The 109926-nt window shown below is 67.2% G+C and carries 117 protein-coding genes and 3 tRNA genes; 70 read left to right on the top strand and 50 right to left on the bottom strand.

The window, feature by feature from the left end; all coding sequences use genetic code 11:
• Positions 1-169: 169 nt before the first annotated feature.
• Positions 170-2536, top strand: coding sequence for a glucosylglycerol hydrolase (gene gghA / locus EV656_RS12805; RefSeq protein WP_132604732.1), 2367 nt, complete (start codon positions 170-172; stop codon positions 2534-2536).
• Between the two features lie 9 nt (positions 2537-2545).
• Here the strand turns inward: gghA and EV656_RS12810 are convergent, their stop codons facing one another.
• Positions 2546-3769 carry a glycosyltransferase family protein gene (locus EV656_RS12810; protein WP_132604734.1) on the bottom strand — a complete coding sequence of 408 codons (1224 nt, stop codon included), beginning with the start codon at positions 3767-3769 and terminating at the stop codon, positions 2546-2548.
• 18 nt (positions 3770-3787) lie between these two features.
• The gene (locus tag EV656_RS12815) at positions 3788-4567 is read right to left on the bottom strand and encodes an HAD-IIB family hydrolase (RefSeq protein WP_132604736.1); all 780 of its coding nucleotides are present in this window, start codon (positions 4565-4567) and stop codon (positions 3788-3790) included.
• A gap of 121 nt (positions 4568-4688) precedes the next feature.
• Here EV656_RS12815 and EV656_RS12820 point away from each other — a divergent pair, with 121 nt between their 5' ends.
• The 4 genes from EV656_RS12820 to EV656_RS12835 all read left to right on the top strand — a co-directional run bounded on the left by EV656_RS12820 (position 4689) and on the right by EV656_RS12835 (position 9890).
• Entirely contained in the window at positions 4689-5396 is a 708-nt protein-coding gene (locus EV656_RS12820) for an ABC transporter ATP-binding protein (protein WP_132604738.1), read from the top strand.
• Positions 5397-5401: 5 nt separating this feature from the next.
• Positions 5402-7765: an ABC transporter permease gene (locus EV656_RS12825; RefSeq protein WP_132604950.1), complete on the top strand. Its 2364-nt coding sequence runs from the start codon at positions 5402-5404 to the stop codon at positions 7763-7765.
• A gap of 3 nt (positions 7766-7768) precedes the next feature.
• A complete protein-coding gene (locus tag EV656_RS12830; protein ID WP_132604740.1) occupies positions 7769-8989 on the top strand; it encodes an efflux RND transporter periplasmic adaptor subunit in 1221 nt (406 codons plus the stop codon).
• 130 nt (positions 8990-9119) lie between these two features.
• Positions 9120-9890, top strand: coding sequence for a phosphoadenylyl-sulfate reductase (locus tag EV656_RS12835; protein ID WP_132604742.1), 771 nt, complete (start codon positions 9120-9122; stop codon positions 9888-9890).
• Between the two features lie 12 nt (positions 9891-9902).
• Here the strand turns inward: EV656_RS12835 and EV656_RS12840 are convergent, their stop codons facing one another.
• The 15 genes from EV656_RS12840 to EV656_RS12905 form a co-directional block, all read right to left on the bottom strand.
• A complete protein-coding gene (locus EV656_RS12840) occupies positions 9903-10592 on the bottom strand; it encodes an ABC transporter ATP-binding protein (protein ID WP_132604744.1) in 690 nt (229 codons plus the stop codon).
• The gene (locus EV656_RS12845; RefSeq protein ID WP_132604746.1) at positions 10589-11344 is read right to left on the bottom strand and encodes an ABC transporter ATP-binding protein; all 756 of its coding nucleotides are present in this window, start codon (positions 11342-11344) and stop codon (positions 10589-10591) included. Before EV656_RS12845 ends, EV656_RS12840 begins: the two co-directional genes overlap by 4 nt.
• The gene (locus EV656_RS12850) at positions 11337-12320 is read right to left on the bottom strand and encodes a branched-chain amino acid ABC transporter permease (protein WP_132604748.1); all 984 of its coding nucleotides are present in this window, start codon (positions 12318-12320) and stop codon (positions 11337-11339) included. The genes EV656_RS12845 and EV656_RS12850 overlap by 8 nt, the downstream gene beginning before the upstream one ends.
• Before the next feature lie 2 nt (positions 12321-12322).
• Positions 12323-13231, bottom strand: a complete 909-nt coding sequence (locus EV656_RS12855; protein ID WP_425057183.1) for a branched-chain amino acid ABC transporter permease — start codon at positions 13229-13231, stop codon at positions 12323-12325.
• Between the two features lie 60 nt (positions 13232-13291).
• Positions 13292-14431 carry an ABC transporter substrate-binding protein gene (locus EV656_RS12860; RefSeq protein ID WP_132604752.1) on the bottom strand — a complete coding sequence of 380 codons (1140 nt, stop codon included), beginning with the start codon at positions 14429-14431 and terminating at the stop codon, positions 13292-13294.
• A gap of 422 nt (positions 14432-14853) precedes the next feature.
• The gene (locus EV656_RS12865) at positions 14854-15300 is read right to left on the bottom strand and encodes a molybdenum cofactor biosynthesis protein MoaE (protein WP_132604754.1); all 447 of its coding nucleotides are present in this window, start codon (positions 15298-15300) and stop codon (positions 14854-14856) included.
• Between the two features lie 4 nt (positions 15301-15304).
• A complete protein-coding gene (gene moaD, locus EV656_RS12870) occupies positions 15305-15553 on the bottom strand; it encodes a molybdopterin converting factor subunit 1 (RefSeq protein WP_132604756.1) in 249 nt (82 codons plus the stop codon).
• A complete protein-coding gene (gene pgsA, locus EV656_RS12875; RefSeq protein ID WP_132604758.1) occupies positions 15550-16116 on the bottom strand; it encodes a CDP-diacylglycerol--glycerol-3-phosphate 3-phosphatidyltransferase in 567 nt (188 codons plus the stop codon). Before pgsA ends, moaD begins: the two co-directional genes overlap by 4 nt.
• Before the next feature lie 42 nt (positions 16117-16158).
• On the bottom strand, positions 16159-16926 hold the full coding sequence (locus EV656_RS12880) for a DUF429 domain-containing protein (protein WP_132604760.1): 768 nt from the start codon (positions 16924-16926) through the stop codon (positions 16159-16161).
• 3 nt (positions 16927-16929) lie between these two features.
• Positions 16930-18804: an excinuclease ABC subunit UvrC gene (gene uvrC, locus EV656_RS12885; RefSeq protein WP_132604762.1), complete on the bottom strand. Its 1875-nt coding sequence runs from the start codon at positions 18802-18804 to the stop codon at positions 16930-16932.
• A gap of 290 nt (positions 18805-19094) precedes the next feature.
• Complete coding sequence (locus EV656_RS12890) at positions 19095-19877, bottom strand: SDR family oxidoreductase (RefSeq protein ID WP_132604764.1); 783 nt, start codon at positions 19875-19877, stop codon at positions 19095-19097.
• Positions 19874-20848, bottom strand: a complete 975-nt coding sequence (locus EV656_RS12895) for a calcium/sodium antiporter (protein ID WP_132604766.1) — start codon at positions 20846-20848, stop codon at positions 19874-19876. The genes EV656_RS12890 and EV656_RS12895 overlap by 4 nt, the downstream gene beginning before the upstream one ends.
• Before the next feature lie 6 nt (positions 20849-20854).
• Positions 20855-21031 carry a hypothetical protein gene (locus EV656_RS16595; RefSeq protein ID WP_165919008.1) on the bottom strand — a complete coding sequence of 59 codons (177 nt, stop codon included), beginning with the start codon at positions 21029-21031 and terminating at the stop codon, positions 20855-20857.
• A 3-nt stretch (positions 21032-21034) separates the two neighbouring features.
• Positions 21035-21838 (bottom strand): S49 family peptidase, encoded by an 804-nt coding sequence (locus tag EV656_RS12900; protein ID WP_132604768.1) that lies wholly within the window; start codon positions 21836-21838, stop codon positions 21035-21037.
• Positions 21839-21913: 75 nt separating this feature from the next.
• Positions 21914-25258: a transglutaminase family protein gene (locus EV656_RS12905; RefSeq protein WP_132604770.1), complete on the bottom strand. Its 3345-nt coding sequence runs from the start codon at positions 25256-25258 to the stop codon at positions 21914-21916.
• 146 nt (positions 25259-25404) lie between these two features.
• Between EV656_RS12905 and EV656_RS12910 the strand changes: the two genes are divergently transcribed.
• From EV656_RS12910 to EV656_RS12920, 3 genes are all read left to right on the top strand, one after another.
• Entirely contained in the window at positions 25405-26817 is a 1413-nt protein-coding gene (locus EV656_RS12910; protein WP_132604772.1) for a circularly permuted type 2 ATP-grasp protein, read from the top strand.
• Positions 26817-27797 (top strand): alpha-E domain-containing protein, encoded by a 981-nt coding sequence (locus EV656_RS12915; protein WP_132604774.1) that lies wholly within the window; start codon positions 26817-26819, stop codon positions 27795-27797. The genes EV656_RS12910 and EV656_RS12915 overlap by 1 nt, the downstream gene beginning before the upstream one ends.
• A 93-nt stretch (positions 27798-27890) precedes the next feature.
• The gene (locus tag EV656_RS12920) at positions 27891-28622 is read left to right on the top strand and encodes a proteasome-type protease (protein ID WP_132604776.1); all 732 of its coding nucleotides are present in this window, start codon (positions 27891-27893) and stop codon (positions 28620-28622) included.
• Positions 28623-28672: 50 nt separating this feature from the next.
• Here the strand turns inward: EV656_RS12920 and EV656_RS12925 are convergent, their stop codons facing one another.
• The 3 genes from EV656_RS12925 to ubiA form a co-directional block, all read right to left on the bottom strand.
• Entirely contained in the window at positions 28673-28999 is a 327-nt protein-coding gene (locus EV656_RS12925) for a hypothetical protein (protein ID WP_132604778.1), read from the bottom strand.
• Positions 28986-31037: an OmpA family protein gene (locus EV656_RS12930; protein WP_132604780.1), complete on the bottom strand. Its 2052-nt coding sequence runs from the start codon at positions 31035-31037 to the stop codon at positions 28986-28988. Before EV656_RS12930 ends, EV656_RS12925 begins: the two co-directional genes overlap by 14 nt.
• A gap of 61 nt (positions 31038-31098) precedes the next feature.
• Positions 31099-32064 carry a 4-hydroxybenzoate octaprenyltransferase gene (ubiA, locus tag EV656_RS12935; RefSeq protein WP_242469099.1) on the bottom strand — a complete coding sequence of 322 codons (966 nt, stop codon included), beginning with the start codon at positions 32062-32064 and terminating at the stop codon, positions 31099-31101.
• 12 nt (positions 32065-32076) lie between these two features.
• On the opposite strand from ubiA, the gene EV656_RS12940 reads away from it, so the two are divergent.
• The 3 genes from EV656_RS12940 to EV656_RS12950 all read left to right on the top strand — a co-directional run bounded on the left by EV656_RS12940 (position 32077) and on the right by EV656_RS12950 (position 34763).
• Entirely contained in the window at positions 32077-32811 is a 735-nt protein-coding gene (locus EV656_RS12940; protein WP_200276724.1) for a 16S rRNA (uracil(1498)-N(3))-methyltransferase, read from the top strand.
• Entirely contained in the window at positions 32808-33329 is a 522-nt protein-coding gene (locus EV656_RS12945) for a hypothetical protein (protein WP_132604784.1), read from the top strand. The genes EV656_RS12940 and EV656_RS12945 overlap by 4 nt, the downstream gene beginning before the upstream one ends.
• 63 nt (positions 33330-33392) lie before the next feature.
• Positions 33393-34763, top strand: a complete 1371-nt coding sequence (locus EV656_RS12950; protein ID WP_132604786.1) for a glutamate--cysteine ligase — start codon at positions 33393-33395, stop codon at positions 34761-34763.
• A gap of 14 nt (positions 34764-34777) precedes the next feature.
• Here the strand turns inward: EV656_RS12950 and EV656_RS12955 are convergent, their stop codons facing one another.
• The 8 genes from EV656_RS12955 to EV656_RS12990 form a co-directional block, all read right to left on the bottom strand.
• Positions 34778-35881 carry a TFIIB-type zinc finger domain-containing protein gene (locus EV656_RS12955; RefSeq protein ID WP_132604788.1) on the bottom strand — a complete coding sequence of 368 codons (1104 nt, stop codon included), beginning with the start codon at positions 35879-35881 and terminating at the stop codon, positions 34778-34780.
• Between the two features lie 92 nt (positions 35882-35973).
• Positions 35974-36747, bottom strand: a complete 774-nt coding sequence (locus EV656_RS12960) for a sulfotransferase domain-containing protein (RefSeq protein ID WP_132604790.1) — start codon at positions 36745-36747, stop codon at positions 35974-35976.
• A complete protein-coding gene (locus EV656_RS12965) occupies positions 36716-37411 on the bottom strand; it encodes a hypothetical protein (RefSeq protein WP_207899547.1) in 696 nt (231 codons plus the stop codon). The genes EV656_RS12960 and EV656_RS12965 overlap by 32 nt, the downstream gene beginning before the upstream one ends.
• A 120-nt stretch (positions 37412-37531) precedes the next feature.
• Positions 37532-38647 carry an SPFH domain-containing protein gene (locus tag EV656_RS12970; RefSeq protein ID WP_132604794.1) on the bottom strand — a complete coding sequence of 372 codons (1116 nt, stop codon included), beginning with the start codon at positions 38645-38647 and terminating at the stop codon, positions 37532-37534.
• Between the two features lie 44 nt (positions 38648-38691).
• Entirely contained in the window at positions 38692-39636 is a 945-nt protein-coding gene (locus tag EV656_RS12975) for a DUF2927 domain-containing protein (RefSeq protein WP_132604796.1), read from the bottom strand.
• Between the two features lies 1 nt (position 39637).
• Positions 39638-40816, bottom strand: coding sequence for a toxic anion resistance protein (locus EV656_RS12980; RefSeq protein WP_132604798.1), 1179 nt, complete (start codon positions 40814-40816; stop codon positions 39638-39640).
• A gap of 3 nt (positions 40817-40819) precedes the next feature.
• On the bottom strand, positions 40820-41734 hold the full coding sequence (locus tag EV656_RS12985; RefSeq protein ID WP_132604800.1) for a 5-bromo-4-chloroindolyl phosphate hydrolysis family protein: 915 nt from the start codon (positions 41732-41734) through the stop codon (positions 40820-40822).
• A 155-nt stretch (positions 41735-41889) separates the two neighbouring features.
• Positions 41890-42672, bottom strand: coding sequence for a pseudouridine synthase (locus EV656_RS12990; RefSeq protein ID WP_132604802.1), 783 nt, complete (start codon positions 42670-42672; stop codon positions 41890-41892).
• Between the two features lie 75 nt (positions 42673-42747).
• Between EV656_RS12990 and EV656_RS12995 the strand changes: the two genes are divergently transcribed.
• A complete protein-coding gene (locus EV656_RS12995; protein ID WP_132604804.1) occupies positions 42748-43203 on the top strand; it encodes a nucleoside deaminase in 456 nt (151 codons plus the stop codon).
• A 4-nt stretch (positions 43204-43207) separates the two neighbouring features.
• Here the strand turns inward: EV656_RS12995 and EV656_RS13000 are convergent, their stop codons facing one another.
• Positions 43208-45952, bottom strand: a complete 2745-nt coding sequence (locus EV656_RS13000; RefSeq protein WP_132604806.1) for a hypothetical protein — start codon at positions 45950-45952, stop codon at positions 43208-43210.
• 154 nt (positions 45953-46106) lie between these two features.
• On the opposite strand from EV656_RS13000, the gene EV656_RS13005 reads away from it, so the two are divergent.
• Positions 46107-46790, top strand: coding sequence for an SIMPL domain-containing protein (locus tag EV656_RS13005; protein WP_132604808.1), 684 nt, complete (start codon positions 46107-46109; stop codon positions 46788-46790).
• Between the two features lie 2 nt (positions 46791-46792).
• On the opposite strand, the gene EV656_RS13010 is transcribed toward EV656_RS13005, so the two are convergent.
• The 3 genes from EV656_RS13010 to EV656_RS13020 all read right to left on the bottom strand — a co-directional run bounded on the left by EV656_RS13010 (position 46793) and on the right by EV656_RS13020 (position 50167).
• Positions 46793-48079: an O-acetylhomoserine aminocarboxypropyltransferase/cysteine synthase family protein gene (locus EV656_RS13010; RefSeq protein ID WP_132604810.1), complete on the bottom strand. Its 1287-nt coding sequence runs from the start codon at positions 48077-48079 to the stop codon at positions 46793-46795.
• A gap of 189 nt (positions 48080-48268) precedes the next feature.
• Positions 48269-49153 (bottom strand): dihydrodipicolinate synthase family protein, encoded by an 885-nt coding sequence (locus EV656_RS13015; RefSeq protein WP_132604812.1) that lies wholly within the window; start codon positions 49151-49153, stop codon positions 48269-48271.
• Between the two features lie 9 nt (positions 49154-49162).
• Positions 49163-50167 carry an alpha/beta hydrolase family protein gene (locus tag EV656_RS13020; RefSeq protein WP_132604814.1) on the bottom strand — a complete coding sequence of 335 codons (1005 nt, stop codon included), beginning with the start codon at positions 50165-50167 and terminating at the stop codon, positions 49163-49165.
• A gap of 216 nt (positions 50168-50383) precedes the next feature.
• On the opposite strand from EV656_RS13020, the gene EV656_RS13025 reads away from it, so the two are divergent.
• A complete protein-coding gene (locus EV656_RS13025) occupies positions 50384-50665 on the top strand; it encodes a hypothetical protein (RefSeq protein WP_132604816.1) in 282 nt (93 codons plus the stop codon).
• Positions 50666-50812: 147 nt separating this feature from the next.
• Positions 50813-51430, top strand: coding sequence for an SH3 domain-containing protein (locus EV656_RS13030; protein ID WP_132604818.1), 618 nt, complete (start codon positions 50813-50815; stop codon positions 51428-51430).
• A 111-nt stretch (positions 51431-51541) separates the two neighbouring features.
• Here the strand turns inward: EV656_RS13030 and EV656_RS16600 are convergent.
• Positions 51542-51625 (bottom strand) — tRNA-Tyr (locus EV656_RS16600).
• Between the two features lie 111 nt (positions 51626-51736).
• Between EV656_RS16600 and rlmB the strand changes: the two genes are divergently transcribed.
• Positions 51737-52525 carry a 23S rRNA (guanosine(2251)-2'-O)-methyltransferase RlmB gene (rlmB, locus tag EV656_RS13035; RefSeq protein WP_132604820.1) on the top strand — a complete coding sequence of 263 codons (789 nt, stop codon included), beginning with the start codon at positions 51737-51739 and terminating at the stop codon, positions 52523-52525.
• Between the two features lie 213 nt (positions 52526-52738).
• Positions 52739-53215 (top strand): CoA-binding protein, encoded by a 477-nt coding sequence (locus tag EV656_RS13040; RefSeq protein WP_132604822.1) that lies wholly within the window; start codon positions 52739-52741, stop codon positions 53213-53215.
• A gap of 13 nt (positions 53216-53228) precedes the next feature.
• Here the strand turns inward: EV656_RS13040 and EV656_RS13045 are convergent, their stop codons facing one another.
• Together EV656_RS13045 and EV656_RS13050 are read right to left on the bottom strand one after the other, a co-directional pair.
• Positions 53229-53564 carry a DnaJ family domain-containing protein gene (locus tag EV656_RS13045; RefSeq protein WP_132604824.1) on the bottom strand — a complete coding sequence of 112 codons (336 nt, stop codon included), beginning with the start codon at positions 53562-53564 and terminating at the stop codon, positions 53229-53231.
• A 21-nt stretch (positions 53565-53585) separates the two neighbouring features.
• Entirely contained in the window at positions 53586-53981 is a 396-nt protein-coding gene (locus EV656_RS13050) for a DUF2147 domain-containing protein (protein ID WP_132604826.1), read from the bottom strand.
• A gap of 132 nt (positions 53982-54113) precedes the next feature.
• Between EV656_RS13050 and hisA the strand changes: the two genes are divergently transcribed.
• The 4 genes from hisA (at position 54114) to EV656_RS13070 (ending at position 56232) form a co-directional block, all read left to right on the top strand.
• Positions 54114-54833, top strand: a complete 720-nt coding sequence (gene hisA / locus EV656_RS13055) for a 1-(5-phosphoribosyl)-5-[(5-phosphoribosylamino)methylideneamino]imidazole-4-carboxamide isomerase (protein WP_132604828.1) — start codon at positions 54114-54116, stop codon at positions 54831-54833.
• Positions 54834-54837: 4 nt separating this feature from the next.
• Positions 54838-55101 (top strand): hypothetical protein, encoded by a 264-nt coding sequence (locus EV656_RS13060; RefSeq protein WP_132604830.1) that lies wholly within the window; start codon positions 54838-54840, stop codon positions 55099-55101.
• Positions 55102-55165: 64 nt separating this feature from the next.
• The gene (hisF, locus tag EV656_RS13065; RefSeq protein ID WP_132604832.1) at positions 55166-55927 is read left to right on the top strand and encodes an imidazole glycerol phosphate synthase subunit HisF; all 762 of its coding nucleotides are present in this window, start codon (positions 55166-55168) and stop codon (positions 55925-55927) included.
• Positions 55924-56232, top strand: a complete 309-nt coding sequence (locus EV656_RS13070) for a phosphoribosyl-ATP diphosphatase (protein WP_132604834.1) — start codon at positions 55924-55926, stop codon at positions 56230-56232. The genes hisF and EV656_RS13070 overlap by 4 nt, the downstream gene beginning before the upstream one ends.
• A 35-nt stretch (positions 56233-56267) precedes the next feature.
• Here EV656_RS13070 and EV656_RS13075 read toward each other — a convergent pair whose 3' ends face one another.
• The gene (locus tag EV656_RS13075) at positions 56268-56975 is read right to left on the bottom strand and encodes an NUDIX hydrolase (RefSeq protein ID WP_132604836.1); all 708 of its coding nucleotides are present in this window, start codon (positions 56973-56975) and stop codon (positions 56268-56270) included.
• The gene (locus EV656_RS13080) at positions 56936-57334 is read right to left on the bottom strand and encodes a DUF983 domain-containing protein (protein WP_132604838.1); all 399 of its coding nucleotides are present in this window, start codon (positions 57332-57334) and stop codon (positions 56936-56938) included. Before EV656_RS13080 ends, EV656_RS13075 begins: the two co-directional genes overlap by 40 nt.
• A gap of 196 nt (positions 57335-57530) precedes the next feature.
• Between EV656_RS13080 and EV656_RS13085 the strand changes: the two genes are divergently transcribed.
• The 4 genes from EV656_RS13085 (at position 57531) to EV656_RS13100 (ending at position 59770) form a co-directional block, all read left to right on the top strand.
• A complete protein-coding gene (locus EV656_RS13085; protein ID WP_132604840.1) occupies positions 57531-58196 on the top strand; it encodes an EF-hand domain-containing protein in 666 nt (221 codons plus the stop codon).
• A gap of 74 nt (positions 58197-58270) precedes the next feature.
• Positions 58271-58855, top strand: a complete 585-nt coding sequence (locus EV656_RS13090) for an RNA polymerase sigma factor (protein ID WP_132604842.1) — start codon at positions 58271-58273, stop codon at positions 58853-58855.
• A 25-nt stretch (positions 58856-58880) separates the two neighbouring features.
• Positions 58881-59252, top strand: coding sequence for a dihydroorotate dehydrogenase (locus tag EV656_RS13095; RefSeq protein ID WP_132604844.1), 372 nt, complete (start codon positions 58881-58883; stop codon positions 59250-59252).
• A 2-nt stretch (positions 59253-59254) separates the two neighbouring features.
• A complete protein-coding gene (locus tag EV656_RS13100; RefSeq protein WP_165919010.1) occupies positions 59255-59770 on the top strand; it encodes a periplasmic heavy metal sensor in 516 nt (171 codons plus the stop codon).
• A 151-nt stretch (positions 59771-59921) separates the two neighbouring features.
• Here EV656_RS13100 and EV656_RS13105 read toward each other — a convergent pair whose 3' ends face one another.
• Positions 59922-61316 carry a diguanylate cyclase gene (locus EV656_RS13105; protein ID WP_132604848.1) on the bottom strand — a complete coding sequence of 465 codons (1395 nt, stop codon included), beginning with the start codon at positions 61314-61316 and terminating at the stop codon, positions 59922-59924.
• 117 nt (positions 61317-61433) lie between these two features.
• On the opposite strand from EV656_RS13105, the gene EV656_RS13110 reads away from it, so the two are divergent.
• The 10 genes from EV656_RS13110 (at position 61434) to EV656_RS13155 (ending at position 72152) form a co-directional block, all read left to right on the top strand.
• On the top strand, positions 61434-61709 hold the full coding sequence (locus tag EV656_RS13110; RefSeq protein ID WP_132604850.1) for a DUF3572 domain-containing protein: 276 nt from the start codon (positions 61434-61436) through the stop codon (positions 61707-61709).
• A 58-nt stretch (positions 61710-61767) separates the two neighbouring features.
• Positions 61768-62469 carry an HAD family hydrolase gene (locus tag EV656_RS13115; RefSeq protein WP_132604852.1) on the top strand — a complete coding sequence of 234 codons (702 nt, stop codon included), beginning with the start codon at positions 61768-61770 and terminating at the stop codon, positions 62467-62469.
• Positions 62470-62554: 85 nt separating this feature from the next.
• Positions 62555-63526, top strand: coding sequence for a class II fructose-bisphosphatase (gene glpX, locus EV656_RS13120; protein ID WP_132604854.1), 972 nt, complete (start codon positions 62555-62557; stop codon positions 63524-63526).
• A 3-nt stretch (positions 63527-63529) separates the two neighbouring features.
• Positions 63530-65278 (top strand): single-stranded-DNA-specific exonuclease RecJ, encoded by a 1749-nt coding sequence (gene recJ / locus EV656_RS13125; protein ID WP_132604856.1) that lies wholly within the window; start codon positions 63530-63532, stop codon positions 65276-65278.
• 76 nt (positions 65279-65354) lie between these two features.
• Positions 65355-65429 (top strand) — tRNA-Glu (locus EV656_RS13130).
• 393 nt (positions 65430-65822) lie between these two features.
• Complete coding sequence (locus EV656_RS13135; RefSeq protein WP_132604858.1) at positions 65823-67823, top strand: FAD-dependent oxidoreductase; 2001 nt, start codon at positions 65823-65825, stop codon at positions 67821-67823.
• Positions 67823-69682: a [FeFe] hydrogenase, group A gene (locus tag EV656_RS13140; protein ID WP_132604860.1), complete on the top strand. Its 1860-nt coding sequence runs from the start codon at positions 67823-67825 to the stop codon at positions 69680-69682. The genes EV656_RS13135 and EV656_RS13140 overlap by 1 nt, the downstream gene beginning before the upstream one ends.
• A 36-nt stretch (positions 69683-69718) precedes the next feature.
• On the top strand, positions 69719-70726 hold the full coding sequence (locus EV656_RS13145; protein ID WP_132604862.1) for an ABC transporter substrate-binding protein: 1008 nt from the start codon (positions 69719-69721) through the stop codon (positions 70724-70726).
• Between the two features lie 11 nt (positions 70727-70737).
• Entirely contained in the window at positions 70738-71511 is a 774-nt protein-coding gene (locus EV656_RS13150) for an ABC transporter permease (RefSeq protein WP_243695707.1), read from the top strand.
• A complete protein-coding gene (locus EV656_RS13155) occupies positions 71508-72152 on the top strand; it encodes an ABC transporter ATP-binding protein (protein WP_132604866.1) in 645 nt (214 codons plus the stop codon). The genes EV656_RS13150 and EV656_RS13155 overlap by 4 nt, the downstream gene beginning before the upstream one ends.
• A gap of 25 nt (positions 72153-72177) precedes the next feature.
• Here the strand turns inward: EV656_RS13155 and EV656_RS13160 are convergent, their stop codons facing one another.
• From EV656_RS13160 to EV656_RS13170, 3 genes are all read right to left on the bottom strand, one after another.
• The gene (locus tag EV656_RS13160) at positions 72178-73452 is read right to left on the bottom strand and encodes a bifunctional folylpolyglutamate synthase/dihydrofolate synthase (RefSeq protein WP_132604868.1); all 1275 of its coding nucleotides are present in this window, start codon (positions 73450-73452) and stop codon (positions 72178-72180) included.
• On the bottom strand, positions 73449-74447 hold the full coding sequence (gene accD / locus EV656_RS13165; protein WP_132604870.1) for an acetyl-CoA carboxylase, carboxyltransferase subunit beta: 999 nt from the start codon (positions 74445-74447) through the stop codon (positions 73449-73451). Before accD ends, EV656_RS13160 begins: the two co-directional genes overlap by 4 nt.
• Positions 74448-74523: 76 nt before the next feature.
• Positions 74524-75399, bottom strand: coding sequence for a CPBP family intramembrane glutamic endopeptidase (locus tag EV656_RS13170; RefSeq protein ID WP_132604872.1), 876 nt, complete (start codon positions 75397-75399; stop codon positions 74524-74526).
• Positions 75400-75538: 139 nt separating this feature from the next.
• On the opposite strand from EV656_RS13170, the gene EV656_RS13175 reads away from it, so the two are divergent.
• On the top strand, positions 75539-75775 hold the full coding sequence (locus EV656_RS13175; protein ID WP_132604874.1) for a GlsB/YeaQ/YmgE family stress response membrane protein: 237 nt from the start codon (positions 75539-75541) through the stop codon (positions 75773-75775).
• On the opposite strand, the gene EV656_RS13180 is transcribed toward EV656_RS13175, so the two are convergent.
• The gene (locus tag EV656_RS13180; protein ID WP_132604876.1) at positions 75772-76821 is read right to left on the bottom strand and encodes an NAD(P)/FAD-dependent oxidoreductase; all 1050 of its coding nucleotides are present in this window, start codon (positions 76819-76821) and stop codon (positions 75772-75774) included. The genes EV656_RS13175 and EV656_RS13180 overlap by 4 nt on opposite strands.
• A gap of 56 nt (positions 76822-76877) precedes the next feature.
• Between EV656_RS13180 and mnmC2 the strand changes: the two genes are divergently transcribed.
• Entirely contained in the window at positions 76878-77555 is a 678-nt protein-coding gene (gene mnmC2, locus EV656_RS13185; protein WP_132604878.1) for a tRNA (5-methylaminomethyl-2-thiouridine)(34)-methyltransferase MnmC2, read from the top strand.
• The gene (locus tag EV656_RS13190; RefSeq protein WP_132604880.1) at positions 77552-78415 is read left to right on the top strand and encodes a DMT family transporter; all 864 of its coding nucleotides are present in this window, start codon (positions 77552-77554) and stop codon (positions 78413-78415) included. The genes mnmC2 and EV656_RS13190 overlap by 4 nt, the downstream gene beginning before the upstream one ends.
• 40 nt (positions 78416-78455) lie before the next feature.
• Here the strand turns inward: EV656_RS13190 and EV656_RS13195 are convergent, their stop codons facing one another.
• The gene (locus EV656_RS13195; RefSeq protein WP_242469061.1) at positions 78456-80432 is read right to left on the bottom strand and encodes a lytic transglycosylase domain-containing protein; all 1977 of its coding nucleotides are present in this window, start codon (positions 80430-80432) and stop codon (positions 78456-78458) included.
• Positions 80433-80567: 135 nt separating this feature from the next.
• On the opposite strand from EV656_RS13195, the gene dapA reads away from it, so the two are divergent.
• Positions 80568-81443 (top strand): 4-hydroxy-tetrahydrodipicolinate synthase, encoded by an 876-nt coding sequence (dapA, locus tag EV656_RS13200; RefSeq protein WP_132604882.1) that lies wholly within the window; start codon positions 80568-80570, stop codon positions 81441-81443.
• A 3-nt stretch (positions 81444-81446) separates the two neighbouring features.
• Positions 81447-81923: a TrmO family methyltransferase domain-containing protein gene (locus EV656_RS13205; RefSeq protein ID WP_132604884.1), complete on the top strand. Its 477-nt coding sequence runs from the start codon at positions 81447-81449 to the stop codon at positions 81921-81923.
• A 6-nt stretch (positions 81924-81929) separates the two neighbouring features.
• Here the strand turns inward: EV656_RS13205 and EV656_RS13210 are convergent, their stop codons facing one another.
• Positions 81930-82361, bottom strand: coding sequence for a DUF4399 domain-containing protein (locus EV656_RS13210; RefSeq protein ID WP_132604886.1), 432 nt, complete (start codon positions 82359-82361; stop codon positions 81930-81932).
• Between the two features lie 131 nt (positions 82362-82492).
• Between EV656_RS13210 and EV656_RS13215 the strand changes: the two genes are divergently transcribed.
• From EV656_RS13215 to EV656_RS13230, 4 genes are all read left to right on the top strand, one after another.
• A complete protein-coding gene (locus EV656_RS13215) occupies positions 82493-83161 on the top strand; it encodes a DUF4386 domain-containing protein (protein ID WP_132604888.1) in 669 nt (222 codons plus the stop codon).
• A gap of 44 nt (positions 83162-83205) precedes the next feature.
• Positions 83206-83682: an SsrA-binding protein SmpB gene (gene smpB / locus EV656_RS13220; RefSeq protein ID WP_132604890.1), complete on the top strand. Its 477-nt coding sequence runs from the start codon at positions 83206-83208 to the stop codon at positions 83680-83682.
• Positions 83683-83753: 71 nt separating this feature from the next.
• Entirely contained in the window at positions 83754-84611 is an 858-nt protein-coding gene (sseA, locus tag EV656_RS13225; protein WP_132604892.1) for a 3-mercaptopyruvate sulfurtransferase, read from the top strand.
• Complete coding sequence (locus EV656_RS13230; protein WP_132604894.1) at positions 84611-85795, top strand: amino acid aminotransferase; 1185 nt, start codon at positions 84611-84613, stop codon at positions 85793-85795. The genes sseA and EV656_RS13230 overlap by 1 nt, the downstream gene beginning before the upstream one ends.
• Positions 85796-85804: 9 nt before the next feature.
• On the opposite strand, the gene EV656_RS13235 is transcribed toward EV656_RS13230, so the two are convergent.
• Both EV656_RS13235 and EV656_RS13240 read right to left on the bottom strand, forming a co-directional pair.
• Positions 85805-86509 carry a winged helix-turn-helix domain-containing protein gene (locus EV656_RS13235; protein WP_132604896.1) on the bottom strand — a complete coding sequence of 235 codons (705 nt, stop codon included), beginning with the start codon at positions 86507-86509 and terminating at the stop codon, positions 85805-85807.
• Positions 86510-86520: 11 nt separating this feature from the next.
• Complete coding sequence (locus EV656_RS13240; protein WP_132604898.1) at positions 86521-86817, bottom strand: hypothetical protein; 297 nt, start codon at positions 86815-86817, stop codon at positions 86521-86523.
• Between the two features lie 191 nt (positions 86818-87008).
• Here EV656_RS13240 and EV656_RS13245 point away from each other — a divergent pair, with 191 nt between their 5' ends.
• The 15 genes from EV656_RS13245 to EV656_RS13315 all read left to right on the top strand — a co-directional run bounded on the left by EV656_RS13245 (position 87009) and on the right by EV656_RS13315 (position 97060).
• On the top strand, positions 87009-87479 hold the full coding sequence (locus EV656_RS13245; protein WP_132604900.1) for a hypothetical protein: 471 nt from the start codon (positions 87009-87011) through the stop codon (positions 87477-87479).
• A gap of 50 nt (positions 87480-87529) precedes the next feature.
• Positions 87530-88156, top strand: a complete 627-nt coding sequence (locus tag EV656_RS13250) for a ribonuclease HII (RefSeq protein WP_132604902.1) — start codon at positions 87530-87532, stop codon at positions 88154-88156.
• A 106-nt stretch (positions 88157-88262) separates the two neighbouring features.
• Positions 88263-89366, top strand: coding sequence for a site-specific DNA-methyltransferase (locus tag EV656_RS13255; protein ID WP_132604904.1), 1104 nt, complete (start codon positions 88263-88265; stop codon positions 89364-89366).
• Between the two features lie 317 nt (positions 89367-89683).
• Positions 89684-91186, top strand: coding sequence for a signal recognition particle protein (ffh, locus tag EV656_RS13260; RefSeq protein ID WP_132604906.1), 1503 nt, complete (start codon positions 89684-89686; stop codon positions 91184-91186).
• The gene (locus tag EV656_RS13265; RefSeq protein ID WP_132604908.1) at positions 91186-91704 is read left to right on the top strand and encodes a GNAT family N-acetyltransferase; all 519 of its coding nucleotides are present in this window, start codon (positions 91186-91188) and stop codon (positions 91702-91704) included. Before ffh ends, EV656_RS13265 begins: the two co-directional genes overlap by 1 nt.
• Positions 91704-92309 carry a GNAT family N-acetyltransferase gene (locus EV656_RS13270; protein ID WP_132604910.1) on the top strand — a complete coding sequence of 202 codons (606 nt, stop codon included), beginning with the start codon at positions 91704-91706 and terminating at the stop codon, positions 92307-92309. Before EV656_RS13265 ends, EV656_RS13270 begins: the two co-directional genes overlap by 1 nt.
• Positions 92302-92598: a chorismate mutase gene (locus EV656_RS13275; RefSeq protein WP_132604912.1), complete on the top strand. Its 297-nt coding sequence runs from the start codon at positions 92302-92304 to the stop codon at positions 92596-92598. Before EV656_RS13270 ends, EV656_RS13275 begins: the two co-directional genes overlap by 8 nt.
• 43 nt (positions 92599-92641) lie before the next feature.
• Entirely contained in the window at positions 92642-93004 is a 363-nt protein-coding gene (gene rpsP, locus EV656_RS13280) for a 30S ribosomal protein S16 (protein ID WP_132604914.1), read from the top strand.
• Between the two features lie 3 nt (positions 93005-93007).
• Positions 93008-93658, top strand: a complete 651-nt coding sequence (gene bluB, locus EV656_RS13285) for a 5,6-dimethylbenzimidazole synthase (RefSeq protein WP_132604916.1) — start codon at positions 93008-93010, stop codon at positions 93656-93658.
• Complete coding sequence (rimM, locus tag EV656_RS13290) at positions 93659-94165, top strand: ribosome maturation factor RimM (protein ID WP_132604918.1); 507 nt, start codon at positions 93659-93661, stop codon at positions 94163-94165.
• A gap of 26 nt (positions 94166-94191) precedes the next feature.
• Complete coding sequence (locus EV656_RS13295; RefSeq protein WP_132604920.1) at positions 94192-94545, top strand: hypothetical protein; 354 nt, start codon at positions 94192-94194, stop codon at positions 94543-94545.
• A gap of 10 nt (positions 94546-94555) precedes the next feature.
• On the top strand, positions 94556-95386 hold the full coding sequence (gene trmD, locus EV656_RS13300) for a tRNA (guanosine(37)-N1)-methyltransferase TrmD (RefSeq protein ID WP_132604922.1): 831 nt from the start codon (positions 94556-94558) through the stop codon (positions 95384-95386).
• Positions 95387-95438: 52 nt separating this feature from the next.
• The gene (rplS, locus tag EV656_RS13305; protein ID WP_132604924.1) at positions 95439-95816 is read left to right on the top strand and encodes a 50S ribosomal protein L19; all 378 of its coding nucleotides are present in this window, start codon (positions 95439-95441) and stop codon (positions 95814-95816) included.
• A gap of 11 nt (positions 95817-95827) precedes the next feature.
• The gene (gene rpmE / locus EV656_RS13310; protein ID WP_132604926.1) at positions 95828-96049 is read left to right on the top strand and encodes a 50S ribosomal protein L31; all 222 of its coding nucleotides are present in this window, start codon (positions 95828-95830) and stop codon (positions 96047-96049) included.
• Positions 96050-96250: 201 nt separating this feature from the next.
• Positions 96251-97060: a division plane positioning ATPase MipZ gene (locus EV656_RS13315; protein WP_132604928.1), complete on the top strand. Its 810-nt coding sequence runs from the start codon at positions 96251-96253 to the stop codon at positions 97058-97060.
• 3 nt (positions 97061-97063) lie between these two features.
• On the opposite strand, the gene EV656_RS13320 is transcribed toward EV656_RS13315, so the two are convergent.
• Together EV656_RS13320 and EV656_RS13325 are read right to left on the bottom strand one after the other, a co-directional pair.
• The gene (locus tag EV656_RS13320) at positions 97064-97306 is read right to left on the bottom strand and encodes an FmdB family zinc ribbon protein (protein WP_132604930.1); all 243 of its coding nucleotides are present in this window, start codon (positions 97304-97306) and stop codon (positions 97064-97066) included.
• 146 nt (positions 97307-97452) lie between these two features.
• Positions 97453-98379 carry a LysR family transcriptional regulator gene (locus tag EV656_RS13325; protein WP_132604932.1) on the bottom strand — a complete coding sequence of 309 codons (927 nt, stop codon included), beginning with the start codon at positions 98377-98379 and terminating at the stop codon, positions 97453-97455.
• Positions 98380-98504: 125 nt separating this feature from the next.
• On the opposite strand from EV656_RS13325, the gene EV656_RS13330 reads away from it, so the two are divergent.
• From EV656_RS13330 to EV656_RS13345, 4 genes are all read left to right on the top strand, one after another.
• Positions 98505-99926: a form I ribulose bisphosphate carboxylase large subunit gene (locus tag EV656_RS13330; RefSeq protein WP_132604934.1), complete on the top strand. Its 1422-nt coding sequence runs from the start codon at positions 98505-98507 to the stop codon at positions 99924-99926.
• A gap of 33 nt (positions 99927-99959) precedes the next feature.
• Positions 99960-100313: a ribulose bisphosphate carboxylase small subunit gene (locus EV656_RS13335; RefSeq protein WP_132604936.1), complete on the top strand. Its 354-nt coding sequence runs from the start codon at positions 99960-99962 to the stop codon at positions 100311-100313.
• Positions 100314-100374: 61 nt separating this feature from the next.
• Complete coding sequence (locus tag EV656_RS13340; RefSeq protein ID WP_132604938.1) at positions 100375-101178, top strand: CbbQ/NirQ/NorQ/GpvN family protein; 804 nt, start codon at positions 100375-100377, stop codon at positions 101176-101178.
• 16 nt (positions 101179-101194) lie between these two features.
• On the top strand, positions 101195-103489 hold the full coding sequence (locus EV656_RS13345; protein WP_132604940.1) for a nitric oxide reductase activation protein NorD: 2295 nt from the start codon (positions 101195-101197) through the stop codon (positions 103487-103489).
• Between the two features lie 86 nt (positions 103490-103575).
• On the opposite strand, the gene EV656_RS16815 is transcribed toward EV656_RS13345, so the two are convergent.
• Positions 103576-105153 (bottom strand): c-type cytochrome, encoded by a 1578-nt coding sequence (locus EV656_RS16815; RefSeq protein WP_243695708.1) that lies wholly within the window; start codon positions 105151-105153, stop codon positions 103576-103578.
• A gap of 319 nt (positions 105154-105472) precedes the next feature.
• Positions 105473-106276: a cobalamin B12-binding domain-containing protein gene (locus tag EV656_RS13360; RefSeq protein ID WP_165919011.1), complete on the bottom strand. Its 804-nt coding sequence runs from the start codon at positions 106274-106276 to the stop codon at positions 105473-105475.
• Between the two features lie 233 nt (positions 106277-106509).
• On the opposite strand from EV656_RS13360, the gene infA reads away from it, so the two are divergent.
• From infA to EV656_RS13390, 7 genes are all read left to right on the top strand, one after another.
• Complete coding sequence (gene infA, locus EV656_RS13365; RefSeq protein ID WP_037209844.1) at positions 106510-106728, top strand: translation initiation factor IF-1; 219 nt, start codon at positions 106510-106512, stop codon at positions 106726-106728.
• Positions 106729-106734: 6 nt separating this feature from the next.
• A complete protein-coding gene (locus tag EV656_RS13370) occupies positions 106735-107313 on the top strand; it encodes a Maf family protein (RefSeq protein WP_132604944.1) in 579 nt (192 codons plus the stop codon).
• Positions 107310-108353, top strand: a complete 1044-nt coding sequence (locus EV656_RS13375; protein ID WP_132604946.1) for a ribonuclease E/G — start codon at positions 107310-107312, stop codon at positions 108351-108353. Before EV656_RS13370 ends, EV656_RS13375 begins: the two co-directional genes overlap by 4 nt.
• On the top strand, positions 108350-108532 hold the full coding sequence (locus EV656_RS13380) for a DNA gyrase inhibitor YacG (RefSeq protein WP_132604948.1): 183 nt from the start codon (positions 108350-108352) through the stop codon (positions 108530-108532). The genes EV656_RS13375 and EV656_RS13380 overlap by 4 nt, the downstream gene beginning before the upstream one ends.
• A 79-nt stretch (positions 108533-108611) precedes the next feature.
• Positions 108612-108686, top strand: a tRNA-Phe gene (locus EV656_RS13385).
• Between the two features lie 94 nt (positions 108687-108780).
• Positions 108781-108864, top strand: coding sequence for a DUF6538 domain-containing protein (locus EV656_RS16930; RefSeq protein ID WP_425057184.1), 84 nt, complete (start codon positions 108781-108783; stop codon positions 108862-108864).
• Between the two features lie 114 nt (positions 108865-108978).
• Positions 108979-109872, top strand: coding sequence for a site-specific integrase (locus tag EV656_RS13390; RefSeq protein ID WP_242469062.1), 894 nt, complete (start codon positions 108979-108981; stop codon positions 109870-109872).
• Positions 109873-109926: the final 54 nt, after the last annotated feature.

Here is a 109926-nt window from a genome sequence, read left to right on the forward strand (position 1 = left end):
GGCGGCACCAACCGCGGCAACATGGGGGGTGTCAACGCAACACAATCCCCCCATCAAGGCCAACCCGCATCCGCCAAAATCAATCTGCCGCCGCTTTCAACCCTGTTCCTGGTCCCGCAGACCTGATCGCCGCCGCGCCTGCTGTACGCGCGCCCCGGAAGGAAAACCGATGACATTGCACGACAGTATCGCCTTTGTCGAAGATGCCGCCCGCGCCGAGGCCGATGCCGCCCATGACGCGCTGATGACCGCGGAAACCAGTTTCGATGGGGAACGCGCAATCGCGCGCCGTCTGGGCGCGCGCGTTCAGGGGGACATGGCGGTTTTCGGGTTCTGGACGCCGGAACTGCTGGATGCCCGTGTCCCCTCGGGTGACATCTTTCTGGAAATCCTGCGCCCGGTAGAGCCGCTGGATTTGACGCGGGCGCATCAGACCATGCAGTTCCAGCGGGCCTGGGTGCCGGTAATCCGGCAAGAGGCGCATTGCTTTACCGCCGTGACCGGCCTGCGGGCAGGCAACCGCGAGCGGATCGGCGATTTCTACGCCCTGGCCTGGCGCGATGCCGAGGATCGCTGGCACCGGGTGCTGGACCCGCTGGCGATGTCGCTGCCCTTTGGCGCGATGGCCCCGGCAGAGCTGTATGATGTCGCGGCCATGCAGGCCGCGCGCGGCGACAGGGCCTATTTCCAGGCGCTGAAGGGGGCGGCCCCCCACAAGTTCGGGCCGCCGGTGAACATCCTGCAAATCCATGTTTCCACGGCCACCGCCGGGGGCACGCTGGCCAGTCTGACCCGGCATTATCAGCGCCTGGCCGAACGGGTGGCGCGCGACCTGCCGCTGGAACCCGCGGACCAGTTGTTCCTGGGCTATGAGGCGGTGCAATTGCTGCCCGTGGAACCCACCACCGTTTACGAGGCCGGGCCAGAGTTCTGGGAGGAAACCGAGGGCGACAGTGACAGCCTGACGGTGTCCCTGTTGCGGCCCGATACCACGAACTGGGGCTATGACGTGGTGATTTCCGGCATGTCCACGGTGAACCCCGTGCTGCTGGAAACCGGCCGCCCGGACGAGTTGGTGGACCTGGCCGAGGTTCTGCACAATTTCCCCGGCAAGCCCAAGCAACTGATCCTGGACGTGGTGTTCGGCCATGCGGACAATCAGGGCCTGCGGGCGCTGAACGGGCATTTCTTTGCCGGGCCGAACATGTACGGTCAGAACCTCGACTATCAGAACCCGGCAGTGCGGGCGATCCTGCTGGAAATGCAGCGGCGCAAGGTGGATTTCGGCGCCGACGGCGTGCGCGTGGACGGGGCGCAGGATTTCAAGCTGTGGGATGCCGCGGCCCAGAAAATGCGCCACGACGACGCCTATCTGCAATCCATGGCCGATATCGTGCAGGACGTGGCGGGCACCGAATACCGGCCCTGGTTCATCTTCGAGGATGGCCGCCCCTGGCCCGAGGAGGATTGGGAACTGTCCTCGACCTATCGCTCTGTCATCGACAGCCAGCGGGACGGGGACGTGTTCCAGTGGGGGCCGCTGACCTTTGCCCATAATACGCCGTTTCTGTACACCTTCTGGCTGTCCAAATACTGGCGCATTCAGGAAATGGTCGCGACCGGCGCGAACTGGATTTCAGGCACCTCGAACCACGATACGCTGCGCCGCGGAACCCAGGTGAACCCCAAGCTGAACGTGAATACCCGGCTGGGCCGGACGCGGATGGAGATTCTGGACAAGGCCTATGACAACCCCGCCGTCCATGTGCTGACCTATGTCGCCATGCCCGGTGTGCCCATGGATTTCCTGAACGCCATGGCGCGGGCCAGTTGGGGGTTCATCCGCAACCAGGACGACCGCTATGGCGTCAAGGTCGTGGCCGAAGAGGCGATCAGCCTGAAATGGCAGGTAGATGAATACAGCTATTCGGTGCCGGGCAGCTTTCGCCGGCTCAAGGAGCTGGGCTTTGAAACGCGCGAGGAACTGGCCCGTTTCATGGAATTCCTGCCCGCCCTGGTAGAGGTGACGGAATACAATCTGGAAGAGATCGCGCGGCTTTTGAACGCCTCGGAACCGCCGCTGGCCGGGCCGGAATTCAGCGTTGCCACGCTGAAGGAAATCGCGCGGGCGTGGATGGACGACATGCACGAATACTGCAACATCGCCAATTCCCTGCCGTCGCTGGATGCCGATCAGGCCGCCTTTTGCCTGGAGTTGCGCAATTTCCGCCGGGCACGCCCATGGCTGCGCGACAATTACGGCCCGTCCGACCGTTTCGGGTATCTGCAACCGATCCGGGGGCGCACCGTGTTCACCTCTCTGCGTCACGGGCCGGGCGGTGAGCAGGTGTTTGCCGTGGCCCATATGGAGGGCAAACAGACCGAGGAGATCGACCCCCTGACCCTGCCCGTTCCGGGGGTGCAGGGGACCGGCTGGCGGCTGGCGCTGCGCACGCCCTCGATCGGGGCGGATTACATGGGCGGGCCGATCACGCTGAAGGATTCGATGGCGCTGGTCTATGTGCGCGGGGGCTGAGGCACAGCCCTACGCCCGGTAATCGGCCATGTCCGCCGCCACCGCCGACAGCATGTTGGCCATCAGCATCGGGTCGGCGGCGTGCACGCGGCTCCAGGTCGGGATGAAAGGCGTTTCCGCCGGGCTGTCGAGGAAGACCTGCCCGGCCTCCATGATGTTGTGGGCGAACAGCTCGATCGTCATTTCCTCGGCATGCCGGTCCAGGCTGAGGCCGTTGAACTTGGCGTCGTTGTAATAGCTTTCCAGCGCGTCAAGGGCGATCCGGTAATAGGTGGCCTTCAGGGTGCGGAACACCTCTTCGTTGAAGACGGTGCCATCGGCGGCCAGCTTGCGGAACATCGACTTGCAGATGTCGATGGACATCCGCGACAGGCCCTTGGCCGCGTCGTCGGCCGAGACAGGCTGATGCTTGTGGTCGTAGATATCGGCGATTTCCACCTGGCAGACCGATTTCGGCGCCAGGTTGCGCCAGGCCTCGGACAATACCCCGATTTCCAGCCCCCAGTCCGAGGGGATGCGCAGATCGGGCAGCGGCGTGGTGCGCATCGCGAATTCGCCCGACAGCGGGTAGCGGAAGGAGCGCAGGTAATCCAGGTAGTCGCGGTCGCCGATCACCTTTTTCAGGGCGATCAGAACCGGGCTGACCAGCAGGCGGCTGACGCGTCCGTTCAGCTTGCCCTCGCCGATGCGGGGGTAGAACCCCTTGGCCAGCTGATAGGGGAAGTCGGGATTGGTCACCGGGTAAACCAGGCGGGCCAGCATCTCGCGCTGGTAGGTCAGGATATCGCAATCGTGCAGCGCCACCACGGCACTGTCCTTGCAGGCCATGATATAGCCCATGCAGAACCACACGTTGCGCCCCTTGCCCTGTTCGCCCGGCGTCAGGCCCAGGGCGTCCAGCCGGCTGTGGATTTCGCGCATTCGCGGGCTGTCGTTCCAGATCACGACATGGTTCTGCGGCAGCCGGTCGAAGAATTCCAGCGCGTGCCGGTACTGGTCCGCATCCGCGCGGTCCAGTCCGATCACGATGCGGTGCAGGTAGGGGACATTGGCCAGTTCGTTCAGGATGTTGGGCAGCGCTTCGCCCTCCAGCTCTGAAAACAGCGAGGGCAGGATCAGGCTGATCTTGCGGCTCTGGGTGAAGGTCATCAACTCGCGCTCAAGCGCTTGCAGCGTGGTCGAGCGCAGGTTGTGCATCGTCGCCACGTTGCCGTTCTGGTGAAAATCCGCCACGTGACCGTCCCCGCTATGTCAAAAGCCGTATTCAGTGATAACCCGTTCAACCGCCGCGTTCCAACCCTTCGGGCCGGGTGCGTCGATCCGCTGGATATGGCCCTGCGCCTCGCCCGACAGGGGGGGCAGGGGCGGGTGCGCGGGGTTCGCGATGACGAAACCCAGATCGGCCTGTTCCAGCATCTCGGCGTCGTTGGGCGCATCCCCCAGGGCCACCACAAAGGGCGTGCGGTGGCGCGCGGCGATATCGGCCATGCGCCCGGCCTTGGTGCCCCCAAAGGACAGCGTCAGGAACCGCCCGCCCGCGCGCGCGGTGACGCCGTGTTCGCGCAGCGCCGCGACAAAGGCGGCCTGCCCGTCCGCATCGCCCGACCAGATGCCGGGCTCGGAATGGTGGCGCCTGGCGGCCAGCGCGGCCTGCGCCGGGGGCAGGCCGGTGCGGCGGGCGATCTCGGCCACATCCCAGTCGCCGAAGCCCTGGTATTGGGCGCGCAGATCCGTCGGCACGCGGTCCAACGTGGCGCGCAATTCGTCATAGCGGCCGCCGCTCTCTGGCGCCTCGGCCCCCGGTTCCAGGATGCCGGCGCCGTTTTCCACGATGGCCGGGTGCGCGGCAAAGCCCAGTTCGGCCCGCAGCGGCGCGATTTCGGCCGCGGTTTTCGAAGAGGCCAGGATCACCGGAACCCCGGTGCGCCGCAATTGATCCAGTGCGGGTTCAGCCGCGGCGTAGGAATAGGTGTCGTGATCCAGCAAGGTGCCGTCGAGGTCGGTAAAGATCAGCAGTGCAGGGCGGGGCATCGTCGTCTCTGGTCGTCCATCTTGCCGCCAGATTAGGCAGTTTTCGCCAAAGTGCCAGCCCGTAGCGTTCCCCTTGCCCCGCCGCCGCAGCAATGCCTTACTGGCTGTCGAGGGGGGCGCAATGGACCGGCCGATCTTTCGCACCGAATCCGTGACCAAGGTCTACGATACCGGGGGCGCCAAGGTGCATGCGCTGGCGGGCGTGGACCTGGAACTGTTCGGCGGCGAGTTGGCGGTGCTGCTGGGGCCGTCGGGGTCGGGCAAATCCACCCTGTTGAACATTCTGGGCGGGCTGGATCACGCGACAACGGGCCACGTCTGGTTCCGCGAGCTTGAGCTGACCGCGCTGCGGGACCGGGGTCTGACGCGCTATCGCCGCGATCACGTCGGGTTCGTGTTCCAGTTCTACAACCTTGTCGCCAGCCTGACCGCGCGCGAGAATGTGCAACTGGTCACCGATGTCGCCCGCGACCCGATGCCCCCCGCGCAGGCACTGGATCTGGTCGGCCTGTCCCACCGTCTGGATCATTTCCCGGCCGAGATGTCGGGCGGCGAACAGCAGCGCGTGGCGATTGCCCGCGCGATCGCCAAGCGGCCAGAGGTGTTGCTGTGCGACGAACCCACCGGCGCGCTGGACAGCAAGACCGGCGTGCAGGTCCTTGAGGCGCTGAAGGACATCAACGACCGCTTTGGCACAACGACCGTGGTCATCACCCACAACGCCGCGATCCGAAAGATGGCGCATCGGGTCGTGCGATTCCATGACGGGCGCATCACCGGGGTAGAGATCAACGAAACCCGCCTTGCCCCGCACGAAATAACGTGGTGAGCGCGATGCAGGCGCTGGACAAGAAGCTGTTGCGCGATTTTCGCAGGCTGTGGGCACAGGCGCTGGCCATCGCGCTGGTGCTGGCCTGCGGGGTGGCGATCTTTCTGACCTCGTTCGGGATGTATCGCGCGTTGCAGGATACGCGCGCGGCCTATTACGAACGCAACCGTTTCGCCGATGTCTTTGCCGAAACCCGCCGCGCGCCCGATACCCTGACGCGCGAGATTGCGGCGATCCCCGGCGTGGCCGGGGTCGAGGCGCGGGTCACCGGCTCGGTCATTCTGGACATACCGGGGCGGGTGGAAACGGCTGTGGGCCAAGTGATTTCCCTGCCCGACGCGGGGCTGCCGCCGCTGAACCGCCCCCTGCTGCGCGCAGGCCGCCTGCCCGATCCGGCCAGCACCACGCAGGTCGCGGTGAACGAACCCTTCGCCAAGGCACATGGCTTTGGCCCCGGCGACAGTTTCGCGGCCACGATCAACGGGCAAAAGCGGCAATTGACCATCACCGGCACGCTGCTGTCGCCCGAGTTCATCTATACCATCGGTCCGGGCCAGTTGATGCCCGACAACGAGGGGTACGGCATCCTGTGGATGCCCGAACGCGCGGTGGCCGCGGCCTTTGACATGACGGGGGCGTTCAATTCCGTCAGCCTGAAACTGACGCGCGGCACCAGCCGGGACGAGGTGATCGACCGGCTGGACGATCTGCTGGACCCCTATGGCGGGCTTGGCGCCTATGGGCGGGACATCCAGCTGTCCAACAGTTTCATAGACGCGGAAATCGCCTCGCTCAAAAGTACCGCTGCCGTGCTGCCGCCGGTCTTTTTCGGTATATCGGCCTTTCTGGTGAATATGGTTCTGGGGCGTATCATCGCGCTGGAACGCGCCCAGATCGGGCTGATGAAGGCCGTTGGCTATACCGACCGCGAGGTCGCCGCCCATTACCTGATGCTGGCGGGGCTGGTCGGTCTGGCGGGTATCGGTATCGGATGGGCGGTGGGCAGTTGGCTGTCCCACGCGCTGGCCGTCCTTTATGCCGATTTCTTCGACTTTCCCTACCTGATCTATCGGGTCTCTTACGATGTCTATGTCATCTCGGCCGTCATCGCGCTGTCTGCGGCGGGGCTGGGGGCGGTGCGCGCGGCGCTGGCGGCGACGCGTCTGTCGCCCGCCGTGGCCATGGCGCCCGCCGCCCCGCCACGGTTTTCCCGCGGGCTGTTCGACCGGATGCTGGCCGCGCTGCGCCTGCCGCAACCGGCGATGATGGTGCTGCGCGGTATCCTGCGCTGGCCGGTGCGGTCCGGGCTGACGGTGCTGGGGCTGGCGCTGGCGGTGGCGGTGATGATGGCCGCGACCTTCACCGACGATTCGATGGACGAGATCATCGACGGCTTCTTCTACCAGTCGAACCGGCAGGATGCGCTGCTGCTGTTTTCGCAAGATCAACCCGCCAGCGTTCTGGAAGAGGTGCGCCGCCTGCCCGGCGTGCTGGCGGTGGAGGGGCACCTGTACCTGGCCGCCGAACTGCGCAACGGCCACCTGTCGAAACAAACCCCGATCGAGGCCCGCCGTCCCGACAGCGACCTGTCGCGTGCCGTCGATGCCGCGGGGCGCGTGGTTGTGCCCCCCCCCGGCGGGTTGATCCTTTCCGAACGGCTGGCCGCAGAGCTGGGCCTGCGCCCCGGCGACATGGTGGAAGCCGAGTTCCTGGGAACCAAGCGCGAAACCCACATGCTGCCTGTGTCGGGGCTGGCGGTGCAATACCTGGGGCTTGGGGCCTACATGGATTACGACAGCGCCAACCGGATGTTCCGGCAGGCGCCACAGGTCAGCACCGCCTCTGTCCTGATCGACCCCGCGCAAGAGGACGCGTTGCATGCCCGGCTGAAGGATCTGCCGGGGCTGGCGGGCACGATCATGCTGACCGATTCACGCCGCGCGTTCGAGGAAACCCTGGCCGAGAACGTACTGATCATGATGACCGTCTATGCGGTGATCGCGGTGCTGATTACCGTGGGCGTGGCCTATAACGGGGCGCGGGTGCAGCTGTCGGAACGCGCGCGGGAACTGGCCAGCCTGCGCATTCTGGGGTTCAGCCGGGCCGAGGTTTCCGCCATCCTGATCGGCGAGACGATGCTGCTGGCCGTGCTGGCCCAGCCAGTGGGCTGGCTGGTGGGCTGGGGGCTGGCGCTGGCGATCACGGCGGGGTTTTCCTCGGATCTTTACGCGGTGCCGCTGGTGTTGCGCCCGGCCTGTTTCGCCCAGGCCAGTCTGGTGGTGCTGGGGGCCAGCCTGGGTGCGGTGCTGCTGGTGCGCCGGCGGCTGGACCGCCTGGACCTTGTCGCGGTGATGAAGACGCGGGAGTAAGCGATGAACCTGTCTGCGCGCAACCTGATCGTCGGGGGGCTGTTGGCGGCCCTGGTGGGCGGCCTTTTCTACACCACACTGCGCAACCCGCCGGTGCCGGTGGATCTGCATGTCGTGGAACGCGGGCCGATGCAGGTCACGGTGAACGCCGATGGCAAGACCCGCATCCGCGACATCTATGAGGTGGCCGCGCCGATCACCGGTACCGCGCGCCGCTCGCCCGTGCAGGTGGGCGACCCGGTGGTCGCGGGGCAAACCGTGGTCGCGGTGGTCGAACCCGCCGCGCCCGCCCTGTTGGACAGCCGCGCCCGCCGCGAGGCCGAGGCCGCCGTGCGCGAGGCCGAGGCCGCCCGCCACCTGGCCGAAAGCGAGCTGCGCAAGGCGCGCGAGGATCTGGCCTATGCCCAAAGCCAGTTCGACCGGGTACAGGCGCTGGTGCAGCGGGGGGTGTCGTCGGTCACCACGCTGGAGGATTCCACCCAGCAACTGGCCATCGCCAAGGCGGCGCGCGACGCGGCGGCATCGGGTCTGGACATGGCCGAAAGCTCGCTGGAGCGCACCCGCGCGGTGCTGATCCCGCCGGAAGAGGACGCGCCCGGATCGCTGAACGGGGAATGCTGCGTGCGGCTGCACGCGCCCATCGACGGCACCGTGCTGGAGGTGGACATGATTTCCGAACGCCCGGTTCTCAGCGGTGCGCGGCTGCTGTCCATCGGGCGGCGCGACAACCTGGAAATCGTGGCGGACCTATTGTCGGCCGATGCGGTGCGCCTGCCCGCGGGCGCGCGGGCAACGGTCGACCGCTGGGGCGGCGAGGGTGTCCTGCAGGCCCGGCTGCGCAAGGTCGAACCCGTGGCACGCACCAAGGTCTCTGCCCTGGGGATCGAGGAACAGCGCGTCGATGCCCTGTTCGACATCCTGACCCCGCCCGAGGCGCGCGCCGGGCTGGGCGAGGGGTTCTATGTCTTTCTGCGCATCGTCGAATGGGAGGACACGGACGCGCTGCGCGTGCCGTTGTCGGCGCTGTTCCGCCGCGACGGGGGCTGGGCCGTCTTTACCGTGCAGGACGGGACCGCGCGGCTGACCCCGCTCCGGATCGGGCGGCGCGGGGAAACCGTCGCGCAGGTGCTGGACGGGCTGGCCCCCGGCGTGCGGGTCATTACCCATCCCTCTGACGCGGTGGCGGACGGGGTGGCGGTGTTGGATCGCGCGTCGCTGGAATAGGCGGCCAAGTCACATCTGCATGACAGGCGTTTGACAGTTCCGCATCCAGGCACCGCGCCCCGTCGCCGCGCGGCTGCGCGTCTCAGGATGAAGTGTTTTCCTGACTAGTGGACTATGGTATTCCCCCGTCATGCGAGACGACACCCGATATCGCGACGCCAGCCGTTCCGACTGGCCCATCGGCGGCAGCGACGCGCTGCTGGAGGCATTGCAGGCCGATTACCTGCCTGACCTCGGCCATGTGGACATGGGCGGGCTGTTGACCGACCCTCGGCTGGGGCGCGTGGCGCTGGTTTCCTCTTTCGGGGCGGAAAGCGCGGTTCTGCTGCATTACGTCACCCGGGTCTTTCCCGATATCCCGGTGCTGTTCATCGATACCGGCTGCCATTTCCCCGAAACGCTGGCCTATCGCGACGATCTGGCCGCGCGGTTGAACCTGAACCTGGTCAATCTGCGCCCCGACGCAGCCCTGATCGCCGAGGAAGACCCGACAGGCGACCTGCCGCGCCGCGATCCGAACATGTGCTGCACCCTGCGCAAGACCTTTCCGCTGGCCGATGCGCTGGAGGGGTATGAAACCTGGATTTCCGGGCGCAAGCGGTATCAGGGGCAGACCCGCGCGGCCCTGCCCGCGCTGGAACGCGATGGCACCCATATCAAGGTCAATCCGCTGGTCTTTTGGTCGCCCCAAGAGATTTCCGAGTATTTCAAGCTGCATGACCTGCCGCGCCACCCGTTGGTGGACCGGGGCTATGTCTCGATCGGGTGCGCGCCCTGCACCCGCCCGGTGAAACAGGGCGAGGACATCCGCGCCGGTCGCTGGGCCGACAACCCCGACAAGACCGAATGCGGCATCCACCTAGGCCCGGACGGGCGGTTCGTGCGCGGGCGCGGTCGCTAGGCGGCGCTGCCCCTATACCCCCAGGTAACGGTCGGCCAGTTCCTGCGTCATGGCGACCATCGGGCAGGTCCAGGCGGTGCGGCCCTTTTCCAGGATCACCGCGCGGTCGGCGACGTGGGACAGTTCCTTCAGCGATTTGTCGACCACCAGGATCGCCAGCCCGGTTTCGGCCTTCAGCCGCCGGATCGCCGCCCAGATTTCCGCGCGGATCAGGGGGGCCAGACCCTCTGTCGCCTCGTCCAGGATCAGCAGGCGCGGGTTGGTCATCAGCGCGCGCCCGATCACCAGCATCTGTTGTTCGCCCCCCGACAACAAGCCTGCGCGCTGCGCCCGCCGTTCGCCCAGCCGGGGAAACAGCGCCGTGACGCGCGCCATGTCCCAATGGCCCGGCCGGGCTGCGGCGATCAGGTTTTCCTCGACCGTGAGGGGGGCAAAGGCGCGCCGCCCCTCGGGCACCAGCCCCAGCCCCAGCCGTGCGGCGCGGTGGGGCGGCAGCCCGGCAAGGGATTTGCCCGCGAACCGGATCGTGCCGTCGCGATGGGGCAGCAGGCGGGTCAGGCAGCGGATCGTCGTCGTCTTGCCCATACCGTTGCGCCCCATCAGGGCGACGACCTCGCCCTCGGCCACGTTCAGATCGACGCCGAACAGCGCCTGGCTGTGCCCGTAAAAGGCGGTGATGCCATCAATGGCAAGCAGGGTCATTCCAGACGCTCCTCGCCCAGATAGGCGGTCTGAACCTCGGGGTTGGCGCGGATCTGGGCCACGGTTCCGCTGGCAATGATCCGGCCGGAAACCAGAACGCTGATCCGGTCGGCCAGCCGGAACACCGCGTCCATGTCATGTTCGACCAGCAGGATCGGCGCCTCATGGCGCAATTCGTCCAGCAGGGTCGTCATCTCGCGCGCGCCGTCCGGCCCCATGCCCGCCATCGGTTCGTCCAGCACAAAGGCGCGGGGGGCCTGGGCCAGCGCCATCGCCAGTTCCAGCCGCCGCCGTTCGCCATGGGCCAGATCGCCCGCGGGCACGGTGCGCCGGGCGGTCAGCCCCACCCGGTCGATCTGGGTCATGGCGGCGCCTGTCAGCGCGCGATCCGACAGCGCGCGCCGGAACAAGCGAAAGCTGCCCCCCCGCGCGCCCTGCACGGCCAAGGCCACGTTCTGCAATACGCTCAGACCCGGGGCCACGGCAGAGACCTGAAAGCTGCGCGCCAGCCCCGCCTGCGCGCGGGCGGCCACATCCTGCGCGGTCACGTCCCGCCCGTTCAGCAGAACCTGCCCCGCATCCGGCGCCAGATTGCCCGCGATCAGCCCGATCAAGGTGGATTTGCCCGCCCCGTTCGGCCCGATCAGGGCGTGGATTTCGCCGGGGCACAGGGTCAGGGACACGTCGTCGGTGGCCTTCAGCGCGCCGAAGGAAAGATGCAGGTTTCGAACCTCCAGCACCGGATCAGTCATGGGGCACCTCACGCCCGGCCAGCGTGCCGATCAGCCCGCCACGCGCGAAAAGCACAATGCCCAGCAGGATAAGCCCAAGGAAAAGCTGCCAGTATTCGCTGATCCCCCCCAGGAAATGTTCGAGAAGTATAAACAGCGCGGCACCGGCCACGGGACCGAACAAGCGGCCCACGCCGCCCAGGATCACCAGAACCATGATTTCGCCCGAGGTGTGCCAGCTAAGCATTGAGGGGGAAACGAAGCGGTTGAGATCGGCATAAAGCGCGCCCGCCAGCGCCGTCACCGCGCCCGACAGGACGAAGGCGGCAAGTTTCAGCCGGTAGGGACGGATGCCAAGCGCTGCCACCCGCGCGGGCGCCTGTCGCGCCCCGGCCAGCGCCAGCCCGAAGGGCGATCCGCCCAGCCGATGCGCCAGCCACAGGGCCGCCAACAGCACCGCATAGGCGAGGGCAAAGAAGTGCAGCGGGTCCAGCGTGTTCAGCCCCGGAAAGCCATTGCGCACATAGATCGCGATGCCGTCCTCGCCGCCATAGGCGGGCCAGGAAATCGCGAAGTAGTAAAGCATCTGGCCGAAGGCCAGCGTGATCATGATGAAATAGACCCCGCTGGTCCGCAGGCTCAGCGCGCCGATGGCCAGTGCCCCGACCGCCCCCGCGACCACCGCGCCCAGCCAGATCAGCGGCATCGACTTGGTCCCGGCCAGTTCAATGGGCCAGGTCATCAGCGGCTCATACGCCTGCACGGGGGTGGCCAGGACGGCCATCATGTAGCCGCCGATCCCGAAAAACGCCGCGTGGCCCAGCGACACCATCCCGCCCAGGCCCAGGGCGATGTTCAGCCCCACGCCGGCCAGCGCCAGGATCGCGACCTTGGTGGCCAGGGTGATGGCAAAGGGTTCGTCCAGCGCCTGGGCGGCCAGCGGCACCGCCAGCAGCGCCAGCGCGATTACTAGGTTCAACAGGGTTTCGCGCCGCATGCTCAGGCCCGCCCAAACAGGCCACCGGGCCGGATCACCAGCACGCCCGCCATCAGGATATAGATCAGCATCGAGGCCAGCGCCGCGCCGATTGACGTGGCCTCGGACGGGGGCAGAAAGGTGCCGAAGGCGACAGGCAGCAGGAACCGGCCCAGCGTGTCGGTCAGGCCCACCAGGATCGCGCCGACCAACGCCCCCTTGATCGAGCCGATCCCGCCGATCACGATCACAACGAAGGCCAGGATCAGTACCGGTTCCCCCATGCCCACCTGCACCGATTGCAACGCGCCGACCAGCGCACCGGCCAGCCCCGCCAGCGCCGCGCCAAGGGCAAAGACGATGGTGTAAAGACGCGAGATATCGACGCCTAGGGCCGCGATCATTTCCCGGTCCGCCTCGCCCGCGCGTATGCGCACGCCCAGCCGGGTCGCCCCGATCAGCCAGAACAGCCCCGCCGCCACCGCCAGCCCGATGCCGATCAGCACCAGCCGGTACAGCGGATACTCGATCCCGCCGGGCAGGGTGATCGGCCCGGCCAGCGCGGCGGGGATGTCCAGATACAGGGGGAACGACCCGAACAGCCAGCGCGTGCCCTCGGAAAACACCAGGATCAGCGCAAAGGTTGCCAACACCTGATCCAGATGATCGCGCGCGTAAAGGCGCCGGATCACCGTCAGTTCCACAATGGCGCCCGCCGCTGCCGCCGCGGCCAGGCTGGCCGCCAGCCCCAGCCAGAAATTGCCCGTGACCGCCGCCACACCCGCGCAGGCAAAGGCGCCGACCATGTAAAGCGACCCGTGCGCCAGGTTGATCAGCCCCATCACGCCAAAGACCAGCGTCAGCCCCGCGGCCATCAGGAACAGCATCACGCCGTATTGCAGGCCGTTCAGGGCCTGCTCGATCAAGAGCATGGCGGACAAGGGGAACTCCTAAGGTTGCGCGGGCGGGTCAGGGCCGCCCGCGCATTGGGCTTACATCTTGCACTCGCCCTCATAGGCGTTGCCGCGATCCTCCATCGCGGTGCCCACGATGCGGTTGGTCAGGATGTCACCGTCGCGCACCACCTCGCGCACATAAAGATCCTGCACCGGGTGGTTGCTGGGGCCAAAGGCGAAATCGCCACGGACCGAGTCGAAATCGGCGGCCTTCAGCGCCGCGCGGAAGGCGTCGGGATCGCTGATATCGGCCGTGCCCATCGCCGACAGCAGCAGGTTCGCCGTGTCATAGCCGTAAGAGGCATAGACCGAGGGCAGGCGGCCATATTCGGCGCTGAACGCCTGAACAAAGGCGGCGTTGGCGGCGTTGTCCAGATCGGGCGACCAGTTGGCCCCGTTCAGCACGCCCACGGCTGAGTCGCCCATAGCCTGGATGATCGACTGGTCAAAGGAAAATGCCGGGCCGATCAGCGGCAGGCCGACGCCGGAATCGGCATATTGCTTGACGAAGGAAATCCCCATGCCGCCGGGCAGGAAGATGAACACGCCATCCGCGCCCGAGGCCCGGATTTGTGCGATCTCGCCCGCGTAATCGGTCTGACCCAGCTTGGTATAGACCTCGCCCACGACCTCGCCCTCATAGAAGCGTTTAAACCCGGTCAGCGAATCCTTCCCGGCCGGATAGTTGGGGGCCATGATGAACGCCTTGGTGATGCCGGCGGTGGCGGCATAGGCGCCTGCGGCCTCGTGCAAATTGTCGTTCTGGTAACTGACCGAGAAATAGTTGGGGTTGCACCCCTTGCCCGCCAGCGCCGAGGGCGCGGCGTTGGTGGACAGGTAGAACTTGCCCTGGGCGGTGGCGGCGGGCACCACGGCCATGGCCAGGTTGGACCACACGATGCCCGTCAGAACGTCGACCTTTTCGGATTGGATCAGCTTGTCGGCCAGTTGCACGGCAACGTCCGGTTTGCGCTGGTCGTCCTCGATCACCACCGTCAGGTCGGGGTTGGCGGCCTGCTGCACCGCCAGCATGAACCCGTCGCGGGTGTCGATCCCAAGGCTGGCGCCGCCGCCCGACAGCGTGGTGATCATGCCGACCTTGATCGGCTCTGCCAGTGCGGCCCCGGCCGTCACCAGCGCCGCCGCCGCGGCCAGAAGGGTTTTCGTCGCGTTCATCGTCTCACTCCCCAGCGTTGCTGTTCGTGCCGCCCACCCGGACGGGGTGCGCGGGTATGCTATGCCGCGCATGCGGCGGGTCGCAAGCGGGGAGTGGGGTGGGCCGCTAAGTGAGCCGGTTAAGGCGGGCTTTGTGCGTCATCGGGCAAAGGCGCAGAGGGCCGCGCCCGACCCCGGGTGGGCGCGTCGCACGAGTTGGGCCGCTTGATTTATCGTGCCAAGACCCTCCGGGCGTCCCGCGGCTTGCGGCGTTGCAATCGCGCCCTCCCGGGGGAGGGTCGGGCGCGGCCCGGGCTGGTCGCCCGAGCGGGACAGTCTGGCGGCGCTGCGCCAGGGTTGGATTCCACATCGCGCAGACGGACTGGCATTTTCGCCCGATCCCAAGGTCGGACGCGGCCCTTCTCAAGCCGATCGAATGGATGCTAGTCGCCGTCCCAGCGGCCCAACGCCGCCTCGTCCGCGTCCTTGGCGGCGACCCAGCCCGCGCCCCCCTCGCGGTATTCTTTCTTCCAGAAGGGGGCGCGGGATTTCAGATAGTCCATCAGAAATTCCGCCGCGGCAAAGGCGTCGGCGCGGTGGCGGGCGGCTGTGGCGACCATCATGATCGCCTCGCCCGGCACCATGGGGCCGTGCCGATGGATCACTAGGCAATCGGCAAGCGACCAGCGGTCCATCGCCTCGCGCGCGATCTGTTCCAGCGCGCGTTCGGTCATGCCGGGGTAATGCTCGATCTCCATCCGTGTCAGGCTGTCATCGCCCCGCACCACGCCGGTAAAGGTGACGATGGCCCCGGCCTGGGTGTGCCCCTGGGCAAAGGCCCCGGCCTCTGCGCCGAAATCAAAGGGGGCGGCTTGCACGCGGATGTCCAACGCGTCAGCCCCCGGTCATGGGCGGAAAGAATGCCACCTCGCGCGCGCCGTCCAGCGGGGCGTCGAAATCGGTCAGGTCCTGGTCCACGGCAACGCGCAGGGCCGAGAGATCGGAAAACGCCAGCGCATAACGGTCCTCGCGGGCCTTCAGTTCCTCGACCAGCTCGGCCACGGTGGCGGCCTCGGTCTCGATCCGCTCTTTCGGCAGGCCGATCCGTTCGCGCACCCAGGCGAAGTAGAGCACGTCGATCATGTGGCCTTCTCCTCGCGCAGGTAGGGCCAGGCCTTGATGAAGTAATCGGCCCCGGTGATCAGTGTCAGCACCGCCGCCACGGCCAGCAGCCCGCTGCCCAGCATCGCCACGGTGGCCGAGGCCACCAGCCCCTGCGCCAGCAGCACGGTCAGCGCCACCATCTGAACGGTGGTTTTCCACTTGGCCAGTTTCGTGACCTTCAGCTTGCCAGCCTCGGCCCCCAGGAATTCCCGCAGCCCCGAAACGAACACCTCACGGAACACGATCACCCCGGCGGACAGGGCCAGCACCGGGTTGAACCCGATCTGCGCGACCACCGCGACCAGCGCGATCAGCACCATGGCCTTGTCCGCGATGGGGTCTACCATCGCGCCGAACCGGCTGGTCTGGTTGAATTTGCGCGCGATATAGCCGTCCACCCAGTCGGTGGCCGAGGCGCCGACAAACACGGCCAGCGCGACCGCATGCGCCGTGGTCCCGTCCCAGATGACGTAGATCAGCGGGAACAGCAGCGCCAGGATCAGCCGCGCGACCGACAGGATATTGGGGATTGTCCATCTCATGGGCGACAACCTATCGGTTCAGCCTGCGCGGGAAAAGGGCGCTTATCTCGGTTCGGGTAGCCAAATCGCGGCCCTATCGTCACCGTATGGCCTTGCCCGATCATCCAAAATGGCGATACCCACCAACACGCAAATGATTGCGTCGAGCTTATCCTCGAACGCCTTCCACTCCTTGTTTTGCGCAGTCGTCTCGGGTAACGAAAGCTGTGTTTTGACACCTTTAATCTGGTCGGATAAGCCATCTAAAACTCTCATCCAGATTTCCCGCAACCGTGCTTTGCGTTCCGGTGGCGTAAGATTTGGCCAATATCTGTTTTTTCTCTCGAATTTATAAGGCAGGCGCTCCGCTTCTCCCAGAAGCTCAATGAGAGCCGGATGTGGATAGGTCTCGACGAGCCGCCCTTCGCTATGCACGGTTCGCAAATTGTAGTGGATATCAGCAAAACCACTTCGCATCACGTCCGAGATTTGCCCGGGCCTGACGGTGGAGGGCGTGTGGGTCGAAGCCTTGCGCGCACCGTAAACACGGCTGACGGCATTGTCCGCCGCGCGCCGTCCCGTAATGCGATCAAGCGATAGGGGCATGTCCACCATAACGAGATCAGGTTCCTCCCCCGAAATCTCCTTTGAGCGTTCGATCAAAGGTCTTGGAAGCGGATTTCCAAGTTCCTCTTGGGTGTCCAGAAAGGCGCTATAGGAAGGCTCTAGCGCGATTAACTGCCACTCTGAGTGCTCCCGCACCGCTAGCGCCACACCGCTTGGGTTGGTGTCCGTCCAAGCGGCATCAATTCCAAGTACTACCTCAACCATCGTTCACACCTCGGTATGAAAAAAGTCATGAATCTTCTGTGCTAGGCTGTCGGAAATGCCGTCCACGGCCTTCAGGTCCGCCAGCCCGGCGCGGGACACCGCCTTGGCGCTGCCGAAATGGGTCAGCAGGGCGCGCTTGCGGGTGGCGCCGACGCCGGGGATTTCGTCCAGCGGTGTGGCGCCCACGGCCTTGGCCCGTTTCGCGCGGTGGGTGCCGATGGCAAAGCGGTGCGCCTCGTCCCGCAGGCGCTGGATGAAATAGAGGACGGGGTCGTTGTGGCGCAGGGCAAAGGGACGCTGGCCGGGGCGGTGGAATTCCTCCTTCCCCGCGTCGCGGTCGATGCCCTTGGCAACGCCCACGATGGGGATGTCCCGCACGCCCAGATCGCCCATGATCTGCACCACGGCCGACACCTGCCCCGCGCCGCCGTCGATCAGCAGCAGGTCCGGCCATGTCTCGCCCTGGCGGTCCGGGTCTTCCTTCAGTAGGCGCTTGAACCGGCGGGTCAGCACCTCTTTCATCATGCCGAAATCGTCGCCCGGCGTCAGGTCGTCGCCCCGGATGTTGAACTTGCGGTACTGGCTTTTGACGAACCCCTCGGGGCCGGCCACCACCATCGCGCCCACCGCGTTGGTGCCCTGGATGTGGGAGTTGTCGTAGATTTCCACGCGCTGCGGCGGCGCCTCCAGCCCAAATGCCTCGGCCAGCCCTTTCAGCAATTTGCCCTGCGCGGCACTCTCGGCCATCTTGCGGCCCAGGCTTTCCTTGGCATTGCGCAGGGCGCCGGCGACCAGTTCCGTCTTTTCGCCCCGCTGGGGGAAGGCGATGTCCACCTTGCGGCCCGCGCGTTCTGACAGGGCCTGGGCCATCAACTCCCGATCCTCGATGTCGTGGGACAGCAGGATCAGGCGGGGCGGTTCCTTGTTCTCGTAGAACTGGCCCAGGAAACCCTGCAGCACCTCCTCTGGCCCCGCGCCCGCGCCGGTTTTCGGGTAATAGTCGCGGTTGCCCCAGTTCTGGTTGGCGCGGATGAAGAAGACCTGCACGCAGGCCTGCCCGCCCTCCATATGCAGGGCGACGATATCGGCCTCGGCCACGCCGCGCGGGTTGATGCCCTGCACCGATTGCACCTGGGTCAGCGCCCGGATGCGGTCGCGCAGGGCGGCGGCGCGTTCGAATTCCAGCGCCTCGCTGGCCGCCTCCATCTCGGTGGCCAGGGCCTCTTGCACGCCGGTGGACTTGCCCTGCAGGAAGCGTTCGGCATCGCGCACGGCGGCGGCATAGTCGGCCTGGGAAATCCGGCCCACGCAGGGGCCGCTGCACCGCTTGATCTGGTACAGCAGGCAGGGCCGGGTGCGGCTGTCGAACATGGAGTCCGAGCAGTTGCGCAGCAGGAACACCTTTTGCAACTGGTTCAGCGTCCGGTTCACCGCGCCCGCGCTGGCAAACGGGCCGAAATAGGCGCCCTTGCGGGTCTTGGCGCCGCGATGCTTGGTGATCTGGGGAAAGGCGTGATCCCGGGTAATCAGGATGTTCGGAAAGCTTTTGTCGTCGCGCAGCAGCACGTTGTAGCGCGGCTTGAGCTGCTTGATCAGGTTCTGTTCCAGCAGCAGCGCCTCGGTTTCCGTGCGCGTGGTCAGGAACATCATCGAGGCGGTTTCGGAAATCATCCGCGCGATGCGCGGCGAATGACCCGAGGGCTTGGCGTAGTTCGCCACCCGCTTTTTCAGGCTTTTGGCCTTGCCGACGTACAGAACCCGGCTTTCGGCATCCAGCATCCGGTAGACACCTGGCGAATTGTCCAGCGTCGCCAGGTAGGACTGGATGCAGGCGTGGCCCGTGGGACGGTCCGAAGTGGGGGCGGTCGGGTCGCTCATCGTTGGGGGTGGTCCATGATTCCGGCCTTGGCTGCAACACTGCCCGGGCAGGGCGCAAGTGAAAACCTGTCCACGAAATCTGTGGATAAAGCTGCGAATAACCTGCGGGCAGGTGGAATTTTCCTTTGAATCCCGATGCCTTCATCGGTTTGCTTAAAAAATAGGCGATAATGCAAGGTGCTGATTTTAAATGATAAATTTCGGGACTTTTGCAAGCGCATGAAAATCTTAAAGAATTTCTAACGGTTTTGCGACGAACTGGCCGGCGGTGGACAACTCGGGCCTGCGGCCTACTCCACCCCCAGAACGTCCGGGGTCTGCCAGCCAAGGTGCTGTCCACCATCCACGGCGATCATCTGGCCGGTGACGGCAGGTGCCGACAGCAGGTAGTCCAGCGCGGCGCAGATGTCCTGCGGGTGGGCGCCGCGGCCCAGAACGGTGGCCGCGCGCTGGCGGGCGAAATGGTCGGGCGACTGGCGCCCGCCGCGCAGGGTGGGGCCGGGGCCGATGGCGTTCACGCGGATGCCCGGCGCCAGCGCCTGCGCCGCGGTGCGGGTAAAGGCCCACAGCCCCATCTTGGCGATGGTGTAGGTCATGAACTCGGGCGTTGGCTTGAATACGCGCTGGTCGATCATGTTGACCACCAGGCCGGTCGCGATCGGTTCGCCGTTTTCATCGGTCACAGCACCGGGGGCCTGCGCGGCAAAGGCCTGCGTCAGCACGAAGGGCGCGCGCAGGTTCGATCCGATATGCCGGTCCCAGCTTTCCTGCGTGGCGGTCTGGATCGTGTCGTATTCAAAGATCGAGGCGTTGTTGACCAGTACGTTCAGTGGCCCGCCCAGGGCCTGCGTGGCGCGGGGGATCAGCGTTTCGGTCTGGTCCTCGTCCAGCAGGTCGGCGCCCAGGGCCACGGCATTGCGGCCCATCGCCTGCATCTCTGCGACGACCTCTTCGGCGTCGGCGGCGCCGCTGGCATAATGGACGGCCACGTCATACCCGCGGCTGCCCAGGTGCAACGCCATCGTCCGGCCCAGCCGCCGTGCACCCCCGGTGACCAGTGCGCGCCCCGTCATATCAGCAACACCCCCAAATAGCCCGCGTACCCAAGCAGAAAGGCCGTTCCCCAGGCCCGATTCAGCGGCCAGCGCAGGAACACGAAGGGCGCCAGCAGGGCCGAGGTGCCCAGCATCACCCACAGGTCCAGGCGCAGCATCTCGGGCGGCAGCGGGATCGTGCCCACAAGGCTGGCCACGCCCACGATGGCCAGCAGGTTGAACATGTTGGACCCGATCACGTTGCCCAGGGCCACGTCCGCCTGGCGGCGCATCGCGGCCATGACCGTGGTCGCCAGTTCCGGCAGCGACGTGCCGACAGCCACCAGCGTCAGCCCGATGACGGTTTCCGAAACGCCCAGGTCGCGCGCGATACTGGTGGAGCTGTCCACCAGCAGGTCGGCCCCCAGCGGCAGGCCGATCAGCCCCAGCAGCAGGAACATGGCGATCTTGAACCAGGACAGACTGGGATCGACGCCTTCCAGGTCTTCCAGCAGCTCTTCTTCCTCGGCTTCGGCCTCGGCTGCGACGGTTTCCCGGCGATGCTTGCGCGCGGCGCGGAACGCGTCGAACAGGATCAGTGACAGCGCGGCCAGCAGCACCGCCCCGTGCATCCAGGTGATCGGCCCGATCATGCACAGCGCGATGAACAGCAGGCTGGCCCCGATCATCATCAGGTAGGTGCGCCGCGTGTCGCATTCATCGGTGCGCAGGCCGGTCATCAGCGCCGGAACCCCCAGCACCAGCAGCACGTTGGCGATGTTCGAGCCGACGACATTGCCCATGGCGATGCCCGGCGCGTCGTCCAGCACCGCCTGTACCGCGATCAGCATTTCCGGCGCCGAGGTGCCGAAGGCCACGATCGTCAGGCTGACGATCAGTGCCGGCACGCCCAGGCGCAGGGACATGTTGACCGCCCCTTTCACCAGGCTGTCCCCGGCGAACAAAAGCAGCGCCAAGCCCAGAGCGGCAGTCAGCAGGTCGCTTGTCATCGACGGTCAGTCCTTTCCGCAGGGGCAGGGGCCCCGGCCGATGCGATGGCGCCCGCAATGGGGGCATTTCGCCGGGCGGCGGGTCAGGGCGGCGGGCCGCCGGGGTTTGGGCAGGCGCAACCGGCCGAACATGGCCAGCACGGCCATCGCGATCAGGAACAGGGTGACGATTTTGACGATCATCGCTCAGAACCCATATCGCGCCCACAGCGCGCGGTGTTCCACCTCATCGGCCATCGCGCCGATCACCTGCCCGCCCAGCCGGGAAAACAGGCCCCGGCGGGGGCCATGCAGGGAAAACCGCGTGTCATCGCCCAGGCGGGTCTTCATCGTGGGCACAAGGTGGCCGATCCCGTCGATCAGGCCCAGGTCCACCGCCTGTTGCCCGGTCCAGACATCGCCGGTGAACAGGTCGGTGTCGGGTTTCAGCCGGTCACCCCGGCGGGCGCGGACATGGGCCTTGAACGCCTCGTGGATGGGGGTCTGCAATTCCATCAGGCGATCCACGTCCTCGGCCTTTTCGGGCTGGAACGGGTCCATGAAGCTTTTGCTTTCGCCGGCGGTATGCACCCGGCGTTCCACCCCGTAGCGGCCCAAAAGCTCGTGAAAACCGAAACTGGCGTAGATCACCCCGATCGAGCCCACCAGCGAGGCCGTGTCGGCGTGGATGTCATCGGCCGCGCAGGCCAGCCAGTACCCGCCCGAGGCGGCCACATCCTCGACAAACGCGGTGACGGGGGTTTCGGTTTCCTCGGCCAGGCGGCGGATGCGGGCGGCGATCAGCGCGCTTTGCACCGGCGATCCGCCGGGCGAGTTGATCGACAGCGCCACCGCGTCCGGCTTGCCTTTGCGAAAGGCGCGTTCGATCACCGGGGCAAGGCCTGCGTCCGACAGGCCCGATCCGGCGCGGGCATTGGCGGCGATCGCGCCCGACAGGCGGATCACCGCAACATGGGGCGGCGATTTCACGAAGGGGAGCCAGCGTTTCATGGGATCGCATGTAGAGTGCCCGGACCGGGCGAACAAGGCGCGGGATGAAATGGCCGCGCCCTGTTGCGCCCGCGCCTATGCCCGGCGCAGGTCCAGCGTGTAGGGGAAGGCCGGGTTTACCCCGCGCCACTGGGGCGTGCCGGGGCCCGCGCTGTGCCCGCCGGGCTGGAACCGGGTCAGGCGGCGGCCCTCGGCCTCCAGCGCGTTGATCGGGCGGGTTTCATGCGCCCGGCCGCCGGGATGGGCGACATGATAGGTGCAGCCGCCCACGCTGCGGCCCGCGAAACGGTCATGCAGGTCAAAGACCAGCGGCCCATGGGCCGGGATCGTAGGGTGCAGCGCCGACCAGGGTTGCCAGGCGCGGTAGCGGATGCCCGCGATATGGCTACCATCGGCCTGGGCGTGCAGCGGCACCGCCAGCCCGTTGCAGGTCAGGCTGTGGCGGTCGGGGTCAAGGCCGGTCAGTTTCACCTGCACCCGTTCGACCGAACTGTCGACATAGCGCGCGGTGCCGCCCGCGCCGGCCTCTTCGCCCAGGGTCAGCCAGGGTTCGATGGCGTTGCGCAGTTCGATCCCTACCCCGCAAACCGTTGTCTTTCCCGCGATGGGGAAGCGGAACTCTCGCTGTGCGTCGAACCATTCGGGGGCAAAGGCGACCCCGTGTGCGCGCGACAGATCCTGCAAGACCTGCCCGAAATCGGACCAAAGCGGATCGGGCAACAGGAACCGGTCATGCATGTCCGTGCCCCAATCGCGCATCTCGCCCCGGTAAGGCGTATCCCAGAACCACGCGATCAGCCCGCGCAGCACCAGCGCCTGTGCCATGCTCATCTGCCAATGCGGCGGCATCTCGAACCCGCGGAATTCCACCAGCCCCAGCCGCCCGGTGGGGCCGTCGGGGGAAAACAGCTTGTCGATGCAGATTTCCGCGCGGTGGGTGTTGCCGGTCATGTCGGTCAGCAGGTGGCGGAACAGCCGGTCCACCAGCCAGGGCGCGGCATGGCCTTGCGATGCCAGCCGGTCCAGTTCCGACATGGCGATTTCCATTTCATAGATCGCCTCGGGCCGCCCCTCGTCGAAGCGCGGCGCCTGGCTGGTCGGGCCAATGAACGTGCCCGAGAACAGATAGGACAGCGACGGGTGCGCCTGCCAGTAGCGGATGATCGAGGCCAGCAGGTCGGGGCGCCGCAGGAACGGGCTGTCGGCGGGCGTGGCGCCGCCCACCACGATATGGTTGCCCCCGCCCGAGCCAACGATGCGCCCGTCCACCATGAAGCTGATGCTGTCCAGCCCGCATTGCCGGGCCTCTTCGTACAGCGCGGCGGTGATCTCGCGCAGATCGCCCCAGTTGTGGGCGGGGTGAATATTGACCTCGATCACGCCGGGGTCGGGGGTGACGCGGATCACGTTCACGCGGGGGTCGCGGGGCGGTTCATACCCCTCGTTGCGCACGGGCAGGTCCAGTTCGGCGGCCGTTTCCTCGACCGCGGCCAGCAGGTCCAGATATTCCTCGACCGATCCGGTGGGCGGGTAAAAGACGTGCAGGATGCCGTCGCGCGGTTCCACCGTCAGGGCGGTGCGGATCGCCATACCCGGGGCCCAGACCGTTGCGCCGCCCTCTAGCCAATCGTCGGAATCGCCCACCTCGCGCAGGGTGGTATCCGCGCCCATCTGATCCGCGGGGGCGGGGGCGGCGTTCTGCGCGGACTGGCGCACCAGATGCGGGCGCAAGGCGCCGGGATCTGCCATCGGGTCGCGCTGGAACGGGCGCGGCGCGGCATCGCCCAGCCAGTTGAGCGCCCCCAGCGGCAGGCGGAACCCAAGCGGGCTGTCGCCGGGGATGGAAAACAGGTAACCGCGCCGGGTTTCCCATTTTTCCGACGCCCAGCGGAACCGGCGGCCCGTCGCGCGGGCCTGTGCCAGTTGCAGCGGGATGACATAGCCCGAGGGCGTGCCGAACCCCCGCGAAAACACACGCGTCAGACGGGCGCGTTCCTGCGGGTCGTCCAGCTTGCTGTCCTCGGGGGTCACGTTGGCGGGCAGTTGTGCCTCGCGCCCCAGGAATTCCAGCGGGTCTTCGTAGACCGGCTGGGCGCAATCGGTATCCAGCCCCAATCTCTCGACCAGCCGTTTTGCGAAGGCCCCCGCGCTTTGCGCGTTTGCGGCGCCTTTGCCCTCGGGGGCGATGCGGTCGGGGTCCGACCACAGCGGCACCCCGTCGCCCCGCCAGATCAGCGAGAACGCCCATCGGGGCAGTTGTTCGCCCGGATACCACTTGCCCTGGCCGTGATGCAGCACCCCATGGGGGGCAAAACGCGCCTGCAGGCGGCGGATCAGCGCGTCGGCCTTGGCCCGTTTGGTCGGGCCCACGGCCTCGACCGTCCATTCGCCCGCGTCGCGGTCGGTGGCCGAAACGAAAGTGGGTTCGCCCCCCATGGTCAGGCGCACGTCGCGATCGGCCAGCAGCTTGTCCACGGCCTGGCCCGCGCGGTCGATTTCGGCCCACTGGACAGGGGTCAGGGGCCGGGTAACGCGCGGCGGTTCCTTCAGCCGCACGACCTGCATGTCAAAGCCGAATTCGACCTCGGCGGGTTCATGCGCGCCGGTGATGGGGGCCGCGCTGCCCGGTTCGGGGGTGCAGGCCAGCGGAATGTGCCCCTCGCCCGCGAACAGGCCCGATGTGGGGTCCAGACCCACCCAGCCCGCGCCGGGCAGGTAGACCTCTGTCCAGGCGTGCAGGTCGGTGAAATCCTCCTCTGGCCCCGAGGGGCCATCCACCGCCTTTTGGTCGGCGGCAAGCTGGATCAGGTAGCCCGACACGAAGCGCGACGCATAGCCGAATTCGCGCAGCATCGCGGCCAGCAGCCAGCCGGAATCGCGGCACGATCCCAGGGCGCGCTTGATGGTCTCGGTCGGGGTTTGAACGCCGGGTTCCATCCGCACCGTATAGGCGATGGCGCTTTGCACATACTGGTTCAGCGCTACCAGCCAGTCATTTGTCGGCCCCTTGGGCTGCGGCGCGGCGGCCACGAACGCACGAAAGGTGGCGCTGTCGTCGATGCGTTTCAGATAGGGGATCAGGTCATGCCCTAGGGCCGCGCCATAGTCGAAGGGCACCTCGGCGCAGCCTTCCTCGACGAAGAAGTCGAAAGGATTGATCGCGACCATGTCGGCGACCACGTCCACCACGACCTCCAGCTTTTGTACTTTTTCGGGAAAGACCAGCCGTGCCTGCCAGTTGGCAAAGGCATCCTGCTGCCAGTTGAGGAAATGCCCGGACGGGTTAATCTGCAAGCTGTAGCTGCGGATCGGCGTGCGCGCATGGGGGGCCGGGCGCAGGCGCACCACATGGGGGGCCAGCCCGATGGGCCGGTCATAGCTGTAGGTGGTGCGGTGGGTGAGGGCGACGGTGATGCTCATCTGTTTTCAGCCTGCCTGTTCTTTGGGCAACCGGCGCCGGATCGCGGCAGCCGCGTCCAATCTATGCGGATTGCGTGCGAAAAGGGCAGAGCGGATTGCGCAGGCAGTGCGAGGGCGGCAGTCTGATCCCGCCCAGAGGTGAAATAATGTTCGACGAAATGTACGATGGCGCGAAATCGCGCAAGGAATACAAGATCATCGAGGATTGGGTTGCGCGCGAGGGGATAGAGGCGCTGCTGACCAAGCGGGACGAGGCTGAATCCCTTTTCCGGCGGATCGGCATCACCTTCGCCGTTTACGGCGAAGGGGGCGACCCGGACCGGCTGATCCCCTTCGACATGATTCCCCGCGTCTTTGGCCCCGCCGAGTGGGACAAGATCGAACGCGGGTCCATCCAGCGGGCCGATGCGCTGAACGCGTTCCTGCGTGACATCTATTCCGACCGGGAAATCATCAGGGCGGGCAAGGTGCCCGAGGCGATGATCCTGAACAACGAGGCGTATGAACCGGTTGTGCAGGGCTATACCCCGCCGCTGGGTATCTATTCGCACGTCGTGGGTGTGGATCTGGTGCGGGTGTCCGAGGACGAGCTTTACGTTCTGGAGGACAATTGCCGCACGCCCTCGGGGGTGTCCTACGTGTTGCAGAACCGCGAGGTGATGTCGCGGATGTTCCCCGAACTGTTCCAAAGCAACATGATCCGCCCGGTCGATGGCTATGGCGACATGCTGGCAGAGGCGATGCAGGCCGCAGCGCCGCCCATGTGCGAGGGGGAACCGACGCTGGCGCTGCTGACGCCGGGGCATTTCAACTCAGCCTATTTCGAGCATTCCTTCCTGGCTGACCAGATGGGCATCGAACTGGTCGAGGGGGGTGATCTGTTCGTCAAGGACAACCGGGTCTACATGCGTACCACGCAGGGGCCGGAACGGGTCGATGTGCTGTATCGCCGGATCGACGACGCGTTCCTGGACCCCAAGGCGTTCCGCCCCGACAGCATGCTGGGCGTGCCCGGCATCATCGACGCGATGAAGGCCGGCGGCGTGACCATCGTGAACGCGCCCGGCGCGGGCGTGGCCGATGACAAGGCGATCTATACCTACGTGCCGGACATGATCCGGTTCTACCTGGGTGAGGAACCGATCCTGCCCAACGTGCCCACATGGCGCTGTGCCGAGGACGAGGATTACAAATACGTCATGGCCCATCTGCCCGAACTGGTGGTCAAAGAGGTCCACGGTTCTGGCGGGTACGGCATGCTGATCGGGCCTGCGGCGACGAAAGAAGAAATTCAGACCTACGCCAAGCGGATCGAGGCTGACCCGGACGGCTTTATTGCACAGCCCACGCTGGCGCTGTCCACCGCGCCGGTGCTGACCGAACACGGGCTGGCGCCCCGGCATGTGGACCTGCGCCCCTTTGTGATTTCGGGCAAGACGACGCGGCTGATCCCCTCGGGGCTGACGCGGGTGGCGATGCGCGAGGGGTCGCTGGTGGTGAATTCCAGCCAGGGTGGCGGGGTCAAGGACACCTGGGTTCTGAACGCGGAGGTGAACTGATGCTGAGTCGCACCGCCAACGGGCTGTTCTGGATGTCGCGCTATGTCGAGCGCATGGAAAACGTCGCGCGCCTGCTGGATGCGGGCCGCCGCATGGAAAACCTGCCGCAGCCGCCGGGGGCCAAGGCGACGGAATGGCGGTCTATCGTCATTGCCTCTGGGTGCAAGACCACCTTTCCCGCGCCGTTGGACCAGGCCAGCCGGGACAACGTGCCCCAGCATCTTGTCTTTGACGCGGACAACCCCTCCTCGCTCCGCCAATGCGCCCGCTCCGCGCGCGAGAATGCCCGCGCGATGCGCACGGCGCTGACCTCTGAGGTGTGGGACGCGGTGAACCAGACCTGGGCCGAGATGCGCCGCCGCGGCCCCGACGACACGCTGGGCGGGCGCGACCTGTCCGAGTTCATCGATTGGGTGAAATCCCGCGGCGCGCTGATCCGTGGCCATATCGACGCAACCCTGCTGCGCGACGAGGGGCATGCCTTTATCGAGATGGGCAAGTGGATCGAACGGGCCGATGCGACCGCCCGGATCCTGGATGTGAAATACCATGTGCTGTTGCCCAGCAGCAGCGATGTCGGCGGCGGGCTGGACTATCTGCAATGGTTGCAGGTGCTGCGCGCGGCGAACTCTGCCACGGCCTATCGCCACCTTTACCGCCGCACCATCGACCCCGAGGGCGTGGTGGACCTGTTGGTGCGCAATGCCCGCAGTCCACGGTCGCTGGCGGCCGGGGCGCGCGGGGTCTGCAACGCGCTGGAGTCGATCGGGGCCCACACCAACGCACAGCGGGCCGCCCATGCCCGGGCCAAGGCGCTGTGCACCAAATTGCGGGCAGACGCGGTCGAGCAGGTGATTGCCGATGGCCTGCACGAATGGCTGACGGATTTCATTTACGAAATCAATGATCTGGCGGATCAGATCGGTGTTGCCTACGGTTTCGACGGACAAGAGGTCCGCCTGTCCGAGGCCGCACAATAGGCAAAAGGTCACGCAGGCCATACGATTGTTTCACTTGAAGCGCGGCATGCTCTGGACATAGATGGAGCGCTTGCCGTGGAGACGGATGTGACGATGACCTACTGCCTTGCGCTGAAACTCGGGGAAGGGTTGGTGTGCCTGTCGGACACGCGCACCAATGCCGGTGTCGATAACGTCTCGAAATATCGAAAGATGTTCACCTGGGAACTGCCCGGCGACCGCTCTATCGTGATGATGACAGCCGGGAACCTGGCGATCACCCAGGCCGTGATGAGCCTGCTGCAGGAAAATATCGACACCCCCGAATCGGGGATTGAGACCCTGTTTACCGCGCCCTCCATGTTCCGCGTGGCCGAGATCGTGGGCGACGCGATGCGGGTGGTGCAGAACAGGTACGGCCCGGGCCTGTCTGCAATGGGCGAAAGCGCGGTCAGTTCCATCATCCTGGCCGGGCAGCGCGCCGGTGGGGTGCCGCGCCTGTTCCACATCTACTCGGCGGGTAATTTCATAGAGGCGACCGAGGACACGCCCTATTTCCAGATCGGCGAACACAAATACGGCAAGCCGATCCTGGACCGGGTCATTACGACCGAAACGCCGCTGGAAACCGGGATCACCGCGGCCCTGCTGTCGATGGATTCGACCCTGCGTTCGAACCTGTCGGTGGGGATGCCGCTGGATCTGGCGGTCATCAAGGCCGATGAAATCGGCGTGGTGCACCAGCGCCGGATCGAAGAGAACGACCCGAATTTCCTGCACCTGTCGGACAGCTGGTCGTCCGCCCTGCGCAACGCCTTTGCCGAGATGGTGGGCATCCGCGTCTGAGCCCGGGCGCACCCCCCGCATCCACGCCCTGACAGGCCTGTCGCCGGGCGTTATTGCGCGTGAATCCGTTCGATATAGGCGCGCAGTTCCTCGGCCTCGTGGCGGGCATCGCGCAAACCGTCCATCGCCGCGCGCAGTTCGGCCTCGGTCTGGCTGAGCTGGCTGGTCAGTTCATGCTCGCGCTCATGCACGTAGGCCAGCGCCTGGTCGCGGGTCTCTTCGGCCTCGTGCAGGGCGTGGGCCATCTGGTCCAGTTCGCCCATCTCGTTCTCTGTCACGCGGGCCACGCGGTGGAACAGCCACGAGGCCAGCCACCCCATCAGGAATGCCCCGAACAGGATCAGCGTGGTCACGATCACGAATTCAGTCCTGTCCATCGGTCGTCTCCGTTTCTGTGTCGGGCGCGGGGGCCTCGGGGCTTTCATCCGTGGGCGAGGCTTTGGGGGTTTCGCCTTGCGACGGCCCATCCTCGGGCGGGGTGTCGGCGGCGTTATCGTCCCCGGCGGCCGGTTCGCCCTGCGCCGTGGCGTCCGGGTCTGCCCTGGTGGTGTCTTCTGCGTCGTCCTCTTGCCCGGGCGCAGCGGCATCCGGCGGCGGCAGCAGGCGGAAAGCGATCCGGCGGTTGGCCTCGCGGCCCTCTTCGGTATCGTTGTCGGCGATGGGCTGGGTTTCGCCATAGCCCTTGGCCGTCAGGTTGGAGGTAAGCACACGCCGCGCGATCAGCGCCGTCAGCACCGCGTCGGCGCGCTGCTGGCTGAGCGTCAGGTTCATTTCCTCGCGGCCCTGGCTGTCGGTATGACCGCCGATCTCGATCCGGGCGTCGGGGCAGGCGCGCAGCACGTCGGCGATCCGGTCGATCACCCGCACGGCGGCCCCCTCGATCCGTGTGGAGCCGGGGGCAAAGATGATCTTTTGTTCGGCCACAATCGCCTCGATCTGGGCCACGCATTGTTCGGGCGTGGGCCCGGTTTCGGCGGGTTCGGGCGGGGCGCGGTAGGCAATGTCGATATCCAGCGCGGCATCCTCGCCCAGGCGGTCGGTCAGGATGCGGGTCACGCGGGCCTGGGTATCCTCAACCTCGCTCAGGCCGCGCAGGTTCAATCCGCGCGGCGTGACAACCAGCGCGCCGTTGCGCAACTGGGCCAACGCCTCCAGCCCGGCCAGCACGCGCAGCGGCCAGCCTGTGGGCAGGTCGGGGTCTAGGCGCAGGCCGTCCTTGACCTGTTCCCGGCCAAAGCGGTCGCGGGCATAGCTGGCCGCCGCGGTGCGCGACAGCGTGTCGGGAATGCGCCCGCGCAACTGAACCAGCCCCTCGGGGGACAGGGTGGCGATGAATTCGCGCGGGCCGGCGCCGTCCTCTTGGGATTGTGCGCTCTCGGACGGGGGCAGGACGGCCTTCAGCGCGAAAACTTCGGGCAGATTGGCCTCCAGCGCGCCCGCGACCGTGTCAAAAAGGCGGGCGTCGGTGTCCGGCAGGGCGACCAGGGACACGTCCGCATCGGAAAAGGTCAGCGTGCCGCCGCCCAGTTCGACCACGGCGGCGATCCCGGTCACGACCGCGTCGGCCCAGTCGGCGGCGGGGGCGCCCAGCCCCACCTCGCAGTCGGCGCGGGCGGTCATGCCCGCCGCGCGGGCCGCGGCCAGGATCCGATCCGCCGCCGTGCGGCTTTCCGCGGCGCAGGCATCGAACCGGGCCCCGGTCGCGTCCATGCGGAAGCGCAGCGTAAAGGGGACGATGACCGGCCGCGGCGCCGAGATGTCCAGCAAGACGGTCAGCCCCTCGGGTGCGACGCGGCGCAGTTCACGCTCGACCTTGGCTTTTTCCTGGGCGCTGTCGGATACGGCGGTGACCGCCACGCTTTCGGCTGTAATGGAAATCTTGGACCGTTCCAGCCGCTTCAGCGCCTCCATGCCGAATTCCACGGCCGCCTGCCAGTCGGGCGGCACCTCATGATCGGCGGTTTGCAGCATCTCGGTGACGTGCAGGTTCTTGGCGATCTTTTCCAGTTCGGCGACCACCGGCGCGCGGCCGATTTCGCGCGGGATCAGGCCGATCACGGAAATGCCGCTCTCGTTGCGCAAGAGTTCCACGGTGAACTGCGGTGCATCCAGCGGCAGCGAGGGCGTGACCTCGATCTCGTCCAGAACAAGGGTGCCGTCCATCACCCGCCCGGCGGCCGACAGCGCGCGAAAACGATCAGCCTCGTTGGGCGCGGTGCCGGACAGGTGGATCTGCGTGCCGTCGGGGGTGACCGTGGCCCAGGTGATGTCGTCGGCAACCAGGGCGGCGCGGACCTCGCCGGCGGTGCGTGCCTCGATCGCGCGCACGGCCAGAACGGCGGTGCCCAGCGACAGCAAGGCCGCGGCCAGTACCGTCCCGGCTGCGATAATTCTGACAAGCGGCTTATGTGTCATCGCGCGTGGCCTTGGCGTTCATCGGGTGCCCTTCTCTAGGGGGTGGCGCGCCGCGCTGCAATCAGCCCAGCACCGCCAGTCCGAAAAACAGCACCGGGATCAGCCCCGCATCGCGGTTGGACCGGAACAGCGACAGGCAGGTTGCGCCATCCTCGGTGTCGAGGCGCGACAATTGCCAGTAAAGGTGCCCGGCAAAGCCCGCCACGCCCAGCAGCGCCACGAACAGCCCGGCCCCCGAGCTGTTGCCAACCAGCGCCAGGAACACCGCCATCGTCATCAGCGCCACCGATAGCAGCAGGAAGCGGTGCAGAATGCGGCCGGTCTGGGCGCCAAACAGCAGGGCGGTGGATTTCACGCCGATCAGGGCGTCGTCCTCCTTGTCCTGGTGGGCATAGACCGTGTCGTAAAAGATCGTCCAGGCGATGCCCGACAGGTACAGCAGCACCGCAGGCCAGCCCAGTGTGCCCGTATGCGCCACCCACAACAGCAGCGCGCCCCAGTTGAACGCTAGCCCCAGGAAGACCTGCGGCCAATAGGTGAATCGCTTGGCAAACGGGTAGATCGCTACCAGCGCCAGCGAACCGATGCCCATGGCGATGGCGTTCCAGTTGAAGGTCAGCAGGATGGCAAACGCCACCAGGCATTGCACCACCAGCCACACCATCGCGCCGCGCACCGTGACCTGCCCCGAGGGGATCGGGCGCGAGCGGGTGCGCGCCACCTCGCCGTCGAAATCGCGGTCGGTGATGTCGTTCCAGGTGCAGCCCGCGCCGCGCATCAGCACCGCGCCGATGGCGGTGCCCACGAACAGCCACAGGTCCAGCCACAGAAACCCCGTGCTGGCCGCGGCCAGGGTGATCGACCACCAGCAGGGCAGCAGCAGCAGCCAGGTGCCGATGGGCCGGTCCGCGCGGGACAGGCGCAGATAGGGGCGGGTCCATTCCGGGGCGTCGCTGTCCACCCAGTTGCCTTTGTAGGCGTCGAAGACCTGGCCTTGCGGCTCTGGCGTTTCGCCGGTCTCAGGCATAGTTTGACCCCCATGAGCGATATTGGTTCGGCAAAAGTCCGGCTCTATGTAGAGCAGCCCTTGGGGCAGGGGCAATCGGTTCCTCTGACCCGCGATCAGGCGCATTATCTCTTTTCCGTGATGCGGATGGGGGTGGGCGATGTAGTGCTGGCATTCGACGGGGCCAGCGGCGAATGGCTGGCCCGCGTGGCAGAGTCCGGCAAGCGCGGCGGAACGCTGGTTTGCGAGTCGCAGACACGCCCCCTGCAGATGCCGCCCGACCTGTGGCTGCTGTTCGCCCCGATCAAGAAGGCGCGCACCGATTTTATCGTGGAAAAGGCCGCCGAGCTGGGCGCCGCGCGCATCTGTCCGGTGCAGACCGCCTTTACCAATGCCGAGCGTATCCGCCAGGACCGCTTGCAGGCCCATGCGGTAGAGGCCGCCGAGCAATGCGGCGGAACCTATGTGCCCGAGGTCTGCAATCTGCAAAAGCTGGACACCGTTCTGGCCGATTGGCCCGAAGGCCGGCGCCTGATGTTCTGCGACGAGGCGCTGGTCGGCGCGGGCCGCAGCCTGGGCGATGCGCCGCGCGGCCCCTGGGCCATCCTGATCGGCCCCGAGGGCGGCTTTTCCGGGGCCGAGCGTGACCGCCTGCGGGCCTTGCCCTTTGCCCATCCCGTCAGCCTGGGCCCCCGCGTGCTGCGCGCCGATACCGCCGCCGTCGCGGCCCTGACCGTCTGGCAACAAGCCCTTGGAGACTGGACATGAACATGATCCGCCCCGAAGCGATGAAAGCGATCAAACGGATGCGCGAGTTGATCGGCGCGCTGGCCATGGCCCTTGTCGGCCTGTGGCTGTTCGGCGTCGGTGGACTGTTCTTCAAGGCGTTGGGCATCGGCGTGGTGGCCGGGGCCGGGGCGGTCGCCTTTGTCGGGTTGCAGCGCATGCGGTTCCGCACGCTGGATGACGGGCCGGGGCTGGTGCGCGTGGACGAGGGGCAGATTGCCTATTACGGCCCCGATCAGGGCGGGTTCGTCGCGCTGAGCGAGGTGCAGGAAATCACCCTGATCTTCGATGCGGCGGGGCGGCGCTACTGGCGGCTGTCCCAGGCGCGGATGGCGTCGGTGACGATCCCGGTCAACGCCCATGGCGCGGATGATCTGTATGACGTGTTCGTGTCGCTGCCCGGTGCGCGGACCGGGGCCTTTCTGACCGCGCTGGACCGCAAGGCGCATGAGGGCGAGATCACGCTCTGGCGACGGGCGCCCCGGCTGGCCTTGACTTGACCCCGCCACCGGCGCACCTGTTGCACCAACGAGCAGACCCAAGCAGCGGAGGCCCGGCGCCCCATGTCCATCCCCCAATCCGGCGGCGGTCCGATCGAGGATCGCGCGCAACTGGCCGAATACCTGGAAGCGGGCTGCAAGCCCAAGGACGACTGGCGCATCGGCACCGAGCACGAGAAATTCGGCTATGACAAGGACACCCTTCAGCCGATTCCCTATGACGGGGAACGGTCCGTCCTGGCCGTGCTGGAGGGGCTGCGCGACCGGCACGGCTGGACCCCGATCCACGAGGGGGACCATATCATCGGGCTGGAAAAGGACGGCGCCAATATCAGCCTGGAACCGGGCGGGCAGCTGGAACTGTCCGGCGCGCCGCTGGAAACCATCCACCAGACCTGCGACGAGGTGAACGAACACCTGCGCGAGGTGAAGGGCGTCGCCGATGAAATCGGCGTCGGCTTTATCGGGCTGGGGGCCGCCCCGATCTGGAAGCATGAGGATATGCCGATGATGCCCAAAGGGCGCTATCGGCTGATGACCGATTACATGGATCGCGTCGGCACCATGGGCAAGACCATGATGTACCGCACCTGCACGGTGCAGGTGAACCTGGACTTCGCGTCCGAGGCCGACATGGTGAAAAAGCTGCGTGTGGCGCTGGCGTTGCAGCCGGTGGCGACTGCGCTGTTCGCCAATTCCCCGTTTTTCGAGGGCAAGCCGAACGGGCATAAATCCTGGCGCTCGCGCGTCTGGCGCGATCTGGACCCGGCGCGCACGGGCACGCTGCCCTTTGTGTTCGAGGACGGGTTCGGGTTTGAACGATGGGTGGACTACGCCTTGGATGTGCCGATGTATTTCGTCTACCGCGACGGGAAATACATCGACGCGCTTGGGCAATCCTTCCGCGATTTCATGGCCGGGAAACTGCCCGCGCTGCCGGGCGAAACGCCAACCCTGTCGGATTGGGCCGACCACCTGACCACGATCTTCCCCGAGGCGCGCATCAAGAAGTTCATCGAAATGCGCGGCGCCGATGGCGGGCCGTGGCGGCGGCTGTGCGCGCTGCCCGCGCTGTGGGTCGGGCTGACCTATGATCAGGGCGCGCTGGATGCGGCCTGGGATCTGGTCAAGGACTGGGATGCCGAAACGCGCGAGGAATGGCGCGTCGCGGCCTCGCGCGACGGGTTGCAGGCCAGCGTGGATGGCCGGTCCATGCTGTCGCTGGCCGCCGAGGTTCTGCTGATCGCCCGATCCGGCCTGCGCGCCCGCGCCCGGCCCGGGCTGGGCGGCATGGTGCAGGACGAACGCCATTTCCTGCACGCGCTGGAGGACAGCATCGAAACCGCCAAGGCCCCCGCGGACGAGTTGCTGGAACATTACAACGGCGACTGGGGCGGCGATCTGAGCCGGATCTACGCCGACTTCAGCTACTAAGTGGGCGCGCGCCCTCAGCCCTGTTGGGAGATGGCGATCAGGTAACCGACCCCACCGGCGACCAGCAGGCCCAGGATGACGGCAAACGCAATCTTCCAGGCCGACCAGGGCCGTTCGCCCTGCACTCGCCCGGTCTGGCCGTTGACCACGAACCGGTAGCTGCGGCCGCGATACTTGTAGGCGGCCAGCCAGACCGGCAGCAGCACATGCTTGAACGTGACGTCGGACACCTGCGTTTCCAACGTGGCGATGCGCTGCCGGTCGCCGCCGATGTCAAAGGCCACGTCGCGCCGGATCACGCGATCCATCTTTGCGCGGGCCTCGTCATAGCCCTCGGGCAGGGTGACGGTATAGCCCTCGGCGCGGAACCCGGCCAGGTATTCGGGGTGATAGGGGGTCAGCGCGGACAGATCCCACGGTTCCAGCGCGTCGGTATAGCGCTTGGGCAGGCTTTTCGACGCCAGCACCAGCACATCGTCAAAAAACCGCGCAACCCGGCCCGCCACGGGTGTCCAGCGCACCTTTTGCACCCGGCGGGTGACGGGTTTGCCGCCGCGCATCGTGCGTTCGGTGACGTAATAGACGGTGCCGCGCGCGCCGGTATAGCGGCTTTTGGTGTCCGCATCGAAGGTCCAGTAGGGCACGTAGATGCCCTGCATCTTGCGGCCCTTGCGCGCGTATTGTTTCAGACCGTTCGGGGCGAACCACAGCCGGCCCAGCCAATCGCTCATCGCCTTGTGCGCGGCGCGTTCCTCCAGCACGAAAGGGATCACCGCGCGCGGTTTGATCCGCCGCTGAGGGCCGGTATCGGTGACCACGGGCGTTGCACAGAACGGGCATTCAGCGGCGTGGGTGTCGGCGTCCAGTTCCACCTCTGCCCCGCAATTGGGGCATTTCAGCAGGCGGACCTCCTCCATCTCGGCCTGGGGCAGGGCGGCGTCCAGCGCGGCGCGGAAATCCAGTTCCGTGATGGGGGCGGACCAGGGGCCATCGCCCTCGATCTCGGCGGTGTGGCCGCAATGGTCGCAGACCAACCTGCCCTCGTCCGGGGAAAACCGGAAATCCGCGCCGCATTGGTCGCAGGGAAAGCGGTGTTCGGTCGTCGGGGGCGTTTCCATCGGGGCCGCCTTGGTGGGTGCTGTGCGTTGGATGTAGCATCCGGCACGGCCCGGTGCACGCCCTCAACCATGCTACGGGCGCGTTTCCGGCCCTAGTCGGCGTAGCCCAGGGCGCGGTTGGCCGCGGGGCCGCCCAGCCGCTGGAACAGCGCCTCTTCGGCCTCGCCCCAGTCCAGTTCGATATAGCCCTCTGACTTGGTCAGGGTCGGCCGGGCCTTGGCCCGGGCCATAACCGCGGCGGGATCGGTGACCTGCACGCCCAGGAAATCGGCCAACTGGCCGATGGCGGATGCGGGATCGCCCATCAGATCCTCGAATTTCAGCACGATGGCGTTGGGCTGGTCCTGCCAGGCCAGATAGGCCCTGGCCTGCCGGATCTCGCGCCGGCCCAATTTCTCGATAAAGGCGACGGGACCACGGGTGCGGATATCCTCTGCCAGGCCGTCGCTCTTGCGCCCGGAGGTGGCGACGAAACGGGCATACGACATCAGGCTGGTGCGCAGGTCGCGCACACAACCGACGATGTGAAAGTTCTGCGTCATCCGTCTGATCGTTCGAGAGGGCCGCAGGTGCGAAGCGGCGAATTCCCTGTGCCGGATCAGTTTTAGACTGTGGCGCAGCGGCACACGGACATCGAATTTGCGCGGTTCAGACAGGCCGAGTTCCATCAGATACGGGTCGTATGCCTGCATTTTTCGACGATTTATGTGATAGTAAGTTTGCTGGAATCCCAATTCCGCCAAGATTGCGGCCAGAAGGTAGGTTCCCGCTTTTCGCTGCGTGGCAAGCAACACCTTCGGAGGCAAGGTTTCGTCGAGAAAGCGGTCGTTTGCCTTATTCATGGTCTTCCAGTGCCCCCAGCACATCCTCCCCAAGGGTCACGTTCCGCCCTTCGGCAAGGGCCTGTCGATACAGGTTGCGAAAGGCCAGGCGCTCTGCCTCGGGGTTGTGTTTGCCGTTGCGGGTCGCCCAGGCGATCGCGTCGGCATCGTTCTCGACCAGATCGTTATACTTGTCCACGTATTTCGTCCGGAAGAAGGTGAAGCCGATGACGTGCAGTTGCGCTGGCCGAGCGTCGATCAGATAGCGCAGCGCGACGAAACCCAGCGTCGGTTTGGCCGGTGCGATGGGGGCTGCCGCGTGCCGTATGAAGCGGGGGCCAAGCACGTGCACCTCCAGGTCCAGCCCCATCCGCCACAGGCCCAGCACCTTGCGGAACAGGCGCAGGATCTCGCGCCAGCTATACAGCACGAAGACCACGACCTGGGTGCCGCATTCCTGGGCGCTGGCGCGGTCCAGCCGCCCGGCATGGGATTTCGCCGAATTGCGCTGCTGGTTGCGGAAATAGAGGTTGTGATAGGCAAAGGGTGCGCCGTTGCGCGTCAGGGGCGTGTTGATGGACTTGTTCATCCGGCCCACGAAATCGAACGCGTCCGGGTCGATCCGGTCCAGTTCGTCATTGGCGCTTTCGGCCGGGCCGATCAGCAGCACGCGCTTGCCCGCCAGGTCCGGACCGCCGAAGCGCGGCAATCGGAAGGGGATGCGTTTGCGCCTGGGCAAGGGTGGTCTCCGGCTGTCGGTCGCGCACGGGCCGGGCCCGCGCAGGCGTGCACCCTACCGGCGGCCCCGGCAACATTCAAGCGGGCGGTCTCAGGCGTCGGGCGGGGGTGGGGGCGGCGCGACGGTGAAGAGTTGCGCCAGCTCGCGCACCTCCTCGGCCCGCATCCAGCCGTCCTGGCCCTGGGTCCAGACATAGCTGGCGCGTTTCAGGCTGCCCTCGGCGGCCATCCGGCCCATGTCGGCGCGGCTGAAGGGGCCGCGCGTCTGCCCGTTTTCGGCGATGTGCCAGACATGTTCGGGCGGGGGCGGGGGCGGGGGTGCGGCCTGCGCGGGGGCGGACTGAGCCGGCGCAGCCCCCCATGGCCCCATCTGACCGGCCATTGCCATTCCCATGCCTGCGCCCAGGCCCGCCGCCATGCCGCCGCCCGCGGGGTTCGTGGCGGCCGCGGTCATCGCCTCGGCGGCGGAATACTGGGTGAACTGGCTAAGATCACCGGCCAGACCCATCGAGGTCCGCTTGTCCAGCGCCTTTTCCACAGCCGGGGGCAGGCTGATGTTTTCAATGTAGAATTCCGGCATGGTCAGCCCGTAGCCTGCCAGGGTCTTCGACACCTCGCTGGCGATCAGCTTGCCCATCTCGGCGGTGTTGGCGGCCATGTCCAGGACCGGGATGCCGCTGCCCGCGATCACGCGGGAAAATTCCTGCACGATGATGTTGCGGATCTGAAAGCTGATCTCGTCCATGGTGAATTCGCCGTCGGTGCCGACGATTTCCACCAGGAACCGCGCCGGGTCCGTCACCCGCACCGAATAGGTGCCAAAGGCGCGGATGCGGGTGGGGCCGAATTCCGGATCGCGCAGCATCACCGGGTTGCGCGTGCCCCATTTCAGGTCGTTGAAGCGGGTGGTGTTGACGAAACAGATTTCCGACTTGAACGGCGACTGGAACCCGTGATGCCAGTGCTGCAACGTGGTCATCACCGGCATGTTGTTGGTTTCCAGCATGTACAGGCCGGGGGTGAACACATCGGCCAACTGCCCCTCATGGACAAAGACGGCCGATTGCCCCTCGCGCACGGTCAGCTTGGCGCCGTACTTGATTTCATGGCCCTCGCGTTCGAACCGCCAGACCATCGTATCGCGGGTGTCGTCGGTCCAGTGGATGACATCGATGAATTCGCCGGACAGGAAATCGAAAATGCCCATGGGTCAGGTTCCCCGGATCGGTGGGTTGTCGTCGTGCGGGGCGCTCAACTCTCGCCCCCCAGCAATTCCGCCACGATGGTTTCCACGACAGGCCGCGCCTCGCGCGGGGTCATGCCGGGGCGCAGGCGGCGGTCGTACAGGATCTTCAGCAACAGCTCGTCATGGCGGGTCAGCAGCGCGAATTCCTCGTCATCGTTGAAGATCGAGGGCCGCGCGACCGGGCTGTCATTGGCCAGGCCCAGCCCCTGGGCCAGTTCCTCGTGGATGCACGAGGTGCGCATGCGGTCGGGGTGTTCGCCCCGGATCAGCGCCACGGCGTGGCTGTAGGTGCTGCTTTGCCCGGTAGAGAAGGCCAGGACCATGCAGAAGGTGGACCGTGGAATATCGGTGATCGTGCGGATCGCCGCGGGGGTAATGCCGGGCACCAGCCGTTGCAGTTCCGGGCCGAAGGTCAGGCGGTCATCCTCGTTCAGGACGAGGACGTGGAAATTGGCGTTGCCCGGCGTGCCCATCCGGATCGGGTGGCCGGTCAGCCGCGACAGCCGCCCCGCATAAGCCGAAATCTGCGCCCGGTCCTTGGCCTGCTGGGCCTCGGGGACCGTGCCGCCAAAGACCAACCCCATTCGGATCGGTTGATCCCAGCGGCGCAGGCGGCTTTGGGTTTGGCGGGCGATCAACCGGCCGCCATCGCTGACATATTCGTCAAACAGCGCGATGCGGATGAAGTTTTCGACCAGCGCATCCTGGCCAAAGGGCGCGTCGGTCTGGCCGCCATCGGTGCGCAACAACCCGCGCGAGATCAGGTCGGACTGAACCCGCGCGAAATGCCGCGCGATGGCCTGGCTGGCGGGGGTGCGCGGGACGGGGGCGGTTTCAGGGCGCGGCGCCGGTGCGACGGGGGCCTGGGGCGTCGCGACCTGGCAGGCCGACAGCGCGGCCAGTGCCAGGCCCACCAGCCCGGATCGTCCGAAACGGCGCCGCGCCTGCATATCAGGCCCCGGGGACCGCGCCGGCGGCGGTGGCCCGCGATTTGGCCGCGGCCAGGGTGTCGCGCAGGTCGGTCTCCATCTTCTTGAGGTCTTCCTCGGCCTTGGCGCGGCGGGCCTTGCCCTCGTCGGCGATTTGCAGGCTTTCCTCGATGGTGGCGATCAGGTCGGAATTGGCCTTTTTCACGGCCTCGATGTCGAACACGCCGCGTTCCATTTCCTCGCGGACGATCTTGTTGGCGGCGCGCAGGTTTTCCGCGTTGGCGGTCAGCAGCTCGTTGGTCAGGTCGGTGGCGCCGCGCACGGCCTCGGCGGCTTCGCGGCTTCGCTGGATCGTTACGGCCTGGGCCAGTTGAGTTTCCCACAGTGGCACCGTGTTGACGAGGGTCGAGTTGATCTTGGTTACCAGCGACTTGTCGTTTTCCTGAACCAGCCGGATCGAGGGCAGCGATTGCATCGTCACCTGCCGGGTCAGTTTCAGGTCATGCACCCGGCGTTCCAGATCGTCGCGCGCGGCGCGCAGGTCGCGCAATTCCTGCGCCTTGATAACCTTGTCGCCCTCGGGGGCGGCGTCGATTTCCTTTTCCTTGGCGGGGATGGTGTGGGCGTCCAGTTCCTTCAGCTTTTCCTCGCCAGCGGCGATGTAAAGGGCCAGTTCGTCGTAGAACGTCAGCGTCTTTTCATAGAGCTTGTCCAGCGACTTGATGTCTTTCAGCAGCGTGTGTTCGTGGGTCAGCAGGTTGTCGGTAATCATGTCGATCTGGCCCTGCACGGTTTCGAACCGGGCCAGGAAATTGGCAAAGGGCGCGGTACGGCCCAAAAGGCGTTCCCACCAGCTGCGCTTGCGCCGCACATCCAGTTCGGACACCGAAAACCCACGGATCGTGGTCACGATCTCGCGCAGGGAATCACCGGCGGGGCCGACATCCTTGTTGCGGACATCGGCCAGCATGGCCTGGCTGATCTCTTGCAATTCGGCCTGCGCACCCGAGCCGAAAGAGATGATGGAATTGGTATCGCCCATGTCGATTTCGTCCATCCGGGTGCGGATGCCCAGGGCGACGGTCTGGTCGGCGGCCGCCAGCGGGACGATCTCTCCGGCCGGTTCGGGCAGGATCACGGCGGTCAGCTGTTCCACATCGGCAAGGGCCGCTTCTGCCTTTTGACGAACGTTTTCCGACATTTTCTACTCTCCCGTAATGGGCGCGGCCGGGTCGGGGCGCACGCCTTCACGCTGCAACCTTTCGCGCAGCACTTCAATCTCGACATCCAGATCGGCGCGGTCATCAAGCAGAAGTGCGCGTGTTCTGGCCGAAAAATTGGCCTCCAGGTCATCCAGAAGCGTTTGGTAATCACGTCGGGCTGCACCATCGCGGGTGCGGCCGTAGAAATCGGCGAACTTGATCGTCGCGTCGCGCGCGCCCAGCAGGTAGACGACCAGGTACTTGCGCGCGGCGGTCAGGTCGCGGGGGTCTTCTTCGACCGTGCGGAACATCTCGCGCACGGTCCCCTGAAAGCGGTCTACGCGTGCCTCCAGCGCCCGGTCGCCGGCCCGGCGGATCGCCTGCTGCATTGCGGCCAGGTGTTTTTCGGCCTCGTCGATGACGCGGGCGACGCGGTCCTGCTGAAAGGTGTCCACGCCCTCCATTCCCTTGTCGGTCAGCGGGTCCAGGCCAAAGGACAGGCTGTGCAGGCCCGCCCCCAACACCGCATAGATCAGGGGCGGCAGCAGGCTGCCATCCGGGGAGAACCCGGCCAGGAACAGGCCCAGCCCGGTCAGGACAGAGCCAAAGATCTTGCGCGGGATCGCCGGGCGGCGGGCGATCTTGCGGGCGTGCCAGGCATCCTCGGCGCGCAATCCCTCGCGCGTCAGCCAGGCGGCCAGGATCAGCGCGCCAAACGCCGACAGCGCCAGCGCCAGCCCGGTCGGGTCCGAGGTAAAGGCCCGCGGCAACAGCACCAGCGGCACGAAGAAGGCGACATTGGCCCGCCCGCCCGCGCGGCTGGGCGCCTTGCCGTGGAAGGGATGGCGCGGGGGCGGCGTATCACCGGCCGGGGCCTGGGGCGTCGGGCTGTATTTTCCGCCGAACCGCCGGGCCATCACGCACCCCCCACGAAGGCGACGTAGACGATCAATGCCAGCAACAGGGTGAATGCCAGCTTTTGCAGACCCGATCCCGACATGGCACCCCTTTCACAGATTACTTATCCATGGGATGCGACAGCGGGATGAAATGCAAGCCCGTCGGTTCGTGCTCAGCGTCTGGGGCGCCGTTTCGGGCGGGGCTTTGCCGGTTGCTGGAAATCCTTGTCCAGCCCCAGTTGGTCGCGCACCACGCGGGGGCGCAATTCCTCGACCGCGCCGGGTTTCAGATCGCCCAGCCGGAAGGGGCCATAGCTGACGCGGATCAGGCGGTTCACGGTCAGGCCGACCGCCTCCATCGCGCGGCGAATCTCGCGGTTGCGGCCCTCGCGGATGCCGACCGTGACCCAGGCATTGGCACCCTGCTGGCGGTCCAGGGTCACCTCCATCGGCTGAAACCGCTCGCCCTCGACGGTGATGCCCGCGCGCAGGGGGGCGAAATCCTCGTCCTTGGGCGCGCCCTTGACCCGGGCGCGGTACTTGCGCAGCCAGCCGGTTGTGGGCAGTTCCAGGCGGCGCTTGATCTCGCCGTCATTGGTCAGCAGCAACAACCCCTCTGAATTCAGGTCCAGCCGCCCCACGGACATCACGCGCGGCATGTCCTCGGGCAGGTTGTCGAACACGGTCGGGCGGCCCTTTTCGTCGCGCGCGGTCGTCACCAGCCCGGTTGGCTTGTGATACAGCCAGATGCGCGGCGGGTCGGGGTCGGCCAGGGGCTGGCCGTCCACGGTGATCTTGTCGGTGGGGGTGACGTTCAGCGCGGGGCTGTCGATCCGGCGCCCGTTCACGGTCACGCGCCCGGCCTCGATCATGCGCTCGGCCTCGCGGCGCGAGGCGACCCCGGCGCGGGCCAGCACCTTGGCGATGCGGTCGCCCTTGTTCGTATCCTTGTCCATGCGCCCCCTTTACGCGGGAACGGGGCGGCGGGAAAGCGCCTTGCGCGGCCAGGGCGCGCGCGGCATGACGTGGGGATGAGCCCCTTTCGCAGCCATATGCAGGCCGCCCTGGATCAGGCCCGCGCCGCCGCCGCCCGCGGCGAGGTGCCGGTGGGCGCTGTGGTGGTCGCCCCCGATGGCCGAGTGGTCGGCGCCGCGGGCAACCGGACGCGCGAGTTGAACGACCCCACGGCGCATGCGGAAGTCCTGGCGCTGCGCGCGGCCTGTGCGGCGGCGGGGTCGGAACGTCTGCCGGGGCATGATCTGTACGTGACGCTGGAACCCTGCCCGATGTGCGCCTCGGCAATCGGTCAGGCCCGCATCGCGCGGCTGTATTACGGGGCGGCGGACCCGAAATCGGGCGGCGTGGCGCATGGGCCGCGCATCTATGACCACCCGCAAAGCCACCACGTCCCAGAGGTTTACGACGGCATCCGCGCCGCCGAGGCCGAAGTGCTGCTAAAGACCTTTTTCGCCGCGCGGCGGGGCTGAGCGTTCAGCCCCCCGGCAGTTCCAGCAACTGGCTGCGCCCGGCCTTGATATAGCGCAGGCTGTCGGCGCCGATCGCGGCGACCTGTCCGCCGTCGATATTGTCGCCGACCTGAACCTTGACGTATTGCCCGGTGGGCAGCCGGACCAGCGCGCGGCGGTCGCTTTCGGTGCCGTAGACGCCGATCAGGCTGACCTTGCGCAGGTTGATCGCACTGGGCACCGTCGCCTGCTTGGCGACCGAGGCCGAAGTGGGAATGCTGGGTGCCGTTGCCGCGGCGGCGGCGGGCACCGCCGGGGCCAGCGCGGCCAGTTCCTCTGACAGTTGCGCGGGCCGGATGCGCGGCAGGGGCGAACGGGCCAGCGCCAGTTCCGAAGACGGCGCGTCGGGCGTTTCCGCGGCGGCCTCGTCCTCGGGCGTTTCGGTGGCTTGCGTGTCCTCTGCGGGGGGCAGCAGCGCGTCGGGCCGGTCGGCGGGGCGAATGTCGGGCTCCGCCCCGGTGTCCGGTTCCGCTTGTGCGGGCAGTGCGGCGGCGGGTTGGGCGGTGTCCTCGGGGATCGCGGGCGCCAATTCGGCGGGCCGCAGGCGTGGCCGCACTGCGCCATCCGGCGGGGTGGGACCCAACACGGCGGCCGGGCGATCCGGCGGCACGACGGGGGGCGGGCCTGCGGTCACTGCGATCTGGGGCGCGTCTGCGGGGGGCTCGGTCGCGGCGGGCATGGCTACGACCGGGGCGCCGCCGCGCGCCGTCGTCTGCGGGCTGGGCGGCGTGTCGTTGCCGCGCTGCACCGCCGGGTCGGGCAGGGCCACCTTTTCGGGGGGCAGAATCGCCGAATCCGGCCGGGGCAGGTACAGCGCGTCGATCCGGCCCTCAGTAGGGGGCAGGGGCGGTTCGGGCGCACGTTGCCAAAGGCCGGTCGCGGCGTAGCTTTCGGCGGCCTGCTCGGGCGAAAGGGGCACGCGCGGCTGGACCGGCGTTTCGGCGATGTCCACCGGCGGCGGCGCGATCAGCGTTTCCTGTGGGCGGGGCACCGGGGGTTGTTCGGGCAGGGCCGCGATCTGGGGCGGGCTGTCGGTCGGTGCATCTTGGCCCAGGAAGAACAGCGCCCACAACCCGGCCACACCGGCAAAGGCCAGCACGGCCACGCCCCCCATCAGGGCAGGCCGAATCCGTTGGCGCGGTTGCAACGCCGCGCCGGTGCGCCGCGCGCCGAACACCGTCAGGGCCTCTGCCTCGTCGCGCGGGGCGGGGGGGACGACGGCGCCGGGCGCTTTCGGGTTGGCCTCGCGCTTTAGCGGATCGGCGGGTTTCGGGGCAGGCGCCGTGGGTGCCTTTTGCGTCGGTTTGGGCGCGGGGGCCGCTGCGCTTTGCGGGGGTGTTTTCCGGTCGCCCGGTCCCGGCTGTCCAAGGGCAGGTGCCGCCCCGTCGCGCCCGATCTGGCGTTGCAGGGCTGCGCTGGCGCGGGTCAGCGTATCGCCCAGCTTTGGCAGGCGGGGCTGTCCGGCGCGGGGTTTTGACGGGGTGGCGGGGCGCTGCGGTTTCAGGGGCAGACGGTCGGGCAGTCTGGTGGCAAGCGCCGCGATTTCCTGCCGTGCCTGCCCAATGGCGCCGGTAACCGAGGTGCGCGCGCGATGGGCCAGCCGCGTCGCAGAGCGGAGTGTTTCTGCGGGCGCGGGCATGCCCTTGCCCGCCGCGGCAAGGCGCTGCCCCCCCTTGCCGACCTTGGCCAGAAGGGTGTCTGCCGCGCGCTTTTCCGGTTTCGGCGCAAGGGCTGCGATCTTGGGTTGCTTGGGCCAGGGCTGTGTCGGCGCGTCTGTCTTTTCGACCTGCGGAAGGGCGGCGACAGCGCTGTCGCTTGTGCCGGGTTTGGGACGGATGCCGGTAAAGCCGGTCTTTTCCGGGGCCGTCGCCGCATCCTGGGCTATGGGCGCACGGGGGGCGGTGTCCGGGGTGGGGGCCGCCGTCGGTTCGGACGTGCCCAGGGTAAACCGGGCGGGCGGCTTTGCCCCTGCGGGTGGGGGTGGCACGGCCGCCGGGGCCGCGCCCGTATCCGCGCGGCGAGAGGCAAAGCTGATCTTCGGTTCGGGATCGACAGGGGCAGGCCGGTCCGCCGCCGGGGCCTTGGGCTGTTGCGGGGTGGCTTTGGCGGTGCCGCCGGATCGGCGCGGTGCTGCGGGCTTGGCACGGGCCGGCCGTGGCGGCGTGGTGCCGGGATGGGCGGGGGCCGTATCGGCCTGCGGTCGCTGCCCCTTGTCCAGCAAGGTCTGGGCCAGGTCGGTCGGGCCGAAGAACGGCTCGCCCTCGAACACGGATTTGTCCTGGGGCGCGGCGACGAAGCAGACGGGATCGAAATCGTGCGTCTTGGCGAAGCTTTCGGCCTCTTCCAGGGTTTCGCGCGCCACCACCGCCAGCCGCGCCGTATCCCCGTCATCGGTCCAGTCAAAGACGAGGTCGTCCACCGCGTAGGGGGTAAGCCCGTCCAGGGTGCGGCGCAGGCTGTTGCGCTGTTCCGTCTTGCTTTGCGCGGCAAGCGGCTGGGTCGTGTACAGGATCAGCGAGTCGGGAATGACCAGCTTGGTTCGCAGCGGCCCGTCGGACAGCGATTGCGCCGTCTCGCGCATCAGGCGCAGCGTGTCCGTCAGCCCGGGATCGTCGAGCGACGCCTCGCCAAGGCTGCGCCACCCGCCCTTGGCGCGGTGCAGCAGTCCGATCCTGTCCTCGGACAGCGTCAGGGCAAAATTCGGTCTCATCGCGGCATTTATACCAGCAAGGTGCCGGGGAAAAAGAAAAACAGCCCGGCCCCTGCGGGAAATCGCCGGTGTCCCGTAGCGGCAGAGGTTTCCCTTGCGCCTTCGCGCTGCAAGTCCGACGCTGGGCCGACATCTGACTTGCGCGGAGGGAAAGATGCGCGTTCTGGCGATGATTGCGATGGTCCTGTGCCTGCCCGCGGCGGCCCTGGCAGACGAATCACCCCGGCTGACCGTGACCGGCACCGGCGAGGTGGACGCCGCCCCCGACATGGCCACCCTGCGTTTCGGGGTGGAACATGAGGATCGCCGCGCCGAGGCGGCGATGGCCGCGGTTTCGGCGGACATGGCGCGGATCCTTGAACGCCTGTCCGCCGCCGGGGTGGCCCCGCGCGACATGCAGACCAGCGGGCTGAGTCTGTCGCCGGTCTGGACCGGCTACGATTCCGGCAAGCGGCGCGAAATCACGGGCTTTCACGCCAGCAACCAGCTGACCGTGCGCGTTCGCGGGCTGGAGGGGATCGGCGGCCTGCTGGACCGGGTCATCACCGAAGGTGCCAACAGCTTTCAGGGGATCAGTTTCGGCCTGCAAGGGCCAGAGCCGTTGCAGGACGAAGCCCGCCGCCGCGCCGTAGCCGAGGCGCTGCGCAAGGCAGAGCTTTACGCCGAGGCGGCAGGCGTTTCCCTGGGCAGCGTGATCTCGATCAGCGAATCGGGCTCTTCGGACCCGCGCCCCGTGATGATGGAGGCCGCGCGCATGGCCTCGGCCCCCGTCCCCGTGGCCGCGGGCGAGGTGTCGCTCTCCGCCCGCGTTACCATGGTGTTCGAGATCGAGAACTAGCCTCAGACCTTGGCCAGCGCCTGGTCGAGATCCGCGATCAGGTCGTCGGCATCCTCGATCCCGATAGAGACGCGCAGCACGTTCGGCGCGGCGCCCGCGGCGATCTGCTGCTCTTCGGTCAACTGCCGGTGCGTGGTCGAGGCAGAGTGGATGATCAGCGACCGCGTATCGCCCAGGTTGGCCACGTGGCTGAACAGGTTGACCGCATCCACCAGCTTTACACAGGCCTCGTAGCCGTCCTTCAGGGCAAAGGTGAACAGCCCCCCCGTGCCGCGGGGGCAGATCCGTTTCGCCCGTTCCGCATAGGGGGACGAGGGCAGCCCGGCATAGGTCACGGCCGCGACCTTGGGGTGGGTTTCCAGCCAGCTGGCCACCTTCAGCGCGTTCTCGCAATGGCGCTGCATCCGCAGCGACAGGGTTTCGATCCCCATCAGCGTGTAATGCGCGGCCTGCGGGTTCATCGTCATGCCCAGATCGCGCAGGCCGACGGCAATACCGTGAAAGGTAAAGGCCAGCGGCCCGAAGGTTTCGTGGAATTTCAACCCGTGATAGGCGGGTTCCGGCGCGCTCAGCGAGGGGAACTTGTCGCTGGCGGACCAGTCGAACTTGCCCGAATCCACGATGGCGCCGCCCGTGACCGTACCGTTGCCGGTCAGGTATTTCGTGGTCGAATGCACCACCAGCGTGGCGCCATGCTCGATCGGGCGCACCAGATAGGGCGTGCCCGAGGTGTTGTCGACGATCAGCGGCAGCCCGGCTTCGTCCGCGACCTTGGCAATCGCGTCCAGGTCGGTGACATAACCGCCGGGGTTGGCGACCGCCTCGCAAAAGATGGCGCGCGTATCCTCGTCGATGGCGGCCTTGACCGCGTCGATGTCGTCGAAATCCACGAACTTGGCCGACCAGCCGAATCGCGTGATGGTCTTGGAAAACTGCGTGACCGTGCCGCCGTAGGCCCGGGTCGAGGCCACGACGTTGCGCCCCGGTTCCATCAGCGGGAACAGCGCCATGATCTGCGCCGCATGCCCCGAGGAACAGCAAACCGCGCCCACGCCGCCCTCCAGCGTGGCGATCCGCTCGGCCAGCACGGCGACCGTGGGGTTGGTCAGCCGCGAGTAGATATAACCGACCTCCTGCAGGTTGAAGAGCGCGGCCGCATGATCGGCATCGCGAAACACATAGGCCGTGGTCTGATAGATCGGCGTTTGCCGCGCGCCGGTGGCCGGATCGGGCCGCGCGCCCGCATGCACCTGCAACGTGTCGAAACCAAGTTGACGTTCTTCGCTCATCGGTTTGTCCCTCCCGAATTCCCGTTGGCCCGCAGGATTAGGCCATCGCCCCGCGCCCGGCAACATCGCTGGCCCGCGAAAAGGACCGTCTTCCCGTGCCGCGGCCCGGTCCGGAACACGGGTTCACCGGATCAGGCCCGGCGCGATGTCCTGTCCTTCTTCTTGGGCAAAATACCCAAATCCCGCCGCCTACAGCGCGCCCAGACGGTTCAGGATCGTGCGCAACTCGCCCTCTTGCGCCTCTGTCAACGGCGCTTGCGGGGCGACCGGCGGGCCGCAATCGAAGCCCTGCAGCTTCAGCCCCGCCTTGATCGCCGCGGCCAGGTTAAAGCGGGCAAACGCCTCGTTCACCGCCCACAGCTTGCGTTGCAGGGCCATCGCGTCGTCCCACTTGCCCGCCTTGCACAGATCGTACAGCTGAACGCTTTGCCCCGGCACGATGCAGGATGGCCCCGCCATCCAGCCCAGCCCCCCGATCAGCATCACCGCCACCGTGATATGTGACGAGGCGGCGAATACACCGATCCGCCCCTCGGTGCGGTTCAGGATCGACAACAGCCGCCCGGTATTGGTCGAGGCATCCTTCAGATAGGCGATGCGGGGGTGATGGCTGAGCGTTTCGATCGTGCCGGGCGACAGGTCCGATCGCTGGAAATTGGGGTTCGTGTACATCGTCACCGGCAACGCGGTGGCGTCGGCCACGGCGCTGAAATAGTCCACCACGCCCGAATCGGGCACGGGGAAATACGCCTCCATCACGGCCAGGATGCCATCCGCGCCCAGGGCGGCCCAGTCCCGCGCCTGGGACACCGCATCCGCCGTCGCGGTCGAGGCGACGCCCGCGATCACCGGCACCCGGCCCGCCGCCGCCGACACGACCGTTTCCACGACCTGGGCCTTCTGGTCGCGGGTCAGATACGCGAACTCTCCGGTCGATCCCAGCGGGCACAGCCCATGCACGCCCTGTGCGATCAGATGTTCGCACAGGCGGGTCAGCATCGCGCGATCCACCTGGCCGTCCGGCGCCAGCGGGGTGGCGATATAGGGAATGACACCCTGCAAGGTCGTTGTCATCGGGCCTCCTTACCGCATCCACAGGCGGTGACGTTTCAACGTGTTGCGGATCGCCTTTTCGCGTTTCGGCAGGTCGGCGCGGTCGAACAGGGCACGCGCCCGCGCGCCGCGCCCCTGAAAGACGAAGCGTTTGAACGGTTCGTGCGCCTTGATGACCTTCTTGATCTTGTTCGGGGCGGTGACCGTTTCCAGCACCTCGACCGCGCGGTCGCTTTCGCGGGCATAAAGCAGCGGCAGCAGGCGCCAGTGGCAGGTGACATCGCCGTCCAGTCCCGCCAGTTCCGGCCCGGGCCGTCCGCCGCCAAGGGAATGGATCACCAGCGGCAGGGCCACCTGGTCCAGCCACGGGTCCAGCGACTGGCAGACCAGTTCCGCCGGCGGGTCGTCACGGATCGCTGTGGCGTAGTCCAGGAACCGTTGCCCAAAGGCGCGCGGGCAGCGGTAGAAGAACCAGCCCGCGTTGAAATAAAGATAGCGCTGCCAATATTCGTCGGGCCACCCGGTATCCAGAGAGCTGTCGAAATCCAGCTCGAACTTGTCGTAGAGCGATTTCCAGGTGGCCGTGTAGCCCGGCCCGTACAGCTCGATCTCGGGCCAGGTCCCCTCGCGCCGCATCGAGGCAGAGGGCCGGTCGAAATCGAAGGGGATGTCGCTTAACGCGCCGGTGACCAGCGTGTCACTGTCGAAAAACACGAAGGGTTCCCCCTCGGGCAGGGCCAGCAGCGCCTCGATCTTGTTGCCGTAGGGATAGTCCGATCCGAACCTCTGGCTGTCGAAGGGCAGGATCTCGGCACCCAGATCGGCCAGCAGGGCGCGCAGGTTCGAATCCTGCAAGCGCGGATCGGTGGCCCATAGCGGGCCGGGCTGCGGCTCTGCCACGAACAGGCGCCCCGCAAAGCCGGGATCGGAATGGCGCAGCGATGCGGCAAAGACCGCGGCTTCGTAGCCCCACCGACCGTCCTGCCCCACGATGACGATATTGAAGGGTTGGCCCGCCTTGCCTTTTGCCGCCATACTCTGTCCTGCCTCGGTGGTCTTTGCGGGCAGTATAGGGGCAAAGCGGCGCCCCAGAAAGGCCGCTGCCCCCGCGAAACGGGAGGATGCTGAAATGATGCGTTCGCTTGCCCTGGCGCTGTTGCTGGCCTGGCCGGGGATTGCCCCGGCTCAGATGTTCACCGATCCGGTGCAGGTCGCCAGATCCTGGACCTGACGCGCCCCAACTGGATCGCTGTGCGCGAATATGACGGACAGGATCTGGTCTATTACACCCACTTGGCCAGCTATCGCTGCGCCTTGGCAGAGGTTCGGATTGGCATCAACACCGACACCGCCGCCGTTCTGTTGCCGATGGAACCCTGTTACCGGGATGAAACCCCGCCGAACGCGGTGCGCGAGACGCCCTATATCGCCTTTCCTCTGGGCAGCGTGTCCCGCGTCGCGGTGGCGATCACCTACGCGGATGGCGAAACCGATGCCGCGCTGTTCGGCCGGGCGGGCCTGATCCGGCCCTGAGCAGCCGTGGGGCGGTTGGGCGCGATCCGGTGTCCGCACTGAAAAATGATCTGGCGCAAAGGCCTCAACCGCCCGGCATGCTATGGGGGATGGGCGGTTTTCCCTCTGTTGCACCCGTAGCTTGGGAGGCCGCGGGGGGGGGAGAACATGAAACTATCTGAAATTCTGAAAGGAACGCTTTTGGGCGGTGTTGTGCTGCCCCTGAGCGCGGCGGTGGCAGGGGCCGAACTTGCGACCGTCACCACGATGCTGAACGTGCGCACCGGGCCGGGAACGAATTACCGCGTTATGGGGGCCCTGCCGACCGGGACGACCGTCGATGTCATCCAGTGCGAGGGCAATTGGTGCCAGGTCCGCCTGAAAGGGCCCGATGGCTGGGCCAGTTCGCGCTATCTGGCCTTCCAAAGTGCGCCGGCGCCGTCGTCGCCGCTGTACCTGTGGTGGCTGGTGCCGGGGGTGATCCATCTATTGCATCAGGAGTTCAAGGACGACAAGCCGCGCCACCCGCATCACCCGCCGCCGCCGTATTACCGTCGTGACCGCGATGATATGCGGCCGCATGGGCATCGGCCGCCGCCGGGGTATCGGCCGCGTCCGCATCATCAACAGGATGCGCGACCGGGACCGGGTGCGCGCCCGCGTCCGGATCAGCAACAGCCGCCGCGCTATCGTCCGCGGGCCGATCAACGCCCGCCGCAAGGGTATCGCGCACGGCCGGGGCAACGGCCCGGAACCTATCCCTGGTGGTGGCACAACCGCCGCTAGTGCGAGTGATAAACGCGTGGGCAGGCCGGTAACCGCGCGGCCCACGTTTCCAGACGCGCAGCACCTGATGGTAGGCGCAGCCGGTCGAAAGCTGTTGTTATCGGGGGGAAGTGGTGGGCGACCCTGGAATCGAACCAGGCATGGGTCTCCCCGGCGGATTTACAGTCCGCTGCCGCACCTTGCAGCGCGTCGCCCTAAGTGGGCGGTTGCATAAGGTGCGGGCGGGGCACCGTCAACAGGAAAATCCTTGCCGCGGCGCGGGGGATTGCGCATGGTCGCGCCCTGATCCGGCAAAGGGGTGAGATCGTGGCCAAAAAGCCCACCTGGGTGATCGAGAAGGAACGCGCACGCCGCGCTGCGGCGGCGGAAACGCTGTGGCTGTTCGGCTTGCACGCGGTGCGCGATGCGCTGGCCAATCCGGCGCGGGACAAACTGCGGCTGGTGGTGACGAAAAACGCCGCCGACAAGCTGTCCGACGTGATCGCCACGGCGGGTGTGACGCCCGAGATTGCCGATCCGCGCAAGTTTCCCGTGCCGCTGGAGCCGGGCGCCGTGCATCAGGGCGCGGCGCTGGAAACCCGGCCGCTGGACTGGGGCAAACTGTCCGATCTGTGCGCCGCAGGGCACGGGCCTGCCCGCGTGGTGCTGCTGGACCGTGTCACCGATCCGCATAATGCGGGCGCGATCCTGCGCTCGGCCGAGGTGTTCGGCGCGCGCGCGGTGATCGCGCCGCATCGCCATTCGGCCCCGGAAACCGGCGCACTGGCGAAAACCGCGTCGGGCGCGCTGGAACGCCAGCCGTACCTGCGGGTGCCCAACCTGGCCCGCGCGATGGCCGAGTTGCAGGGCATGGGCTATACGCTGCTGGGGCTGGCCGGCGAGGCGGAAACCGACCTGGGCGCGGCGCTGTCGGGTCTGGGCGACAGGCCGGTGGGGCTGGTGCTGGGGGCCGAGGGGCCGGGCCTGCGGCAATTGACGCGCGATACCTGCGATGCCTTGGTGCGTATTCCGGCCGCCGGTGTGTTCGGGTCGCTCAATGTCTCCAACGCGGCGGCCGTCGCCCTATATGCAGCGGCAGAGGCTGCACGGGACTGAGCGCGCCGCGCGGAAAAATCTTCACGACAATCCTTCCTGGCTGCGTGTCGATCACGCTTGCATGAGTGGACTGGAATGTCGCCCTGCGCGCCCCATTTCTTGCAGATGAGGGGCAGGGCTTTGGAACGGCCTTGTCCCGCTTCACTGTCCCTCGTTCCGCGACTTGCGCCCGGTGCTCTGGCCCGGGCGCCTTTTTGTGGGTAGCGTTGCGCCATGACTGACATCGGCGACGACCAGATCCGAACCATTTTGCAGCGCGCCCGCGTCATCGCGGTTGTTGGCCTGTCCGCCGATCCGGTGCGGCCCAGCCACTATGTCGCGCGATACCTTCAACGCCGGGGCAAGCGGGTGATCCCGGTCAACCCGCGTCTGGCCGGGCAACGCGTGCTGGGCGAACCGGCCTATGCCGACCTGGCCGCGATTCCCGCCGATCTGCCCGTGGACATGGTGGATATCTTCCGCCAGTCTGACCACGTTCCCCCCATCGTCGAGGAGGCGCTGGCCAGCCTGCCCGCCCTGCGCACGGTCTGGATGCAGATCGGCGTCCGGCATGAGGATGCCGCCGCCCGTGCCCGCGCGGCCGGGTGCGACGTGGTGCAGGACCGCTGCCCCAAGATCGAGTATCAGCGCCTGTTCGGCGAATTGCGCATGGGCGGATTTGCCACCGGGATCGTATCCTCGCGGCTATAGCGGTTCCGGGCGCTCAGGGCGCCATGAAACGGCGCCGGGCCTCTACGGCGGTATTGTAGCGCTGGTCAAGCTCGGCGATCAGGGCCATCGCCAGGCGTTTTTCCTCATCGGTTTCGGCGGCTGCGTAGGCCTGTTTCGCTTCTTCCAGCAGCGCCTTGATTCGGAATTCCTCTGGCAGGGCGCCGGCCTCTGCCATCAGGCGCACGGCGACCTGCGTGGCCATGTCGGTAAAGGCCAGCCCGCTGCGGTCGGGCAGGGGCTGGCCCTCGCCCCGCAGTCCGGTCAGCTGGCCTTCTGCGATGGCCTTGCCGATCTGGCGCTCAACCAGTTGGCGCAGCGAACGGGGCATGGTTTCAATGCGGCGCGGCGGTCAGCGCACGCGCTTCCACTTGCCGCCCTGGCGGCAGATGCCCATCACGCAGCCCTCGACCGACAGGAAGTCGCCCTGCAACTCCATCTTGGAATTGTAGGTCTTGCCGCGGTCGGGGGCCCAGACCTTGCCGTCGCCGTAGCGGCCCGGCCCGGTGGGCACCATGTCCCAGACGATGGCCTTGCCGACATTGTCGCTGTCGATCTGGCGGCCCTTGCCGTCATAGGCGCGGATCAGGGTGCCGCACAGTTTGGGCCCGCAGGGGGCGATGCGGATGTGGCCGAAATTGCCGTTGTCGTCCAGGCCAGTCTGCCAGACGCCCTCGGCCGGGTCGGCGGCAAAGGCGGGGCCGGCCAGCGCCAGGCCAAGCGCGGCAAGGGCTGCGATGCGTTTCATGTGATCCTCCCGTTTGATGGGGGCAGTGTGACGCTTGCCGGGCCGCCCGGGCAAGCGTGACGTGGGGTTGCGTTGCATTCGGGGGGGAAAGCTGCATAACGGCGCCAAACCCGGCCAGACGGAGCGCGCCCCATGATCCTGTATCCCGCTATCGACCTGAAGGACGGCCAATGCGTGCGCCTGCTGCGCGGCGAGATGGACAAGGCCACCGTGTTCGGCGACGACCCCGCGGCGCAGGCGCGGGCCTTTCAGGATGCGGGCTGCGAATGGTTGCACCTGGTGGACCTGAACGGCGCCTTTGCAGGCCAGCCGGTCAATGCGGCGGCGGTCGAGGCGATCCTGGCTGCAACGGACGTGCCCGCGCAATTGGGCGGTGGCATCCGCGACATGGCCACGATCGAGATGTGGCTGTCCAAGGGGCTGGCCCGCGTGATCCTGGGCACGGTCGCGGTGGAAAACCCCGAGCTGGTGCGGCAGGCGGCCAAGGCGTTTCCGGGGCAGGTCGCGGTTGGCATCGACGCGCGCAAGGGCCGCGTCGCCACCAAGGGCTGGGCCGAGGAAACGGATGTCATGGCGACCGACCTGGCGAAAAGCTTTGAGGACGCGGGCGTGGCCGCGATCATCTATACCGATATCGACCGCGACGGGGCGATGGGCGGCCCGAACGTCGCCGCGACCGAGGATCTGGCCCGCGCCGTATCCATCCCGGTGATCGCCTCAGGCGGGGTGTCCTCATTGGCCGATCTGGTGGCGCTGCGTGATACCGGCGTGATTGCCGGGGCGATTTCGGGCAGGGCGCTGTATGACGGGGCGCTGGACCTGTCGGCGGCCCTGTCCGCGCTGAAGGGGTGATCCGATGCGCCTTGCCCTTGCCGCCTATCTGTTGCCGGTGACGCTGCTGGCGCTCTACGGGCTGCTGGTTTTGGGGCTAAAGCTGGTCAGTGGCTGCCCGCCCGCCCACGGCCCCTATGAACATTGCATGGTTACGGGGGTCGATTTCGCGGGTTTCGTCAATTCCGGGGGGCGGCTGGGGATGGTGTTTGCGCCCATCGCCCTGGGCTGGCTGGTGCTGGGCGGGTTGGCCTATGCCCTGGCGCGCCGGTTTCGCGCCGGAGAGTGAGCCGCGATTGCACCCCGGCCGCGCAGCGCGTATCACGGGCGCGACGCAATCCCGGACCCTGCCCATGCTGAAAACCCGCATCATCCCCTGCCTTGACGTGGCCGACGGCCGCGTGGTCAAGGGCGTCAACTTCGTCAATCTGATCGATGCCGGCGACCCGGTCGAGGCGGCCAAGGCCTATGACGCCGCTGGCGCGGACGAGCTGTGCTTTCTCGACATCCACGCCACCCATGAAAACCGCGGCACGATGTTCGACGTGGTGCGCCGCACAGCGGAACAGTGCTTCATGCCGCTGACCGTGGGCGGCGGCGTGCGCACGGTCGAGGATGTGCGCGCCCTGCTGCTGGCGGGGGCGGACAAGGTCAGCTTCAACTCGGCCGCGGTGGCGAACCCGGACGTGGTGCGCCAGGCCGCCGATCAGTTCGGCAGCCAGTGCATCGTGGTTGCCATCGACGCGAAACAGGTCAGCCCCGGCAAGTGGGAAATCTTTACCCATGGCGGGCGCAAGCCCACGGGCATCAACGCGGTGGAATTCGCGAAAACGGTTGTGGCCAAGGGGGCAGGGGAAATCCTGCTGACCAGCATGGACCGGGATGGCACCAAATCGGGCTTCGACCTGGACCTGACGCGCACGATTTCCGACGCGGTTGATGTGCCGGTGATCGCCTCGGGCGGGGTGGGGGAGTTGGACCACCTGGTAGAGGGCGTGACCAAGGGCGGCGCCAGCGCGGTACTGGCGGCGTCGATCTTTCATTTCGGCACCTTCACCATCGGCCAGGCCAAGGCCCATATGGCCGCCGCCGGCATCCCGGTGAGGCCGGCATGAGCGCGCTGGAACGCCTTGCCGCCACCATAGAGGCCCGCAAGGGCGCGGACCCGGATACGTCCTGGACGGCCAAGCTGCTGGCCAAAGGCCCGGAAAAATGCGCCGAGAAATTCGGCGAGGAATCGGTCGAGGCCATCATCGAGGCGGTCAAGGGCGATCGCGACCGCCTGACATCCGAGGCGGCGGATGTGCTGTATCACCTGCTGGTGATGCTGGCCGCGCGCGATGTGGCGCTGGCGGATGTTCTGGCGGAACTTGAACGGCGCGAGGGCACATCCGGCATCGCCGAGAAGGCCGCGCGCTGAGCCACGGTTTTTCGCGAAAAACCGTGGCTGCGGGGTTAGCCCAGGCGGCGGAATTCCGACCGCCCCGTCCGATTGTCGAAAAACGGCACGCTTGCGGGGGGCAGGCCCGTTTGGGTCAGGCGCGCCACCTCGGCCAGCACGACCTCGGTGATGAAGGGCAGGTCGAAGCGCCGCGCCTCGGCCAGCGGAACCCATTGCAGGTGGCTCAGTTCTTCCTCGGCGCCGGAAAAATCGTCGGGATCGTTGGCCACGGCCTCGGCCTCGACCAGGAAGAAGCGCGCGTCGAACCGGCGCGGCCGTCCCGGCGGGGTGACCGCGCGAAAGACGAAATGAAACCCCGCGGGCGAGGGCAGATGCCCGCTGTCGGCAAAGCCGCGCCAGCCGCGGGGCGCGGGGCGGTCCCAGGCGCCCGGCGTGCCAAAGATCAGGCCGGTTTCCTCCCACACCTCGCGGATCGCCGCCGCCACCAGGGCCGAGGCAAGCGCGGGGTCGGTTTCAGCGCGCAGGCGCGCATCGCAATTGCCGGTCAACGGGCAGGCCAGCGGCACATCGGCATCGGTGGCGTCCACGGCGCCGCCGGGGAAGACGAATTTGTTGGGCATGAAGGCCGCGCTGGCGCCGCGCTGGCCCATCAGGACGCTTGGCACGCCGCCTTTGTCGCGCAGCACGATAACCGTTGCCGCGTCGCGGATCGGCGGATCGCCTAGGTCCTGTCCCCGAAGCCGTGCATCCGTTTCGCCCATTGCAATGCCACCATCACCCCTTTCAGACGGGGTAGAAGGTATAGGGCCAAGCCCACGCAGCCAATGGTGAAAACAGAGGTAACCACCAGCGGATCGGGATTGAAGGCAGATACGACCCAGGCCAGCAGCGGCGTCATCAGCGCCCCGACGATCAGCACGGTCAGATAGGCCGGGCCGTCATCGGAATGGTGGTGATGCAGATCCTCGGTGCAGACCGGGCAATGATCGCGCACGGTCAGGTAGCCCACGAACAGCGGACCCGCCCCGCAATTGGGGCAACGCTTGCACCAGCCGCGAATAACGGCCTCGCCCAGCGGTCTTTGATCGGACTCGCACATATGTCCATCGGTCGTCGTCATGGCCGCGCCTCCTGCCGCGCGTGTCCCTAAAGGTAGGAAACAGGCCCCTATTTCCTAGAGGACGCGCTGTCCTTGCGGCGGGATGTCGCAAAATATCCGCCGCCCCGGCGACGGAAGTTCCTGGCCGCCGCGTATCAGGGGCACAAGGCGGCCAGAGGGGCCGCGATGGAATGCCAACCAGCGAAGGAGATGACAGATGACACGCATGCGCAAGGGACTGGCGATGACCGCGATGGCGGCCGGTGCGGCCGCGGTATTCGTTGCCGGAACGGTCGGTACGGCCAGCGCCTGGGGTTTTGACCGCGCGGCTGGGATGTTCAGCCAGATGGATGCCGACGAGGACGGCAAGCTGAGCCTGGAAGAATTCAGCGCCCGCGCCAAGGCGCGCTTTGAGGGGCTGGACAAGGACGGCGATGGTTTCCTGACCAAGGAAGAGGCCGCCGAGCTGCGCCCGCAAGGCCGGCGCTGGGACGGCCCGCGCGGTGGCCATGGCCGCGGCGGTCCGGGCATGATGCCCTATGGCCAGCAGATGGGGCCGGGCATGCAGGGTGGCCAGCAGATGGGTCCGGGCTATGGCGCCTTCGGCGGCATGCAGGGCACGGGGCCGATGGGGTCCGGCGGTTTCGGTGATCCGACGCTGACGCCCGAGCAGCGCGCCGAGCGCGCGGGCCAGCTGGTCGAACTGCTGGATGCCGATGGCGACGGCAAGCTGTCCGCCGAGGAAATGGCCAGCCGCCCGGGGCCGGAAATGATCTTTAACCGGGTCGATGCCGATGGCGATGGCGCGATCTCGAAGGAAGAGTTCGACGCCGCGATCGAGAAATTCGGCGGCCGCTTCGGCCCGCGCGGGATGATGCGCTAAAACGTGGTGCGGCGGGGCCGGACGCGCCCCGCCGCATTGCCGCACCGACCGGGACCGGATAGGCCGGAGGCAGGATGGACATGGCCTTGGACGCATCGGGCGAGGAAACGGACGAAGACCTGCTGGCCGCTTACGGTCAGGGCGACGCCCGCGCGGCGCGTATCCTGACGCTGCGGCTGACACCGCGGGTTCTGTCCTTTGCCGCCCGCCTGCTGGGCGACGCGGCCGAGGCCGAGGATGTCGCGCAAGAGGCGATGCTGCGGCTTTGGCGGATGGCGCCGGACTGGCGAACGGGCGAGGCCAAGGTATCCACCTGGCTGTTTCGGGTGGCCTCCAACCTGTGCACCGACCGGCTGCGGCGGCGCCGCAGTCAGGGGTTGGACAGCGTGCCCGAGCCCGAGGACGACACGCCGGGGGCAGAGGCGCGGCTGTTGACCGAGGCCCGCGCCCGTGCCCTGCAAGAGGCGCTGGACGGGTTGCCGGAGCGACAGCGCCAGGCCGTGATCCTGCGCCATCTCGAGGGGCTTGCGAACCCCGAGATCGCGGAGATCATGGAGATCAGCACCGAGGCGGTCGAAAGCCTGACCGCCCGGGGCAAGAGGGCGCTGAAGGCGGGGTTGACCGCGCGGCGCGGGGAATTGGGGTTGCACGATGACTGAGCGGATGGACCGGGATGGACCGGCGATGACAGACGCGGAACTTGACTCGCTGTTCGAGGCTGCGCGGGTATCTGCGCCCGATCCCTCGGCGGCACTGCTGGCCCGGATCATGGACGATGCCATGGCCCAGGCCGGGGCGCGGGCCGTGCCCGATCCCGCGCCCGCCCCGCAGCGGCGGCCAGGCGGATCGGTGCGCCGGCGCCTGCTGGCCTGTGTCCTTGCCGGGCTGGGCGGCTGGCCCTCGATGGCCGGGCTCGCAACCGCGGGCGTTGTGGGAATATGGATCGGCTATGCCGATCCGGTGGGGCTGGATGCCGTGACCACGGCGATGCTGGGCGGCGGCTACGGGCCGGCCGATCTGGCGCCCAGCCTCGATACATTCTTGCAGGAGGGCTGAGCATGGCCGACACGGATACGACCAAGACCCCCGCGCCGCGTACGCGCACCTGGGTGCGGGTGGCGCTGATCGTCAGCCTGGCCCTGAACCTGCTGATTGTCGGCATGATCGGCGGTGCCGTTGTGGGCCATCGCGGCGGCCCCCCGCGCGCGGATATGGGCGAGGCCGCCTATGGCCCCTATGCCCGCGCCCTGGCCGATGAGGACCGCGCCGCCCTGCGCCGGGCGATGCGGGCAGAGGCGCCGCGCCTGCGCGAAAACCGTATGGCGGTACGGCAGGGGTTTCGGGATCTGCTGGGCGCGCTCCGCGCCGATCCCTACGAACCCGGCCGCGTCGCCGATATCCTGGCCGAGCAGGAGGCCCGGGTGCGCGACCAGGGGCAGATCTGGCGCGGTCTGTTGGTGACGCGGCTGGAAACCATGTCGCCGGAAGAGCGGGCCGCCTTTGCCGACCGGCTGGAACGTGTCCTGCGGCGCGGTCCGCCCGTCCGGGACCATCGTGACGGGCCGCGGCGCTAGGGCTGGGCACACCCGCTACCGCCCGAAAGGCATCGCATTTTCAATGTGATGCCTTCGGTGCGTTGGGGTTTTCCTTGCACATCACCGGGTCCGCACTGCGCGATGGTACGCGGGGCGGCGACGCCCCTTTCGTTAGCGTGCTCAGCCGTCTTCAGGCGGCGGTTCGGCTGATCTCGACCATGTTGCGCCCGCCCGCCTTGGCGGCGTAAAGCGCGCGGTCGGCCTCTGCCAGCAGGTCGGCGACCGCGCGTTCCGCGCCGGCCCCGGCGACCACTGCCCCGCCCCCCATGGTCACGCCCAGGCTGACGGTTGCCGTGATCGTTCCCGGGCTGCCGGGCAGGGTAACCGGGCTGCCGCCGACCGCCTGGCGCAAGCGCTCTGCCGTGGCCAGCGCACCGGCGCGATCGGCGTCGGGCAGCGCGATCAGGAATTCCTCTCCGCCGATGCGGGCCAGCAGGTCGGTATCGCGCAGGGCGCGTTTCAGCCGGTGAGCCACCTCCATGATGACGCTGTCGCCCGCCGCGTGGCCGTGCCGGTCGTTGACCTGCTTGAAGCGGTCGATATCCAGAACGATCACCGCGAAATCCCGGCCGGACTGCGCCGCGCGCCCGGCCATGCGCGCCAGTGCGGGCAGGGCATAGCGGCGGTTGTAAAGGCCGGTCAGCGCATCCGTCACCGCCAGGCGCAACCCATCCTCCAGCGAGGCACGCAGCCGTTCGGCTTGTCGTTTGCGCCGCAATTGGTTGCGGATGCGCAGGACCAGCTCTTCGGGGTCGACGGGTAGGGGCAGGATGTCGGTCGCGCCCAGATCCAGCGCCATGGCGGCCGTGTCGCCCGATGGCGCCTCGGTGGCGAACAGGATGGCGGCGTGGCGCGTTTCGGGGCGGATGCACAATTCGCTGACCAGACCCAGCCCGGCGGGTTCATGGCCCGGATCGGTGCCGATCACGAACAGGTCGGGCGTGGGGCTGTCGGGGGGCGGCGCCAGCGCCTGGGCACGGGTCATCGTGGTCAGGCGGTCGCGGCACCGGCCGGTCAGGGCCTCGCGCCAGCCACGCGCCAGCCGCGGCGGCGCGACCAGCGCGATGCGGCCCGGTCCCTCGAACCCGTTGGACGGCTCCGCAAAGCCGAGGGCGGCCTGCGCCGCGCTGCCCTGGGTCAGGTCGTGATTGCGCGCATGGGTGCGCAGCAGGCTACGGACACGGGCCAGCAGGCCGGTTCGGTTCAGCGGCTTGGTCAGGAAATCATCGGCGCCGGCCTCCAGCGCGCGCAGCCGGGCCGCCGGGTCGGGCGAGGCGGTCACGACGATCAGCGGCAGGTCGGCGGTTGTGGGCATGCTGCGCAGGTGACGGCACAGTGCGACCCCGTCCATGTCGGGCAGCCCCACGTCCAGCAGCACCATATCCGGCGGCTCGCGCGCGATTTCTGTCAGCGCGTCCTGTCCCGTTGCCGCCTGGGCCACCCTGTAATGGGCCCGTTCCAGCAGAACCTTCATGACGATTCGGTTGGTGGCCAGATCGTCGACGATCAGAACCGTGCGGGGCATTTCCGGGGCCCTCCCTGCGGACGCGAAACGCGGAACTCTTGACTTGCAACACGGGCTTCAGTTTCCGGTAGGAAGGGTTAACAAACTCTTTAACACTGTTCGAAGTGGAGGGGGCAGATGCACGACGAGTCCGAGCTGCTGGCGTTGCGGGCCCTGGCATGGCTGGTGGGCAACGACGAATTGCTGCCCGTCTTTCTGGGGGCCACCGGCGCGGGCGAGGCCGACCTGCGCGCGCGTGCCGCCGAGCCGGAATTCCTGGCCTCCGTTCTGGATTTCCTGCTGATGGACGATGCCTGGGTCATCGCCTTTTGCACCGCCGAGGGCCTGCCGGGCGAGGCCCTGTTGCGGGCGCGGGCCGCGCTGCCCGGCGGGGCGGACCCGCACTGGACCTGACCGCTTGCGTTGCGGCGCCTGTCCCGGCAAGAGGGGGTGACAGCAGCAGGCAGGTTTCATGGGCAGATTGACCGCGATCCTTTTCGACAAGGACGGCACGCTTTTCGATTTTCACGCGACCTGGGGCGGCTGGGCGGCCGATTTCCTGACCGAACTGACGGATGGCGCCCCGGATGCCATGGCCCGGTTGGGGGCGGCCATCGGTTTCGATCCCGCCACCACGCGGTTTGATCCGCATAGCCCGGTGATCGCGGGCACCCCGGACGAGGTCGCCGCGCTGATGCTGCCCCACCTGCCGCAGATGACCCCGCGCGCGCTGCTGACGCGGATGAACGCGGCGGCGGCCAGGGCGCCGCTGTGCCCGGCCGTGCCGCTGCCGCCGCTGATGGCCGATCTGGCCGCGCGCGGGCTGGCGCTGGGGGTGGCGACCAACGACGCCGAGGCCCCGGCGCGCGCGCATCTGTCCGCCGCGGGTGTGCTGGAGCGGTTCGATTTCATCGCCGGCTGCGACAGCGGGTTCGGCGCCAAGCCGGAACCGGGGCAGTTGCTGGCCTTTGCCGGGGCGGTGGGGTGCGCGCCGGACCAGGTCGCGATGATCGGCGACAGCCGCCACGACCTGCACGCGGGCCGCGCGGCGGGGATGACCACGATCGGCGTTCTGACTGGCCCGGCCCGGGCACAGGATCTGGCCGACCTGGCCGATGCGATCCTGCCCGATATCGGCCACCTGCCCGATTACCTGAGCGCCGACGCCGGTTAGGGCGCGGTCCTGCGCCCCCTTGTCTTGGCGGCGCCGGGGGGGCTAGATATCGGCATACCATCCATTGCAGCCACAGGATTTCCCGATGTCCCCGACCGCGCCCACCGATTTCAACGACCGGATGCTTTCCCTCGGTCTGGCCCGTGTTTCCGAGAGGGCGGCGCTGGCCTCGGCCAAGCTGATCGGCCATGGCGACGAAAAGGCCGCCGACCAGGCCGCCGTCGATGCCATGCGGACCGAACTGAACCGGCTGGATATCCAGGGCGTTGTGGTCATCGGCGAGGGTGAGCGCGACGAGGCGCCGATGCTGTATATCGGCGAAGAGGTCGGGTCGGGCGAAGGTCCGGCGGTGGATATCGCGCTGGACCCGCTGGAGGGCACGACGCTGACCGCCAAGGACATGCCCAACGCCCTGGCCGTGATCGCGATGGGGCCACGCGGGTCGATGCTGCACGCGCCCGACGTGTACATGGAAAAACTGGCCATCGGGCCGGGCTATCCCGAGGGTGTGGTGACGCTGGACATGTCGCCCGCCGAACGGGTGCGCAAGCTGGCCAAGGAAAAGGGCGGCGATACCGATGACATCACCGTCTGCATCCTGGAACGCCCCCGGCACGAGGCCCTGATCGCCGAGGTTCGGTCCACCGGCGCGGCGATCCGCCTGATTACCGATGGCGACGTGGCCGGTGTGATGCACTGCGCCGAGGCCGATCGGACCGGCATCGACATGTACATGGGGTCGGGCGGGGCGCCCGAGGGGGTGCTGGCCGCCGCCGCGCTGAAATGCATGGGCGGGCAGATGTACGGCCAGCTGCTGTTCCGCAACGATGACGAGCGGGGCCGCGCGGCCAAGCACGGCGTGACAGACCTGGATCGCGTCTATGCCCGCGACGACATGGTGACCCGCGACGTGATCTTTGCCGCGACCGGGGTGACCGACGGTTCGCTGCTGCCGGGGATCAAGCGTGAGGTCGGCTGGCTGACCGCCGAGACCCTGCTGATGCGGTCCAAGACCGGCTCGGTCCGGCGGATGACCTACCGCACGCCCATCGAGTGAGGCATGGCAGACCCGTTCCTGGGTGTTGAATGCTCGGCCACCGGGCGGCGCTGGCGCGGCCCCTCGGCCGAACAGGACCGCCAGGCCGAGGCGCTGGCGCAGGCCGCGCGCCTGCCCGCGCCGGTCGCCGCTGTTCTGGCCGCGCGCGGCGTGCCGCCCGAGGGCGCCGCGCCCTTTCTGGAGCCGACGCTGAAGGATTTGCTGCCCGATCCGCTGTCCCTGCGCGACATGGGGGCGGCGGCGGAACGCTTTCTGGCCGCTGTCAGCGGGCGCCAGCGCATCGCCGTGTTCGCCGATTACGACGTGGATGGTGGCGCCTCGGCCGCGCTGCTGCTGACCTGGCTGCGCGAGATGGGGTTGGCGGCGACGCTGTATATCCCCGACCGGATCGACGAGGGGTACGGCCCCAACGTCCCGGCGATGGAACAGCTTGCCCGCGACCACGACCTGATCGTCTGCGTCGATTGCGGCACCCTGTCCCATGATCCGATCGCGGCGGCCAGGGGCGCGGACGTGATCGTGCTGGATCACCACCTGGGCGCGGAAACCCTGCCGCCCGCGCTGGCCGTGGTGAACCCCAACCGCCAGGATGAAGATGGCGATCTGGGGCATCTGTGCGCCGCGGGCGTGGTGTTCCTGATGCTGGTCGAGGTGAACCGCCAGATGCGCGCGGCGGGGATGTCCGGCCCCAATCTGTTGGCCTTCCTGGACCTTGTCGCGCTGGCGACGGTTGCGGATGTGGCCCCCCTGACCGGCGTCAACCGCGCGCTGGTCCGGCAGGGGCTTAAGGTGATGGCCAAACGCGCGCGCCCCGGTCTGGTGGCGCTGGCGGACGTGGCGCGGATGGACAGCGCGCCGACGCCCTATCACCTGGGTTTCCTGTTGGGGCCGCGGGTCAACGCGGGCGGGCGCATCGGCAAGGCGGATCTGGGCGCGCGCCTCTTGTCCACCGCCGACCCGGCCGAGGCCGCGGCCATTGCCGAACGGCTGGACCAGCTGAACACCGAACGGCGCGAGATCGAGAATGCCGTGCGCGCCGCAGCGCTGGACCAGGCCGAGGCGCGCGGGCTGGATGGCCCACTGGTCTGGGCGGCGGGCGAGGGCTGGCACCCAGGCGTGGTAGGCATCGTGGCCAGCCGGTTGAAAGAGGCCACCAACCGCCCCGCCGTGGTGATCGGGCTGGACGGGGACGAGGGCAAGGGATCGGGCCGTTCCATTTCCGGCGTCGATCTGGGCGCGGCGGTCCAGCGGCTGGCGGCAGAGGGGCTGCTGGTCAAGGGCGGGGGGCACAAGATGGCCGCCGGGCTGACCGTGGCCCGTGACCGGCTGGAAGACGCGATGGAGCGTTTGGGCGAGTTGCTGGCCCGGCAGGGCGCGGGCCAGGCGGGTCCGGCCGACCTGCGGCTGACCGGCCTGCTGATGCCGGGCGCTGCCACCGTCGAGATGGTCGAGCGGATCGAACAGGCCGGCCCCTTTGGCGCAGGCGCCCCCGCGCCGCGCTTTGCCTTTGCGGACATGGCGCTGTCCTTTGCCCGGCGGGTGGGGGACAGCCATCTGAAGATCACCTTTGGCGACGGGATGGGCGCCCGGCTGGAGGGCATCGCCTTCGGCGCCTTCGACGGTCCGCTGGGCCCCCTGCTGGAGGAGCACGGCGGCGCGCGCTTCCATCTGGCCGGCCGGCTGGACGTCAACACCTGGCGCGGCCAGGCCCGCGTGCAACTGCGCCTGGAGGACGCCGCTCGCGCCGCCTGAAAAAAGCGTGGACGGGTTGAAAATTCCTCTTGCGCCCCCCGGCCAGTTTTCCTAGATAACGCCGCACGCGCTGGATGGCCCGTTCGTCTATCGGTTAGGACGCCAGGTTTTCAACCTGGAAAGAGGGGTTCGATTCCCCTACGGGCTGCCACTTTCTCCAGAATACCGCTATCCTAAAACAGCGCGGGTTATGATCCCCGCTTGCCCTGGAAATGGTTGGCAGGGCTGGTGTTTAACCCCACCGGGTGTGGCATCTGCGGCCCGCTCAGCCCCGGCCTCTGCCTGATCCTTGCCGGACTGATCGGTCGTGTCCTGTGCCCCGGCGTGGTCTTTGCGGCGATGCCGCTGGCCTGCGCGTCGCACGATGTGCGGCGAAGCGGCCGTTTGTCCCTGCCTTGCGCTGGATCAATGCCCCTCGCGGCGGCGCGGGTGAGGGTGGCCGTGGCATCTGATCCGGCGTCGGACGCCCGCGCAGGCGGAACATCGGCTGCGTTTCGGGCTGCTTCGCCGCCGCGTTTGCCCGGGCGGGAGGAGTGAGCGCAAAATGACACGCGTGGCATTCGGGGTTTGGGACGGGACCGTTCATGTGGCGGCGCCAGGGGCGGTTGACGATGGGGCCGATCCGCTTGTCCTTGAGAATTTCGACGAGTTCGACGAAGGCAACGCCATCCGCGCCTTTTTCGGGGATCGCGGTTTTCTGGTGTTCGATGACAGCGTCAGCCTGATCGATGCGCTGTACTACTATATGGCCAAGGCTGCGGAACAGTCCTGCGGGGCCTGCACCCCATGCCGGATGGGCACGGTTCTGGTGCGCGATGCGCTGGACCGGATGCGGCGGGGGCTGGATGCGCCGCTGGACCTGGATCAGATCGCCACGCTGGGCGCGCAGATGCGAGAGACCTCTCTCTGCGGCTTGGGGCAGACCTGCGCGGTCGCGCTGCTGGGCGCGGTGCAGCATTTCCGCGAGCGGCTGGAGGCGGAAACCGCGACGGGCCGGCCGATCAAGGCCCAGCACGGCATGGCCTATGTCACCGCCCCCTGCATCGAGGCCTGCCCGTCCAAGATCAACGTGCCGCGCTATATCGATTATGTCCGCGATGGCAAACCCGAGAATTCGCTGGGGGTGCTGCTGCAGAAATACCCGATGGCGGCGACCTGCGGACGGGTCTGCGTGCGCTATTGCGAACAGGCCTGCCGCCGCAAGTTCGTGGACGAGGCCGTCGGCATCAAGACGCTGAAACGCTATGTCGCCGACCAGCAAAGCGGCCCGCACGCGCTGAAATTCACCCGCGACATGATCCGCAAGCCGCTGAATCCCGACATGCGCGTGGCGGTGGTCGGCGCGGGCCCGGCGGGGATTTCCTGTGCCTATCACCTGTTGTTGCGCGGCTATCATGTCGATGTGTTCGAAAAATCCAGCCAGGCCGGTGGCATGGCCCAGATCGGCATCCCCAGCTACCGCCTGCCCAAGGACACGCTGGCGCTGGAAACCGACATCATCGCGGATCTGGGCGGGCGGTTCCTGTTCGGTCAGCAGCTGGGGCGGGACTTCTCGATCGATGATCTGTTCGCGCAGGGGTACAAGGCCGTCTTTCTGGGTCTTGGCTGCCAGGCGGGCTCGCAATTGCGGGTCGAGGGGGAAAACCCCGCCACCGCGGGCTATTTCAGCGGCATAGATTTCCTGCTGAAGGTGCATGACCACGTCGACGGGATCGCGCCGCTGGCCCTGTCCGGCGAGGTTCTGGTGGTCGGCGGCGGAAACGTTGCGATGGATTGCGTGCGGTCGGCCCTGCGGCTGGGGGCCGAGAACGTGCATGTCATCTATCGCCGCACGCTTGCCGACATGCCCGCCGATCCCCATGAAATAGAGGATGCCAAGGCAGAGGGCGTGCGCTTTCACACCCTGTGCAACCCCGTGCGTATCCTAACGGAAAACGGCCGGGTGACCGGCGTGGAACTGGCCCGGATGGAACAGACCGAACCGGGCGAGAGCGGCCGGCGCAAGGTGCGCCCGATCCCGGGCAGCGAATTCACCATGAAATGCGACGCGCTGATCGCCGCCATCGGCCAGCAGGTGGAGGACGGCGCGCTGATCGCGGAGGACGGCATCGATCTGGACCGCTGGCAGTGCGTGGCCGCCGACGGCACGACGCTGGCCACCTCGCGCCCCGGTGTCTTTGCCGGGGGCGATTGCGTCACCGGGCCGTCCACGCTGATCTACGCCATGGCCGCCGGGCTGAAGGCCGCGCGCAATATCGACGATTGGGTGCAGCGGGGATCGGTTCGGTTTTTCAAACGCTCGCGCATGCGCAGGCTGATCGCCGACAACCGGATGCTGGCCAATGACGTGGTCGAAACCCCGGTGCGCAATGCCTATCGCGTCCACAATCCCGAACTGGACCCCGAGTTGCGCAAGCACATGTTCGAAGAGGTCGAACAGACCATCAGCGCGAAAGAGGCCTATGCCGAGGCGCAGCGCTGCATGCGCTGCTACCGCGTCTATTCCGTCGTCACGAAACACCCGATCCCGGAAGGAGCGCGCTGATGTGCACCATTGCCCAGACCGGCCAGGACGGTCGCGACCCCGCCGAGGCGACCGTGTCGCTGACCATCAACGGCACCGCCTGCACGGCCTTTCCGAACGAAACGATCCTGTCCTGCGCGCGGCGGCACGATCTGTATATCCCGACGCTGTGCGAGTTGGACGATATCGATCACACGCCGGGCACCTGCCGGGTCTGCGTGGTGGAAATCCTGCAGGCCGGCAAGGAGGCCCCCCAGATCGTGACATCCTGCAACACCCCCGTCCGCGAGGGGATGGAGGTTCAGACCCGCAGCAAGCGCGCGCGCGACATGCAGCGGTTGCAGGTCGAGTTGTTGATGGCCGATCACCTGCAGGATTGCGCGACCTGCATCCGCCACGGCAATTGCGAGTTGCAGGACCTGGCCCAGTTCGTCGGCCTGACCGAGAACCGCTTTTTCGACCGCGCGCGGACAGAGGCGCGGCCGATCGACCTGTCCTCGCCCGCGATGGTGCGCGACATGACCCGCTGTGTGCGCTGCCAGCGTTGCGTCGCCATCTGCCGCCATCACCAGCAGGTCGACGCCCTGGTGATGGAGGGCACCGGCCTGGACCGTGTCGTCGCCCTGCGTGACGCCGACGATTACCCGAACTCTGTCTGCGTGTCCTGCGGGCAATGCGTGCTGGTCTGCCCGACCGGCGCGTTGGGGGAACGCGACGAAACCGACCGCGCGCTGGATTATATCTGCGACCCCGATCTGGTGACCGTGGTGCAATTCGCCCCTGCCGTGCGCGTGGCCTTTGGCGAGGAATTCGGCATGCCCCCCGGCACCAATGTCGAGGGGCAGATCATCGCCGCCTGCCGCAAGATCGGCGTCGACGTGGTGCTGGACACCAATTTCGCCGCCGATGTGGTCATAATGGAAGAGGGGACAGAACTGCTGAAGCGGCTGAAGGAGGGGCGGCGCCCGACCTTTACCTCTTGCTGCCCGGCCTGGATCAATTTCGCGGAAATTCACTACCCGGAAATCCTGTCGATGCTGTCCTCTACCAAGTCGCCCCAGCAGGTGCTGTCAACCATCGCCAAGACCTATCTGCCCGAAAAGCTGGGCGTTGATCCGTCGCGGATTCGCGTGATCTCGGTCATGCCCTGCGTGGCGAAAAAGGACGAGGCCGTCCGCCCGCAATTCGTCCATGACGGGCAGCCGGAAACGGATCTGGTGCTGACCACCCGCGAATTCGCCCGCCTCTTGCGGCGCGAGGGGATCGATCTGAAGGATATGGAACCGTCCACCTTCGATGTTCCGTACATGAGTGCCTATTCCGGCGCAGGCGCGATCTTTGGCACCACCGGCGGCGTGATGGAGGCCGCGGTGCGCACGATCTATGCGGTGGTCAACGGGCGCGAACTGGACAGGATCGAACTGACCCAGCTGCGCGGCTTTGACGGGATCCGCGAGGCAAGCGTCGATCTGGGCGGCCCGGTTGGCAAGGTCAAGGTCGCGATGGTTCATGGGCTGGGCGACACGCGGGCGCTGGTCGAATCCGTTCTCAGCGGGCAGGCCGATTACGATTTCATCGAGGTCATGGCCTGCCCCGGCGGCTGTGTCGATGGCGGCGGGTCGCTGCGCTCTAAAAAGGCGTATCTGCCGCTGGCGCTGAAACGGCGCGAAACGATCTACGACGTGGATCGGCAGGCCAAGGTGCGCCAGTCGCACAACAATCCGCAGGTTCAGGCGCTGTACCGCGAGTTTCTGGAGGCGCCGAATTCCGAGATCGCGCACCGTCTGCTGCACACCCATTATCAGGACCGCAGGCACGCGTTGGAACACACGGTCAAGGAAATCTGGGACGACATCACCATGAGCACGATGGTCTACTAGGTCGGCCAGGATGTCGGACCAGTAAAGGAGCATGGCATGAGCGTGCCGCGTCTTGCGCCACCGAATCGCCGCGCCGTCCTGCGCGGCCTGGCGGGCATGGCGGCGGCGGGCCTAGCCCCGCCGCTGGCGGCTGGGGGGCAGGGGGCGGACCCACTGACGCTGTGGGGGATCCCGGCCACACCCTCGGCGGTGTTCGCGCGGGCCGTGGCCTCGGGCGCCATGCAGGCCGCCGCGCCGGGCGCGCGGTTCGATGTCTGGAAAAGCACCGATCAGATGCGGGCGGGCATTGCTTCGGGCCGGTTCCGGCTGTTCGCGACCTCTAGCTATGCGGCTGCCAATTTCTTCAACCGCGGGGCGGGCACCCGGATGGTGAACGTGGTGTCCTGGGGCGTTCTCTATGTGATGGCGCGGGATGAAACGATCACGGGGATCGAGGACCTGGCGGGCCGCAAGGTGCTGCTTTCGAACAAGAACGAGGCCCCCGACCTGTTGTTCCGCATGGTGTTGGGGTGGGCCGGGCTTGACCCGGCGCGGGACGTGACGCTGGATTACGTGGGATCGCCCGCAGAGGCGGTGCCGCTGTTTCTGGCCGGACGTGCCGATGTCGCGGTCATGCACGAACCCGCCGCCACCGCCGCGCTGATGCGGGCCGCGACCGCCGGGGTGCCGCTGTTCCGGGCGCTGGATGTGACGGAACTGTACGGGCACTACACCGGGCGCGGGCCGCGTATTCCGCAGGTGGGGCTGGCGGCCAGTGCCGAACTGGTGGAAACCGCGCCTGCGGTCATCGCCGCCGCCCACGCGGCCTGTGTCGAGGCCGGCGCCTGGGTGCGCGCGCATCCGCAGGCGGCCGGGGCCGCCGCAGGCCCGGCCCTTGGGCTGCCTGCGGATATTGTGGCGCGATCGCTGCCCTTCGTGCATCTTGATGTGACCTCGGCGCGCGAGGCCCGCGCCGATATCGAGCATTATTTTCAAAACCTCATGGCGCTCGCGCCGGGGATTGTCGCCGGCAGGTTGCCCGAGGCGGATTTCTACTGGGGCTGAGTGGGGCATTGGTGCGCAACAGAAACGGCAATGCGTGGCTGTGGGGCCTGGTCAGCATCGGCCTGTTGCTGGGCCTGTGGGAATGGGGGCATCGGGCCTGGGGGCCGCTTGTCCTGCCCGGCATCGGCGATACGGCGGGGGCGCTGTGGAGGATGATCCGCGACGGTACCGCCGGGCCTGCGCTGATCGGCACCGCCGGTCATGCGGCCGCGGGCTGGGCCTGTGGCGTGCTGGCGGGGTTGGCCGCCGGTACGCTGGCCGGGCTGCGCGAGGCGGTCCGGGGCGCGTTTGAGCCGGTTGCGATCATCCTGCTCGGGGTGCCGGCGATTGCCTGGGTGGTGCTGGCGATCCTCTGGTTCGGCGGGTTCTGGGCAGTGGTCTTCACGGTGGCGGTGGCTACCGGGCCTTTGGTTTTTGCCGCCGCGATCCACGGGGTCCAGAGCGTCGATGGCGGGTTGCTGCGCATGGCGCGCGTCTATCGGGTGCCGTTCGCGGCCCGGCTGTTGCACATGTACGTCCCGCATATGCTGAGCCATGTCTTCCCGGCGCTTGCCACGACGCTGGCCATGTCGTGGAAGGTGGCGGTGATGGCCGAGCTTTTGTCAGGGGCGGGCGGTATCGGCGACGGGCTGGCAACCGCGCGCGCGCATGTCGATACCGCCGCCATGATGGCTTGGATCGTGGTGGTCGTCGCCGTCCTGATTGCGGTCGATCTGGTGCTGCTGGCGCCCTTGCAGCGCCGCCTGTGGGTCTGGCGTGACGACGCGCGGAGTTCCGGGCCGTGACCGGGGCGATGCTGCGCTTCGCGGGGGTGGACTTTGCCCATGAGGGCCAGCCGGTTCTTCGCGGGCTTGACCTGGCGGTGCCCGAAGGGGGGATCACGGTGATCTCTGGGCCGTCGGGCAGCGGCAAGAGTACCCTGATCGCCCTTGCCGCAGGGTTGCTGACGCCGGATGCGGGGCGCGTTGACCGGCGCTGCGACAGCTTGGGCGTGGTGTTCCAGAACCCCGCCTTGCTGCCCTGGAAAACGGCGCAGGAAAACGTTGCCTTTGCCCTGTCCGGGCGTGTCTTGGTCCGGCGCGACCGTCGGGATCGGGCACGGGCCGCGCTGGCCGCGGTGGGGCTGGCCCCGGGGGATGCGGACAAGTACCCCCGCCAACTGTCGGGCGGCATGTGCCAGCGGGTCGCGTTGGCCCGCGCCCTGGTTGTCGAGCCCGATCTGCTGTTGTGCGATGAACCTTTCAGCGCGTTGGACGGCGATCTGCGCCGTGCGCTCTGGCAGGTGCTGGGCGAAATTCACCGGCGCAGGGGCCTGACCACCCTTTTGGTCACCCACGACCCCGAAGAGGTGTCCGCGCTGGCCCGCGGGGGGCTGGCGATCTCATGCGGGCGCCTTGATCGCGATGGGCGCCTTCGGGGCGGATGATGCGGCGTGTGGTCGATCCGTGGGGTCAGGCGTTGTCGCGCAGCACGCGCCCCGCCAGGTAAAGCGATCCGCAGATCACGATCCGGGCGTTCGGGCTGTCGGCGGCGATGCGGGTCACGGCGGCGGTCACGCTGTCGGCGGTGGTGGCGGTCAGGCCCGCCTGCCGGGCCGCGGCGGCGGCGGTCTCGGCGGGCAGGGTGTTGGCCTCGCCCGGAATGGAAACGGCGGTCAGCGTTTCGGCGACCTGCGCCAGCGGGGCCATGAAGCCGGTCACGTCCTTGGTGTTCAGCATGCCGCAGACCAGGTGTACCGGGCGCGGGGGCAGGGTGGCCAGTGCTGCGGCCAGCGCGGTGCCGGCGGCGGGGTTGTGCCCGCCGTCCAGCCACAGGTCCGCCCGGCCAGCGGCCTGCACCAGCGGGCCCGTGCGCAGGCGTTGCATCCGCGCGGGCCACTCCGCATCGGTCATGGCGGCCTCATAGGCGGGGTCGCCCATGTCCAGCGCGCGCAGGGCGGCCAGGGCCGTGCCCGCGTTCTGCACCTGGTGGGGGCCGATCAGGCGGGGCAGGGGCAGGTCCAGCAGACCGCGTTCATCCTGATAGATCAGCCGCTCGCGTTCCTGCCAGACATGCCAGTGCTGGCCATGGGCCAGCAGGGGGGCGCCCAGCCGGGCGGCGCGGTCCTCGATCACCTGCAAGGCGGCGTCCTGTTGCGGGCCGACGACGCAGGGCACGCCGCGTTTCAGGATGCCGGCCTTTTCGGCGGCGATCTGGGGCAGGGTGTCGCCCAGGAATTGCTGGTGGTCGATGGAGATCGGCGTGATGACGGTCAGCGCGGGGCGGTCGATGACGTTGGTTGCATCCAGCCGCCCCCCCAGCCCGACCTCAAGCAGGCAGTAATCCGCCGGATCGCGGGCAAAGGCCAAGAGCGCGGCGCAGGTGGTGATTTCGAAATAGGTGATGGGGGCGTGCGCATTGGCGCTGTCGCACTCGTCCAAAACCGCCGCCAGCGCGGGTTCGGAAATCAGCCCATCGGTCAGACGAATGCGTTCGTGAAACCGCGCCAAGTGGGGCGAGGTATAGGCCTGCACCCGCTTGCCCGCGCCCTGCAAGCCCGCCCGGATCATCGCCAGCGTTGAGCCCTTGCCGTTCGTGCCCGCAATATGGATCACCGGGGCAAGGCGTTGCTCGGGATGGTCCAGCGCGGCCAGCAGGCGCCAGACGCGGTCCAGCGTCAGGTCGATCACCTTGGGGTGCAGCGACATCATGCGGTCCAGCAGGATGTCGCTGGTGGCGGCGGTCACTCTTCGTTTTTCCGGTCGGGATAGGTCGGCCGGGGCAGGGGTTGCTGCGGGGCGGTCTCGACCTCGGCGGTGGCCTCGGCGGGTTCGGGTTTTTCCGGCCCGGTGGCAAAGCTGGCCGGCGGCGGCAGATCGGCGATCACCGCGGGCGGCAGGCCCATCAGCATCCGCGTGATGGTAATCAGCTCTTCGCGCAGCTTGGTGCGCGGCGTCACCCGGTCCAGCATGCCGTGATCCAGCAGGTATTCGGCGCGCTGGAACCCCTCGGGCAGCTTTTCGCGGATCGTCTGTTCGATCACCCGCGGCCCGGCGAAACAGATCAGCGCGCCGGGTTCGGCAATCTGCACATCGCCCAGCATCGCGTAAGATGCGGTCACGCCTCCGGTGGTGGGATGGGTCAGCACCACGATATAGGGCAGCCCCGCCTCTTTCAGCATTTGCAGCGCGACCGTGGTGCGCGGCATCTGCATCAGTGACAGGATACCCTCTTGCATGCGGGCGCCGCCGGCGGCGGAAAACAGGATGAAGGGGCGTTTCAGATCGACCGCGCGTTTGGCACCGGCGATGATCGCGTTGCCCACATACATCCCCATGGACCCGCCCATGAAGCTGAAATCCTGCGCGGCGGCAACCACGGGCGTTCGCCCGATCTCGCCCTCGGCGACCAGCATCGCCTCTTTCTCGCCGGTGGCCTTCTGGGCCGATTTCATCCGGTCGGGATATTTCTTCTGGTCGCGGAACTGTAGCGGGTCAGCGACGGGTTTGGGCACCTCGACCTCGGTGAAGATGCCGCCGTCGAACAGCGTCAGAAAGCGGTCGCGCGGCCGGATGCCCATGTGGTGGTCGCAATGCGGGCAGACATTCAGGTTATCCGCCAACTCGCGGTGGAACAGCATCGTGCCGCAGGCATCGCATTTGGTCCACAGGTTCTCTGGCATCTCGCGCCGCGAGAACAGCGAGTTGATCTTGGGCCGGACGTAGTTGTTGATCCAGTTCATCGGCTCGTGCCCTCCGCGTCGGTCTGAGGGCACGAAATAAGCCGCGCCGTGCCGGATTGCAATCGCGCCTGCGCGGTCAGATCAGCGCGCGCAGCAGCCGCCACACGATGAAGATGGCCAGGATGTCCAGCCCCAGGGCCAGCGGCGCAGCGCCGGTATCGGTCAGATCGAACGGCGTGACGTAAAGCGACAGGCCGGTGATCGTCCCCTTGACCGAGGTCAGCAGCAGTGCGCTGCAGTTGTTGATGAAATGCCAGCCCATCGCCATGCCCAGGCTGCCCGAACGCTCGGTCAGGTCGGCCGCGGCCAGCGCAAAGCCCAGCACCGCCGCCAAGACGATCCAGGCGTTGGCCCCGGCCATCGGGTTGTAGTGCAGCGCGGTAAAGGCCAGCGCCGGCAGCCCCATCCAGATCGCCCGAGCGGCAAAGCGGGCGGCCAGTTGCTGTTGCAGGTAACCGCGAAAGACCAATTCCTCGGCGCTGGTCTGAATCAGAACCAGCACCAGCGCGGCGGGCAGCAGGCGGGCCCATGTGCCCGGGTCAAGGTTGGGGTCCAGCGGGGTGGTCAGCATCACCAGCCCGAACATTGCCGCGTAAACGGGCAGCAACACGCCAAGCGCCCGGAAGAACCCGCGCAGCGTGTCGCGCAGGGGGCCGAACAGCGTGCCCGGTTCGCGATAGTGCAGGGCGGGCGTCGCGATCACGACCCCCAGCCAAAGCCCGACGAAGCTGCCCAGCAGGAACAGCGTCTGCGCGGGGCTTGAGGGGGCGCCCAGCCCTTGCAGCCAGCCGAAATAGTTCAGCGGCCCCAGCACCGGGTAGGCGGCGATCAGCATGATCGCAAAGACCCCGGTGGAAATCAGCACGATGGCCGCGACGCCTGCGATCAGGCGCCAGATTTCGGGATAGGGGCGGGCTGGATCGACATAGGCCTCGAACAGGGGGGTGCGCATGGAACCTCTCGGCAGGCGGGGATCGCGCGACAGGTAGCGCGCGGGCGCGGCGCATTCAACTGTCCGCAGGGCGCGAAAAAGCGGCGCGTCCGGGGGACTGACTATAGGCGAATCCCCCCGCCATCCCCATATTCAGGGTATGAGCATCCTGTTTCTTGTCATCGTGGGCATTGCGGCCGGGTTCCTGGCCACCCGCCTGCTGCGGGTCGAGGCCGACATTCCCACCACCATCGCCATCGGCATTGCCGGTGCGTTGATCGGCGGGCTTGTCCTGCGGCTGTTGCTGGCCCTGACGGGATTTGCCGCCGGGCTGCTGGGCGCGGTGCTGGGGGCGATGGCGCTGCTCTGGGCCTGGGAGGCGCTCCGCCGCCGCTAAAGGCAGGCCGCGACCGTAAAGCCTTGGGGGATGCCCGCGTCGTTGCCGTCCAGCACCAGATCGGCCATGACCTGCCCGACCTTCGGCGCCAGCCCGATACCGATCTTGAACCCGCCATTGGCGATGTAATGCCCCGCCCGTCCGGGCCATGCGCCCAGCATCGGCGCGATGGTTTTCGCGCGGGGCCGCACACCCGCCCAGCGTTCGATCACCGGGGCCGTGGCCAGTGCGGGGCAGGCCATCCGCGCCCGTGCGATCACGTCGTCCAGCTGCGCATCGGTGCTGTAGGGATCGTCAAAGTCGCGTTCGGTGGTCGATCCTACCGCCACCGTCCCGTCATGGTGCGGCACGATCAGCAGCCCGCCGGCATATAGCTGCGGCGCGCCGCGCGCGTCATGTTCCAGGATCGCGGCCTGTCCCTTGACCCCGCTGCCCACCTGTTTGTCCAGCTCGACCGATAGCGCCGCCAGCCCCGGATAGCCGGTGGCCCAGATCACCCGCCCCTCGATCGGCCCCTCGGCGCCGCAGGCGACCTCGCCCCCCAGGGCAATCACCCCGGCCGCCAGTGCCGCGCAGGCGTCGCGGGGCGCGATACGGGCCGACAGGGTGTCGTGGATCAACAGGCCCGTGGGCGTAAGCGGCGCGAAATCCCCGGCGTGGTCCGCCGGAACCACCCGCCATGCGGCCCGCCCCTGCCACAGGGTTTCGGCCTCTGCCGCGCGTTCCTGGGCGCGGTCCAGCGCGGCCTGATCGGCAATCGGCTGGTAGCGGCCCACCCGGCCATAGCCCGTGGCCTTGCCCGACACCTGTTCCACCCCGGCCCAGAAATCGTCGCCCATCAGCAGGCTGTCCAGCTGGAACGCCTTTTTGTCGTTCCAGCGTTCGGGCACATGGGGGGACAGCGCGCCGACCGGCGTGCCGCTGGCCCCCGCGCCGGGATGCGACCATTCCACCACCCGCACCCGCGCACCGCGTCCGGCGCAGGCATAGGCGCAGGCCAAGCCGAACACGCCCGCGCCCATCACCGTTACATCCACCGTTGCCATTGCCGCGGCCCTCTTTCATTCTCGGCGCTCTGAATTCCTGCCATCTAGGACAGATCATGTCGCAGCGCCAGCGTGCCGATATCGAGTGGAAGGACGGTGCCGTGCCGGTGGCGACCCGGTTCGACGATCCCTATTTCTCAATCGCCGACGGGCTGGCGGAAACGCGGCATGTCTTTCTGACCGGCAACGACCTGCCTGCGCGGTTCACCCCGGGGTTCCGCATCGCCGAACTGGGCATCGGCACCGGGCTGAACCTGCTGGCCGCGCTGATCGCCTGGCGGGCGGCGGGTGTTGCGGGGCCCTTGCGATATACCGGGTTCGAGGCGTTTCCGATGGACTGGGGGGATATGGACCGCGCCCTGCGCGCCTTCCCCGAGGCGCATGCGGTGGCCGGGCCGCTGGTCCATGCCTGGCGGGCGGGGGCGACGCGGTTCCAGAGCGACGATCTGGACGCCGAATTCATCTTTGGCGATGCGCGCGAAACCCTGCCGCGCTGGGCCGGGCGGGCGGAGGCCTGGTTCCTGGACGGCTTTGCCCCGGCGAAAAACCCCGAACTGTGGTCGCCGGAACTGATGGCCCAGGTCGCGGCCCACACCGTGCCGGGCGGCACGGCAGCGACCTATACCGCAGCCGGGTTCGTTCGCCGGGGATTGGCCGAAGCCGGGTTCGAGGTCGAGCGCCGCCCCGGTTTCGGGCGCAAGCGGCACATGACTGTCGCGAGGCTGTCCGCATGACCGAGCAGAATACAAGGTTGGGCATCCTGCTGATGGTTGCCACGACCCTGGTCTTTGCCTTGCAGGATGGCATCTCGCGCCACCTGGCCGCCGAATACAACGTGCTGATGGTGGTGATGATCCGCTACTGGTTCTTCGCGGCCTTCGTGATCGCCGTGGCCGCGCGCAAGGCCGGCGGCATGCGTGCGGCGGCGGCCACGCGGCAACCGCTGGTGCAGGCGTTCCGCGGGCTGCTGCTGGCCGCCGAGATCTGCGTGATGGTGGCCGGTTTCGTCGCGCTGGGGCTGGTGGAAAGCCACGCGGTCTTTGCCTGCTACCCGTTGCTGATCGCGGCGCTGTCCGGCCCGGTGCTGGGCGAGCGCGTGGGCTGGCGGCGCTGGGTCGCGATCGGCGTGGGCTTCGTCGGCGTGCTGGTGATCCTGCAACCGGGGCTGCGCGTCTTTGCGCCCGCTGCGCTGATCCCGTTGGCTGCGGCGCTGATGTTTGCGCTGTACGGTTTGCTGACCCGCTACGTCGCGCGGGCCGACACGGCGGCGACCAGTTTCTTTTGGACCGGAACAACGGGCGCGGTGGCAATGACCGCCATCGGCCTGTGGGTGTGGGAGCCGATGGCCGCCCCCGACTGGGGCTGGATGGCGCTGCTGTGCGTCACCGGCGCGCTGGGGCATTTCCTGCTGATCAAGACCTACGAACTGGCCGAGGCCAGCGCCGTGCAGCCTTTTGCCTATCTGCAACTGGTCTTTGCCAGCGCCTTGGGGATGGCCGTGTTCGGCGAGAGGTTGGAACCCCATGTCGCCATGGGTGCCAGTATCGTGGTCGCGGCGGGTCTGTTCACGCTGATCCGCGAGCGGCGCACCTGAGGCACGGGCAGGATTTGGGTATTTTGACCAAGAAGAAGGCTCAGTCCGCTTTCAGTTCCTGAGACAAGCGCAGCGTTTCGGTGCGGCCTGACAGGCGCGCGCGGTAGACGGCCAGCGATTCGGTCACGCGCATCACGTAGTTGCGGGTTTCGCGGAACGGGATCATCTCGATCCAGTCCACCACGTCCACCCCGGCGGATCGCGGATCGCCCCGTTCCGCGACCCAGCGGTGGGCGCGGCTGGGGCCGGCATTGTAGGCAGCGGAGATCAGCACCGGGTTTGGGCCGAATTCGTCGGTCAATTGCGCAAGATAGGCCGCGCCGAGGCGCGCGTTGTAGCCGGGATCGCCGGTCAGCCCGGAGGAGGAATAGGGGATGCCGACCTTGGCGGACATGGCCTGTGCGGTGGGCGGCATCAGCTGCATCAGGCCGCGCGCCCCCGCCCCCGAGATCACTGCGGGGTCGAATTCGCTTTCGCGCCGCGCGATGGCCAGGACCAGTTCGGCGGGTACGGGGTGATCGGCCTCGGCCAGGTCGGTGAGGGGGAAATAGGCCTGCATCATCACGTTCAGGTCGCGCGCGGCCACCTTGGCGAGCCTGACCGCGATGTGGTGTTCCCCCAGTCGCAGGGCGAGGCCTGCAAGCTGTTGCTGGCCCTGTGCATCGGCGGTTTCGGCCAGGTGGGTCAGGAACCATTCCGCCAGGTTGCGTTCGCCCGCCTCGTGAAACATCAGTGCTGCGCGCAGCACCGATCCGTCCGCCCAGGGCGCCTCGCGCCAACCGGGATAGGTTTCGCCCCCCGTCAGGGCCGGGTCCATCGGCAGGCCCGCGCGTTCGGCGGCAAGCTGTCCGTAGAACGCGGTCTGGTGCGCGGCGGCATCGGCATAGGCGGTACGGGCCTCGGCGTCGCGGCCCATTGCCTCTAGCGCGCGGCCGCGCCAGTAGCCGCCGCGCGACAGGCTGATCGGGGTTTCGACGGCGGCCTCGAACCGCTGGAAATGGTCCAGCGCGGTTTCGGGGGCGTTCAGCAGGCGCAGCGCGATGAAGCCGGCCAGCCATTCCAGGTCGGCATAGGCATAGTCGGCCCCGGGCGCGACATGGTGGCGCGCGGCCAGGTCATAGGCGCGTTGGCCCGCGCCCTCGCGCATCAGTTGCCTTGTGTAGATGCGGCGCCAGTTGGCCCAGTCCAGCGAGCGGCCGAGTGCCGCGGCCGAGGTGCTGCGCGCCTCCATCAGCTCGATCGCGTCCTCGGCGCGGCCCTTGCGGGCGCGCCACAGGAACCGTTCATAGGCTAGGCCGGGGTGATCGGCGAACGGGGCGGGCACCGCAGCGATGCGGGCATCCACGCCGGGGGCGCGGGCGCGCAGGGCGATGCGGGCCTCTGCCAATTCCTCCCAGCCCTCGGGGACAAGGCGCAGCATGCGCCGGGCCTCGTCCCCCTCGCCCTGCCACAGCATTTCGTCGATGCGCGCCGCGTGATGAGGGGCCAGGGCCTGGGCATAGCGCGAGAGCAGCGCAGCCTGCGGCCCCGATCCCAGCGGCAGGGTGCGCCAGGCCAGCACCGCCAGTGCCTGGGCATCGCCGCCATTGCCCATCGCGGCATGGGCCTGCACCAGACGCAGCGTGCCCGTCCCGGTCAGCGGACGTTCGCCCCCGAAAAAGGCCAGAACGTCCGCAGGGTTGGCATCGGCGGGGATCTTGCCCTCGCCACGGGCGCGCAGCCGGTCCAGCCCGGGCCAGTCGGCGTTGCGGCGCAGGAAGGCCAGGTAATCGGCGAATGTGCCCTGGCCCGCGCGCAGGCGGCGCCATTCCACGATGTCCAGCGCCACCTGCCCGGCGGGGGTGGCGGCCTGGCGGGCGGCCTGCCAGTTGTCGGCGCGGACCTCGGCCATGGCGCGGGTCAGCGGCGTTTCGTCCTGTGCCGCCGCCGGGGCGGCCAGTGAAAGAAGCAGGATCAGCACGAACGGGCGCATGGCGGGCAGGCTCTGGTTGGGGGAGGGGATGACAAAGGTTCTCATGCAGGGGTGGGGCGGACAATTCACAAACTTGGCAACGGGCCAAGGGCGCTATAGGGTCCGGCGCGGCCTGGGCCGGGGGCGAGTCGCCCCAGGCTGCGGTTTCAGTTGAACACTACCATGCGAAAGGAGCGTGTCATGATCAAAGGGTCCCTTCCTGCCCTGGTGACGCCGTTCAAGGACGGTGCAGTGGATCGCGATGCGCTCAAACACCTGGTGGAATGGCACCTGGAAGAGGGCAGCCACGGCATCGTTCCCGTCGGCACCACGGGCGAAAGCCCCACCCTGACCCATGCCGAGCATGAGATGGTCATCGAAGAAGTGGTGAAGGCTGCCGATGGCCGCGTGCCGGTGATCGCAGGTGCGGGGTCGAACAACACGGTCGAGGCCATCCGCTTCATGCAGCATGCCGAAAAGGTCGGCGCCGATGCCGCACTGGTGGTCACGCCCTATTACAACAAACCGACGCAGGCCGGGATGATCGCGCATTTCACCGCGCTGCACGATTGCTGCGAATTGCCGATCATCATCTACAACATTCCGCCCCGCTCGGTGGTGGACATGCTGCCCGACACGATGGGCGAGCTGGCGAAACTGCCCCGCATCATCGGGGTCAAGGATGCCACCGGCGACCTGAGCCGGGTGCCCAAGCAGCGGATCACCTGCGGCACCGATTTTCTGCAATTGTCGGGTGAGGATGCGACCGCCTTGGGGTTCAACGCCCATGGCGGGCGGGGCTGTATCTCTGTCACGGCCAACGTGGCGCCGCGCCTGTGTTCCCAGTTCCAAGAGGCCACGCTGGCCGGGGATTACGCCAAGGCGCTGGAATTGCAGGACAGGCTGATGCCGCTGCATATCGCCATCTTCCTGGAGCCGGGGGTGGCCGGGGCGAAATATGCGCTGTCGCGGCTGGGCAAATGCACCGAAGAGGTACGCACGCCCCTGGTTGGCCTGACCGACGCCACCAAGGCAAAGATCGACGAGGCCATGCGTCACGCCGGCCTGCTGAACTGAGCCATGGATGCGCCGCTGCGACCGGGTGAGGTGGTGGCCGACGGGCTGGCAGAGCCTGACGGCCCCCGCCTGCGCATCATCGGGCGCATCCGGTCGCGTTGGGGGGCTGGCGACTGCCCGCGCAATATAGGCACGGCCCGTGCGCAGGGCGGGGTCGGCAAGGTGGAACTGGACCCCACCTTTGCCCCGGCGCTGGACGGGTTGGCGGTGGGGCAGCCGGTTGTTCTGCTTTACTGGCTGGGGGGCGCGCGGCGCGATCTGCTGCGGCAAAGTCCGCGCCATATCCAGGGCACGCGCGGCACCTTTGCCATCCGCTCGCCCAACCGGCCTAACAGCATTGGGCTGGCAACAGTGCGCATCACGTCGCTGGACGTGGCCGCCGGAACGATGGGTATCGACGCAATCGACTGCTATGACGGTACGCCCCTGATCGATATCAAGCCCTGGGTCGAGCGGGCCGACCTGCCGCCCGCCCGCTGACACGGCCTATTCTACCGTGATCGTGATCGGCTCGGATCGCACGGGCGGATCGTGGGGAATGTGATTGGCATCCCCCAGCAGCAGCCACAGCGTATATGTGCCGGGGTCCATGTCCAGCGTCACCTCTGTCTGGCCGCCGCCGAAATGGATGTGATTGTCATCGGCCGGCACCCCCTGGCTGTAATCGACCGTGTCGGGGTCAACGTCGATTAGCAGGTGGTGATGGCCGGTCATCGCGTTGTCCACCCCGGCCGGGGCAACGCCCATGCCCTGTAGCCCGAACCGGACGGTGACCGGAGAGGCCACGGTGGCGCCATCTTCGGGTGCGACGATATAGGCGCGGGCGTCCTCGGGGGCGGGGCTGCGGTCCTGTGCGGGGGCCGCGACCGCCACGCTTGCGAAAACCAGCGCGCTGGCGAATACCTTGTGAAGTGACATGACAGACCTCCCTTTCTGTCGATCCTCCGTTAGCAACAGCTAGCGCGGCCCGTGGTGCAATCAATCGTGTCCGCAACGCGGGCCTTCGCAGGTCAGGCGGGCTCTGCTAGGCTGCCCCTATCGGAGAGACCATGACCCAGCCCCGCGCCCTGGCCCGCCTTGGCGGGTTCTACTACCTGACCATCATCCTGTGCGGGCTGGGGGCCGAACTGTTCGTGCGTGGCGCGCTGATCGTGCCGGGGGCGGCTGCCGATACCGCGGCGCACATCCTGGCCGCGCCGGGGCTGTTCCGTCTGGGTTTCGCGCTGGACCTGACGATGGTGCTGGCCGATATCGCGCTGGCGGTGGTGTTCTTCGTCCTGCTGCGCCCGGCGGGGGAAACGCTGGCGCTGGGGGCGATGGTGCTGCGGCTGATGCAGGCGGGGGTTCTGGCGGTGAACCTGATGGCCTATTACGCCGCGCTGCTGGCGTTGCAGCGCGGGCAAGGCCCGGACATGGCGCTGTTTCTGCTGGACCTGCACCGGCATGGTTACGACCTGGCGCTGGTGTTTTTCGGGGCGCAATGCGTCGTGCTGGGTGTGTTGCTGATCCGTGCGGCGTGGTTTCCAACTGCCTTGGGCGTGTTGTCCATCGCAGCCGGTGGCGTTTACCTGACCGGCAGCGCGACGCTGTTCCTGGCGCCGGGGGTGAACGCGGTGATCCAGCCGCTTTACGCGGTTCCGGTCGCGGCGGAACTGACCCTGTGCCTGTACCTGCTGATCCGCGGCCTGAATACGGCGCGCTGGCCCGCCACTGTCTGAGCCGCCTTTCAACCCGCCGCGCTTTCGCCTATATGCCCCCCACCATGGCCAAAGCGAAATCAGACCCCAACTACAAGGTGATCGCCGAGAACCGGCGCGCGCGCTACGATTACGCGATCGAGGACGACCTTGAATGCGGGATCATCCTGCAAGGGTCCGAGGTCAAATCCCTGCGCGAGAACGGCGCTAACATCGCCGAAAGCTATGCCTCTGTCGAGGAGGGCGAGCTGTGGCTGGTCAACGGCTACATCCCCCCCTACGAGCAGGCCAAGACCTGGGGCCACGAGGAACGGCGCAAGCGCAAGTTGCTGGTTTCGCGCAAGGAACTGGCCCGGTTGTGGGGCGATACACAGCGCAAGGGGTATACGCTGGTCCCGCTGGTCCTGTATTTCAATCACAAGGGCATCGCCAAGCTGAAGATCGGCATCGCCAAGGGCAAGAAGACCCAGGACAAGCGCGCCACAGAGGCCAAGCGCGACTGGCAACGCCAGAAACAACGCCTGCTGAAGGACCACGGCTGACGCCCCGGCCTTGCCACGGGTTCTACACCGTTCTAAGCATTTCCGAACGTTGCAGGGGTGCGGAGGGGTGCATGGCTTATAACGATCCGAAAACGCTGGTCTCGACCGAATGGTTGGCAGAGCATCTGAAAGACCCCGACCTGCGCATTCTGGACGGGTCGTGGTACCTGCCCACCGACCCGCGCGACCCGCGGGCCGAGTACGACCAGGCGCATATCCCCGGCGCGCGCTTCTTCGATATCGACGAGATTTCCGATCATCGTTCTGACCTGCCGCACATGGCGCCCCCGGTGGAAAAGTTCATCGCGCGGATGCGCGCGATGGGCGTGGGCGACGGGCATCAGGTGGTGGTTTATGACGGCATGGGCCTGTTTTCCGCCGCGCGGGTCTGGTGGACCTTTCGCCTGATGGGTAAGACCGACATCGCCGTTCTGGACGGCGGCCTGCCGAAATGGCTGGCCGAGGGGCGCCCGACCGAGGATCTGCCGCCCATGGTGCGCGACCGGCACATGACGGTTCAGCGCCAGGCGCATCTGGTCAAGGATGTCACCCAGGTCGCCGCGGCCTCCAAGCTGGGCGATTACGAGATCATCGACGCCCGCGCCGCCGGCCGGTTCGAGGGGCGCGAACCCGAACCGCGGCCGAACCTGCGCTCGGGCCATATCCCGAATTCCAAGAACGTGCATTTCGCCACGCTGCTGAACGGGGACGGCACGCTGAAGGCGCCCGACGACCTGCGCGCGGTGTTCCAGGCGGCGGGCGTGGACCTGAAGAAACCCGCGATCGCAAGCTGCGGTTCGGGCGTGAATTCGGCCATGATCTGCCTTGCGCTGGAGGTGCTGGGCCACCGCAACCACGCCGTCTATGACGGGTCGTGGACGGAATGGGGCATGTATAACGACCTGCCCGTCGCCACGGGAAGCGCCTGATGCTGGCGGGGCTGTCATCGCAGACACCCGACAAGATCATGGCGCTGATGCGGGCCTATGCCGCCGATCCGCGCACGGACAAGATCGACCTGGGCGTGGGCGTGTTTCGCGACCCCGCCGGACGAACCCCGGTGATGGCCGCGGTCAAGACAGCCGAGGAACGGCTGTGGCGTAATCAGGACACCAAGACCTATGTCGCGCTTGAGGGCGATCCGGCCTATCTGGCGGCGCTGTCGGGGCTGGTGCTGGGGGATGCGGTCCCCGCAGACCGCCGCGCGGCCATTGCCACGCCGGGCGGCACCGGCGCGGTGCGGATGGGGCTGGAACTGGCCCGCCTTGCCAATCCGTCCGCGCGCATCTTTGTGCCCGATCCAAGCTGGCCCAACCACGCCGCGATCATCGGCTTTCTGGGGTTGGAGCGGGTCGATTACCGCTATTACGACGCGCAGGCGCGCGGGCTGAATATCGAGGGCATGCTGGCCGATCTGGGCCGTGCGGGGCCGGGGGACGTGGTGCTGCTGCATGGGTGCTGTCACAATCCCACCGGGGCGGACCTGTCCGCGCAGGACTGGCAGGCGGTGGCCGGGCTTCTGACGGAAACCGGCGCGATGGCGATGGTGGACATCGCCTATCAGGGCTTCGGCGCGGGGTTGGAGGCCGACGCCGAAGGGCTGCGCATCCTGGCGGGGCAGGTGCCCGAGTTGCTGGTCGCGACAAGCTGTTCCAAGAATTTCGGCATCTACCGGGAACGCGCGGGCGCCCTGTTCGCGCTGGCCCCGGACGGGCCGACACGCGATCTGGCGCAATCGAACCTGACCATGCTGAACCGGCAGACCTATGCCTTTCCGCCCGACCACGGGGCGCGGGTGGTCACCGAAATCCTGACCGATCCTGACTTGCGCGCGGATTGGCAGGCGGAGCTGGAGGGCATGCGCCTGCACATGCAGCGCCAGCGGCAGGGGCTGGCGGACACGCTGCGCGATCTGGGCGGGTCGGATCGTTTTGCCCATCTGGGCGCGCAGCGCGGCATGTTTTCCCTGCTGGGCGCCACGCCCGACCAGGTGGAACGGATGCGGGCCGAACATGGCGTTTACATGATCGGCGACAGCCGGATCAACGTGGCGGGCCTGTCGCCGGACCTGATCCCGCGCGTGGCGCAGGCGATGCTGGCGGTGGGGCTGTAGGCGCGGGCCTCAGATCATGCGGATCACGCCCTTGTCCACCGACAGGACATAGCCGCGCCGCGCCACGTTGCGCACCATCAACTCGCTGACGATCTGGTTGCCCAGGGCGTCGCGCAGCCGCTTGATGCGGGTGGCGCCGGCGGCCTCGTCGCAATCTGCGGCGGGCTTGCCGGAAATCAGCGCCTCGATCTCGGCACCGCTCAGCATGTCGCCATCCATCCGGGCCTCGGCCAACAGGGCCAGGGTCTCGATCGCGGCGGGGGTCAGTTTCAGGGGGCGGTCGTTCAGGATCACCGTATTCTCATCCCGGCTGATCAGCAGCGAGGACACGCTGAGGCCCGCGCGCTCGATCTCCGACATGCGGCGGTTCAGGGCGATGATCGTCAGCAGAAAGACCAGCGCCGCGATCAACAGCGCGGTGGCAAAGGCCAGCAGCACAAAGATCACCATCCGGTAGGACGCCAGCACATCGGAAAAGGCGGTGCCCGACTGGGCCAGGATTTCCAGCAGCTTGATCTCGGCGTCCGAGGTCAGGTGATCGTTTTCGACGAACAGCCGTTCCACCCGCGCGTTGAACGCGTTGGCGTCGGGCAGGGTTAGGAACAGCAGGATCGCCGCGCCCAGCAGGATCGCCACGATGGCGACGATCCCGGCCACGACCACGCGCCCGGCATGCAGCCGTCTGTCCGCCCCCGGCGTGTCTTTTCGCGCCATGCGCCTGTCCCTCAGTATTTCAGGAAATAGCTGCCGGCGCTGCCCTGCCGGTCGGCCAGCCCGTCGCGCCCGAACAGGGACATGACGTTCAGCAGCTTCCAGCCGCCGCGGCCGATCCGGCGCTCGATCTCCTGTGCGGCGGCGCCCCGGCTGGAACAGGCCCTGTCGGGCAGTTCGATCACGCCGTAATGCAGGCGCAGGGGGCTGTCCTGCTTGGCCTTGTAATCGGCATAGCATCCGGCGGCGGCGGGTCCGGCCAGGGCGAGGGCCGCCAGCGCGGCGGCAAGGATCAGGGGGGCGCGTGTCATGGGCAAAGCATGTGTCAGGCGCGGCGGCTATTCAATATCAACCGCGCCCCGGGCGGCGGCAAAGGCGTGTTTCCGGCCGGTTATCCGATAACACGGGGCCGATATTGCCTGTCACGGCGCAGCGGGGCGAGGGTCGGGCCAGTTACCGACCGGGGCGGACCGTCCCGGCACGAACAGGAAGGAAACAGACCATGACCCATCGATTTCTTGCCCCCGCGCTGGCCGCCGCGCTTTTCGTTACGCCATTGGCCCCCAAGCCCGCCCAGGCGGATCAAGAGGATCTGGCCCGCGCCCTGTTCGGGGCGGCGGCCGTGTTCATCCTGATCGAGGCGTTTGACGACGACGACCGCGATTACCGCGGCAACCGTCCCGCCCATGTGCGGCATGGCCCGCCGCCGCGCCATCGCGGCTATTATGCCCCGGCGCACCGTCGTTACGTGCCGGCCAGCTGCGTGCAGAGGGTCAAGACCCATCACGGCAAGGTGCGTTTCGTGTCCAAGCGCTGCCTGCGCCGGTCCGGGGTCGCCCTGCCGCAGGCCGGGCAGATCCGCCTGCGCGGCCCGCGCGGCGAGATGACCGGCTATCGGCTGAAGCGGCTGGAGAGTGCGGGCTATCGGGTGCGGCGCGACCAGGGTCGCCCGCCGCGCCACGGCGAACGCTGAGGGGCGGTCAGGGCTTGCGCCCGGGCGCGCTCGGCGCTTGAGTGTGCGCCATGACTTCGCTGCCCGATTACACGCTGGAACAGGCGGCGCGTGCCCAGGGCGCGCGCGTCGTCGTCGGCGTGGACGAGGTCGGGCGCGGCCCGCTGGCCGGGCCGGTGACCGCCGCCGCGGTTTGGCTGGACCCCGACCGCCTGCCTCCCGGCCTGAACGATTCCAAAAAACTGACCGCGAAGCGCCGCGTGGCGCTGGCCGCCGCGATCCGCGATTGCGCCGAGGTGTCGGTCGCCCATGCCAGCGTGCAGGAAATCGACGCGCTGAACATTTTACAGGCCAGCCACCTGGCGATGTGCAGGGCAATCGCGGGGCTGTCGTGCCTGCCCGACATGGCCCTTGTGGATGGCAACCGCTTGCCGCGTGACCTGCCGTGCCCGGGGCAGGCTGTGGTGCGCGGGGACGGGCAAAGCCTGTCCATCGCGGCGGCCTCCATCGTTGCCAAGGTGACGCGCGACGCGATCATGGCAGATCTGGCGCAGCAATTCCCAGGATACGGTTGGGAAAAGAACGCAGGCTATCCTACCCCTGCGCATCTGGCGGGACTCCGAGATATCGGTGTCAGCCCACACCATAGACGTTCTTTCGCGCCAGTGCACAATATCTTGTGCGGGGCGTCTTCCTAACCCCCTGATTCAAAAAAATAAATTGACGCCGAATCGGCTTTGACTCACATTGGGGCCAAGACACGACGCCGGATAACCGGCGCGCGACAAGAGGCAGTGTGACAAGATGACAAAAACAATGGGGGCGGTGACGCTCCCCCTCAACACTATTCTTTCCGGCGACTGCATCGAGCAGATGAATTCCCTGCCCGAGGGCAGCGTGGATCTGATCTTTGCCGATCCGCCCTACAATCTGCAGCTGAAGGGCGAGTTGCACCGCCCCGACAATTCCAAGGTCGATGCGGTGGATGACCACTGGGATCGGTTCGACGGGTTCGCCGCCTATGACCGTTTCACCCGCGACTGGCTGGCCGCCGCGCGCCGGGTTCTGAAACCCGATGGCGCGATCTGGGTGATCGGCAGCTATCACAACATCTTTCGTCTTGGGGCAGAGTTGCAGAACCAGGGCTACTGGATCCTCAACGATGTGGTCTGGCGCAAGGCGAACCCGATGCCGAATTTCCGTGGCAAGCGGCTGACCAACGCGCATGAAACGCTGATCTGGGCGTCGAAATCGGAAGGTGCGAAATACACCTTCAACTATGAGGCGCTGAAGGCCCTGAACGAGGGGGTGCAGATGCGCAGCGATTGGGTGCTGCCGATCTGCACCGGGCATGAGCGGCTGAAGGACGAAAAGGGCGACAAGGCCCACCCCACGCAAAAACCCGAAAGCCTGCTGCACCGGGTGCTGGTCGCCACCACGAACCCGGGCGACGTGGTGCTGGACCCGTTTTTCGGCACCGGCACGACGGGCGCGGTGGCCAAGATGCTGGGCCGTGACTTCATCGGGATCGAGCGCGAGGAAAGCTATCGCAAGGTGGCAGAGGCGCGGCTGGCCCGTGTGCGCCGCTATGACCGCGAGGCGCTGGCGGTATCTGCCTCCAAACGCGCCGCGCCGCGCGTGCCCTTTGGGCAACTGGTGGAACGCGGCATGCTGCGCCCCGGCGAGGTGCTGACCTCGCCCCGTGGCAAGACCGCCAAGGTGCGCGCCGACGGGACGCTGGTGGGCGATGACGTGACCGGGTCGATCCACCAGGTCGGCGCCGCGCTGGAGGGGGCGCCATCGTGCAACGGCTGGACCTACTGGCATTTCAAGCGCGAGGGCAAGACGGTGCCGATCGACCTGTTGCGCCAGCAGATCCGCGCCGAGATGGGCGAGCGCCCGAACTGATACCCGACATATGACCGCCTGTGCCGTGGCATGCCCGCCGCGGCACGCCCTTGCCCCGCCATGCCCAATGGCGGGGCCTTTTTGACAGGGGGCATGGGGCGGCGCGCTTGACTCTACCCCCCATCCGTGTCTTTAAGCGCAGCCAATACCCGGAATGCGTCATGCCTTCCGGTCCCGGGTGCGACCCGGGATCGCCCCCCGTCAGCGAGGTTTCGCCCACGGGGGCGCTCAGCGTTTGGGCCCGGTGCCCGGCTGACATTCAGGCGTCCCTTCCCATATGAGGGGGCAGGTGCAACGGTCGAAGGAGGGCCAGGGCCATGTTCGAAAGTCTTTCCGACCGGCTGTCCGGCGTATTCGACCGGCTGACCAAGCAGGGCGCGCTGTCCGAGGATGACGTCAAGACCGCCCTGCGCGAGGTGCGCGTCGCCCTGCTGGAGGCCGACGTTTCGCTGCCCGTGGCGCGCAGCTTCGTCAAGTCGGTGCAGGACAAGGCGACCGGCCAGGCGGTCACGAAATCGGTCACGCCGGGCCAGCAGGTCGTCAAGATCGTCCATGACGAACTGGTGAACGTACTGACCGGCGAGGGTGAGCCGGGCCATCTGAAAATCGACAACCCGCCCGCGCCGATCCTGATGGTCGGCCTGCAGGGCGGCGGCAAGACGACCACCACCGCGAAACTGGCGAAACGCCTGAAAGAGGTGAACGGCAAGCGGGTGCTGATGGCCTCGCTCGACGTGAACCGCCCGGCGGCCATGGAACAGCTTGCCATTCTGGGCAAGCAGATCGAGGTCGACACCCTGCCCATCGTGCCGGGTCAGCGCCCCGTGGACATCGCCAAGCGCGCCAAACAGCAGGCCGCGATGGGCGGCTATGACGTCTACATGCTGGACACCGCCGGGCGCCTGTCCATCGACGAAGAGCTGATGGCCGAGGTCGAGGCGGTGCGCGACGTGGCCAACCCGCGCGAAACCCTGCTGGTGGTCGATGGCCTGACCGGCCAGGACGCCGTGCATACCGCCGAGAATTTCGACGAACGCATCGGGATTTCCGGCGTGATCCTGACCCGGATGGACGGCGACGGGCGCGGTGGTGCGGCCCTGTCGATGCGCGCGGTCACCGGCAAGCCGATCAAGTATGTCGGTCTGGGCGAAAAGCTGGACGCGATCGAGGAATTCCACCCCGAACGGATTGCGGGCCGCATCCTGGGCATGGGCGACATCGTTTCGCTGGTCGAAAAGGCCCAGGCCACGCTTGAGGCCGAACAGGCCGAGCGTATGATGAAGCGCTTCCAGAAGGGTCAGTTCAACATGAACGACCTGCGGATGCAGCTGGAACAGATGCTGAAAATGGGCGGCATGGAGGGCATCATGGGAATGATGCCCGGCATGGGCAAGATGGCCAAGCAGATGGAAACCGCTGGCTTTGACGATTCCATCCTGCGCCGCCAGATCGCCCTGATCCAGTCGATGACGAAAAAGGAACGCGCCAACCCGCAGATCCTGCAGGCCAGCCGCAAGAAGCGGATCGCCAAGGGCGCGGGGCTGGAGGTGCAGGAACTGAACCGCCTGCTGAAGATGCACCGCCAGATGGCCGACATGATGAAGAAGCTGGGCAAGAAGGGCGGCCGCGCCATGCTGAAAAAGGCGATGGGCGGGCTGATGGGCAAGGGCGGCATGCCCGGTATGCCCGGCATGGGCGCCGATATGGACCCCAAGGCCCTGGAAGAGGCCGCGCGCAAGATGGGCGGCGGGATGCCGGGCGGCATGGGCGGCATGGACCTGCCGCCGGGCCTGTCGGGACTGGGCGGCAAGAAGAAGTGATGACCGCCATTCCGACCATAGACACCGCGCGGCTGATCCTGCGCGCGCCGGGTCCGCAGGACTTTCCGGCGATGCGGGCGTTCTATGCCTCGGATCGGTCGCGTTTTGTCGGCGGCCCCAAGGATGCCGAGGGCGCCTGGCGCCAGCTTGCCACCGAGATCGGGCATTGGGCGCTGTGCGGCTATGGCCGCTGGATCGTCGAGGACAAGGCGACCGGCACCGTCTGCGGGATCGTCGGGCTGTGGAACCCCGAGGGCTGGCCCGAACCGGAAATCGGTTGGGATCTGTTCGACGGGTTCGAGGGCAGGGGCTACGCCACCGAGGCCGCCGAGGCCGCCCGTGCCCATGCCTATGAAACCCTAGGCTGGCGCACCGTGATCAGCCTGGTCGATCCGGCCAACCGCGCGTCGGCCCGCGTGGCCGAACGGCTGTGCGCCCGCCCTGATGGCGAGTTTACCCATGCCGTGTTCGGCACCGTCATCGTCTATCGCCACCCCGTCCCCGAGGTGTGCCTCTGATGCCCCACGCAGATATCCCCGTGATCCAGACCGAACGGCTGGTCCTGCGTGGCCCCGCGCCCGAGGATTACCCGAAGTTCGAGTCGACCTTCACCAGCTATCGCTCGCGTTTCATGGGTGGCCCGCTGTCGGAATACGAAAGCTGGATGCTGTATGCCGCCGAGATCGGGCATTGGCAGATCCACGGCTTCGGCATGTGGATGATCCATGACCGCGAAACCGACGCCACGATGGGCATGGCGGGCGGCTGGTTCCCCAAGGGCTGGCCAGAGCGTGAAATCGCGTGGATGATCTGGCCCGCGGTCGAGGGGCGCGGCGTCGCGCTGGAGGCGGTGCATGCGGTGCGCAGCTGGTGCTATGACCATCTGGGCTGGGATACGGTGGTGTCCTACGTGGACCCCAAGAACGTCAGTTCCGTGCGGCTGTGCGAACGGCTGGGCGCGCGGCTGGACCCGCAGGCCGAAAGCATCGACAGCCACGATGTCGTCTATCGCCACCCCTCGCCGGCGCAGCTGCGCGGCACGCAACTGGCCGACGGTATCGCCATGGAAGTCCGCAACTACATCGATCCGCTGTTCAAGCCGAAAGGAGTGCCCCTTGACTGACGACGCCACCCGCGCCGCCGAGATCCTGGCCGAGCACCGCGAAAGCATCGACCGGCTGGACGCGATCCTGATCTACACTCTGGGCGAGCGGTTCAAGCACACCCAGGCCGTGGGTAAGCTGAAGGCCGAACATGGCTTGCCGCCCTCGGACCCCGCCCGCGAAGAGGCCCAGATCGCCCGGCTGGAGGATCTGGCCCGCCGTGCCGATCTGAACCCCGAATTCGCCAAGAAATTCCTGACCTTCGTCATTCAGGAAGTCATCCGTCACCACATCGAACACCAGAAATAGGCAGGCATCCTGCCCAGAACGCCAACGAACAGGAGATACTGACATGGCACTGAAACTGCGTCTTGCCCGCGGCGGCTCGAAAAAGCGCCCCTTCTACCGCATCGTCGTGGCCGACAGCCGCATGCCGCGCGACGGCCGCTTCATCGAGAAGGTGGGCACCTACAACCCGCTGCTGCCGAAAGATAGCGAAGAGCGCGTGAAGATGGACATGGAGCGCGTGCAGCATTGGCTGGGCCAGGGCGCCAAGCCGACCGACCGCATCGCCCGCATGCTGGAAGCGGCCGGCGTTCTGGAAAAGAAAGAGCGCAACAACCCCAAGAAGGCCGAGCCCGGCGCCAAGGCCAAGGAGCGTGCCGAGGAAAAGGCCGCCAAGGCCGCCGAAGCCGCGGAAGAAACCGCGGAATAAGCCATGGGCCTGCATGCCCCATGCCCGGATCGGTTCGCGCCCGCCTTTCGCGATCAGCTGGCAGAGCTGATGCGCTGGCGGCGCGATGTTCGCCATTTCCGGACGGACCCGGTGGACGAGGCGGTGCTGACGCGCTGCCTCGACGCCTTTCGGATGGCGCCGTCGGTGGGCCTGTCCGAACCCTGGCGCATCGTCCGGGTTGAAAGCGATGCTGCCCGCGCCGCGGCGCGGGCCAATTTCGAAACCGCCAATGCCGCGGCGCTGGCCGGTTACGACGGCGAAAAGGCCGCCCTTTACCCTCGGCTGAAACTGTCGGGCATGGACCGCGCGCCGGTGCAACTGGCCGTCTTTTGCGACGAGGCCACGGCGCAGGGCGCCGGGCTGGGCGCGGCCACCATGCCGGAAATGCGGCGCTACTCGGTCGTGTCGGCCATCGCCATGTTCTGGCTGGCCGTCCGGGCCGAAGGTCTGGGCCTGGGCTGGGTCTCCGTTCTGGACCCCGATCGCTTGGCCCGCGATCTGGACGTGCCCGGCGACTGGGCGCTGGTGGCCTATCTGTGCATCGGCTGGCCCGAGGTGGAACGCGACCACCCGGAACTGGAGGATGCCGGCTGGGAACGCCGCGCGCCGCAGCTGCATATCGAGGAGCGCTAGATGGAAGATCGGGTCTGCGTCGGCGCGATTTCCGGGGCCTTCGGGGTGCGGGGCGAGGTGCGGCTGAAAAGCTTCTGCGCCGAGCCCGAGGCGATTGCCGATTATGCCCCGCTCTACACCGAGGATGGCACCCGCCGTTTCGAGGTAAAGCTGACCCGCCCGGTCAAGGGCGGCTTCGCGGCCCGGCTGACGGGCATCGCCACCAAGGAGCAGGCGGACGATCTGCGCGGCACGCGGCTGTTTGCGGATCGCGATGTCCTGCCCGCCCTGCCCGAGGACGAATTCTACCACGCCGACCTGATCGGGCTGGAGGTGGTCGATACCGGTGGGCAGGTACTGGGCCGGGTGCATGCGGTGCACGACCATGGCGCGGGCGACCTGCTGGAAATCCACGGGCCCGGGCTGAAATCCACGGTGCTGCTGCCCTTTACCGGCGAATGTGTGCCCAATGTCGATCTTGCAGCCGGGCGCCTGATCGCCGATCCTCCTGACGGCCTGTTTTCCTGATCTGTCCTTCCATCTGCGAGGCGACCATGTCGAACACGATCTCTACTGTCTTCACCGTTATCCTGCTGGCCGGTGCGCTTGTCGCCGGGGCCGCACAGCAGGCGTTCTGGGTCATCATCGTGATTGCGGTCATGGCGACCGTGGCCAATGCGGTCAGTCCCGCCGCCCGCGCGGACCGCGCCAAGCAGGGCAAGGGGCTGATGCAGGCGCTGCCCGGCCTGGTGCTGAACCAGCTGATCTGGGTGAACCTGGTGTTCCTGATCGGTTACGGCGCGGCCTGGGCGATGGGCGGGCCGCTGATCGCGGCGCCGGTCTGGCTGACGGTGGGCCTGTCGGCGGCGGGGCTGGCGGGGACGCTGGCCGCCTCGCTGCGCGGCTGATCGGGCCTCCATGTCCGACAAACCGCGTTCGCACGGGCGCCTGTCCATTTCTGCAAGCCTGGTGCCCCGCGACCTGATGGAGGAACGCCCGCGGCTGCGCGGGGCGTGGACGGCGCGTATCGTCACCCTCTTCCCAGAGGCGTTTCCCGGCGTGCTGGGCCTGTCCCTGATGGGCAAGGCGCTGGACCAGGGGCTGTGGGCGCTGGAAACCATCGACCTGCGCCCCTTTGGCGAGGGCAAGCACAGGAATGTGGATGACACGCCCGCGGGTGGGGGCGCCGGCATGGTGCTGCGCGCCGATGTCGTGGGCGCCGCGCTGGACCAGGCGTCGACCGGCACGCCCCGCGACCCGGCGCGCTGGCCGGTGATCTACCTGTCGCCGCGCGGCCGGCCCTTTACCCAGGAAATGGCCCGGCGCTTTTCCCAGGCCGAGGGCCTGACCCTGCTGTGCGGCCGGTTCGAGGGGGTGGACGAGCGCGTGTTGCAGGAATACGGGGTCGAAGAGGTCAGCCTTGGCGATTTCGTGCTGTCAGGGGGCGAGATCGCGGCGCAGGCCTTGATTGACGCGACCGTGCGGCTTATACCGCGCGTGCTTGGGAATCAGGCTTCCACCGAGGAAGAGAGTTTTTCTGACGGGCTGCTTGAGCATCCCCAGTATACGCGTCCCGCCGTCTGGAAAGGCCGTGCGATACCCGACATTCTCCTGTCGGGGCATCACGCGAACATCGCCGACTGGCGCCGGGACATGGCCGAAAGGCTGACAAAGGAACGCCGCCCTGACCTCTGGCGGGCTTATTGTGCGCAGCACGGTAGGGACCCGGATGGAGACCAAGAGCTCTGAGGGCTGCATCACCTTCGCGGAAAAAACCGCGAGCAGAAATGGAGAACCCGCGATGGACCTGATCGCGCAGCTCGAGGCGGAACAGATCGCCGCACTCGACAAAAAGATCCCCGACTTCAAGCCGGGTGACACGATCCGCGTCGGCTACAAGGTGACCGAGGGCACCCGCTCGCGCGTCCAGAACTACGAAGGCGTCTGCATCGCGCGCAAGAACGGCAAGGGCATCGCCGGTTCGTTCACCGTGCGCAAGATTTCCTTCGGCGAGGGTGTGGAACGTGTGTTCCCCCTCTACTCGACCAACATCGACAAGATCGAGGTGGTGCGCCGCGGCCGTGTGCGCCGCGCCAAGCTGTACTACCTGCGCTCGCGTCGGGGCAAATCGGCCCGGATCGCCGAGGACACCAATTACAAGCCCAAGACCGGGGCGTAAGGAGCGGCGCGATGAAAAAAGGCATTCACCCCGATTACCACATCATCGATGTCAAGCTGACCGATGGCACCGTGGTTCAGATGAAATCCGCCTACGGCAAGGAAGGCGACACCCTGGCGCTGGATATCGACCCGTCGGTGCACCCCGCCTGGACTGGCGGCAGCGCGCGCCTGATGGATACCGGCGGCCGCGTGTCCAAGTTCAAGAAAAAATACGAGGGCCTGGGCTTCTGAGGCCAGAGACCCGACCATTCGACAGGAAATGCCGCCCCCCGGGGCGGCATTTTCGTTTCTGGCGGAATGGCCGCAGGCAGGTGTCGGTTGAATGCTACATTTTGACGGGTCATGGGGCGCCGCCACTTTTCCCTGTACCGCGCACAATTTATAGAGGCAGCGGGCAGGCGATCCTATCGGGTGCACAGCATAGGGGTTCATGTGGCGCATATCATCGTAGTCGGCAATGAAAAGGGCGGTGCGGGCAAATCCACCGTGTCCATGCACGTTGCCACGGCACTGGCCCGGATGGGCCACAAGGTGGGCGCGCTGGACCTGGACCTGCGCCAGCGCAGTTTCGGCCGCTATATCGAGAATCGCCGCGCGTATCTTCAGCGCAGCGGGCTGGACCTGGCGACGCCCGACTACCGCGAACTGCCCGACATCGCCGAGGACGACCTGCAACCGGGCGAGAACATCTATGACCGGCGCCTGTCGGCGGCGGTGGCCGATCTGGATCAGGATATGGATTTCATCCTGATCGACTGCCCCGGCTCGCATACCCGGCTGGCGCAGGTGGCCCACACGATGGCGGATACGCTGATAACGCCGCTGAACGACAGTTTCATAGATTTCGATCTGCTGGCCCGGCATGACGGTGCAACAGGCCGCATCCTGGGCCCCTCTATCTATTCCGAAATGGTCTGGAGCGCCCGGCAGTTGCGTGCGCAGGCGGGGCTGAAACCGATCGACTGGGTGGTGCTGCGCAACCGGCTGGGTGCCCAGCAGATGCATAACAAGCGCAAAATGGGCACGGCGCTGCAAAACCTGTCGCGCCGGATCGGGTTCCGCGTCGCGCCGGGGTTTTCGGAAAGGGTGATCTTTCGCGAGTTGTTCCCGAACGGGCTGACCCTGCTGGATCTAAAGGATACCGGGGTAAGCAATCTGAACATGTCGAACATCGCCGCGCGTCAGGAATTGCGCGACCTTGTCGCGGCGCTGAACCTGCCCGGTGTCGGCGCCGTCGCGTGACCGCTACATCTTGATCCTGGATTTCTCGGCCTTGGAGTAGTTGCTGAAATGCCCCTCGGTCGCGGCCTGTTTGCGGGCGCTGGCAAAGATGCCCTCGGCCTTGCCCGGCGGGGCGACGCGCGACACCCGTTGCGACAGGTCGGTGCTGCTGCATTCGGGGCAGGCGGGGGCGGTTTCGTCGCTTGCGCGGACCAGCAATTCGAACTCTGCCGCGCAGGACCGGCAGCGATAGGCATAGATCGGCATGGCGTGTTCCTTTCGGGGCCGTTTGCTGATGCTATGGGGGGCGACCGGCCCGTGCGTCAACGCAGGGGCGGGGCAGGGGCGCCCAGGCGGGGGCGCATGCTGTCGCAGCGCCTGAAATGCAGGCAGGCCGCCCGGCCCTTGGGCAGTCAGGCAGGCGCGGGGGCGCGTGCCCCGGATTCGACGGCCTGCTGCGCGTGGGCTATCAGGTGGTCCAGAAAGGCCTGTGCGACCACGGACAGGTGCTTGCCGCGCGGATAGGCGACCTGCCATTGCCGCAGCAGCGGGAAGCCGTCTACATCCAGCACCTTCAGCTGGCCGGTCTGCCCCTCCAACGCCAGGGTATCGCGGGACAGTGCGGCCAGGCCCAGCCCGCCGATCACCGCCTGTTTGATCGCCTCGTTGCTGCCCAGTTCCATCCGCATCGGCAGGGTCAGCCCCCGCGCGCGAAAGAAGCGTTCCGCCGCCAGCCGCGTGCCCGATCCGGGCTCGCGCAGCACGAAGGGTTCACGCGCCACCCGTTCGGGCGGGATGTTGCGGCTGCCCACCAGCGGGTGGTCGTGGCGGGCCAGGATGACCAGCGGGTTGTCGGCGATTGCGGTGGCGATCACGTCCAGCCCCTCGGGCGGGGTGCCCAGGATGCACAGGTCGTCCTCGTTCCGGGACAGCCGTTCCAGCACGGTCTGACGGTTGGTGACCATCAGGGCCACCTCGATCCCCGGATTGGCGTCGCAAAAACTGCCCAGCAGGCGGGGCAGGAAATACTGTGCGGTGGACACGATCGCCAGGTTCAGCTTGCCCTGGCGCAGGCCGCGCATGTCCGCCAGCCGCATGTGCATCCGTTCCACCGCGTCCAGCGATTCGCGCGCGCCCTGGGCGGTGACCTTGCCGGCCTCTGTCAGGAACATCTTCTTGCCGATTCGCTCGAACAGGGGGTGGCCCAGCCGATCCTCCAGCTGTTTGACCTGGGCAAAGACTGCCGGCTGGGTCAGGTGCAGCTCTTCAGCCGCGCGGGTGTAGCTTTCGTGGCGGGCCACGGCGAGGAAAACGCGAAGTTGGCGCAGGCTGGCGGGCATAATAATAACCAATAACCTATTCTGTCGCTAAAAACTATTCAGTTTGGTATTTCCTTGCAAGCTGCCATGTTCCCCCCGACCCGCCCAGAGCGGGCGAGGGACAGCATCAACGCGGAGGAGGCGACATGGCTGCCAAAAAGTATGATGCCGGTGTGAAGGAATACCGGTCCACCTATTGGGAACCCGAATACTCGATCAAGGAAAGCGATGTCCTGGCGGTGTTCAAGGTCATCCCGCAACCGGGCGTGTCCCGCGAAGAGGCCGCCGCCGCCGTGGCCGCCGAAAGCTCTACCGGCACCTGGACGACCGTCTGGACCGACCTGCTGACCGATCTGGACTATTACAAGGGCCGCGCCTACGCGATTGAGGATGTGCCGGGCAGCGACGATGCGTTCTACGCCTTCATCGCCTATCCGATGGACCTGTTCGAAGAAGGCTCGGTAGTCAACGTCTTTACCTCGATCGTCGGCAACGTGTTCGGCTTCAAGGCCGTCCGCTCGCTGCGTCTGGAAGATGTCCGCTTCCCGCTGTGGTTCGTGACCTCGTGCTTTGGCCCGCCGCATGGCATCAATGTCGAGCGCGACAAGATGGACAAGTACGGCCGCCCGCTGCTGGGCTGCACTATCAAGCCCAAGCTGGGCCTGTCGGCCAAGAACTACGGCCGGGCGGTGTACGAGGTGCTGCGCGGCGGTCTCGACTTCTCAAAGGATGACGAGAACGTCAACTCGCAGCCCTTCATGCGCTGGCGCGACCGCTTCCTGTTCTGCCAGGAGGCCATCGACAAGGCCGAGGCCGAAACCGGCGAGCGCAAGGGCCACTATATGAACGTGACCGCGCCCACCGTCGAAGAGATGTTCAAGCGCGCCGAGTTCGCCAAGGAAATCGGTACCCCGATCATCATGTCGGACTACCTGACGATTGGCTGGGCCGCGCATAACTCGCTGTCCAAGTGGTGCCGCGACAACGGGCTGCTGCTGCACGTTCACCGTGCGATGCACGCCGTGATGGACCGCAACCCCAATCACGGCATCAACTTCCGCGTTCTGGCGAAACTGCTGCGCCTGCTGGGCGGCGACCACCTGCACTCGGGCACCGTTGTCGGCAAGCTGGAAGGCGACCGCGCCGCGACGCTGGGCTGGATCGACCTGCTGCGCGACCGCCATGTGAAAGAGGACCGCGATCGCGGCATCTTCTTCGATCAGGACTGGGGCGCGATGCCGGGCGTGTTCCCGGTGGCCTCTGGCGGCATCCACGTCTGGCACATGCCGGCGCTGGTTTCGATCTTCGGCAACGACTCGGTGTTGCAGTTCGGTGGCGGCACGCTGGGCCACCCCTGGGGCAACGCGGCGGGTGCCGCGGCGAACCGTGTGGCGCTGGAGGCCTGCGTTCAGGCCCGCAACGAGGGCCGCGAGCTGGAAAAGGAAGGCAAGGAAATCCTGACCGCCGCCGCCCAGCACAGCCCGGAACTGAAGATCGCCATGGAAACCTGGAAAGAGATCAAGTTCGAGTTCGACACCGTGGACAAGCTGGACACTCAGCACCGCTAAGCCGCGCCACGACCCAAGGAAAGGAACGCAGATATGAGCATTCAGGACTACAAGTCGCGGCTTTCGGATCCGGCCAGCCGCAAGATGGAAACCTTCTCTTACCTGCCGCCGATGACGGACGACCAGATCCGCAAGCAGGTGGAGTGGATCGTGAAACACGGCTGGAACCCGGCCGTCGAACACACCGAGCCCGAGCATGCCACCTCGAACTACTGGTACATGTGGAAGCTGCCGATGTTCGGCGAAACCGATGTCGATGCCATCCTGGCCGAGCTGAAAGCCTGCCACGAGGCCAACCCGGGCAACCATGTCCGCCTGATCGGGTACAACAACTACACCCAGAGCCAGGGCGCCAACATGGTGGTCTATCGCGGCGAGGCCGTCTGATCTGAACCTGCCCGCCGCGCCATAGGGTGCGGCGGGCACACCGCATAGGGAGGGGAGCCCCATGAAGGACATGATCGAGCAATACCGCGTGACGGACGAGCCGTATTACCGCGCCGTCGCCGACGAGGTGGACCTGTTCGAGGCCGCCTATGCCGCCAAGATGCCGGTGATGCTGAAGGGGCCCACGGGCTGCGGCAAGACCCGGTTCGTGGAACACATGGCCTGGAAATTGGGCAAGCCGCTGGTCACCGTCGCCTGCAACGAGGACATGACCGCATCCGACATCGTGGGCCGGTTCCTGCTGGATGCCGATGGCACCCGCTGGCAGGACGGGCCGCTGACCTTTGCCGCGCGTCATGGTGCCATCTGTTACCTGGACGAGGTGGTGGAGGCCCGGCAGGACACGACCGTCGTGATCCACCCCCTGACCGACAACCGGCGCGTCCTTCCCCTTGAGAAGAAGGGGGAATTGCTGAACGCGCACCCGGATTTCCACCTCGTGATTTCCTACAACCCGGGCTATCAGAGCCTGATGAAGGACCTCAAACAGTCCACCAAGCAGCGTTTCGGCGCGCTGGACTTCAACTATCCCGAACACGCCACCGAGGTTGAAATCGTCGCCCACGAATCCGGTGTGACGCCCGAGGACGCGGACAAGCTGGTGTCCATCGCCGAACGCGCCCGCAACCTGAAGGGTCACGGGCTGGACGAAGGGATTTCCACCCGGATGCTGATCCACGCGGGTTCGCTGATCGCGGGGGGCATCGCGCCGGTCGCCGCCTGCCACATGGCGCTGGTCCGTCCGATCACGGATGACCCGGATATGCGCGACGCGCTGGACGCCGCCGTCGGCACCTATTTCTGAGAGCGGGGGCCATGTCATGTCCTTCGCGCTTGAGGACCATGCCGAACTGACCGACGAACTGGACGACGCGCAGCGGGCGATTCTGGAACAATGCTGGCCCGACGCGATCCGGGTGCTGTCGCCCCGGGGGCTGGATAACTGGCTGAAGGGGGCGGTGGCGCTGGCCCATATGGGCCGTGGCGATCACATCGTGCGCACTTGGATCGAGGTGGTGCCGATCCTGGCCCGCGACCTGGGCGAGGATGTGATCCCTGACCTGGCGCAGGCCTGCCTTGGCTTTGCCTCGCGCACCTCGGGCGCCGTGATCGAGCGGGTGATAGCCACCGCGCCCGTGGCCTCGCGCCGCCTGTCCGACCCGGACCTGTTCCGCACCTACCTGCAATTCCTCAACCAGCTTCTGGCCCAGGCCCCGCGCGGGCTGCGCCCGATGCTGGAACATCTGGAGGAATTGCTGGATGTCCTGACCCTAGGCGGCCTGCGCCGCTGGGCCAACTGGGGCGCGCAGGCGCACCGAACGAATTTCGAGGAGATGACGCGCTATTTCAGTCTGGAAAGCGCCGAATCCCAGGCGATCCTGCAGAATGAACGCAAGGGAACCCTGTTCGTCGACATCCACCGCCGGATCGGGATGTATCTGCGTGCGCTTTGGGGCCGTGATTTCCTGATGCGCCCCACCGCGGGCGATTTCGAAACCCGCGAGGGCGCGAAGCCCTATATCGCCGAGTTCTTCCTGCACCTGCCCGATGCCTATGACGATTGGAACGGGGAACCGGGGCTGGACCTCTACCGCGCGGCCGCCGCCCACGCCGCCGCCCATGTCGCCCTGACGATCGCCGCCATCCCGGGGGACGAGTTGAACGCGCTGCAACAGCAATGCGTCGGCCTGATCGAGGATGCCCGGATCGAGGCGCTGTCCATCGCCCAATTCCCCCGCCTGCGCGACCTGTGGCGCAAGTTCCACGCGCCCTCGACCGATGGCACGATGGGCGCCCAGTTCGACCGGATCGCGCTGGGGCTGCTGGATCCCGAGGCGCAGATCGACGATCCGGTGGTGGATTGGGTGCGGGACGCGTTCGCCAAGGCGGATTTGTCGGATGCCGCCATGTCGCGCGAGCTGGGCCTGCATCTGGCACACCAGCTGCGCAACCGCCCGTTTTCCGCCTATCGCGACGTGCAGGGCGCACCCTATCGCGACGACAACCGCTATATCTGGGAATTCGAGGAGATCGACTGGGAAAAGGGTTTCGCCCCTGCCCCGGAACAGGTGCGCAAATACGTCTCCGTCTCCGAGATGGTGAACGAGGTAGAGGTCGAGACCGCCGGCGACGACGCCCAGGAAATCTGGGTGTCTGAGACCGAGTTCTTTGACGACGACGGCCTGTCCTTCAACGAAAAGGAGGGCAAGGAGCCCACTTCGCCCCCGGTCCCCTATGACGAGTTCGATTACAAGATCCAGATGCACCGCCCCTCCTGGGCAACGGTGCTGGAAAAACGCCCGAAACTGGGCGACCCGTCCGAGATCGACGCGATCCTGACGGAGAACCGCAAGCTGACCCAGCGGATGCGCCATCTGCTGGACGCGATGCAGCCCCAGGGCGTGCAGCGCATCCGCAAGCTGGAGGACGGCGACGAGATCGACATCAACGCCGCGCTTCAGGCCATGGTCGATATCCGCATGGGCCAGCAGCCCGATCCGCAGATCATGATGCGGTCTGTCCGCAAGGTGCGCGATATCGCGGTGATGACGCTACTGGACCTGTCGGAATCCACCAACGACCAGGTCGCCGGGCAGGACCAGACGGTGCTGGACCTGACCAAGGCGGCCACCGTCCTGCTGGCCGAGGCGATTGCCAAGGTCGGCGATGCCTTTGCGCTGCACGGGTTCTGTTCCGACGGGCGGCACAACGTGTTCTACCAGCGGTACAAGGATTTCGACCAGCGATGGGACGAGATGCCCAAGGCGCGCCTTGCGGGCATGCAGGGGCAGTTGTCCACCCGGATGGGGGCCGCGATCCGCCATGCGGGGCATCACCTGGGGCAGGTTCAGGCGGCCAAGAAACTGATGCTGGTCATCACCGATGGCGCGCCCGCCGATATCGATGAGCGCGACCCGCAATACCTGCGCCAGGATGCCCGCGCCGCCGTGCTGGAGGTTGAAAAACACGGGGTGATCCCGTTCTGCCTGACGCTGGACCCGCGCGCGGATCAATACGTGGCGCAGATATTCGGGCAGCGGAACTTCTTCATCCTCGACAACGTGGAACGCTTGCCCGAACGGCTGCCGCAGCTTTACGCGGGCCTGACCCGCTAAGCCCCGGCAGAAAGAAAACCGCCCCGGCGTTTGGCCGGGGCGGTTCGCGTTTCAGGTCAGACGGCGGGGATGCCCCCGCGCGCCGATCATTCCTGCGACAGAGTCGCGATGTAGGCGTAGATGTCGCGCACTTCCTGCTCGTCGCGGGCATTGTAGGTCATGCTGCCGCGGGCCTTGGGGTCGCCCAGGTATTCACGCAGGAACTCGGTCGGGTTCTTGGCGTATTCCACGACCAGGTCTTCGGTCCAGACCAGGCCGGCCTCGCCCGCCGCTTCCATCGACTTGGAGTAACGGAACCCCTCGATCGTGCCGGCCGCACGGCCGGGCATGCCGTACTGGTTCGGACCGACGCGGGCACCGTTGCCGGCCAGCATTTCGCCCGACGGGGCGGTGACAACGTGGCAGGTGGCGCACTGGCGGAAGGCCTTCTCGCCGGCCTCCGGGTCGCCGGTGAACGCGGCGGCCATGACAACGGCTTCCTCAGCCGGGGCCTCTTCGGCGGCGGCTTCCTCAGCCGGTGCTTCTTCGGCGACGGCTTCTTCCGCCGGGGCTTCTTCGGCGACGGCTTCCTCAGCCGGAGCCTCTTCGGCAACGGCTTCCTCAGCCGGGGCCTCTTCGGCAACGGCTTCCTCAGCCGGGGCCTCTTCGGCGGCGGCTTCTTCAGCCGGGGCCTCTTCGGCGGCGGCTTCTTCAGCCGGTGCTTCTTCGGCGGCGGCTTCTTCAGCCGGTGCTTCTTCGGCAGCGGCTTCCTCAGCCGGGGCCTCTTCGGCGGCGGCTTCTTCAGCCGGGGCTTCCTCGGCGACGGCTTCCTCAGCCGGAGCTTCTTCGGCAGCGGCTTCCTCAGCCGGGGCTTCTTCAGCGGCGGCTTCCTCAGCCGGGGCCTCTTCGGCGGCGGCTTCTTCAGCCGGGGCCTCTTCGGCAGCGGCGGCGGCGATCTGGTCGAAGGCGTTCTCGGTCTCTACCGCTTCCTCGGCCGGGGCTTCTTCAGCCGGAGCTTCTTCGGCGGCAGCCTCTTCAACCGGGGCTGCTTCGACGATGGCGGCGGACTTGCCCGCCAGTTCGGAAGCGCGTTCGGCCAGCTCGGCGTATTCGGCGGCCAGGGCAGCGGCCTGTTCGGCCAGGGTCAGCGCGCTGGCGACATCGGCGGGCGTTTCAACGGCGGGCGCTTCGACTTCGGCAACTTCCTCAACCGGGGCCTCTTCGGCGGCGGCTTCTTCGGCCGGTGCTTCTTCGGCGGCGGCTTCTTCGGCCGGTGCTTCTTCGGCGGCGGCTTCCTCAGCCGGTGCTTCTTCGGCGGCGGCTTCCTCAGCCGGTGCTTCTTCGGCGGCGGCTTCCTCAGCCGGTGCTTCTTCGGCGACAGCTTCCTCGGCCGGGGCCTCTTCGGCGGCGGCTTCTTCAGCCGGGGCCTCTTCGGCGGCGGCTTCTTCAGCCGGGGCTTCCTCAGCCGGTGCTTCTTCGGCGACAGCTTCCTCGGCCGGGGCCTCTTCGGTGGCAGCTTCTTCCGTCACCGCTTCCTCGGCAACGGCGGCTTCGGCCACTGCCTCGACGGCGGGGGCGGTGGGGGCCTCATCCTGACCGCTGTAGGTCACGGCGTAGAAGGCAACGCCAATTGCCGGTGCGGCAACGATAAGACGGATCAGGTTTTGCGCGCTGTTGTTAGACATTTTTCATCCTTTGCATTCCGCTGCCGTCGGACGGGACCATCCCGTGCGCGGCAGGACATCCTCCTGCTGTTCCGGCGAGAGTGTATAAGACAGGCCTCCCGCGCCGGGCCCCGGCATCGCTACGGATCTGCATCCGCACGCGCGCCCAGCCGCCACGGCGCAGAATAACGCGAGCGTGAGGCGAGAACAGCCCCTCATCCCGGACTGCGACGCTGCTACGCGGGCTTTGGCCCTTGTCAGCGGGAAAAAGTCCCCATTGCGCCGGGCAGAACCGGGAAAAGCGCGGGGTGGCCGTGGTCATCGGGCGAATCGCCAGGGCCTATGCGGCCCGGTCCCCGGCCAGACGTGCCATTTCGCGCAGCGCCCCTGCAACGTCGCGGGCCCAGCCATCGGCGGCCAGCCGGGCGGCGGCCTCGGGCTCGGTCGCGATATAGGCACCGCTGAGCAGGATGCGGGTTCGCGGGGCGGCAGCGCGCAGATCGGGCAGCAGCGCGGCCAAGCTCCGTGCGGTGCGGGCCGATCCGATCGACAGGCCCAGCAGGGCGTGATCCTGCTCGGCCAGCTGATCCAGCAGCGCGTCCTGCGATTCGCCCAGCGACAGGTCGATGTCCCAGCCGTTCTGGCGCAGGCTGTCGGCGGCGATCACCACGCCCAGCGTATGGGTTTCGCCCGGAAGGGTGGCGAACAATGCCTGCCGATTACCGCCGCGACCGGGCCGGGGCGGGTCGCGGCGCAGGTGATGAACCAGCCGTTGCAGCCGGCCGACCGCCTGGGCCACCACGACGAAGGAGATTTCGTCGTTTTCCCATTGCTCACCCAGCATCCGCGCGGCGGCGGGCAGGTGGCTGTGCAGGATGTCGCCGTCGGGAACACCGCGCGCGCGCAGGTCATCTATCATGGCGCGTGCGGCGTCGATACCGGGCGCGCACAGCGCGGTGCAAAGGGCGCCCATCTCGGGCAGGGGCGGGGCCGGTGTCGCCGCCGGGTGCACAACGGCAGCGGCCACCCGGCGCAGTGCGGCCTGCGCCACGTCGTGAAGGGTGTCGTGGGGCAGGGTGTGGCAGCAGGGCGTCGGACCCACAGCGCGCACGTCACCCGCAATCCGAAGCTGGTCGGTCGGCATTCTCATCTCCCGCGGTTCCCGTCGGCCGTCCTTTCGCGGCGGCCGTTTCGCACACCCTGACCCCAGTGCCGCGCAGCGGGCCTTGACCTGCATCAAGGCAACCGGCGAAAGCCCGCGCCGCGGCACCGGGCATGGTGTCGCTTGGCGCCTCTTTGCCCTTGAAAAATTGGCGGATCGGGCGCAATTACCTACAATCCTTCCGCAAGGAGGGGAAACGAAACTCAGGAGTGACCATGGCCAAGGAAGAAATGCTCGAATTTCCCGGCGTCGTGAAGGAACTCCTGCCGAATGCGACATTCCGGGTCGAGTTGGAAAACGGCCATGAGATCATTGCGCATACGGCAGGCAAGATGCGGAAGAACCGCATCCGGGTTCTGGCCGGCGACCGGGTTCAGGTTGAAATGACCCCCTACGATCTGACCAAGGGTCGGATCAACTACCGCTTCAAGTAAGCCGTTTTGCGGCTGATCCTCGGCTCTGCCAGCCCGCGCCGGCGGGATCTGCTGGCCCAGATCGGCGTGGCGCCCGACGACGTGCGCCCGGCCGATATCGACGAAACCCCCGAAAAGGGCGAACTGCCGCGCCCCTATTGCGCGCGCATGGCCGTCGAAAAGGCCCGCGCGGTGCGGGCTGCGCCGGACGAACTGGTGCTGTGCGCCGATACGACCGTGGCGCTTGGCCGCCGTATCCTGGGCAAGCCCGCCGATGCCGGCGAGGCGGCGCAATTCCTGCTGGCGCTCTCGGGGCGGCGGCACCGCGTCATCACCGCGGTCGCGCTGCGGCTGGGCGCGCAATTGTGGGAACGCGATGTGGTGACCACGGTGCAGTTCAAGCGCCTGTCGGACGAGGAACTGAACGCCTATCTCGCCAGCGGCGACTGGCAGGGCAAGGCGGGCGGCTACGGCATCCAGGGGATGGCCGGCGCCTTTGTGCCGTGGATCAACGGGTCGTTTTCCGCCGTTGTCGGGCTGCCGCTGGCCGAAACCGCCGCGCTGCTGGCCGGTGCGGGCTATCCACTGTGGAAGGAACGGGCATGAAGGGACGGATGGTGATCCTGGATCGCGTCGGCGACCGGGCGGCGGCGGCGCTGATGGTGGATGGCCGGTTGCAGGATCTGCTGATCGACCCGCCCGACGACCGCCCGGGCCTAGGTGCCATCTTTCGTGCTATCGTTGATCGGCAGGTCAAGGGGCAGGGCGGCGTGTTCCTGCGCCTTCCGGCAGGTCGGGCGTTCCTGAAACAGGCCAAGGGGCTGCGCCCCGGCCAGGGCCTGTTGGTGCAGGTCACCGGCTATGCCGAGGCTGGCAAGGCCGTGCCGGTCACGCCCAAGCTCTTGTTCAAGAGCCGCCACGCCATTGTCACCCCGGACGCGCCGGGGCTGAACATCTCGCGCAAGATCCGCGACGAGGACGAGCGCGACCGCCTGCTGGAACTGGCGCATGAGGGGATGGAGGGGGCGAACCCAAGGTTCGGCCTGATCCTGCGTTCTGCCGCCGACGGCGCCCCCGAGGATGAGATCGCCGCCGACATCGCCGCGATGCGCGATCTTGCCCAGGCTGTCTGCGCGGAACCCACCGACGGCCCGCCCGAGGCCCTGCTGGACGCCCCCGATACACATCTCACCGCCTGGCGCGACTGGGCCGACCCCGCCCCCGACATGGTGGTCGAGGATACCGGCAGCTTCGAAACCCATGGCGTGTGGGACGCGATCGCCGCTTTGGACGGCCCCACACCCCTGCCCGGCGGTGGTACACTGTATGTCGAACCGACCCGCGCGCTGGTGGCGGTGGACGTGAACACCGGCCCCGACACCTCGCCCGCGGCGGGGCTGAAGGCCAATATCGCCGCTGCCCGCGACCTGCCGCGCCAGCTGCGTTTGCGCGGGCTGGCCGGGCAGGTCGTCGTCGATTTCGCCCCGATGCCTAAAAAGGACAGGCTGGTACTGGAACAGACCCTGAAATCCGCCCTGCGCGCGGATGCGGTGGAGACCAGCTTCGTCGGCTGGACGCCGCTGGGCCATGCCGAACTGACCCGCAAACGCGAACGCTTGCCCCTGACCGAGGCCTTGCCGCGATGACCTGCCCGATCTGCAAGAAGCCCGCTCACCCCGACTACCGCCCCTTCTGCTCGCGCCGCTGCGCGGATGTCGACCTGGGGCGCTGGCTGTCGGGCAGCTACGCCGTGCCGTCGGACGACCCCGAGGATGCCGAGCGCGCCGCCGAGGAACTGACCCGCCAGCCCACGAAACCCCACTGAATTTTCTTGCTGACCCCTCTGGACACCCCCGCAGACCCCGTCTAAAACCCCGCCACCCGAAGCGATCCGCTTCACCCGTGCCCGGGTAGCTCAGGGGTAGAGCAGTGGATTGAAAATCCTCGTGTCGGTGGTTCGATTCCGCCCCCGGGCACCATAGCATACGCTAAGATACTGTTTTGCCTCAGCTTTATCTCAGGATAGAGCGAGCGTAGAACAGGGTGGAGAACAAAACTGCACCCCACTCATTTGTGAAAGACGGCGTCTACTACTTCGTGAGGCGCGTCCCCAAAGACCTGCTGCACCACTACACGTCACCGAAAATCTCATTCTAGCTGCGCACGAGGTCGGCATCGGTCGCTACCTCTCGCGCACTGAGAGCAGCACAACGGCTCGACGAGCACTGGTATTTCCTCAAGATCAACGACTGCGATCTACCGGGGAAGCACATGCTGCGCTTGGCGCAGAACACCAACGCTGTCCCTGCCGCGATGGTCATGACTGCCGCTGCAGCTGAAACCGTGAAGCTCTCGGAAGCCGTGGGCATCTACCTTCGGCTCAAGGGTCAAGGTCGCCCGGTCACCTTCCACCGCGCTGCTGAGCGGTCCTGTGGCTATGTCATCGACGTGTGCGGCGACAAAGACATCACTGCCTACACCAAGGCAGACGCAAAGGCCTTCCGCGACGATCTGATCAAGCGTGGACTGGCAGGCAGCAGCATGACGCGCGTCTTCGGAACGGTGCGCTCGGTCATCAACTTCGCTGCCGCCGAGATCGGCATCGACATCACCAACCCATTCGGCAGGGTCTACTACGACCGCAACGCAGGAGTTGAGGATCGGGAACCGCTGCCGCTCGATGTCATTCGCACCCTACAGAGCGAGTGCCGCAAGCTCGACGATGATCTGCGCTGGCTGGTCGCCTTGGTGTCTGACACCGGGATGCGCCTCGCTGAGGCTGCAGGTCTGTTGAGAGAGGATCTCAAGCTCGATGATCCGATCCCGAATGTGGTCGTGCGAGAGCATCCGTGGCGGCGCTTGAAGACGGCAGGCAGCAACCGGAAGGTCCCGCTCGTGGGCGCAGCGCTCTGGGCCGCTCAGCGTGTCCACGACAGCGTCAAGGACAGCGAGTTCGCCTTCCCGCGATACAACAAGGACGACCAGACCAATGCCAACTCGGCGAGCGCGGCGCTGAACAAATGGATGAAGCCATACGTCAGCGAGAAAGGGACCATGCACAGCTTCCGTCACTCGATGCGTGACCGGTTGCGGGCTGTGGAGTGCCCCGCCGACATCGTGGATCTGAACCGCCCCGGGTTTACCGGAGAGTTTCTGGTTCAATGATTAGGCTGCTTTTTCGTTGGCTTTCAAGCGTGCGTAGAATGCCTCCTCTGCTTC

Origin of the sequence: Rhodovulum adriaticum, assembly GCF_004345735.1 — a bacterium.
In the GTDB taxonomy this organism is placed as follows: domain Bacteria; phylum Pseudomonadota; class Alphaproteobacteria; order Rhodobacterales; family Rhodobacteraceae; genus Rhodovulum; species Rhodovulum adriaticum.

What these genes read in the sequence shown, in the direction of transcription:
- gghA (WP_132604732.1), top strand. Translation starts at nt 170, where the DNA reads ATGACATTGCACGACAGTATCGCCTTTGTCGAAGATGCCGCCCGCGCC.
- EV656_RS12815 (WP_132604736.1), bottom strand. Translation starts at nt 4,567, where the DNA reads ATGCCCCGCCCTGCACTGCTGATCTTTACCGACCTCGACGGCACCTTG.
- EV656_RS12820 (WP_132604738.1), top strand. Translation starts at nt 4,689, where the DNA reads ATGGACCGGCCGATCTTTCGCACCGAATCCGTGACCAAGGTCTACGAT.
- EV656_RS12825 (WP_132604950.1), top strand. Translation starts at nt 5,402, where the DNA reads ATGCAGGCGCTGGACAAGAAGCTGTTGCGCGATTTTCGCAGGCTGTGG.
- EV656_RS12830 (WP_132604740.1), top strand. Translation starts at nt 7,769, where the DNA reads ATGAACCTGTCTGCGCGCAACCTGATCGTCGGGGGGCTGTTGGCGGCC.
- EV656_RS12835 (WP_132604742.1), top strand. Translation starts at nt 9,120, where the DNA reads ATGCGAGACGACACCCGATATCGCGACGCCAGCCGTTCCGACTGGCCC.
- EV656_RS12840 (WP_132604744.1), bottom strand. Translation starts at nt 10,592, where the DNA reads ATGACCCTGCTTGCCATTGATGGCATCACCGCCTTTTACGGGCACAGC.
- EV656_RS12845 (WP_132604746.1), bottom strand. Translation starts at nt 11,344, where the DNA reads ATGACTGATCCGGTGCTGGAGGTTCGAAACCTGCATCTTTCCTTCGGC.
- EV656_RS12850 (WP_132604748.1), bottom strand. Translation starts at nt 12,320, where the DNA reads ATGCGGCGCGAAACCCTGTTGAACCTAGTAATCGCGCTGGCGCTGCTG.
- EV656_RS12855 (WP_425057183.1), bottom strand. Translation starts at nt 13,231, where the DNA reads ATGCTCTTGATCGAGCAGGCCCTGAACGGCCTGCAATACGGCGTGATG.
- EV656_RS12860 (WP_132604752.1), bottom strand. Translation starts at nt 14,431, where the DNA reads ATGAACGCGACGAAAACCCTTCTGGCCGCGGCGGCGGCGCTGGTGACG.
- moaD (WP_132604756.1), bottom strand. Translation starts at nt 15,553, where the DNA reads ATGATCGACGTGCTCTACTTCGCCTGGGTGCGCGAACGGATCGGCCTG.
- pgsA (WP_132604758.1), bottom strand. Translation starts at nt 16,116, where the DNA reads ATGAGATGGACAATCCCCAATATCCTGTCGGTCGCGCGGCTGATCCTG.
- EV656_RS12880 (WP_132604760.1), bottom strand. Translation starts at nt 16,926, where the DNA reads ATGGTTGAGGTAGTACTTGGAATTGATGCCGCTTGGACGGACACCAAC.
- uvrC (WP_132604762.1), bottom strand. Translation starts at nt 18,804, where the DNA reads ATGAGCGACCCGACCGCCCCCACTTCGGACCGTCCCACGGGCCACGCC.
- EV656_RS12890 (WP_132604764.1), bottom strand. Translation starts at nt 19,877, where the DNA reads ATGACGGGGCGCGCACTGGTCACCGGGGGTGCACGGCGGCTGGGCCGG.
- EV656_RS12895 (WP_132604766.1), bottom strand. Translation starts at nt 20,848, where the DNA reads ATGACAAGCGACCTGCTGACTGCCGCTCTGGGCTTGGCGCTGCTTTTG.
- EV656_RS16595 (WP_165919008.1), bottom strand. Translation starts at nt 21,031, where the DNA reads ATGATCGTCAAAATCGTCACCCTGTTCCTGATCGCGATGGCCGTGCTG.
- EV656_RS12900 (WP_132604768.1), bottom strand. Translation starts at nt 21,838, where the DNA reads ATGAAACGCTGGCTCCCCTTCGTGAAATCGCCGCCCCATGTTGCGGTG.
- EV656_RS12905 (WP_132604770.1), bottom strand. Translation starts at nt 25,258, where the DNA reads ATGAGCATCACCGTCGCCCTCACCCACCGCACCACCTACAGCTATGAC.
- EV656_RS12910 (WP_132604772.1), top strand. Translation starts at nt 25,405, where the DNA reads ATGTTCGACGAAATGTACGATGGCGCGAAATCGCGCAAGGAATACAAG.
- EV656_RS12915 (WP_132604774.1), top strand. Translation starts at nt 26,817, where the DNA reads ATGCTGAGTCGCACCGCCAACGGGCTGTTCTGGATGTCGCGCTATGTC.
- EV656_RS12920 (WP_132604776.1), top strand. Translation starts at nt 27,891, where the DNA reads ATGACCTACTGCCTTGCGCTGAAACTCGGGGAAGGGTTGGTGTGCCTG.
- EV656_RS12925 (WP_132604778.1), bottom strand. Translation starts at nt 28,999, where the DNA reads ATGGACAGGACTGAATTCGTGATCGTGACCACGCTGATCCTGTTCGGG.
- EV656_RS12930 (WP_132604780.1), bottom strand. Translation starts at nt 31,037, where the DNA reads ATGACACATAAGCCGCTTGTCAGAATTATCGCAGCCGGGACGGTACTG.
- ubiA (WP_242469099.1), bottom strand. Translation starts at nt 32,064, where the DNA reads ATGCCTGAGACCGGCGAAACGCCAGAGCCGCAAGGCCAGGTCTTCGAC.
- EV656_RS12940 (WP_200276724.1), top strand. Translation starts at nt 32,077, where the DNA reads ATGAGCGATATTGGTTCGGCAAAAGTCCGGCTCTATGTAGAGCAGCCC.
- EV656_RS12945 (WP_132604784.1), top strand. Translation starts at nt 32,808, where the DNA reads ATGAACATGATCCGCCCCGAAGCGATGAAAGCGATCAAACGGATGCGC.
- EV656_RS12950 (WP_132604786.1), top strand. Translation starts at nt 33,393, where the DNA reads ATGTCCATCCCCCAATCCGGCGGCGGTCCGATCGAGGATCGCGCGCAA.
- EV656_RS12955 (WP_132604788.1), bottom strand. Translation starts at nt 35,881, where the DNA reads ATGGAAACGCCCCCGACGACCGAACACCGCTTTCCCTGCGACCAATGC.
- EV656_RS12960 (WP_132604790.1), bottom strand. Translation starts at nt 36,747, where the DNA reads ATGTGCTGGGGGCACTGGAAGACCATGAATAAGGCAAACGACCGCTTT.
- EV656_RS12970 (WP_132604794.1), bottom strand. Translation starts at nt 38,647, where the DNA reads ATGGGCATTTTCGATTTCCTGTCCGGCGAATTCATCGATGTCATCCAC.
- EV656_RS12975 (WP_132604796.1), bottom strand. Translation starts at nt 39,636, where the DNA reads ATGCAGGCGCGGCGCCGTTTCGGACGATCCGGGCTGGTGGGCCTGGCA.
- EV656_RS12980 (WP_132604798.1), bottom strand. Translation starts at nt 40,816, where the DNA reads ATGTCGGAAAACGTTCGTCAAAAGGCAGAAGCGGCCCTTGCCGATGTG.
- EV656_RS12985 (WP_132604800.1), bottom strand. Translation starts at nt 41,734, where the DNA reads ATGGCCCGGCGGTTCGGCGGAAAATACAGCCCGACGCCCCAGGCCCCG.
- EV656_RS12990 (WP_132604802.1), bottom strand. Translation starts at nt 42,672, where the DNA reads ATGGACAAGGATACGAACAAGGGCGACCGCATCGCCAAGGTGCTGGCC.
- EV656_RS12995 (WP_132604804.1), top strand. Translation starts at nt 42,748, where the DNA reads ATGAGCCCCTTTCGCAGCCATATGCAGGCCGCCCTGGATCAGGCCCGC.
- EV656_RS13000 (WP_132604806.1), bottom strand. Translation starts at nt 45,952, where the DNA reads ATGAGACCGAATTTTGCCCTGACGCTGTCCGAGGACAGGATCGGACTG.
- EV656_RS13005 (WP_132604808.1), top strand. Translation starts at nt 46,107, where the DNA reads ATGCGCGTTCTGGCGATGATTGCGATGGTCCTGTGCCTGCCCGCGGCG.
- EV656_RS13010 (WP_132604810.1), bottom strand. Translation starts at nt 48,079, where the DNA reads ATGAGCGAAGAACGTCAACTTGGTTTCGACACGTTGCAGGTGCATGCG.
- EV656_RS13015 (WP_132604812.1), bottom strand. Translation starts at nt 49,153, where the DNA reads ATGACAACGACCTTGCAGGGTGTCATTCCCTATATCGCCACCCCGCTG.
- EV656_RS13020 (WP_132604814.1), bottom strand. Translation starts at nt 50,167, where the DNA reads ATGGCGGCAAAAGGCAAGGCGGGCCAACCCTTCAATATCGTCATCGTG.
- EV656_RS13030 (WP_132604818.1), top strand. Translation starts at nt 50,813, where the DNA reads ATGAAACTATCTGAAATTCTGAAAGGAACGCTTTTGGGCGGTGTTGTG.
- EV656_RS13040 (WP_132604822.1), top strand. Translation starts at nt 52,739, where the DNA reads ATGACTGACATCGGCGACGACCAGATCCGAACCATTTTGCAGCGCGCC.
- EV656_RS13045 (WP_132604824.1), bottom strand. Translation starts at nt 53,564, where the DNA reads ATGCCCCGTTCGCTGCGCCAACTGGTTGAGCGCCAGATCGGCAAGGCC.
- EV656_RS13050 (WP_132604826.1), bottom strand. Translation starts at nt 53,981, where the DNA reads ATGAAACGCATCGCAGCCCTTGCCGCGCTTGGCCTGGCGCTGGCCGGC.
- hisA (WP_132604828.1), top strand. Translation starts at nt 54,114, where the DNA reads ATGATCCTGTATCCCGCTATCGACCTGAAGGACGGCCAATGCGTGCGC.
- EV656_RS13060 (WP_132604830.1), top strand. Translation starts at nt 54,838, where the DNA reads ATGCGCCTTGCCCTTGCCGCCTATCTGTTGCCGGTGACGCTGCTGGCG.
- hisF (WP_132604832.1), top strand. Translation starts at nt 55,166, where the DNA reads ATGCTGAAAACCCGCATCATCCCCTGCCTTGACGTGGCCGACGGCCGC.
- EV656_RS13070 (WP_132604834.1), top strand. Translation starts at nt 55,924, where the DNA reads ATGAGCGCGCTGGAACGCCTTGCCGCCACCATAGAGGCCCGCAAGGGC.
- EV656_RS13075 (WP_132604836.1), bottom strand. Translation starts at nt 56,975, where the DNA reads ATGGGCGAAACGGATGCACGGCTTCGGGGACAGGACCTAGGCGATCCG.
- EV656_RS13080 (WP_132604838.1), bottom strand. Translation starts at nt 57,334, where the DNA reads ATGACGACGACCGATGGACATATGTGCGAGTCCGATCAAAGACCGCTG.
- EV656_RS13085 (WP_132604840.1), top strand. Translation starts at nt 57,531, where the DNA reads ATGACACGCATGCGCAAGGGACTGGCGATGACCGCGATGGCGGCCGGT.
- EV656_RS13090 (WP_132604842.1), top strand. Translation starts at nt 58,271, where the DNA reads ATGGACATGGCCTTGGACGCATCGGGCGAGGAAACGGACGAAGACCTG.
- EV656_RS13095 (WP_132604844.1), top strand. Translation starts at nt 58,881, where the DNA reads ATGACAGACGCGGAACTTGACTCGCTGTTCGAGGCTGCGCGGGTATCT.
- EV656_RS13100 (WP_165919010.1), top strand. Translation starts at nt 59,255, where the DNA reads ATGGCCGACACGGATACGACCAAGACCCCCGCGCCGCGTACGCGCACC.
- EV656_RS13105 (WP_132604848.1), bottom strand. Translation starts at nt 61,316, where the DNA reads ATGCCCCGCACGGTTCTGATCGTCGACGATCTGGCCACCAACCGAATC.
- EV656_RS13110 (WP_132604850.1), top strand. Translation starts at nt 61,434, where the DNA reads ATGCACGACGAGTCCGAGCTGCTGGCGTTGCGGGCCCTGGCATGGCTG.
- EV656_RS13115 (WP_132604852.1), top strand. Translation starts at nt 61,768, where the DNA reads ATGGGCAGATTGACCGCGATCCTTTTCGACAAGGACGGCACGCTTTTC.
- glpX (WP_132604854.1), top strand. Translation starts at nt 62,555, where the DNA reads ATGTCCCCGACCGCGCCCACCGATTTCAACGACCGGATGCTTTCCCTC.
- recJ (WP_132604856.1), top strand. Translation starts at nt 63,530, where the DNA reads ATGGCAGACCCGTTCCTGGGTGTTGAATGCTCGGCCACCGGGCGGCGC.
- EV656_RS13135 (WP_132604858.1), top strand. Translation starts at nt 65,823, where the DNA reads ATGACACGCGTGGCATTCGGGGTTTGGGACGGGACCGTTCATGTGGCG.
- EV656_RS13140 (WP_132604860.1), top strand. Translation starts at nt 67,823, where the DNA reads ATGTGCACCATTGCCCAGACCGGCCAGGACGGTCGCGACCCCGCCGAG.
- EV656_RS13145 (WP_132604862.1), top strand. Translation starts at nt 69,719, where the DNA reads ATGAGCGTGCCGCGTCTTGCGCCACCGAATCGCCGCGCCGTCCTGCGC.
- accD (WP_132604870.1), bottom strand. Translation starts at nt 74,447, where the DNA reads ATGAACTGGATCAACAACTACGTCCGGCCCAAGATCAACTCGCTGTTC.
- EV656_RS13170 (WP_132604872.1), bottom strand. Translation starts at nt 75,399, where the DNA reads ATGCGCACCCCCCTGTTCGAGGCCTATGTCGATCCAGCCCGCCCCTAT.
- EV656_RS13175 (WP_132604874.1), top strand. Translation starts at nt 75,539, where the DNA reads ATGAGCATCCTGTTTCTTGTCATCGTGGGCATTGCGGCCGGGTTCCTG.
- EV656_RS13180 (WP_132604876.1), bottom strand. Translation starts at nt 76,821, where the DNA reads ATGGCAACGGTGGATGTAACGGTGATGGGCGCGGGCGTGTTCGGCTTG.
- mnmC2 (WP_132604878.1), top strand. Translation starts at nt 76,878, where the DNA reads ATGTCGCAGCGCCAGCGTGCCGATATCGAGTGGAAGGACGGTGCCGTG.
- EV656_RS13190 (WP_132604880.1), top strand. Translation starts at nt 77,552, where the DNA reads ATGACCGAGCAGAATACAAGGTTGGGCATCCTGCTGATGGTTGCCACG.
- EV656_RS13195 (WP_242469061.1), bottom strand. Translation starts at nt 80,432, where the DNA reads ATGAGAACCTTTGTCATCCCCTCCCCCAACCAGAGCCTGCCCGCCATG.
- dapA (WP_132604882.1), top strand. Translation starts at nt 80,568, where the DNA reads ATGATCAAAGGGTCCCTTCCTGCCCTGGTGACGCCGTTCAAGGACGGT.
- EV656_RS13205 (WP_132604884.1), top strand. Translation starts at nt 81,447, where the DNA reads ATGGATGCGCCGCTGCGACCGGGTGAGGTGGTGGCCGACGGGCTGGCA.
- EV656_RS13210 (WP_132604886.1), bottom strand. Translation starts at nt 82,361, where the DNA reads ATGTCACTTCACAAGGTATTCGCCAGCGCGCTGGTTTTCGCAAGCGTG.
- EV656_RS13215 (WP_132604888.1), top strand. Translation starts at nt 82,493, where the DNA reads ATGACCCAGCCCCGCGCCCTGGCCCGCCTTGGCGGGTTCTACTACCTG.
- smpB (WP_132604890.1), top strand. Translation starts at nt 83,206, where the DNA reads ATGGCCAAAGCGAAATCAGACCCCAACTACAAGGTGATCGCCGAGAAC.
- sseA (WP_132604892.1), top strand. Translation starts at nt 83,754, where the DNA reads ATGGCTTATAACGATCCGAAAACGCTGGTCTCGACCGAATGGTTGGCA.
- EV656_RS13230 (WP_132604894.1), top strand. Translation starts at nt 84,611, where the DNA reads ATGCTGGCGGGGCTGTCATCGCAGACACCCGACAAGATCATGGCGCTG.
- EV656_RS13235 (WP_132604896.1), bottom strand. Translation starts at nt 86,509, where the DNA reads ATGGCGCGAAAAGACACGCCGGGGGCGGACAGACGGCTGCATGCCGGG.
- EV656_RS13240 (WP_132604898.1), bottom strand. Translation starts at nt 86,817, where the DNA reads ATGACACGCGCCCCCCTGATCCTTGCCGCCGCGCTGGCGGCCCTCGCC.
- EV656_RS13245 (WP_132604900.1), top strand. Translation starts at nt 87,009, where the DNA reads ATGACCCATCGATTTCTTGCCCCCGCGCTGGCCGCCGCGCTTTTCGTT.
- EV656_RS13250 (WP_132604902.1), top strand. Translation starts at nt 87,530, where the DNA reads ATGACTTCGCTGCCCGATTACACGCTGGAACAGGCGGCGCGTGCCCAG.
- EV656_RS13255 (WP_132604904.1), top strand. Translation starts at nt 88,263, where the DNA reads ATGACAAAAACAATGGGGGCGGTGACGCTCCCCCTCAACACTATTCTT.
- ffh (WP_132604906.1), top strand. Translation starts at nt 89,684, where the DNA reads ATGTTCGAAAGTCTTTCCGACCGGCTGTCCGGCGTATTCGACCGGCTG.
- EV656_RS13265 (WP_132604908.1), top strand. Translation starts at nt 91,186, where the DNA reads ATGACCGCCATTCCGACCATAGACACCGCGCGGCTGATCCTGCGCGCG.
- EV656_RS13270 (WP_132604910.1), top strand. Translation starts at nt 91,704, where the DNA reads ATGCCCCACGCAGATATCCCCGTGATCCAGACCGAACGGCTGGTCCTG.
- rpsP (WP_132604914.1), top strand. Translation starts at nt 92,642, where the DNA reads ATGGCACTGAAACTGCGTCTTGCCCGCGGCGGCTCGAAAAAGCGCCCC.
- bluB (WP_132604916.1), top strand. Translation starts at nt 93,008, where the DNA reads ATGGGCCTGCATGCCCCATGCCCGGATCGGTTCGCGCCCGCCTTTCGC.
- rimM (WP_132604918.1), top strand. Translation starts at nt 93,659, where the DNA reads ATGGAAGATCGGGTCTGCGTCGGCGCGATTTCCGGGGCCTTCGGGGTG.
- EV656_RS13295 (WP_132604920.1), top strand. Translation starts at nt 94,192, where the DNA reads ATGTCGAACACGATCTCTACTGTCTTCACCGTTATCCTGCTGGCCGGT.
- trmD (WP_132604922.1), top strand. Translation starts at nt 94,556, where the DNA reads ATGTCCGACAAACCGCGTTCGCACGGGCGCCTGTCCATTTCTGCAAGC.
- rplS (WP_132604924.1), top strand. Translation starts at nt 95,439, where the DNA reads ATGGACCTGATCGCGCAGCTCGAGGCGGAACAGATCGCCGCACTCGAC.
- rpmE (WP_132604926.1), top strand. Translation starts at nt 95,828, where the DNA reads ATGAAAAAAGGCATTCACCCCGATTACCACATCATCGATGTCAAGCTG.
- EV656_RS13320 (WP_132604930.1), bottom strand. Translation starts at nt 97,306, where the DNA reads ATGCCGATCTATGCCTATCGCTGCCGGTCCTGCGCGGCAGAGTTCGAA.
- EV656_RS13325 (WP_132604932.1), bottom strand. Translation starts at nt 98,379, where the DNA reads ATGCCCGCCAGCCTGCGCCAACTTCGCGTTTTCCTCGCCGTGGCCCGC.
- EV656_RS13330 (WP_132604934.1), top strand. Translation starts at nt 98,505, where the DNA reads ATGGCTGCCAAAAAGTATGATGCCGGTGTGAAGGAATACCGGTCCACC.
- EV656_RS13335 (WP_132604936.1), top strand. Translation starts at nt 99,960, where the DNA reads ATGAGCATTCAGGACTACAAGTCGCGGCTTTCGGATCCGGCCAGCCGC.
- EV656_RS13340 (WP_132604938.1), top strand. Translation starts at nt 100,375, where the DNA reads ATGAAGGACATGATCGAGCAATACCGCGTGACGGACGAGCCGTATTAC.
- EV656_RS13345 (WP_132604940.1), top strand. Translation starts at nt 101,195, where the DNA reads ATGTCCTTCGCGCTTGAGGACCATGCCGAACTGACCGACGAACTGGAC.
- EV656_RS16815 (WP_243695708.1), bottom strand. Translation starts at nt 105,153, where the DNA reads ATGTCTAACAACAGCGCGCAAAACCTGATCCGTCTTATCGTTGCCGCA.
- EV656_RS13360 (WP_165919011.1), bottom strand. Translation starts at nt 106,276, where the DNA reads ATGCCGACCGACCAGCTTCGGATTGCGGGTGACGTGCGCGCTGTGGGT.
- infA (WP_037209844.1), top strand. Translation starts at nt 106,510, where the DNA reads ATGGCCAAGGAAGAAATGCTCGAATTTCCCGGCGTCGTGAAGGAACTC.
- EV656_RS13375 (WP_132604946.1), top strand. Translation starts at nt 107,310, where the DNA reads ATGAAGGGACGGATGGTGATCCTGGATCGCGTCGGCGACCGGGCGGCG.
- EV656_RS13380 (WP_132604948.1), top strand. Translation starts at nt 108,350, where the DNA reads ATGACCTGCCCGATCTGCAAGAAGCCCGCTCACCCCGACTACCGCCCC.
- EV656_RS13390 (WP_242469062.1), top strand. Translation starts at nt 108,979, where the DNA reads ATGCTGCGCTTGGCGCAGAACACCAACGCTGTCCCTGCCGCGATGGTC.